This is a genomic window from Rhizorhabdus wittichii (assembly GCF_017607425.1).
Taxonomy (GTDB): Bacteria; Pseudomonadota; Alphaproteobacteria; order Sphingomonadales; family Sphingomonadaceae; genus Rhizorhabdus; species Rhizorhabdus wittichii.
Genome location: NZ_CP059319.1, coordinates 5,530,489 through 5,640,658, shown reverse-complemented (window position 1 = coordinate 5,640,658; position 110,170 = coordinate 5,530,489). Strand labels below are relative to the sequence as shown.

Sequence of the window (110,170 nt, the reverse complement as noted above, 5' to 3'; positions counted from 1 at the left end):
CATGAAGATCGCATAGGAAGGCGCCCACGCGATCGCGGCCGCCAGAATTGCGACGCCCGCTTAGCCCTGTGATCCCGCCGGGGCAACCATTGCATATGCGAACAAGACAAGTTTTTTCGGATGACGGGAAAGCTGACGTTGCGGGCCCAGGCGAAGCCGGCGCTGTCATGAAGCCTTGCAGGACGGGCATCTGCCGGTTGCGGTTCGCGCGCCATCGGCTAGCATCGATCCGACAACGGGGGTTGGGGCAATGCGAAAACACGTCGTTCTGGCGGTGACGATGGCGATGGCGGGCGTTCTCGCGACATCGGCGCCCGCCTTGTCCGCAGCGCGGCCGGCCAGCGCCGCCGGCCCGTCGCCGGCCGAAAAGGCGCGGCTGGAGAAGATGCGCAAGGCCGCCGACGACCTGGACGAAGGCGCCGATCCGGCCGCCTATCGCAAGGCGTGGGAAGCGGTGCTGGCCTATGGCGAGACGCTCTATCCCGCCGGACACCCCGAGCTGGCCTGGCTGGAGGGCGAACTCGTCACCGCCGATTATCTGCAAGGCGACGTCACCGGCGCGCTCGCACGGGCCGAACGCCTGGGCGCGCGGCTCGAAGCCGGCGGCCCCGAATATCGCGACCGGCGGATGGAGCTGGCCAATGCCCAGGTCGTGATCCTGATGACGCTCAGCGACCATGATCGCGCGCGCAAGCTCGCCGCCCAGGTCCTCGAATGGCGGATCGCCAGGAGCGAGGGCAAGCCGAGCAGCAACGTCGCCGCGGCCTATTCCAACTACGCCAATGCGGAGTTCGAGTTCGGCAATTTCGACAAGGCGATCGAGCTGGTCCGCAAGGCGAATGCCGAGGACCGCCGGCACGAGACCATCCCGGTGAACGCCGCGCCGCGCTTCGCCAACCTGCCGGTCTTCCTCCTGCAGTCGGGCCGGCTGGAAGAGGCGATCGAGGAAGCGCGCGCGACACAGGCGACGCTGGAGGGCTTCATGCCCAAGGGCCATCCCTATCTGGCGACCAACCTCAATACCCTCGCCCGGATATTGCTCACGCTCGGTCGCCCGGCCGAGGCGGAGACGGTGTCGCGCAAGGCCGTGGACATCGCCGTGGCACGCTTCGGCCAGAGCCAGCAGGCGGTGAGCTATATGGTCACGGTCGCGCAGGCGCTGATCGCCCAGGGCAAGACCGACGAGGCGATCGCCACCGCGCGCCAGGCGGCGGACATCCTGACCAAGGGGATCGGCCCGGACGCCCAGCGCACGCTGATGGCGCGCGAAAGCTATGCCGATGCGATCGCCGCCTCGGGCGATCGCGAGCAGGCCATCGCGATCCTGCGCGAGGTGAACGCGACGCGCGACCGCAAGCTGCCGCCCTTCCACCGCGACCGCATCACCGGCCGCGACCAGCTCGCGATCTTCTCGTTCGAGCAGGGCGACATGGCGGCGGCGAAGACCGCCCAGACGGAGGCGCAGGCCCTGCGCCGCTCGACCTTCCCCGCCGAAGATATCGCCAACCTCACCGGCGAGGCGCGGCTGGGCGCGATCGAAGTGCATGGCGGCGACAAGGCGGGCGGGCTGAAACGCGTCGAGGCGGCGGCGGCGCTGCTCGACGAACGGCTCGCCCGGCTGCGTGCGGCCGGCACCCGGCGATCGGGCCTCGAGCTCGAGATTCGGGCCGCCTATGGCTGGGCGCTCGATGCGGCGGTGACCGCCGGCGACGAGGCGCTGGCCTTCCGCCTGGCCCAGCGGATGATGGAGAGCTCGGCGGGGCGCGCCGTGCAGGAGGAGGAAGCGCGATCGGTAGCCGGCGATCCGCAACTGGCCGAGCTCATCCGCGAGCGCCAGGACGCCGCGATCGAGCTCGAAGCCCTGCTCGACCGCCAGCTCCGCCTCGCGGGACGTGGCGCCGACGCGGCGACGATCGAAGCGGTGGCCGGCCAGCGCAAGGCGGCCGCCGTGCGGCTGGAACAGCGCACCGCCGCCCTGGCCGCCCGCGCGCCCCAACTCGTCGCGCCGGCGGGCTCGGAGCCGCTCACGCTCGAAAGCGTGCGCGAGGCGCTCCGATCCGACGAAGCATTGTTGATCGCCGGGGTGTCCGAAAGCCGCACCACCCTGTTCGCCATCACGCGGGATCGCGTGTCGATGGCCATGTCCCCGGCCACCGCGCAACAGATCGCGACACTGGTGACCAGGCTCCGCACGGGCATCAGCCCCCAGGCAGCGGCAGGGGCGGGACGAAGCTTCGCCCTCCGCGCCGCATCGCCGACCCGCGCCGCGATCTCGGATGACCGGACGGCAACGGGTTTCGATTTCGACGCCTCGGCACGACTGCACGACATCCTGTTTCCCGAGGCCATTCGGAGCACGATAGCGAACAGGTCCCGCCTGCTGGTCGCGGCCAATGCGAGCCTGACGACGCTTCCCCTCGCCGTGCTCGCGCCGCAACGGAGCGATCCGACCCTGCGCAATGCGCATTGGCTGATCCGGGACCATGTCCTCGTCACCCTGCCGTCCATCGCCAGCGTCACGTCCGCCCGCTCGACCGGCACCGGACGGAAGGTGCACAGCTTCTTCGCGGTCGGCGCGCCGGAGCTGGCGCCCGCGGGAACGGCCATGGCGTTCCGGTCGGCCGACATGGCCCGGCAGGTCCGGGACCTGCCCGCGCTGCCCGCCACGGAGCCCGAGCTTCGCACCGTCGGCCGCGCGCTCGCGGCGCCCGAGCAATCGATCCTCACCGGCAGCCGCGCGACCGAGCAGGCGATCCGCACCGCCGACCTGACGCGCACCAACGTCCTCGCCTTCGCCACCCACGGCCTGATGGCCGGCGATCTCGACGGGCTCGACGAGCCCGCGCTGGTGATGACCCCGGGCGGCTCCGACGACGGGCTGCTCACCGCCAGCGAGATCATGCGCCTGCGCCTGGCCGCGGACTGGGTGATCCTGTCCGCCTGCAACACGGCGGCCGGCGGCAGCGGTGACGACAGCGGCCTGGCCGGCATCGCCCGGGCCTTCCTCTATGCGGGGGGCCGCAACCTGCTGGCGTCGCACTGGGCCGTCCGCGACGATGCCGCGGCCTATCTCTCGGTCGGAACCGTCCGGAAATATGGACGCGGCGAAGACCCCGCGCGAGCGCTGCGCGAGGCGATGCTGCGGATGATCGACAAGCGGCCGTTCGAAGGAGCCGAGCAGCCGGTCAACTGGGCGCCCTTCGTCTTCGTCGGGCGTTAGACTGGCACGTCATGCCGGCGGAGACCGGCGTGACGAACAAAGGTGGACCCAAAACGAGTCCAACCGGGCCTATTCCTCCAAGCCGTGGCCGGCGGCGAGATAGTCCTGGCTGCGCATCTCCATCAGCCGCGAGACGGTGCGCTCGAACTCGAAGGCGCCGTCGCCGTCGGGATAGAGCGCCTCGGGCTCGGCGTCGGCGGCGGCCAGCAGCTTGACCTTATGTTCGTAGAGCGCGTCGATCAGCACCTTGAAGCGGGCCGCCTCGTTGCGCTTCTCGGGCGTCAGCAGGGGGATGCCGACGATGATCACGGTGTGATAGTTGCGCGCGATCGCCAGATAGTCGGCGGCGCCCCGCGCCTCGGCGCAGAGCCGCTTGAACGAGAAGACCGCGACGCCCTTCAGGCTCTTGGGCACGTGCAGGGTGCGCCCGCCCGGCACCGCGATGTCGGCGGTCGGGACGTGCGCGCGGTCCTCGGGCGGATAGTCGGTCAGCCGAAAGAAGGCCTCCGACACCGCCGCGGTCGCGGCCGGGCCGTTCGGCGCGTACCAGACCGGCATGCCGCCCAGCCGTTCGAGCCGATAGTCGGTCGGCCCGTTGAGCGACAGCACGTCGAGACGAGCCTCGATCAGGTCGATGAAGGGCAGGAAGAGCTGCCGGTTGAGCCCGTCCTTGTAGAGATCGCGCGGCGGCCGGTTGGAGGTCGTCACCACCGTCACCCCGGCGTCGACGATCAACCCGGTGAACAGCCGGCTGAGGATCGCCGCGTCGGCCATGTTGTTGACGACCATCTCGTCGAAGGCGAGCAGCTTCGCCTCGGCGGCGATCGCCTCGACCACCGGCGGGATCGGATCGCCCTTCTCCTTGGCGCGCTCGACCCGCAGCCGCTCGTGCACCTCGATCATGAACTCGTGGAAATGGACGCGCCGCTTCGCGCCGATCCGGACGCAGTCGTAGAACAGGTCCATCAGCATCGACTTGCCGCGGCCGACCCCGCCCCACATGTAGAGGCCGCGCACCGGCGGCGGCGCCTTGCGCAGCATCCGCCACAGCACGCTGCCCTTGGCCGGCTGCTCCTCCAGCGCCAGCGCCAGGGCGTTGAGCCGCTCGACGGTGGCGCGCTGGTCGGGATCCGGGCGCAGCTCGCCGGCGGCGACCAGCTCCTCGTAGCGGGCGACGACGCCGGTCATGACGCCGCCTTGCGGACGATCGCCATGAAGCTGGCGACCATGGCATCGCGCTGCTCGACCGTCCCGCGCAGGAAGATCATGCGCCCGGTCTCGCGGGTGACCTCGACGATCAGGTCGATCGGGTCGTCGATGTCGGCCGCGCCGGCGAACTGCGTGCTCAGCTCGACCGTGACGCCGCGCGGCGAGCGCGCATCGCCCAGCGCCAGCGGCGCGACGAACAGGCCGACGTCGATGAAGGTCAGCAGCGCGCCGCCATGGACCTTGTTGCCGAGATTGGCATGACGCTGCTGCGGGAACAGGCGCAGCAGCGCCCGGTCGCCGTCGCGGCGCACGGCGAGGTCGCCGAGCACCGCGTTGAAGCGATCCTGCGCCTTGATCTCCCACCGGGACCAGCCCGGCATGTCGGGGTGCGGACCGAAGCGGTAGAGGTCCGTGTCTATTTCCACGACGACGCGATGAACCGGATCAGAGCTGCCGCTCGACCACCATCTTCTTGATCTCGCCGATCGCCTTGGCCGGGCTCAGGCCCTTGGGGCAGACATTGGCGCAGTTCATGATCGTGTGGCAGCGATAGAGACGGAACGGATCCTCGAGCTCGTCGAGCCGCTCGCCGGTCATCTCGTCGCGGCTGTCGGCCAGCCAGCGATAGGCCTGGAGCAGGATCGCCGGGCCGAGGAACTTGTCGCTGTTCCACCAGTAGCTCGGGCACGAGGTCGAGCAGCAGGCGCACAGGATGCACTCGTAGAGGCCGTCGAGCTTGTTGCGGTCGTCGGGCGACTGCAACCGCTCCTTGCCCGAAGGGGCCGGGGTGACGGTCTTCAGCCAGGGCTGGATCGACGCATATTGCGCATAGAAATGCGTGAAGTCCGGAACGAGGTCCTTGATCACGTCCATGTGCGGCAGCGGGGTGATGCGGACCTCGCCCTTGCAGTCCTCGATCGCGGTGGTGCAGGCGAGGCCGTTCTTGCCGTTCATGTTCATCGAGCAGGAACCGCAGATGCCCTCGCGGCACGAGCGGCGGAAGGTGACCGACGGGTCCTGCTCGCTCTTGATCTTGATCAGCGCGTCGAGGACCATCGGGCCGCATTCGGCGAGGTCGACCTCGAACGTGTCGTAGCGCGGATTCTCGCCGCTGTCGGGATCGTAGCGATAGATCTTGAAGGACTTCACGTCCTTCGCGTCGGGGGCCGCCTTGTGGACCTTGCCGTTCTTCTTGATCTTGCTGTTCTTCGGAAGCGCGAACTCGGCCATGACTCGATCCCCCTGCTTGGTTGGATGCCGCGATAGCGAATGAATTCGCACGGCTCAACACCTGAGCGCATCTGTATAGCATCCCTTGAACCGCCAAGGGGATAAACTAAAGCAGGCGCATGTCGTCCGCCGCCCCTCCCGAGCTCCCGCCCGGATCGCGCCAGGTCGCCAAGGGCGCCGGCACCGCGCTGCTGGCGCGGGCCGGCGGCGTCATCGAGATCGTCTCCCAGCCGCTCTATGTCTGGCTGTTCGGCCTGCCGACCTACGGCCTCTACATGGTGCTGTGGTCGGCGGTGAACCTGATCGAGAACATCGCCGACATGGGGATGACCAGTGCGCTGCAGCGCGTCGTGCCGCAGGCGCGAGACGATGCCGAACGCGCCGCCGCGCTGCGCCAGGCGATGCTGCTCGGCCTCGGGCCCTGCATCCTCATCGCCCTGCTCGTCAGCCTCGGCGCGCACCGGATCGCCGAGGTGGTCAACGTCGCCGCCAAGGATCGCGACGAACTGGCGACCGGCATCGCGATCTTCGCCTGGGCCCTCCCCTTCTGGGCCTATGTCGAGATCGCGACCTCCGCGCTGCGCGCGCGCAAGGCGTTCGGGCCGGAGATCCGCCTGAGGGTGATGTGGGAACAGATCCTCCGCATGATCGCCGCGACGCTGCTCGCGGCGCTCGGCGCCGGCACGCTCGGCCTGCTGATCGCGCATCTCTGCTCGCTGGCGATCACCTGCGTCTTCTCGACCCGGCTGCTCGCCCGCTATTACCGGCTCGACCTCGTGCTGCGCGGGGCCGGGCCGTCGATGCGGGCGAAGACCTTCTACGCCGGCATCTCGGTGCTGCCGTCGAACATCGTCAACCGGCTGTTCAGCGACGCGCCGCCGCTGATCCTCAACCTGATCATCCCGGGCGCCGCCGGGGCCAGCGCCGCCGGCCTGTTCGCGATCGCGCGCAAGATCGCCAGCGGCGTCCAGCTCATCCGCCAGGCCTTCTCCTATGTGATGGCGCCGCTCGCCTCCGAAGCGGTGCGCCACGACATCCGCCACGTCGCCGAGATCTACGGCTTCGCCACCCGGCTCACCATCGTCGTCGCGACGCCGGTGGTCTGCACCATCGCCGGCGGCGGCCGGGCGCTGCTCGCGCTGTTCGGCAGCGGCGCGCAGGCCGCCTATCTGGCGCTCGCGCTGCTCACCTTCACCCGGCTGATCGAGGCGGTGGCGGGCCAGGCCTCGGCGATCCAGTCGGTGATCAGCCGCTATCATCATCCGCTGGTCGGCAGCGCGATCGGGCTGGCCGTGTCGCTGGCGCTCGGCGCGCTGCTGCTGCCGCAGGGCGGGATGGACGGCATGGCGATCGCGGTGTCGGCGGGCATCGCGGTATCGGTGCTGACCCCGATGGTCCAGCTCTGGCACCACCAGCACCTCCATCCCTTCGCCCCGCCCTTCGCCCGCGCCGCGGCGGTGGCGGCAGCGGTCGGCGCGGTGATCTTCCTGCTCTCCGAACTGCTCGGGCCGCTCCACCATGTCGTCCGCATCGCGATCGGCGCGGTGCTGCTGGTTGCCGGCATCTGGGTCTCGGGCCGCTTCGGCCTCAGCCATGACGACAAGCTGGCACTGGGCAAGACGGCGCGGAAGCTGCGGCTGCTATAGCTCCGGATCGGGCCGCGACGCCCGCGCCCGCAGGATAGCCTCGACCATTGCATGGTCGGAGGGCTTGTCGACGTCGATGCAAGCCTCGGCATAGGGCAGCAGGACGGCCTTCGCGGTCAGGCCCAGCCGCCGCCCCACCCGCGCGACCGCGCCGCCGAGGGTCAGCATCCGGAGCGCGATCATCAGCGACAGGCCCACGCCGAAGGCGCCGAGCACCGCGCGCGCCTTCTTGCGCTGCTGCTCGACGCGCCGCCAGATGGCAAGCACCTCGAGCGCCTCCGGGCTGCCGAGCCAGAACAGGTTGGCGCCCGAATAGGCGCCGCCGCGAAACGGCAGCCAGGTGCGGCGATTGCCGGGATAGGCAGCCTCCAGCACCTTCCTCTCGACCAGCGCCACGGCGATGTCGGCTCCCTCGGCGCCGACCTTGAACCGGTCGATCATCGCGTCGTCGAGCAGGACGTTGTCGGCGGTGGCCAGCAGGAAGGGATAGGCCTGCGGCATCGACCGCAGCGTGCCGGCGATCGCCTCGACGATCGAGGCGCCGCTGTCGCGCACCGTCACCCGCTCCTCGTCGCGCAGCCAGCGGGTCGCCGGATCGTCGAGCAGGGCGTCGGCCTGCTGGGCGAGGATGACGATGCGCCTGACGTCCGGACGGGCGGCGAGCGTGCTGCCGACCCAGGCGAGCATCGGCTGGCCGGCCACGTCGATCAACGCCTTGAACGGCTGGCCAAAATGCTCCGCCAGCGGGTCGCCGCCGGGGCGCTGGCCGGCCAGCAGGATCACGGTAAAAGCCGAATTGATCATCATCGTGCCTTGCCAGCCTAGGGCCGCGTCGGCAAGGAACGCCGACGTCAACTCTCATATGGTGATCATGAACATCAGTAGTGTACCCGGCGTCCGATCGATCGGAACCAACCCGACGCCGATCTGGGGCATGTCCAGTACCGAACGGCTGCGGCGCATGGCCGCCGCCCAGAAGCTGCGGTATCGCGAGGAAAGCAACGGCCCCGTCCTGCTGGTCTCGGCCAGCCATGTGTTCGAACCCGCCTGGCTGAAATTCATGGTCGACCGGCCGGGCCAGGTGCTGACCCTCGACGGCGAGAAGGTGATCGCCCATCTCACCTCCGACACGGGCGGCGGCTTTCCCGACGGCCTCGACGAGGTGCGGGTCGAGGACAACCGCGTCTTCTACAACGCCGCGCTGCGCAAGCGCGAGGAACCGGTGATCGCGAAGCTCGAGCCCGGCACTGCCAAGGCGATCGAGCGCAAGACCTATTTCGGCGCCTATAAGGGCGTCACCGACATCCTCACCAAATATCTGTGGCCCGAATGGGCGCTGGTGCTGACCCGCCTGGCCGCGAAGATCGGCATGTCGCCCAACCAGGTGACGGCGATCGGCGCGGCGCTGTGCGTCCTCGCCACCTGGCTGTTCTGGATCGGCGAATATGGCTGGGGCATGGCAGCGGGGCTGGTCTTCATGGTGCTCGACACCGTCGACGGCAAGCTCGCCCGCTGCACCATCACCTCCAGCGCGTGGGGCAACGTCTTCGACCATGGCGTCGACCTGGTCCATCCGCCCTTCTGGTGGTGGGCCTGGGGCGTCGGCCTGTCGCATTGGGGATTGGCCTATACCCATCTCGAATTCACCCTGGTGATGATCGCGATCGTCGGCGGCTATGTCGTCCAGCGCGCGATCGAGGGCGCGTTCATCCGCCGCTTCAACGGCATGCACATCCATGTCTGGGAGAAGATCGACAGCGACTTCCGCCTGATCACCGCGCGGCGCAACCCGAACATGGTGATCCTGTTCGTCGCCACGCTGTTCGGGCGGCCCGACCTCGGCCTTATCGCCGTGGCGGTGTGGACCGTGCTATCCTGCCTGTTCCATGCGGTCCGGCTGGCCCAGGCGCTGCGCCGTCGCAAGCGCGGGGTGAAGGTCCGGTCCTGGCTGACGGTGTGACGCGATAGGAGGACGGAATGGCGAACGCGACGATCGAGAAATTCGGCTGGCCCGCGACGCTGGTCCGCGATTATCGCCATTGGGTCGTCCTGCTGCGTCCGGCCCAGCCGACGCTCGGCTCGCTCGTCCTCGCCGCCAAGTCGGACGCCACCGCGTTCGGCGACCTGCCGGCCGAGGCCCATGCCGAGCTGAAGACCGTCACCGCCGAGATCGAGGCGGCGCTGAAGCTGGCGATCGACTATCGGAAGCTCAACTATCTGATGCTGATGATGGTCGACCCGCACGTCCATTTCCACGTCATCCCCCGCCATGAGGGCGAACGCGAGCATGACGGTCTCTCGATCACCGACGCCGGCTGGCCCGGTCCGCCCGCGCTGGGCCAGGCCGTCGCGCTGTCGGACGGGCAGGTCGCGGCGATGGCCGGCTGGCTCAAGGGGCTGATGGCGAACGGACGGAGCGCGGCCGCCCTCGCCAAGGGCAGCCCGGCGCAGGAGCAGATCCGCAACGGCGCGCCCAATCCGGTCCGCGACGCGGGGCCCGACGCGATCCGCGACGAGGACGGCAAGGACTGGGACGTCGTCGACGAAAGCTCCGACGAGTCCTTTCCCGCCAGCGATCCGCCGAACTATTCGCGGCCGAAGAAGAACTGAGGCGCCGATTCGCTGCCGTCACCCTGAACTCGGGCTGGAGAGAGCGATTTTCCTGTCGTCATCCCGGACTTGATCCGGGATCCAGAAACGCAACGCTGAGGCTTCATCTCGACGGAGCGGCAATGGATCCTGACTTTCGTCAGGATGACGCGCGTTGACGGCCGAAGGAATCCCTACGTCCCGGCCGCCCACCCCTCGGTCAGCGCCCGCGCGATCGGCAGGTCCTCGGGGAAGTCGACCTCGGCCCAGGACAGCCCCTCGATCGAGACGGTGCCGACGACGCCGCTCGGCGCCAGCGCGTGGATCGCCTTGAGATACCAGTTGAGCACGCCTTCGGGGGTGCGCATCATCGCCTCGACCTGGTCGCGGAAGATGCGGGGTCCGTCGCCCTTGAAGGCGAGCATGCCGATCGACTCGGCATTGGTCTCATGCGGTTCGAGCCGCTTGCCGATCTGGAGCAGCCGGTCGCCGTCGCGCTGCACCTTCATGTCGTCGAGGTCGTAATCGTCCTTCACGTCGATCGTCACGATGATCGGCGCGGCCGCGCCGGCGATCAGCCGGCCGACGATGGCGGGCGAGACGAGCGTGTCGCCGTTGAGGATGATGAAATCCTGGTCCATCTCCTCGCGCACGATCCAGCACGAGCCGAGATTGTCGGCGACCTTGTAGAAGGGATTGAAGCGGGTACGGATGGCGACGCCCGGATGCCCGATCCCGGCCAGCGCCGCCGCCAGCTTCTCGTCGCGGAAGCCGGTGACCACCGCGATCTCGGTGATGCCGTTGGCGACCAGCGCCTCGATCTGCCAAGCGATCAGGCTCTTGCCCGCGAAATCGATGAGGCATTTGGGCTGGTCGGCGGTCAGCGGCAGCAGCCGCGATCCCTGTCCGGCCGAAAGGATGATGGCTTTCTTCATGAAGGCGGCCCCCTAAGCGGGAATTGCGGCGAGATGATGAAAAGCCGGCCCAAAGAAAAGGGGGCCGAAGCCCCCTTTTCCCGAACCGTTCCCGATGGCGGCGATCAGTAAACGCGCGCCTTCGGCTTGATATATTCGACGTCGTCGGTGAGCGTGTAATCGTGCACCGGGCGATAATCGATCTTCACCTCGCCCTTGTCGAACCAGGTGATGGTGTGCTTCATCCAGTTCGCATCGTCGCGATCGGGATAATCCTCGTGCATGTGCGCGCCGCGGCTTTCCTTGCGGTTCGCGGCCGAATGCATCGTCACCACCGCCTGCGGCAGCATGTTGTCGAGCTCGAGCGTCTCGATCAGGTCCGTGTTGAAGATCAGCGACCGGTCGGTGATGCCGATATCGTCGAGGCGGGTATAGACCTTGTCGATCTTCCCCTGGCCTTCGCCGAGCAGCTCGGAATCGCGGAACACGGCGCAGTGCTTCTGCATCGTGTGCTGCATGTCGAGGCGGATCTGCGCGGTCGGGGTGCCGCCCTTGGCGTTGCGGTAATGGTCGAGCCGGCCGAGCGCCTTCTCGTCGGCTTCCTTGTTGATCCCGCCATGCTTGCTGTTCGGCTTGACCAGCTCCGCCAGGCGGAAGCCGGTCGCGCGGCCGAACACGACGAGGTCGATCAGCGAGTTGGAGCCGAGGCGGTTGGCGCCGTGGACCGACACGCAGGCCGCCTCGCCCACCGCGAACAGGCCGGGGACGACCGCGTCCGGGTTGCCGTCCTTCAGGGTGACGACCTCGCCATGATAGTTACAGGGGACGCCGCCCATATTGTAGTGGACGGTCGGCGTCACCGGCAGCGGCTGGCGGGTCAGGTCGACGCCGGCGAAGATCTTGCCGGTCTCGGTGATGCCGGGCAGCCGCTCCGCCAGCACCTTGGGATCGATATGATCGAGGTGCAGGTAGATATAGTCGCCGTTCTTGCCGACGCCGCGGCCCTCGCGCATCTCCATCGCCATCGAACGCGACACGACGTCGCGGCTGGCGAGGTCCTTCGCCGACGGGGCATAGCGCTCCATGAAGCGCTCGCCCTGCGAGTTGGTGAGATAGCCGCCCTCGCCGCGCGCGCCCTCGGTGATGAGGACGCCCGCGCCGTAGATGCCGGTCGGGTGGAACTGCACGAACTCCATGTCCTGGAGCGGAAGGCCGGCGCGCAGCACCATGCCGCCGCCGTCGCCGGTGCAGGTGTGCGCCGAGGTCGCGGAGAAATAGGTGCGGCCCGAACCGCCCGTCGCCAGCACCACCGCCTGGCTGCGGAAGCGATGGATCGAGCCGTCCTCCATGCAGAGCGCGATCACGCCCTTGCACGCGCCGTCCTCCATGATCAGGTCGAGCGCGAAATATTCGATGTAGAAGTCCGCATCGTACTTCAGGCTCTGCTGATAGAGCGCGTGAAGCATCGCGTGGCCGGTGCGGTCCGCGGCGGCGCAGGTGCGCTGCACGGGCGGGCCGGCGCCCATGTTCTGCATGTGGCCGCCGAACGGGCGCTGGTAGATCTTGCCCTCTTCGGTGCGGCTGAACGGCACGCCCGCATGTTCGAGCTCGATCACCGCGGCCGGCGCCTCGCGCACCATATATTCGATGGCGTCCTGGTCGCCGAGCCAGTCCGACCCCTTGACGGTGTCGTACATGTGCCAGGTCCAGTGATCCGGGCCCATATTGCCGAGCGAGGCGGCGATGCCGCCCTGCGCCGCGACGGTGTGGCTGCGGGTCGGGAAGACCTTGGTGATGCAGGCCGTCTTGAGGCCGGCGCCCGCCGCGCCCATGGTGGCGCGAAGGCCGGAGCCGCCCGCGCCCACGACCACCGCGTCATAGAGGTGGTCGACGATCTTATATGCCTCGGACATTAGGCCGAAACTCCCCCGAAGGCGATCTTGAGGATCGAGAAGATCGCCAGCGCGGCGCCTGCGATCGTGTAGAGGTTGAGCAGCAGCAGGGAGAAGACCTTGCCGGCATCCTCATGGACATAGTCCTCGAGGACGACCTGGAGGCCCAGCCGCATGTGGTAGAAGACCGAGACGGTCAGCAGGACCAGCGGCACCGCCACGATCGGCGAGCCGATCCACTGCACCACCACGTCGTGCCCGAGGTTGGGCAAGCGGAACAGCGAGACGACGAACCAGGTGGCGAGCAGCAGGTTGCCCGCCGCCGTCACCCGCTGGCGCCACCAGTGCATCGCGCCATGCTTGGCCGAGCCGAGGCCGCGGACGCGGCCGATTCCGGTTCCGTTACCCATCAGTGCGCTCCCTTCGAAAGCGAGAGCAGGATCGGGACCCAGATCAGCAGCGTGACCAGCACCGAACCGACCATCGTCGCGATCGATCCCGTCTTGTTGATCTTCAGTTCATAGCCCGCGCCGATGTCGAGCACGAAGTGCCGCAAGCCCGAGAAGAGATGCTGGAAGAAGGACCAGGTCAGTCCGATCGCGACCAGATAGCCGAACCAGGACGTGGCGACCTTATAGAAGGTCGCATAGGCGTCGGGCCCGCTCGCGGCCGCCACCAGCCACCAGACGAAAGCCAGACCTGCCACGATCGCGAGTCCCACGCCGGTCGCCCGGTGCAGGATCGACACGGCCATGTGCGGACCCCATTTCCAGATAGTGAGGTGCGGCGAAAGCGGACGCCCCGGATTGCGCGACATGATGCCCTCCCTCTGTCGTCGGCGCCCGTCTTAGACGATGCGCCGCACCATGCAAGGCGCTTTGGAGCCCCCGGCACAGCGAATTTCGGTCACTCTAAACGGCCTGTTTACCAACGCCCCCCTATGAATCGCCCCAATTGGCGAAAGAGTGCGAGGCGCAGATACCCATGATGAACGGTCAGGACGTGGAATCGATCGGTCTCAGCGATCAGGAGATCAGCCGGAAACTGGCGCTCTACGATCGTTCGGCGGACCTCGACGCGCGACTCAGGGCGATCGCTGCCCGGCTCGGCGGCGACGGGCTCGACGCCCGCTGGCAGGCGCTGCTGACCGAGGGCGTGACGCCCGCCGGCCTGCGCGCCTATGCCGACCAGGCGGCCACCCAGGCGGCGCGCGGCGGCGGCGCGGGCGAGGTCGCCCGCAAGACCCGCGAGGCGGTCACCCATCTGTGCGGCGAGATCGCCCGGCGCTTCGCCGAGGACCCCGACTTCGTCGGCCGGAGCTGCGAGGCCCTGGTCGCGGTCCATGCGATCCATTTCGACCTGGCCTTCGCCGTCGCCGGCGCCCAGGATCGGGCGTCGCAGCATCAGGGGCTCGCCGACGAGGGCCGCGCCTTCCGCACCAACATCTCCGAAACGCTGGGCCGCGCGCTCGACGATTCCCGTGGCCTGCGCCAGCGCACCGGCCAGACCTCCCAATCGGCCCGCGGCATGCTGGGCAAGACGTCCGAGGTCGCCGCCGCCGCCGAGCAGTCGGCGCTGGCGATGCGCGAGGCCGCCCACACCGCCGCCGGCCTGATCCGCGCGATCGAGGAAAGCCGCGCCGAGGTCGAGGTCGCCGCGCAGATCGCCACCCGCGCCGCCGACCGGTCGATCCACGCCGTGGCGATCTCCGAGGTGCTGTCGGACCATGCCCAGGCGATCGAGTCGATCCTCGGCCTGATCCGCGACATCGCGGGGCAGACCAACCTGCTCGCGCTCAACGCGACGATCGAGGCCGCCCGCGCCGGCGACGCCGGGCGCGGCTTCGCGGTGGTCGCGCAGGAGGTGAAGAGCCTCGCCAGCCAGACCGCGCGCGCGACCGACGACATCGCCGCCAAGATCGCCGCGATCCAAGCCGCGACCCGCCAGACGGTGGAGGCCAACGGCGCGATCCGCGACATCGTCGGCGAGGTCCAGACCTCGGCCGAGCGCATCCGCACGACGATGGAGTCGCAGGCGCAGACCGTCACCATGATCACCGCCGCGGTCGACGAGACCGCGCTCGCCGCCGACTCGATGTCGACCACCATCTCCGCGATCCGCGCCGACACCGAGAATGTCGCGGGCGAGATCGACCATCTCGAAGCCGGCTTCCGTCGCGTCGACGGCGAGCTTTCGAAGCTGGAGACGATCACGGGAGACTTCGTCAGCCGCATAGCCGCCTGACATTTCCACAGGAGCGGGTAAACGCTTTCGCGCTTCGTTTCCCATGATCGTCATTCCCGCGAAGGCGGGAATCCATTGGGTCGGTTGACCGACCCCCTGAAGGTTCGGAGATCGTTCGCCGGTGGATTCCCGCCTTCGCGGGAATGACGCTTGAAAGGCGCTTCTCCCCGCACCTCGGGGCGATCCGCCGTTGCCGTTCCGGCCAACAATCCTTATCCCGCGCCCCATGACCATCAACATCCTCGCCACCGGCACCAGCCGGGGCATCGGCAGGGCCATCGTCGACCGCTTCGCGGACGAGGACGTCCGCATCGTCGGCCATCGTTCCAGCGACGGCGACGACGACAGCATCGCCGCCGACCTTTCCGACCCGACCGCGCCGCGCCGCATCTGGGACCAGGCGCTCGAGCGGCTCGGCGGCCGGATCGACGTGCTCGTCAACAATGCCGGCATCTTCGAGGCCGCCTCGATCGACGCGCCCGACATCGCCTGGACCGAGGCGTGGAACCGGACGATGCAGGTCAACCTGACCGCCGCCGCCGAGCTCTGCCGCCTCGCCGTCCTGCATTTCCGGCGGCACGGCGGCGGGCGCATCGTCAATATCGCCAGTCGCGCCGCCCATCGCGGCGACAGCCCGGCGCATTGGCATTATGCCGCGTCCAAGGCCGGCATGGTGGCGATGACCAAGACGATCGCGCGCGGCTATGCGGCCGAGGGCATCCTCGCCTTCGCGGTCTGCCCCGGCTTCACCGTCACCGGCATGGCCGAGGATTATCTGGCGAGCCGCGGCGGCGACAAGCTGCTCGCCGACATCCCGCTCGGCCGCGTCGCCGATCCGGCGGAGATCGCCGAGACGGTCCGCTTCCTCGCGCTCGCCGCGCCGGCATCGATGACGGGCGCGGTCCTCGACATCAACGGAGCCAGCTATGTCCGCTAGGAGGAAAGCCGAACCCAAGGGCGACGGCGTCACCGGTTTCCCCTTCGCGCCCGAGCGCGAGGGAAGCTGGAAGATCACCCTGCCCTGCACCAAGGCCGAGGCCGAGATGCTGGCCGGCGACCTGCCCGAGATGGCGGCGTTCGATCCGCCACCGACGCTGATGACCAGCGAGCCCGATCCGGACAGGCCCGACGACTGGCAGCTCGACGTCTATGTCGAGACCAGGCCTGCCAAGGCCCTGGTCGCGGCGATCGCCGCGCTGGTGCCGAGCGCCGCCGGGATGAAGCCCGTCATCACCCACATCCCCGAGGACGACTGGGTCACCCTGTCGCAATCGGGGCTGGAACCGATCCACGCCGGGCGCTTCTTCGTCCACACGCCGCACAATGCCGATCATGTGCCCGAAGGGATGACCGGCTTCATGATCGACGCGGGCCGCGCCTTCGGCACCGGGCATCACGAGACGACCACCGGCTGCCTGATGATGCTCGACCAGCTCAAGCGCGGTGGCCTGCGCTTCGACGACATCGCCGATATCGGCACCGGCACCGGGCTGCTCGCCTTCGCCGCGCGGACGCTGTGGCCCGCCGCCCGGGTGATCGCGTCGGACATCGATCCGGTCTCGATCGAGGTGACCGCCGAGAACGCCGCCGTCAACGGCGTGCCGGTCGGGCGCGGGCGCGGACAGGTCGAGCTGGCGGTGGCCGCCGGCCTCGCCCATCGCCGGCTCAAGGCCCGGCTGCCCTACGACCTGCTGATCGCCAACATCCTGGCCGGCCCGCTGATCGAACTGGCGCCGGTGTTCGCCAATGCGGTGCTGCCGGGCGGCACCGTCATCCTCGCCGGGCTGCTCGACAGCCAGGCCGAGGCGGTCGCGCAGGCCTATCGCCGGCAGGGCTTCTACCTGGCGGGGCAGATCGTCCGCGGCGACTGGCCGACCTTGCGGCTCGTCAAGCGGAAACGCTGACCCCGGCCGGACCGGCCCCGTCCTTCCTTTCGATACTATTATCCATCCGAGCGCCTGCTATTGTCGGGTCGGAAGAATTTGGGGCACGGACATTGAGGGGGCAGGCGCGGAAGGGATTCCTTCGATCCGGCGGGATGCTGGGCGGCATGCTGGCCATGTGCGCGCTCGCCTTCGCGGCCGCCGGCCCGGTTCGCGCCGCGCCGCGCTGGACCAACCTGGTCACCACCGTCTTCCACAATTACGGCCGCGACCAGGGATTGCCGCATCCGGTGCCGACCGCGCTGGCGCAGGATCGCGACGGCTTCATCTGGATCGGCACCCAGGGCGGGCTCACCCGCTGGGACGGCTATCGCTTCCGCGCCTACAAGGCCGATCCCGACGTTCCGGGTAGCCTGCCCGACGACTGGGTCCAGATCCTGCACGTCGATCCGGCGGGCACGCTGTGGATCGGCGGCGGGGCCGGCGGCCTCGCCCGCTATGACGCGCCGCGCGACCGTTTCGTGCGGGTACCGCTCGGCCCCAGCGGGGGACGGACGCATATCGGCGCGATCGCCGACGACGGTCGCGGCGGGCTGTGGGTCGGGACCGACCAGGGACTCCATCATCTGAACCCGGCCAATGGCGCGGTCCGGACGCCGCCGATCGCGATCGCCGACGCCCCGGTTCGCGCGCTGCTGCGCGACCGGAGCGGCGCGCTATGGGTCGGGACGACCAAGGGACTGCTGCGCCGCGCGCCCGGCTCCGCCGGCTGGACGATCGTCGCGCTCGACCATGCGGCGGTCAGCATCACCGCGCTCTACGAGGATGTCGAGGGCCGGGTGTGGATCGGGACCCAGCGGCGCGGGCTGCTGCTGATCGACCGGCCGGGCGCGCGGCCCCGCGCAGTCGGCGAGGGCCCCATATTGTCGGCGGGATCGGTGTCCGCGATCAGCCCCGCCAGCCCGCGCGAGCTATGGGTCGGGATGCGCGGCAACGGTGTCGTCGCGATCGACATCGCGACGCTGCAACCGCGTTTCATCCGGCACGACCGCACGGTGGCCAACAGCCTCGCCCATGACGACGTCTGGGCGCTGCTGCGCGACAAGGCCGGATCGCTGTGGGTCGGCTGCATGGGCGGGCTCAGCTACCATCCGCGCACCTCGGGGCTGATATCGGCCATGCTCGCCTCGGAGAACAGCGTCGACGGGCTCAGCGCGACCGATCCGCAATCGGTGCTGGCGACCCGCGACGGCCGGGTATGGATGGGCTATCTCGACGGCGGCGTCGACGTGATCGATCCGGCGGTCGGCCGCGTCGCGGCGCTGCGGCCCGGCGACAGCGGCGGCCATCGCACGATCCTGCCGCCCGACATCGTCTTCGCCCTGGCCGAGGATCGATGGGGCGGCGTCTATATCGGCACGCGGCGCGGCCTCTACCACAGCGGTCCCGCCGCCGACGGCGTCCGCCTGGTCCCGTTGCCGGGCCGCGACCCGCAGATGTCGGTCACGGCGCTGGCCTTCGACGACGGCGTGCTCTGGGTCGGCGGCGACGAGGACGGACTGCTCGGCGTGGTCCCCGATCGGGCGGGGCAGCCGGGCCGCGTCCTGTTCGGGCCGAAGGACAATGCCCGCCTGACCGACGACGGCGTCAACGTCATCCGGCGCGGCCTGGGGCACGACCTGTGGATCGGGACGCGCAACGGGCTCTACCGGCTCGACCTGGCGACCCACGCGATCGACCATATCGCCTTCGACGCCACCGACCGCGGCGCCCTGCCCGGACGGAATGTGGTGGCGATGCTGATCGACCGGCGCAACCGCCTCTGGGTCGGCACCTTCGGCGGCGGCCTCGCCATGATGACCGGCCGCGACGCCGCCGGCCGCTGGCGCTTCCACCGCATCGGGGTGGCGCAGGGGCTGCCGCACATGAACGTCGACAGCCTGCAGATGGACGGGTCGGGCACGATCTGGGCCGGTACCGACGACGGCCTCGCCCGGGTCGATCCGACGAGCTTCGCGGTCCGCGCCGTGCGCCAGGCCGACGGCTCCGCGCTGGTCGACTATTATGCCGGGGCCGGCGCCACCAGCGCGGTCGGCGAAGCGCTGTTCGGCGCCAAGGGCGGCCTCACCATCGTCCGGCCGGGGCCCCTGCCCCGCTGGACGCTGCAACCGCCGCTGGTGGTGACCGACCTCAGGATCGGCGGCGTGACGCTGCCGGTGGCGCAGGTCAACCAGGCGACCGCGACCGCCCCGCTGACGGTGCCGCCCGACGCCAACAGCCTGGCGGTCGAGTTCGCCGCGCTCGACTATACCGCGCCCGAACGCAACCATTATGCCTATCGGCTCGACGGCTTCGACCGCGACTGGACCGAGACCGACGCCAACCGGCGGCTCGCCATCTACACCAACCTGCCGCCCGGCAATTACGTCCTGCGCCTGCGCGGCTCCAACCGGGCCGGCGTGTGGACCGAGCGCGAACGGACCCTGCCGATCCGGGTGCTGCCCGCCTGGTATCAGCGGCTGTGGCTGAAGCTGGTCGGCGGCCTGCTGCTGCTGCTCGGCGTCGCGATGATCGTCCGGTGGCGGACCCGCTATCTGCGCCGCCGGCAGGCCGATCTCGAACGCCAGATCGCCGAGCGCACCACCGACCTGCGCGCCGCCAACGAACGGCTGGGCCATCTGGCGCTGACCGATCCGCTGACCGGCTGCGCCAACCGGCGGCATTTCCTGGCGCTGGCCGAGGACCAGATCGGCGCGGCGCGGCGCGGCGGCCGACCGCTGTGCCTGGCGATCCTCGACCTCGACGAGTTCAAGGCGGTCAACGACCGCCATGGCCATCCGGGCGGCGACGCCGTGCTGGAGATGGCGGGCATCCTCCTGCTCGACCATCTGCGCGAGGGCGACGCCGCCGGGCGGATCGGCGGCGAGGAGTTCGCCATATTGATGCCCGACACCGCGATCGCCGACGCCCGGCTGTTCGCGGACCGGCTGCGCGAGGCGATCGCCACCGCCCGGATCACGGTCGACGGCCTGTCGATCGGGGTGTCGGTCAGCATGGGCGTGGCCGAGTTGTGCGACGACGAGGATTTCGGACGCCTCTACGCGCGCGCCGATACGGGACTCTATGCCGCGAAGCAGGCCGGCCGGAACCGGGTAGAGACGGTCGTCGCTCCGGCGAGTTGAACGAGGCTCAGGCCGCCATCTTCAGGATCACGTCCCATTCGGCGTCGGAGACGGGAGACACCGACAGCCGGCTCTGCCGCAGCATCGCCATGCCGGCCAGCGCGGGTTCCGCCTTCATCGCGCCGAGGGTGACGGGCTTCGCCAGCGCGCGGATCGGCGCCAGTTCGACCGCGACGAAACGCCCCGCCGGATCGGTCGCATCGGGAAAGGCGGTGCGCACCACCCTGGCGACGCCGACCACGGCCAGCCCCTCCTGGCTGTGATAGAAGAGGACCTCGTCCCCCTCCTTCATCGCCTTCAGGTGCAGCGCGGCGGCATTGTTGCGCACCCCATCCCAGACGGTGCGGCCATCGCGTTCGAGATCGGCATAGGAATAGCTGTTCGGTTCCGACTTCACCAACCAGTGCGACGCCGCCATCACCTTCATCTCCTTTCGCCGCCACGACCAGCGCGGCTCGTACCCCGGGAAATGATTTTTCCGAGCTTCACGGCCATCCATCCACCACCGACATCGGCATTTCAAGCGTCGTTCCGCCCCCTCCTGCGAAGGCCCCCGCACGTCGCGCCATATGTCGAATGTCGGCCGCTCATTGCAGGTCTTCGAGCTCGTACAGCGGCCGGATCTCGATCTCGCTCGGTCCCATCATGGGATTGGGGCAGCGCTTCACCCAGGCGACCGCCTCGTCCATGTCCTTGACCTGCCAGAGCCAGAAGCCGGCGACCAGTTCGTTGGGATGGGCGAAGGGTCCGTCGATGACCGTCCGTCCGGGACCGTCGAACGCAACGCGCTTGCCGCGCGAAGAGGGGGTGAGGCCGTCGCCCGAGACCATGATGCCGGCCTTGACCAGTTCATCGTTGAACTTGCCCATCGCCTCGAACATCGCGAGCGCCTCGGGGGTCGGCCGGAAACCCTGCTCGCTGTCCTCGGTCGCCTTTACCAGAACCATCACACGCATCGTCCGTCTCCTCGTTCGCGCCGGCTTCACGGCCTGACGCCGGAACGACGAACGGGGCTTCGGGGAGCCGACACTCTCCCGAAATTCTTTCGATGGTTCCGAAGAGATCGGGCGGACAGCGATCGGGCCATCCGCTAATTCCTCCCCGCGGCGCCTTGCAGCGCCGAGCAAATCGGGCGGACAGCCACCGGCTGTCCGCTAGTTCCGATTTACTCCCACTCCATTATTTTGAGACGGCTTAGCGCATTGAAAATAATGCAAAAATATTTTTTTGCATATCGAGATACCGTCAAGCCTACCGTCAGAAAAGTTCGATCTTGAAATCATTGAGCTTTTCGCGCTGGCGATGAAGCTCGACATTTCCCCATCTATCGCTGGAGACAGCAACTGGTGCAGTTTGGTATCGACTCGGTAAAGTGCTCGATGAAAGCCGACGAACAGAGAACTGCATCTACGCTATAGCCCTACAAAATGACACTTGATCGCCATTAGAAGCCTAGGAAAGCCTGTAGCGAATTCCTAGGCAAGCGACCCTACAACGCTTCCGCCCTTGACCCGCTGACTTCAAGCTGTCCGCTAGCAGGTCATTATTTGTTAAAAGCCATACTTTTCTCGTCGGAGGTTGAAGGCGGCCTCGCCGCCTTCCATAATGCGTTTGATAGCCTCACGAACCTCGGGCACGTCGATGGCACCTTCGCCTGCGATCTTGCCGCCGGATTGGTCGCCGGCCTTTCTGTAGTCGCACCATGCGACCAGTTCGGCATCGCCGTTGACGACAAGATTGGCGTTGTGGCTGACGAAGATGATTTGGCGCTTCTGCTTCGCACTCCAAATTTGCTCGACGATTTCCTGCATAACTGGATTGTCTAGGTCTTCTTCGGGCTGGTCGATGAGCAGAGGCGGCCCTGGCTGATTGAGCAATGTCTTTAAGAGTGCCGTCGCCTGCTGCCCCGCCGACGCGTTCTTGAACGGAATATAGTCGCTTTCGCGAGCGCGGTACTCAAAGAATGGCTCGCTCTTGATATCGATAAGCGATAGTGCCAGCCAGTCATCTGCTGATAGCTTCCGTGCAATCCGGTCAAGATCACCAGCAGTGAGTCCTGCTGCCGACAATGCTGGTGTTTCCGGACGGCGATCACTGCCCTCTTGGTCAGATTCGAACGCAGCAAGCATTTCAAGATCATCGAGAATGCGCGACCAGCGTTCTTGCGGGTTTTCGGCCGTGATGATGGCCTCACCAAGCGCCTCGACGCGCTCTCGCCGCACATTGGAGCCGGAAAGAGATTCACGGAGTCGTTCCACAAATTCGTTAGCATCGGCGTAGCGTTTGACGTGAGCGCGGATAGCGCCGCTCGCGCTCTCGGTCAGTTTCTGACATTGAACATCGAAAAGCCTGTCGCGCTCGGCTTTGAGCTCATGCCAGCCTTGTCGTTCGGCGGCATAGACGTCGCCTGCTGTCTTTAACGATTTTTGCTCGTCGCCGAGGCGTGCTGTCTCTTTCTGGAAGGCGGACAGCCGACCTTCAATGGTCTGCAATTGTTCCATACGTTCACGGTGCGCGGATGAACGCTTGACGGCTGCCTCATATGCTTCCCTGAAAGCCTGCAATTTCTGCTGCCAATCTGCCCACGGCGTGCCGGGGCCTGCCTCGGCAGGCTTGCGCAGCTGCGCAAGCAGGGTGTCAATCACTTGGCTCGCCTGCGTCATCAACTGAGTGTATTCGCCGTGCGCATTCTTCAAGAGGTCGCCGTCCGGGACCTCGGGCGGCGGAGCCGCCTGCTCAAGGCTGGCCGCAATTTCCGCAGACAAGTCGGACAGACTATTGGCAACCGACCGAAGGTCGTTCTGCCAGCCGTCAACGGCTTCCTCGGCGGCGTCGTAGGACTTCCCCTGATTGAGAAGGGCACGGTCTTCATCCGACAAGCCGGTCAGGGAATTGCGGATGGCGTCCGCTTGCTCTTGCAGCGAACGCGCTTCCAGCGTGCGGCGTGCGATATCGGCCGCAAGCGCCTGTTGCCGGCGGCGATTGGCATAAGTCTGCCTGATACGTTCCGCTTTTTCCGAAATACGGCGGTCTAGTTGTGCAAGCTCCATGCGTATGGGCGCGGTGATGAAGCGGGCAAGCTCGTCGGTGCGCACGCTCACGTCGCTCAGTTGCTTCTGGCTATACGCCTGCACAGGCAGGAGCGCGCGCACTTCCGCCTCGTTGCAGACTCGCATCTCGTCGGGGCCTACCTTGATGAGCAGGCTTCCGTCCTTGCTATCGCGCCGAACGACATGGATCACGTCGTTGACAATGAAAGTCACATCGACCGTCGCGCCCAACGGCTTGAGCGTGTTTTCGATGAGCCGGCTGCGGCGCGACTGATAATTAGGCGCGTCCGGGTCGTCCGTTGCCGGTGGCTGATCGCATAGCGCCCAACGGAGATATTCGAGAATAGTGGATTTTCCCGTCCCCCGCCCGCCGATGAGGGCGTTATATTGCGGATTGAATGCAAGGTCGATGGGGCCGAGAAACTGACTATTGCTTACGCTGATCCCCGAAATGATTACGGACGGCAGCTTAGGTTCGTCGTGCGAAATACGTGACTCTTGCGCGAGACACGCCTGCCGCAGAGCCTCCGCCGTCGGCTTCGCCCATTTGATCCAAGATGCATGCTTGCCAAGATCGTCATGGTCTTCGCGGCGATTGTCAGAAGTCTGTATGCAGGCGATGCGCTTGTTGCCCCAAGCCTTGTCCTTGCCCGCAAGGATGCTCATAGGCCCCGCCTTGAGGTCATTGATACTTCCGTCGACGTAACCGCCAACAAAAGGCATTTCCTTGTATTTGGCCATCATACCGTTGCGAAGAAGCGAAAACTTCCCTTCGCCGGTAACATTCGGAAAAACGATGTAGCGGTCGCGCAGCCACGTATGCTCGTCGAGTTTCTCCTTCAAGATCCTGAGTGACTGGATGTTTTCTAGACGCTCGGTCTGCGCGGTCTTTGCATCGTCGTCAGGCGCGGGATTTATGGCGAGCGCCGTTAGCACGGCTGGGAACCGGTTTTCCTCGAAATCAGCATCCAAAATGAGGATGGCCTGACAGGGCACGGCGAGTGTCAATTCGATGCCGGGGAAAACAGAGAGGCGCTTATCCTCAGGTAATAGCGCGCCGTTGGCATCGGTTTCGGCGAGCGCGGCGCGCTTCACGAACGGAACGAAAGCCATATCGTGATGATCGGTGACGGCTATCGCGTTCAAGCCCTTCTCCCGACACGCTTCGACCAGCCTAGCCGCGTAAGCCATGCGCTCCGCTTCCGTCACATGGTTCCCGCCATTCCATTGCAGATCGCGCGGCGAATGAACCTGAAAGTCGCAGCAGTGGTAATGTGCTCCCCTGTCAGCCATCTAAATCTCCCCCCAGATACGAATGTTACTTCTTACTTCCCCCGAGGGCACGAAATTTCTGTATGAGACGGCGGTGTTGCTCCAGCGTTAACTTTTCTGATTATCGCCATCCACAACGGGCTACGCACCAGCAACCTGATAAGCCCTGCTCGCCAGCCGCGCCGGTCTCTAGCCTATGATTACGATTCCTTTGATGAGCGGTTAGGGGGCGCTTTTAGGCACCGGTCGCGATGACTCGGCGACCAACCGCCGGTATCGTCTATAGAAAGCGAATCGGTGGGGGCGAGATGGGAAGCAGGTTACTCTTTCAGGGAATTACTCCCGAAAATCACCTTGCCGCCGTGCGGTATGTGCTTTCGATTGATGAGCCCGATGAGATTATCTTCAGCACGGCGTTTATGAATCGGGGTGGCCTCCAGCAAATCCGCGAGGCTCTTGAACCTGCCGCAGCCGTGACAACTATCATTGCGGGCATCCGCAACGGGATAACCTCAGCACAAGGACTTCTCGCCGCGCTCGAGTTTGGCTGTACGGTGCTTGCAGTTGATACCGGCTCGCGCAACGTGATCTTTCACCCAAAAATCTACTTTGCTAGGAATGCCTCGACCGCACGGCTCGTGCTGGGCAGCGCTAACCTGACGATTGGCGGCCTTAACTCTAATATCGAGGCAAGTGTTACCATGACGCTTGATCTCGGCATGAAGGACGACGCGGATTTTGTGGCCGACATTCTGGCGAAAATCGCTGGAATGCGGGCCGACTATCCGGAACATGTTTTCAGCATCGCGGACGCAGCGGCAGTGGCAGCACTGCTGGAAGCCGGGCGCGTGGTCGATGAAAGTATAGTGGCAGCCCCGACGCCGGGCGGCTCGTCCGGCAATCGTGATCTCGACACTATCCCGAAAATGAAGCTAAAAACACAGCCCGTTAAACGCCCAGCTATGCCGCCAGCGGCTGCGGCTCCTGCTGCTGCGCCAGCGGCACCGGCCGCTGCCCCGGTCGTTGCTTCAGTACCGGCCGCGCCTGTGCGGAACCAACTCGCCCTTGTATGGGAAAGCCGCCCCCTGACGCGGCGATACCTGACGATTCCGACTGGTGAGAACACGAACCCCACCGGCTCGATGCTGTTCACCAAGGGCGCAATGGACGATATCGACCAGCGCCATTATTTCCGGGACGAGGTCTTTAGCGGGCTGGATTGGCACCACGACACAGCGCCCGGCAAGGAACACATGGAACGCGCTGAAGCGCAGTTCCGCCTAATCATCCGCGACGTTGATTATGGGGTGTTCACGCTGCGGCTTTCGCACAACACGCGGACGGACACGGCCGCCTATGAGCAAAGCAACAGCATGACCCAACTGCATTGGGGCGAAGCGCGGCCCCTCGTAGCCCGCGAGGATCTGCTAGACCGCACGATGTATCTTTACCGGGACGAAACGGACCCGGACTCGTTCGTGCTGGAAATCGACTAATCAGCTTCAGCATCGGCGGACACGCGGTGCCGCCGGTCGCGCAGCCGCTTCCATCCGTTCAGCAATTCCGATTGATCGGCCGCCGACAGGCCAAGGCCGCCAAGGGTGCGCCGCGTCTGCTGCTCAAGAACAGCGTCCATCGGCATTGTCCGCACGGCCTTGTCAAGCTCGGCAACCTTCGGCCGAACCTTCAGCGGCGGAGGGACTAGCAGCTTTTCAATCTCGGACGGCACCAATTCGAGGACGCCGCCGCCGTAGTGGCGGCCCTCAAGCTCCGCGCTAAGGGCCGTCAGCGCATTGAGGAAGCCATAAACGAATTGCTCGGCCGTGCCTTCCTTGAGGCTGACGCGGTAAGCCGTGTCCGTGGTGTAGGCGCGTAGCCGGTTGAGAATTAGCCGGGGCGTATCGTGGGACCGCTTCAGCATTCCGATTTCAGTCGCATAGACTGACGGCACAGAATACCACGGGGACCGGATGCGGCACTTGTAACGGGTATGCAGGCTCTCTTTTTCGCCCTGCTCGATGTAGCGCTTGCCGGTGCGGCTTTTCTCAACGCCCCGGTCCTGAAACCATATGAAGTTGGTCGGCTTACCCTTGGTCGCATTTGCCCGGTGCTGGCGCTCGTCATAGACGACGCCGGGGCAATGCTCGCTGCGGCCGAACATCGGGTGCGCCCATTGCTGCAAGCCAAATTGCTCTACTGTTTCATCCTCGACCAGAAAGAACTTGTTGGCCCCGGTGACGATTCCAACGTCAACCTCTGCCACGTCATCGAAGCGGCGAACCTCGCCGCTGTCTATCAGGCCGTCCAGCAGCGAACGGGTGGACGGCGACAATAGCGCCCGCGTCCATTTCCCGGCGACGGTCTTCCCGTTGATAGACTGCGGCGCTCTGAAAACGTCCTCGGGGTCCAGCTTCAGGAAGTTCCGGCCCTTCACGGGGTACATGCCAAGCCCTTCGGCGTGTTCGTCCGGGTGCGCCTTCTTCTCGACCATGAGCAGGACCGCGCCCTGAAGGGTGCCTTCAAACCACAATTCTTCTGGGTCGATGACGACTAGGCGGCTGGCGTTCGCGCCAAGATATGAGCGCAGCGATTGCGCATGTGTAACGTGGATGATCTCGGCCGGGACCACCATTGCAAGCCGTCCGCCCGGCCGCAGCAGGGCGAAGGACGCCAGAATGAACGGCACCCATGCGTTTGTGTGCTTCGTGAATTTACAACCAAGGGCAGAAAAGATGGTTTCGGCGCGACCTTGAAAAAGCGGCGGCAAATACTGATAGCGAATGAAGGGCGGATTGCCAAGAACGGCGTCGAACTGCTCCCGCTTGCCCTCAAGGGCTTCGCCAGCCCAACCTAGAAAATCGTCGCTACGGATTCCTACCTCGCGCAAGCCCGCTTGACGGGCGGCCTTGCTAGCCTTCTTCGCCTCGGCCGGGTCGATCTCGAAGCCGGTCACATGGGCGGTCGGAATCAGGTCCGCTATTGGCTTGAAAAAAACGCCGTCGCCGCAACTCGGTTCTAGAATGTCGGTGGGGTCGTTGTGGCGCACCCACCGGACAAGGAAGGTTGCAAGGTCGGCGGGGGTGTAGTAGCCGCCGCGTAATTTTTGCTCGGTCTGAAACTCTTTGAAATTCATTGCCGAGGCTCCGCCTTCTGATTCTTAACGTCCGTTTTCCCGGCAGCCCTGTCCTTAACGTAGCTCTCCGCACACTGAATGAACCAGCGCTTGAGAGTCGAACTGTCCATTGCCAACGTGCTGTAGAGTCGCCGCTTCAGGTCTGGCTCGATCTCGATAACGACGCGGCCGGAATCGCCTTTGGTCATGTGACGGGCCTTTGTGCTTTATGTAACATAGGTGACATGATTTGCCCGGCTTGTCCACGCCATTCATAATGCGATTAGGCGCTTTATATCACTAACGACCCTCCGGCTCTCTACAGCGCAATGTGGAAGCGCGTTCGCCTCCGGGCCGGCGCGGCTGCCGCCGCGTCTCACCTGATCGTTAGGAAGAAGATTGCTAAGGGCGTCGCCCTCGCGCGGCGCAAGAAAACTCTCCGGCCTTTCGCGGCATAAACGGCCCGCTCCCCGCAAGCGGGTCCCCTCCATTTATTCCACGGTGCCAGAGACTTTTCCTGCGCCTTGCTACCCGTGGCTCGCCGCCGGGCAAGGGTTCAGGAGCGGCGCTTCGCTGCTCTGAACCCCAAACCCGAGGATCAGAGACATGACCAACCTTTCCGACAGCAATCCCCGCATCTATGTCGCCTGCCTTGCCGCCTACAATAGCGGGTATCTGCATGGAGCTTGGATCGACGCAGATCAGGACGCGGACGAAATCAGGGACGAGATTGCGGCCATGCTCGCACGGTCCCCCATCGAGCACGCGGAGGAGTATGCCATCCACGACTATGACGGTTTCGAGGGCGTCACCATCAAGGAATATGCCGGCATCGACACCGTGGCGCGCATGGGCGCTTTCATCGCCGAGCATGGCGGGCTAGGCGCTGGCCTGCTGGACCAGTGCGACGATGATATTGACCAAGCCGAAGCCGCCTTGCAGGACTGCTATCACGGCCAGTTCGCCAGCCTTGCCGACTTCATGGAGGACTTGACCGCTGAAAGCGGCATCACGACCCCCGATGCGCTATGCTACTACATTGATTGGAAAGCAATGGCCCGTGACGCTGAAATGAACGGCGAGTTTTTCACAGTCGAAACCGCACATGGCGAGGTGCATGTGTTTTCCAGCCAGTGAACGCTGGAGCGCCTTGCCCGCACTTTTGCGGGCGGACGTCTCGCAGAATCATCAAAATATTGTTAAGCAGACAATAACCACGAATGATCGTGTTAGCCGCTCAAGGTATCTGCTTTAAGCGGCTTCTATATTTCTAGCGATCTTTGAACCTCTAAGGGCTGGGCTGCCTTGCGCGCCCCAGCTTTGGGAGGTGGCGCCATGCTAAGCATCGACTGGCGTTCGCCGGCGGCATACAGGCACGCGAAGCATATTCCGGCCGCCGGTTTCGCTTGGGAATATTTGCGCCGGAATGACGATTATCGTCATGAGTTCCAGACTATCGCACTGGCCGGGGAACCATCCGGCCGTGACCTTGAAGCGTTTGCGGATCGCTGGGGTTTGCGATTTCCCATGCGATCCCGACGCGCCGCATGATCGGCTGCCGCCAATCTGGAGCCCGAGCCTTCATCCTCAAGCGGTGATGCTCTCGCCGGTCGAGCATAAGGGTGGCGACACCGAACCAATATTGACGCTGGCCCATCTCTCCGACCTCGACATGCGCCGTGCTGCCGATGGCTGGCACGGCATCTGGCAGGTGGATGGTGTCTCACATCAATTCTGGCTGCCCGAGGCGGTGTCGGACTCGGGTGCCTTCGCCGCCACGCTACCGATGGATAATTTTCTGGAGCTTCGCGCTCACGCCGCCCGCCGTTTCTGGCGATCCCTCAATGGTCGCGCACCCGGCCCCGACTTCCGGGCCGTTCCCGCCCAGCTCCGGCAATGGCATATCCTGTCCCTGCGCGCGCTCGACGCGCGGTTGCACGGCGAAAGCTATCGCACGATCGCCGAAGTCCTTCTCGGCTTTCGCGGCAGCAAGGAGGATTTCGAGAATGACCCGCGCAAAAACAAGGCCCGCCGCCTAGTCGCTCACGGTATTAAAATGATGCTCGGCGGCTATCGCCTGTTGCTCCACTATCCAATCAGGCCCAACAAGCGTTGATCATTCCGAGCACCATCTTGTTGTATGTCGCAAATTTTCTGCCAACTGCAACAATGACGTGCGACACGAAAAAGGCTGGAAAATCGGCCTTCCGAGAAGTGAATTTACGCGACAACTTCGGTAGAGATTGGTTAGAAAGCTAACATAATACAAAGCCGACGTACGACTGACTAAAATTGTTGGGCAATCCACGATTTCGCACCGACCAACTCGAAATTTCTTTTGAGAACATTTGCTATGGCTTTACTAAAGACGGCGCGTTTGACGCTCAGTCCTTGCACCCCGGTGGATCGCATCGACTTCATCCAGCTAGAGCTTGACCCAGAAGTGATGCGGTTTCTCAACAATGGCGCGGTTGATCATGACAGGGCCGATCCGGCGACCGCGCCGTTTCTCATGCCAAGAGGGACCGAGCCGAACGTCTGGACGGCGCGACGCAATGTGGATGACGAGTTCGTCGGCTGGTTCTGCTTGTTGCCGAAAGTGAAGACGGTAGCTGAAATTGGATATCGACTACGCCGGGAAGCTTGGGGTCAGGGGCTGGCATCTGAAGGCGCGTCGGCTCTCATCAGTTGGGGCTTCGAGGTCGCCGGGTATGATAAAATTGTGGCCAATACAATGGCGGTCAACCAAGGGTCGCGCCGTGTAATGGAGAAGATTGGCATGAAACACACGCGGACGGATTTCTTGGATTTTCCCGACCCTATACCTGGCACTGAGCACGGCGAGGTAACGTATGAGCTGACCTGTTCAGAGTCCCGAAACTTGCGACACAAAGCAAACTGAAAACCGCCGATGCTCACGCCTTGTTAGCTGCCGCCTGTTCCAGAATCTTCCTATAGCCCTCATGCGAAAGCCATTGCGCGCGTTCGAGATGGCTTTGCCAGCAACGATAGGTCCGAAGTTCCTCGGCAACCGGATCGCGGTGCAGCACGATCCGCGCGACTTCCATCCAGTCCGCACCTTCTGCCTTCGCATCCAGTAAGCGCAGATAGGTCACGAAATGCCGTTCGTCATAGACGGTTATGGTGTCGCCGGTCGGCGCTTCATCGTCCACATCGGGATCGAGTTCGACGGGAACCCGCATCGCCATCCCCTTCATCTGGAGAGAGCCTTGCTTGCGGTGCGCCCCCGCAAATGGCCCCTCTACCTGGTGATCGGGGAGTTAGTAACCGTGACTAGACGGCCCTATGACTTGTGGGTTAGCTGCTGCCCGGCGCTCGACGCGAGGATATCCTTTTTTGGCCAAATTTTGGCAGGGAAGGAATCGGTCATGTCGAAGAAGATTGTGGCACCGGCTTACGTAGCGGCGATCGAGCGGGCGGAGGCTGATCCGTCCGCGGCGCGGTTCTGGGTTGGTCTGGACGTCGGCTATAAGAGCAGCGCGGTTTGCGTCGTCGATTGCGACGGAGCGATTGTTCACCAGGTCTCGATGAAAAGCAGCGCGACCGAGATCGGACGCTATCTGCGTAAAAACTTCAAATCGCATGTCACCCTTATTGGCATCGAGAGCGGCGGCCTCACGCCGCATCTGACGACCAAGCTGCGCGCGCAGGGCTTCCAGGTCGTGGTGCTCGATGCGCGGCAGGTGCATCGCGTGTTGTCGGTCAAACGGAACAAGACCGACACGAACGATGCGCGCGGCATCGCCGAGATTACACGGACGGGTCGGGAATATCTGACCGAGGTCTACGTCAAATCGAACCTGTGCTTCGAGATCAGGGCCTATCTCACCATGCGCGACCGTCTCGTCAAACAGCGGCGGGAAACCGAAGCGATGATCCGCGGCCTGGTTCGGGTCTACGGCGGGCGGATCGAGAGCGGGACGGAAACCGCCGCCGGCTACCGTAGCCGCGCCATCGACCAGTTGTGCCTGATCGCCGACACCGAAGGCGTCGATCTGCGTCCACGGGTCCTGCCACTGCTCGATCTATGCGAAGGCTTTTACGTCGAGGCCAACCGTATCGAGCGCGAACTGGAACTGCTGGCCGCATCGAACCCGATCTGCAGGCGGTTCATGGAGATCCCCGGCGTGGGTACGATCACCGCCATGTCGTTTTACAGCGCAATCGAGGACCCGACGCGCTTCCGGCATGTTGATGACGTGGCCGCCTATCTGGGCCTGACCCCGCGCGTCTATCAATCGGGCGAGAGCCTGACACATGGCGGCATCAGCAAGATGGGCAATCAGCTGACCCGCACGCATCTGGTCGGCGCTGCGACCGTCATGCTGTCGAATACCAAATCGTTCAGCACGCTCAAGGACTGGGGCCTCAAGCTCAGCAAGCGGATCGGCTTCAACAAAGCGAAGGTCGCGCTCGCGCGTAAGCTGGCGATTATCATGTTCAGCCTGTGGCGCGACGGCACCCACTTCATGGCCAAGGCGGCCGACGTGTCGGCGCACCGTGCGCTGATGCAGGGCCGGCTACCGGCTTAACCGCGCAGGCCACACCAGGTTCGCCCGCACAATAGCGGCGAAACAGTCCTCCCGGGAGGCGGAGGGATCGGAGACTTCGGGACTAAAGGTGAGGTGGCGACAACCTCGTTACGCTTGTTGAAGCTCCACCCTTTGCACGTGAATGCCCATACTGCGGCAGGCGATCGGCCCAACGGCCATGGCAAGCGCCGGACCGCGAAGAGACTGTTGCACTCCGGGATGGATGATGTGGACTTGCAATGATCGACGGAGAAGAAGATCATGACATAGCCTAATAAAGCCAGGATATCCTCTTCAGGAGGGCAGCAGCTAGAGACTTTGGGCGGGTAGCCTTGGACAAATAGGGTCGTTGCGGTGGGGATGCGGCTGAAAGAGGCTGCCAGTTGCGAGGGTGCGATGCACGACTCGCCGAAGTCACCGCAGAAATCGGAGGCTCTCCATGGCGATGAAAGTCGAGCCGGCGGATGTGATCCGGCATGAAGCGCTTTTCAGTGTAGGTCTTGATGTCAGCCAGCGCAGCACGAGCATCTGCGTTGTGGATGAGCAGGGCCAGGTTGTTCTGGAAGGCCAAGCGAAGACCGACCCGTTCGAGATCGGTCGCTATTTGCAGAAGCGGCTCGACGGTCCGCTGAAGCTGGGAATGGAAACGGGGAGCCTGGCCGCATGGCTCTATCATGGTTTGCGCAAAATGGGCTTCGATGTGGTCTGCATGGATGCGGTGCATGCCCATCGGGCCTTGTCGCTGAAGCGGCACAAAACCGACCGCAACGATGCGCGTGGCCTGGCGGAACTGCTCCGCATGGGTTCCGACTGGATGAACATCGTCCATGTCAGGGAGCAGGCCAGCCAGGAATTGAGGGTGCAGCTTGCCGCCCGAGGTCGGCTGGTCAAGCAGCGTGTCGACCTCGAGAACGAGCTTTGCGGCCTGCTGAAGCCGTTTGGCTTTGTGGTGGCCCGCGGCAATGTCGGTGCAGAGACCTTCCGTGACAGGGTGGTCGATGCCCTGACGCATGCGCAGGACATAGGGATCCAGATCAAGGCTCTGCTGCTACCATTGCTTGACGTGCATCGGGTGCTCGCGCGGCATATCACCGATGCCGATGCACGGCTTGAGGCTATTGCGGCGACTGAGCCAATCTGCCGGAAGCTCATGACGATTCCGGGCGTAGGCCCCGTCACAGCGCTGGCGTTCCGTGCCGCGGTGGATGATCCATCGCGCTTCAAGACCGCCGCCGATGTGGGCGTGTATTTCGGTTTGACGCCGCGTCGGCAGCAATCCGGCGAGAAGGATCGCCACGGCCGCATCAGCAAGCGCGGCGATGTCGGCATGCGCCTGCATCTGGTGCAGGCCGCCACGGTCCTGCTCGTCAGCGTCAAGCGCTGGTCGACGTTGAAAGCCTGGGGCGTGAGGCTTGTGAATCGTATCGGCTTCAACAAGGCGAAGGTGGCCGTGGCCCGCAAGCTCGCCACCGTCATGTACAGGATCTGGCGTGACCAGAGCGTCTTTCGCTGGGGCAAGGCGACCATGGAACCTGCGGCTCCTGCCGCGGCGACCAGCTAATCGTCCGACACCAGCGGAACCTGGGCGGGCGGTCTGAACCCGCTCGGGCGTTACCTGCAGGAACGGCGGGGAGGCGACCTTGATGTACGCGTATTGTCAGACCGTCCAATGGGCGATCATGACGTTGTTGACATATGAAGGCGCCACTCGTGGAAGAACCCCAAACTGACGGCATCCGGCTCGCTCCTCCAGAAGAGGACCTAACCAACGGCCGGAACGACCTCGAAGAGAATAGCGAATCCTGTCAGCGAACGCGCACCATCAGGCAAAGGAGGGTCTGACTATGTGGCGATGAGCGATATCCCCTCTTGACCACCGCAACGAGAGAATACGCCATAGGCTCCCCGACCATAGGTTCGAGGATCGTGGTGCCGTCACGGCCGACACCAACCGCTAGTCAGGGGTTACTACGCCCCAGAGCAGCGCGTCTGCTCCACCCACAATCTTAGCCGAGCTGCGCGCGAATGTCTTTGCCTTTTCGGCGCATCGCGGCACGGGATGCTGAAATCCCTCATCTATTGGCCGCGCACCGCCCCTTGAGGGGGTGCCGCCAGCGCATAGACGCAAATGCGGCACGCTACGCGCCGCCGGTCTCTCGCCATGTTTCGCCACAGTCCGCTGCCGCCCTCGGCAGCCCAATCCCGACTGGAGGTGATCCATGCCCAACCCACTTGCGGGCCTGCCGCCGCGCCTGTTGCGCACCAAGGAAGCCGCGCGCTTCCTCGGCATATCCATCCGCACCCTTGAGAAGCATCGCACCTATGGCACCGGGCCGACCTATCGCAAAGTCGGCGGTCGCGTCCTCTACACCGTCCGCGATCTGGAAGACTGGAGCGCGGCGGGCGAGCGCAAATCCACCCGCGACAAGACCGCCGGCACCGTCTTTCCCGCGCGTCCGCTTACGCCCGAAGAACGGGGCGACTGCTAGATGCTGCGCGAGGACGACCACGACCCCGCACAGCCGACCGAGGACAGCGAGCGCAGCCGCCTAGACCCCTTCGTGGTCGCAACCGGCGACGCGCCGCCGCGCGACCAGCGCGACTTGATGGAACGGCCGTTCTTCTCGCTGGCGAAGACCCCGCGCACCAAGCCGATTCTTTACAAGGCCGCCGACATAGAGGTGCAGGTGTTCGGGATGCCCGAGCACGGCATGGCGACCATATGGGACGCCGATGTGCTGATATGGGCGGCTTCGCAGATCGTCGCGGCCGAGAACAACGGCCTCACCACGTCGCGCTTTGTCCGGTTTACGCCTTACCATCTGTTGCGCGCCATCGGGCGGCCGACCGGCAATCACCAATACCGGCTTTTGAAAGCCGCGCTGTCGCGGCTGCAATCGACCGTCATCGCCACCACGATCCGCAACGGCCCGCATTGGCGTCGCCGGCAATTTTCATGGATCAACGAGTGGGAGGAAATGACGACGCGCGCCGGCCGCGTCGAGGGCATGGAGTTCGTCCTGCCCGAATGGTTCTACAACAGCGTCATCGACCGTTCGCTGGTCCTGACCATCGACCCGGCCTACTTCCGGCTGACTGGCGGCATCGAGCGATGGCTTTACCGCGTCGCCAGAAAGCATGCCGGGCACCAGCGCCACGGTTGGATTTTCGAGGTCGCGCACCTTCACCAGAAATCCGGCAGCCTCGCGCGGCCGTCCGACTTCGCGCTCGACCTGCGCCGGATCGCGGCCCGCCAGCAGCTCCCCGGCTACCTGCTCCAGATCGAGCGGGAAGACGGCCGCGAGCTGCTGCGCATCCGCCCCGAAAAACTGTCAACAGGCACTGTTGATAACCCTGTTAATGCCATCGGCAGATCAGGCGCACGGGGTATCGGCACATCAGGCGCAGCACTATCGGCAGATCAGGCGCACGAACCGCAGCTAACGCTTTGGCCTGAAAAGCGGAATCCGACCGCTAACTTATCTAACAGAGAATCTATCTCTTTTTCTTTGACGCGCGCGCAGGCGAAGCGTGGTGCCGGTTCTGCCGGGAACGACGAGCCATGATGACCTCCGTTGACGCCGCGCACGCGCACAACCCCCACCAGCACATCGCCGGAGACGCCCTATGACCCGTCGCGCCCATCGCAGCGCGCATGGCCGTCCGCTGCCGGACGGGCCTGCGCCCTTCACCACATTGGTCGAACTGACCTTCGAGAAACGCAAGGTCGAGCACTGGATACGCTTCGGCCGCAAGAGCTATGAGCAGATCATCGACCGCCGCCGCAGCGTCGTCGGCTTCGCGCCGGGCAGCGTCTTTGCCTTCGTCCGATGGGCGAGCGGCGACCATGGCACGGTCGTTTCCCGCATCGACATCGTGCGCGCCATCGGGCGTGGCGAGCCGTTCCAGACGTTGCCGTTCGTGCGCCCCGGCGGCGAAATCCTGTTGCGCCTCGATAGCTGGCCGAAGGTGCAACGCGCGCTTGCCGCCATCGACGCCGTGGATGCGCTCGGCCTCGATCCGGCCGACGCCGCACCGGAGCACTGGCGGCACGTCCACAACCGTTTGACCGCCAATCTGGAGCCGCACGCCTACACGCCCGAGCGCCATGCCGCTTGGCTTCACCGCCGAAGGATCGAGCAATGACGCGCCTCCGCACCCTCACGGTGACGGCGCTCGCTGTCCTCGGCATCGCCGCCGCCAGTGGCGTCGATTGGCCCGTGAAACTCATCTGGAACGCGACGGCCAGCGCACCCATCGGCTTCTACACCGTCGAGCCGGCCGACGCGCTCGACGTGCCCGAGCTGGTCGCCATCATGCCGCCCGAACCGCTCGCCGCCTTCATGGTCGAGCGCGGCTATATCGCGCTAGGCGTCCCGCTGTTGAAGCGCGTCTTGGGCCTGCCCGGACAACGGGTTTGCCGCGCCGGCAGCACGATCACGGTTGACGGGATCGAGATGGGCGAGGCGCTGGAGCGCGACAGCATCGGCCGCGATCTGCCCGTCTGGCAGGGCTGCCGCGTCATCGGCGACGACCAGCTTTTCCTCATGAATTGGGAGGTCCGCGACAGCCTTGACGGCCGTTACTTCGGACCCGTCCCCGCAGCTTCCGTCATCGGCCGAGCGGTCCCGCTCTGGACCGATGAGGAAGGCGTCGGCCGCTACGAGTGGCGCGCGCCGACGCACTGAACCACCCCCGAAAATCAAACGCAGGAGATTTCCCATGGCAGAGATAGGCACCTTCACCCGCACCGAAACCGGCTATGCGGGGGAGCTTCATTCGTTCGGCCTCCATGAAAAGCTGTTCATCGTCCCGGCCAAGCCGAGCGACATGAAGAACGCGCCCGACTATCGCGTGCGCCTCGATAGCGAGGACGGCCCGGACGCCGGCCCCGCATGGAAAGACTCCAGCGAAAATGCAGGCGACTTCGTGTCGATGAGGTTGGAGGGACCGATCTTCCCGTTCCCGATCCGCGCCAAGCTGTTCCAGTCCAATGACGATCCTTCGGTCTGGACCCTGCGTTGGAAGCACGCTCGGAAGATCGAGGATGAGGAATGACGGCCGCGCGCGTCCGGCCCGCCATCAGGTCAAAGATCGGCATCCCTTTGTTCGCGGAAAAGCCGTCTCATCCCTTCGTCCCGCTCGGCGACCAGACGGCCGGCGCGCGCAGCGAAGGTCAGGGGCGGCCATCGGCCGGCGCTTGCGCCTTGCCCTTGACCGCAGCGAGCACGCTGGCAGGCTGCCGGCGAAGCGGAGACAGGCCGGCATGGCATTTTGCCGTCCTGCTGCTGGCCGGCGCGCTTTCCGTCTGCATCGGCTCGGGCATCGCTGTCGCGCAATCCGCGCCCGTCGAGCGCCCGGCCGCAGCCCATCCCTATGCGGCGCACATCGCCGAGGCGTCGCAGCGGTTCGGCATCCCCGAGCACTGGATTCGCGCCGTGCTGCGCGCCGAAAGCGCGGGCGACGTGCGCGCGATTTCGGCGGCAGGGGCCATGGGATTGATGCAGGTCATGCCCGACACATGGGCGGGCCTGCGCGTCAGCTATGGCCTCGGCCGCGATCCCTACGACCCGCGCGACAACATCCTCGCAGGCACGGCCTATCTGCGCGAGATGTTCGACCGCTACGGCAATGTCGGCGCGATGCTTGCGGCCTATAACGCCGGCCCCGGCCGCTATGACGAGCACCGCGCGACGGGCCGCCCGCTTCCCGCCGAGACACGCGCTTATGTCGCCGCGCTCGCCCCGATCCTTGGCGGCGCGGCTCCATCGGATGCGCCGTTGCAACCACCGGCACCGCCGCCCGACTGGCGCGGGGCACCGCTATTCGTCATGCGCCCGGCCGACACGCGAACTACCGCCGCGCCGCCGTCCGAGGTGCAAACAGGCGACGGCCGCGCTGCCGTTCCGGCGCGCGACCCCGCCCGTGCGGAGCCGCAGGATGGCAGCATTTTCGTGGCGAGCGCCAGCGATGGGAGAACGCAATGAGGGCGGCGTTCCCGCGCTCGGCGGCGCTGGTTTCGGCATCCGGTCGGGCAGGTTTGCGCCCGGCAGGATTCCCGACAGGAGGGGCAGAAAAGACAGAAAGGGCGGAGGGCAAGATTAAAGAAGACGGCACCATATGGGGCCGCTTCTGGAAATTATTGTTGTCTGCACACTGGTTAGGTGGCCGGTTCCGGCACCATGGTTTTGAGGGGCCGCGTGCCGCGATTTTGCGCAAAGCCTTGGCTTTGCAGGGTTTCGAGCGGCACCATAGGCGCAGATCGGCCGTTTTTCGGCGATTTGGGCTGGAGTCGCGCCCTTGAGCGCCGACGACGAAAACCGCTTCCGTCCGAAGCCCGGCCGCATCCGATCCGACACGCCGAAGGCCGGCAAGACCAAGAGCTTTTTCACGCAGGTCAGGAAGATCACCCGCCAGCATCAGGCGGCAGCCTCACGCGATCCTTCCATGCCGTCATCCGCGCGCCCGTCATCGCCGGGGCGGTCTCGCGCCATGGCCGCCAGCGGCAAGGGCGTGAAGCGCGGCCGGGGCGCGAGCTTCGTGCGCGCCCGGAACATATCCGGCAACTGGCATCATCGCCAGCCGGGCAGCCGCCGCGTGATCGTCAAGCAGCGCAGCGTCCGGGCCGCATGGAAGGGCGGCCGTGCCCGCGCGCATCTGCGCTATGTCCAGCGTGACGGAACCTCGCGCGACGGCGAACGCGGCCAGCTCTATTCGGCGCATGAAGACCGCGCCGATGGCGACGCCTTCCTTGATCGTGGTCAGGATGACCGCCATCAGTTCAGATTCATCGTCTCGCCCGAGGATGGCGCGGAGCTGTCGGACCTCACGGCCTACACCCGCGATTTCATGAAACAGGTGGAAGGCGACCTCGGCACGAAGCTGGATTGGGTTGCCGTCAATCACTACAACACCGGCCATCCCCATGTGCATGTCATCGTCAACGGCCGCGATGATACGGGCGGGGATCTAGTCATCAACGGCGACTATCTCGCCAACGGCCTGCGCGAGCGCGCCAGCGAGCTTGCCAGTCTGGAACTCGGCCCCGTTACCGAGATTGAGCAGACCCGCAAGCTGTCCGCCGAAATCGACCAGGACCGTTTCGCCCGCATCGATCGCGCCATGGCCGAGGAAGCCGATGCCCGTTTCGTCGACCTGCGCCACGAGCCGGCAGCGCCGAGGCGGCAGTTCGAGCGAACGCTACGCCTGCGCAGGCTCGCCAAGCTGGAGAAGATGGGGCTGGCGACCGAGCACGCGCCCGGTGTTTGGGAATTGAGCAAGGACATGGAACCGGTCTTGCGCGAGTTGGGCGAGCGGGGCGACATTATCCGCACCATGCACAAGGCGCTTGGGCCGCAGGGCGGCGAACGCGATCCCATGAGCTTCCAAATCCATGACGGAGCGCCCGAGACGCCCATCGTCGGCCGCGTCGTGGACAAGCACCTGTCCGACGAGCTGGGCGAGAACCTGACAATCGTGGTGGACGGGATCGACGGCCGCACACACCACATTGCCGGCATCGCGCCCGAGCGGCTGGAGGACGCCCGCATCGGCAGCGTCGTCCAGATCGGCCCGGCCGAGGCGGCAGCCCGACCGTCCGACCGCACCATCACCGCCATCGCCGAGGACGGCATCTATCGGCCGAGCCGTCATCTGGAGCAGGCGAAATTCGAGGGCCGCGTTCCCGGCGGCGACTATGAGGGCTATATCGATGCCCATGTCCGGCGGCTGGAGGCGCTGCGCCGGGCCGGCATCGTCGAGCGCATCGACGCCGACCAATGGCGCATCCCAGATGATCTGGTCAGCCGCGCGGCTGATTACGATGCCGGCCGCGACCGGCAGGCCAGCGTTCGCGTGCTTTCCCCGGTTGATCTGCAAAGGCAGATACGTTCGGACGGCGCGACATGGCTGGACCGGCGATTGGTCCAAGGCGAAACGGCCGACCTTGCGCCGACCGGCTTCGGGCAACAGGTCCGCGAAGCCATGGACCAGCGCCGCGAGCATCATATCGAACAGCGCGACGCCACGCGCAACAGGGACGGCCGCATCTTCTACCGGCGCAATCTTCTCGCCACCCTGCGCGAGCGGGAAGTTGCGCGCGCCGGTGCGGAGATGGCCGAGGGCAAGGCGCTGCCGTTCCGCGCCGCCAAGGATGGTGAGAGTGTCAGCGGCAAGTTCACCGGGACTGTCCAGCTAACGAGCGGCAAGTTCGCCATCGTGGAAAAGAGCCACGAGTTCACCCTTGTCCCGTGGCGGCCGATCATCGACCGCCAGCTCGGCCGCGAGGTCGCGGGTATCATGCAGGGCGGTTCGGTGTCGTGGCAGGTAGGGCGGCAGCGGGGGTTGGGGCTATAGGAGTCAACGATACCGCATTGCAACGCAACAACTAATTCGATAAGAGCTGCTATTCGTTTTCGTAATCGTGGAGCCATCAGCATGGGAAATTCCAAGTCAGCAGACAAGTAAGCCGCAACATCAGAATTGTTGTTGCGGCGCTCTGTAAGACCAATCCCATCTGATTGCTGACGAGCAGACGCTGCCCGGTATCCTTAATCGAGCGGTTGATTCGTCATGACCACCACACGCCCCGCGTGGGCCTATACGCTGCCGGCAGCCTTGCTGCTTATGGCTCCCTTCGACATCCTCGCTTCGCTGGCGATGGATATTTATCTTCCAGTCGTTCCGGCGATGCCGGGCGTCCTGAACACGACTCCATCCATAATCCAACTCACGTTGAGCTTCTACATGGTGATGCTCGGTGTGGGCCAAGTGATCTTTGGGCCACTCTCCGATCGCGTCGGGCGACGGCCGATCCTGCTTGTAGGCGCAACGGCTTTCGTTGCTGCGTCTCTGGGAGCGGCTTGTTCTTCAACTGCATTAGCCTTTGTTGCGTTTCGTCTGGTTCAGGCAGTTGGAGCATCGGCCATGCTGGTGGCCACCTTCGCGACCGTGCGCGACGTATATGCCAATCGTCCCGAAGGTGCCGTCATCTACGGCCTTTTCAGTTCGATGCTGGCGTTCGTGCCTGCGCTCGGCCCTATAGCCGGTGCGCTGATCGGCGAGTTTTGGGGATGGCAGGCGATCTTCATCACACTGGCTGCACTGGCTTCGCTCGCACTCTTAAACGCCAGTTTCAGGTGGCATGAAACCCGACCGTTGGATCAGGCCAGAACGCAACGATCTGTTTTGCCGATCTTCGCGAGTCCGGCCTTTTGGGTTTACACAGTCGGATTTAGTGCCGGCATGGGCACATTCTTCGTTTTCTTCTCGACAGCCCCCCGTGTTCTCATAGGCCAAGCCGGCTATTCCGAGATCGGATTTAGCTTGGCCTTCGCGACTGTCGCGCTGGTCATGGTCACGACAACCCGCTTCGCAAAGTCCTTCGTTGCCAAATGGGGTATCGCGGGATGCGTAGCGCGCGGGATGGCGTTGCTCGTTTCCGGCGCGATCCTGTTGGGGATCGGCCAACTTTTCGGATCGCCGTCATTTTTCAGCTTCATCCTGCCGATGTGGGTTGTCGCGGTCGGCATTGTCTTCACGGTGTCCGTTACCGCCAACGGCGCACTTGCGCAGTTCGACGACATCGCTGGATCAGCGGTTGCGTTCTACTTCTGCATCCAAAGCCTGATAGTCAGTATCGTCGGGACATTGGCGGTGACGCTGTTAAACGGCGATACAGCGTGGCCCGTGATTTGTTACGCCACGGCAATGGCAGTGCTGGTGTCGTTGGGGCTGGCGCTCCTTCGATCCCGTGATGCTGCCACCGAGAAGTCGCCAGTCGTCTAGCCGACGACTGGAAGCAAGCCCGCTCCGATGCGGCGCAATAATCATCGAAACCTTGTGAATGGCGGTATCCTGTCCGGCAAGATACCGCTCATTTCCCTTGTCCCGTGGCGGCCGGTCATCGACCGCCAGCTCGGCCGTGAGGTCATCGGCATCGTGCAAAGCGGATCGGTGTCGTGGCAGTTGGGGCGGCAAAGGGGCATAAGCCTCTAATCTGTTGTAGATGAACGCAGCCGCTCGAAACCAGCGATGAGGCTGTCGAGTCCGAAGTTGAACGCAGCATCCATGCCGTCTGTTTCCAACTCGTGAAACAGATCGTGCAGGAAGGACGACGGTGCTTGCTCGGACACATCTGGCCTGTCCGGAACTCTCTCATCGGCATCAGATGCCTGCTGCTCGAGAACGGAACCGACCACATAGTGACTGACCGCCCGGAGCGCCCAAACAGCGTGCTTCGGACCAAAGCCCGCCGCGCAGAGAAAGCGTATTTGTGTCTCGGCAGCGCCAAAATTCGGTTCTGTCGGTCGAGTGCCGGCATGGATGCGCGCCCCGTCGCGATAATAGAGCAACGCCGTTCTGAAACTCTGGGCGTTCTCTTTCAGGAATAGCCGCCAGTCTTCGTTCTCTTCGGGTAGCGAGCGGGTGTGGCGTTCCGTCAGCATTGCCTCGGCCAGTGCGTCAAGCAGCGCGCGCTTGTTCTGGAAATGCCAGTAAAGCGCAGGCTGCTGAACTTTGAGGCGTTCAGCGAGCTTTCGCGTCGTCAGGTTGTCCATGCCAACCTCGTTCAGCAGCTCCAGCGCCGCTGCGATCACGGTGCCCTTGTCCAGTTTGGTCATTCACGTTCCTTCGCCAACGCTTGACAATTTATCACCGATAAGTTCTATGTCCATGTCCTTATCATTGATAAAGTCGCTCGCATTGAGCGGCGCTGGAGTTTCAGGTGCGCAGCTCTGCCATCATCGCCCTGCTGATCGTCAGTCTCGACGCCATGGGACTCGGCCTCATCATGCCGGTCCTTCCGACGCTTCTGCGCGAGCTTGTGCCGGCGGAGCAGGTCGCTGGTCACTATGGTGCTTTGCTGTCACTCTATGCGTTGATGCAGGTCATCTTCGCGCCCGTGCTTGGACAATTTTCAGATGCTTACGGTCGGCGTCCGGTGCTTCTGGCTTCCCTTGCGGGGGCCGCAGTCGATTACACGATTATGGCATCAGCGCCGGTCTTATGGGTGCTCTATATCGGCCGGCTCGTCTCCGGCATCACGGGCGCAACCGGAGCTGTAGCTGCCTCAACCATTGCGGATTCGACGGGGGAAGGTTCTCGCGCACGCTGGTTCGGCTACATGGGGGCCTGTTATGGGGCAGGCATGATTGCCGGGCCAGCACTTGGTGGTATGCTCGGTGGTATTTCTGCCCATACTCCGTTTATCGCCGCTGCCCTTCTCAACGGCTTCGCGTTCCTGCTTGCCTGCATTTTTCTCAAGGAGACTCATCGCAGCCATGGCGGGACCGGAAAGCCGGTTCGCATCAAACCATTCGTTCTGTTCCGGCTGGATGATACATTGCGCGGGCTAGCTGCGCTTTTCGCAGTTTTCTTCATTATTCAACTGATCGGCCAGGTCCCTGCGGCCCTATGGGTCATATATGGCGAGGATCGTTTTCAGTGGAACACCACGACCGTTGGCTTGTCGCTCGCGGCGTTTGGAGCAACACACGCGATTTTTCAGGCGTTTGTTACCGGCCCTCTTTCAAGCCGGCTTGGAGAACGGCGCACGCTACTGTTTGGCATGGCTGCGGATGCGACTGGCTTCATTCTTCTGGCTTTTGCCACGCAGGGATGGATGGTGTTCCCGATTTTGTTGCTGCTTGCCGCCGGAGGTGTTGGCATGCCGGCCTTGCAGGCAATGCTCTCAAACAATGTCAGCAGTAACAAGCAAGGAGCTTTACAGGGAACGCTTACAAGCCTCACCAATCTAAGCTCTATCGCGGGACCGCTTGGCTTCACGGCACTCTATTCTGCCACCATAGGAGCATGGAACGGTTGGGTTTGGATTGTCGGCGCGATTCTCTATTTAATATGTCTGCCAATACTACGCAGACCTTTCGCAACTTCATTGTGATTGAGTCATGGCGAATTGGTATGCGTAGACTTACGAGGAATGACGGATTAAATCCGTTGAGCCATCATCTCCTCTCGGGGCGAGTGCCGATGATGACCTTAGTACACACTCTCGCTGTCGCCGAATATCTCAACTTCCGTCACGCCGCCAATGCGCTCGGCGTTGCACAGTCCAGCGTCAGCGCCCGCGTGAAGGCACTGGAAGAAGACCTCGGCATCCTCTTGTTCGAGCGTCATGCACGCGGCGTTCGGCTGACCGAGGCCGGACGCCATTTCGTCGAGCGGATAGCCGTAGGTATTGACCAACTCGACCATGCGGTGAAAACCGCCGGCATGGCGGCAGCCGGAGAAAGCGGCCGGCTTCGTATCGGTATCCATGCCCTGATTCCGCATAGCTTCCTCGCAAAGCTGATCGGCCAATACCGCAAGGATCACCCCGATGTTGAAGTCGAGATCGCCGAAGGCCCGGCCCGTGAAGCGGTGGTGCAGCTTCGCGCCGGCAGGTTGGACGTGGCGTTCGTCGCGGGCACGCCCCAACCACCCGACTGCCATTCCCGTCGCACATGGACCGAACCGCTCTTGGCGGTGCTACCGGAACGGCATCCGCTCGCCAAGCGGTCAGCCGTCACATGGCCCGATCTGGCAGGCGAGACGTTCCTTGTCCGGCATGGCGGCACTGGACCGCAGGTTCATAGCCATATCATGCTACGCCATGCCGAGCGCTGGCCTGCGCCGTCGATCCTGCGCTTCGACGTGGGGCGTGGCACCCTTTTGTCCTTGGTCGGACAGGGCTTCGGCATCACCATCGTCGGCGCGGCCACGGCGCTGTTGCCGTCAACCGGCATTGTCTTCTTGCCCTTCGCCGACGAGCCGGAGCCGGTCGCCTTCTCGGCTGTCTGGTCGCCGTCCAACCGCAGCGCGGCGCTTCGTAACCTGCTCAGTCTCGCCAACGACATGGGCCGGCAGGTCTGCACGAATTCAGTACTGCCACGGATAGCGAGGGCGTGAGCCGAAGTGGTCGCGGAAGCACCGTCCGGGACTGTTATTGCCATCGCCGGAAAGCGACACTTGCATTAACGCCGCCAAAGCCGAATCCGTTGGAAATGGCATGTTCCATGAGAACAGGCCGTGCAGATTGGCGAACCAGATCGATACCTACGGCAATAGGATCGGGGCTCTCCAAATTTCTCGTTGGGGGAGCGATTTGATCCCGTAAGGCGAGTATCGTGAAGATCGCCTCAATGCCGCCAGCGGCACCGAGTAAGTGCCCCGTCGCTGACTTCGTGGCGCTTACAGCTACATCATGATCGCCAAAAACGGATTTTATCGCGGCTATTTCTCCTCGATCCCCTACGGGGGTGGAGGTTGAATGAGCGTTCAGATGTTGAACATCGTTGGGCTTCAAACCGGCACTTTGTAGCGCGATTTTCATTGCACGGGCCGCGCCTCGACCGTCCTCTGGACCGGCAGTCACATGGTGTGCATCAGCGCTTGTGCCGTATCCTACCAATTCGGCTATGGGTTTGGCTCCCCGAGCAAGGGCATGTTCCAATTCTTCTATGACGATCAGACCCGCCCCTTCGGACATTACGAAACCATCGCGCTCGGTGTCGAACGGCCTTGACGCCATTTCAGGTGTAGTATTGTAGCCGGTAGATAGTGCTCGCGCGGCAGCAAATGCCCCGAGACTAACCTTGTCAATGCACGCTTCTGCTCCACCGCACAGAGCGATATCGGCTTCGTTGGAGCGTATCAGCCGCGCGGCGTCTCCGATGGCCTGAACGCTCGCAGCGCAGGCGGTTACAGGCGTGCCAATTGGGCCTGTAAATCCATGCCTGATGGTAACGTGTCCTGCTGCAAGGTTGGCAAGAAACGACGGCACGGTAAACGGTGAGAGCCTCCGTGCTCCCCGTGTATCCGTTATGCGAACTGCCGAAGCGATAGCAGGAAACCCGCCTATACCAGAGGCGATAATTGTCGCCGTGCGCTCACGTTCGTAGTCGCTCGTGGGATGCCATCCTGCCGTTTCAAGAGCCTCCTTCGCGGCCGCAAGTGCAAACAGAATGAAGCGATCCATTTTTCGTTGATCCTTTGTGTCAACGATTAAATCTGGATCAAAACCGGCTTCGGAATCTTCAATCAGGCTGGGAACGATTCCCCCGATTTTCACCGGTAGATCATTGGAGATTTCATCAGGCAAATTCCTGATTCCCGATTTCCCGTCGAGGAGTCTTTTCCAGCTTATTTCAGTGCCAGAACCAAGGGGGCCAACTAAACCCATGCCGGTTACAACAATTCGGCGCATTGGATTATTCCGTTTCTTTTTCTGAGCTTATTCGCTTCATGCGATTTATGACGCGCATCGTTTCCTCTGTTGCGGCGGGGCCTGCCAGAAGAACGGTGTTTTCGGGAGTGATTGCTTCTCCTGTATTCGCGTCGATGATAACGGCGGTCCTCTCCTGTCCGGTTTTCTTGTCACCAAGGCGCATGGCTATTTCATTGGGCGCAAGGTTCCGGTTCCCCCATGCGAACAGGGCGATTGCTACCGGATAGAAATCTCGCCCCTTGTCGGTAAGGACGTATTCAAATCGAGGCGGATGATCATTGTATCGTTGCCTTTCAAACAGTCCTTCCGCCGTGAGATGCTTCAATCGCCTCGCCAAAATGTTCGCGGAAATACCGAGATTCTTCTCGAATTCATCGAATTTGCTAAGCCCTTGGAAGGCGTCTCGCAGGATCAGGATGCTCCACCAGTCACCGACGCTTTCCAGCGCTCGGGCTGCGGGACACTCGAATGACAGAAAGCTTGTTCGTTGCATGACACATCCATAATGGTGTAACTTCCATCATGCAAGTCACTTATGCGCAGTAGGCAACATAGTAGGAGGGGTAATCCAATGCGTCATTCTAAGGGAGCCAAGCACCTGCGTCTGCTACGGCGTGGAACAAAGCACTGTAGTGGCATTTGAGCGATGCGGCGGCGATCAGCACCGATGGATGGTTGCCCATGGGGTATGCCGACCACGCTCGGATCGCGTATCCCCCTCGCATCGCTGATCCAGACACTCGCCGTCGCCGAATATCTGAACTTCCGCCACGCCGCCAATGCGCTCGGCGTGGCGCAATCCAGCGTCAGCGCCCGCGTGAAGGCGCTGGAAGAAGACCTTGGTATCCTTCTGTTCGAGCGTCACGCGCGCGGCGTCCGACTGACCGAGGCCGGACACCACTTCGTCGAGCGGATAGCGGCCGGCGTCGATCAACTGGACCATGCAGTGAAGACCGCCGGCATGGCGGCAGCGGGAGAAAGCGGCCGGCTTCGTATCGGTATCCATGCCCTGATCCCGCACAGCTTCCTCGCAAAGCTGATCGGCCAATACCGCGAGGACCATCCCGGCGTTGAAGTCGAGATGACGGAAGGGACAGCTCGCGAAGCGGTGATGCAGCTTCGCGCCGACCGGCTGGACGTGGTGTTTGTCGCGGGCACGCCCGAGCTGCCAGACTGCCACACCCACCCGATCTGGACCGAACAGTTGGTTGCCGTGCTGCCGGATGGGCATCCACTCGCCGGGCAGTCGGCCGTCACATGGGCCGATCTGGCAGGCGAGACGTTTCTTGTCCGGCATGGCGGCACAGGTCCGCAGGTTCATAGCCATATCGTGCTGCGCCATGCCGGGCGCTGGCCCGCGCCGTCAATCCTGCGCTTCGACGTGGGGCGTGGCGCGCTGCTGTCCATGGTCGGACAGGGCTTCGGCATCACCATCGTCGGAGCAGCTACGGCGCTGCTGCCCACGTCCGGCATCGTCTTCCTGCCTTTCGCCGATGAGCCAGAGCCGGTTGCGTTCACCGCCGTCTGGTCGCCGTTCAATCGCAGCGCCACCCTGAAAAACCTGCTCAACCTTGCAAACAATATGAGGCGTTGCGGCGATTCGCCCGGCCAGTTGCGCAGCGGCGATCACCCGGCCGGATGGCGGTGAACGCAACCCGTCCTATTTGCCGCCGATAGTATCCGGTAGCCCTCCCGCACCCCCTTTCCTGTTGCCTGTCCGGTTTTGCCTACTCTCTGATCGGCTCCGTTTCTTTTGCCGACTGGAGCCTGCATTGCGCGGAGGCCGAATCCTTTGGGGTCAAATCGCTGTCGTCTTCACCATCGTTCTGGTGATGGTGTGGGCAGCGACGCAATGGACGGCGTTCCGCCTCCGCTTCCAGCTCCAGCTTGGCAATCCGTGGTTCGAGCTGGCGGGCTGGCCGGTCTATTATCCGCCGGCCTTCTTCTGGTGGTGGTTTTCGTTTGACGCCTATGCGCCCGCAATCTTCGTCGAAGGTGCCATCATCGCGGCGTCCGGCGGTTTCATCGCCATCGCCGCCGCCATCCTCATGTCGATCATCCGGGCACGGGAGGCGCGCAACGTCGCCACCTATGGTTCGGCGCGATGGGCGGAGGATCGCGAAATCCGCGCCGCCGGTCTGCTCGGCCCCGATGGCGTGGTGCTCGGCAGATACGACCGGCACTATCTGCGCCATGACGGGCCGGAGCATGTGTTGTGCTTCGCCCCGACTCGCAGCGGCAAAGGTGTCGGGCTGGTGGTACCGACGCTGCTGACATGGCCGGGAAGCTGCATTGTCCACGACATCAAGGGCGAGAACTGGACTCTGACGGCCGGCTTTCGCGCCCAGCATGGCCGCGTCCTGCTGTTCGATCCCACGAACGCCAGATCGTCCGCCTACAATCCGCTGCTCGAAGTGCGGCAGGGGGAATGGGAAGTCCGCGACGTGCAGAACATCGCGGATATTCTGGTCGATCCCGAAGGCAGTCTCGACAAGCGCAACCATTGGGAAAAGACCAGCCATAGCCTGCTTGTCGGCGCGATCCTGCATGTTCTCTATGCGGAGAAGGACAAGACGCTGGCGGGCGTCGCCAACTTCCTGTCCGATCCCCGCCGCCCGGTCGAGGCAACCTTGCGCGCCATGATGGATACGCAGCATCTCGGCGAGGCGGGCGTTCATCCCGTCATCGCGTCGTCGGCCCGCGAGCTGTTGAACAAGAGTGAGAATGAAAGGTCGGGCGTATTGAGCACCGCCATGTCCTTTCTCGGCCTCTACCGCGACCCCGTGGTGGCGCGGGTGACGGCACGATGCGACTGGCGCATTGCCGATCTGGTCGGCAGCCGCCAGGCCGTCACGCTATACCTTGTCGTGCCGCCATCCGACATAAACCGCACCAAGCCGCTTATCCGCCTGATCCTCAACCAGATCGGCAGGCGGTTGACGGAGGAATTGACGACCTCCGGCAAGCGGCATCGGTTGCTGTTGATGCTGGACGAGTTTCCGGCGCTTGGCCGGCTCGACTTCTTTGAATCGGCGCTCGCCTTCATGGCGGGTTACGGCATCAAAGGCTTTCTGATTGCGCAGAGCCTCAATCAAATCGAACGCGCCTATGGGCCGAACAACGCCATTCTCGACAATTGCCACGTGCGCGTCAGCTTTGCCACCAACGACGAGCGCACCGCCAAGCGCGTGTCGGACGCGCTCGGCACCGCGACCGAGTTGCGGGATTCCACCAACTATGCCGGTCACAGACTAGCCCCGTGGCTCGGGCATCTCATGGTGTCGCGGCAGGAGACGGCGCGACCGCTGCTTACGCCCGGCGAAATCATGCAGCTACCGCCGACAGACGAAATAGTCATGGTCGCGGGCACGCCGCCGATCCGCGCGACCAAGGCCCGCTATTTCGAGGATTCACGGTTTCAGGAACGCATCCTGACCCCGCCCGATCTGGTCGCCGCTCCGCTGGCGCCCAGCCCATCCGCCGATGATTGGTCCGGCCGCGTGGTCGCGGCGGAAAGCGGTTCCGCGACCGACGCGGTAGACGGGACCGAGGGCGATCCGGCCAATGCCGGCATCCGCCGCGAGCCGGAATTGCCCGAGCATGAGGAAGTCGTCGCCCCGCCGCCGTCGCCCAAACAGGAGTTCGAGTTTCTGGACGACGAGCCGGACGTTGACGCGGCCAAGGCCCGCGCCATGCGCCAGCGCATGAGGATGGTGGCGCGGCAGGTGGCGATGAACCCCGATGATGGAATCGACCTTTGAGGATACGCCCATGGCAACCAGAACCCGCCTGAATCTCTATTTCGACCCCGCGCTCATTCCACAGATCGAGGCGATGGCGCTGCGCCGCTCGGTGGCGCTGCGCCGCAATGTCTCGAAATCCGCCATCGTTGAGGCGGCGGTCATGTCCTACCTGTCCGGCGATTCCGCCGACCAGCTTGAAGCCGCCATGTCGCGCCGCTTGGACAAGCTCGGCCGCCAGATCGACACGCTCGACCTAGATCTCGCCGTCCTTGGCGAGGCGGTCGCGCAGTTCATCCATTTCTGGATGACCCTCACGCCGCCGCTTGCGGGAGCCGCACAATCCGCTGCCCGCGCCAAAGGCGCGGAGCGCTTTGAGGGCTTCATGCAGAATCTCGGACGGCGTCTGGCGACGGGCGACAGGTTCCTCAAAGAGCTGTCGCGTGACCTCGACTCACTTCCCGACGATCCGTTGCCGGACGAGTCCGAGAGCAACGGCGATCAAGAATAAGTATTCGGACCCATCCGATTTACCGCCGTTCGCCGCCGATCACCGCACGCAGCTAGATACTTGTTGAACCGGCCAGATTTCGGCCTCTCTTAATCGACCCCGATCCGGGGATGGCCTGTCGCGTCCCCGCAAGAAGCCGGGGCCGACATGACCACCAACCACCAAAGACCGGAAGCCATTGCGCGCGGCGCACGCATGTTGCGCACCGCGCTCGGCCCCGCCATTGCCCGGCTGCTCGAAGACCCGGCCGTGGTCGAGGTGATGTTGAACCCGGACGGGCGGTTGTGGATCGACCGCCTGTCCGAAGGGCTTTCCGATACGGGCGAGCGCCTGTCCGCCGCCGATGGCGAACGCATCGTTCGGCTGGTCGCGCATCATGTCGGCGCGGAGGTTCATGCCCGCAGCCCGCGCATCTCGGCCGAGCTGCCGGAGTCTGGCGAAAGATTCGAGGGCCTGCTGCCACCCGTGGTCGCCGCCCCGACCTTCGCCATCCGCAAGCCCGCCGTCGCCGTGTTCAGCCTCGACGACTATGTGGCGGCGGGGATCATGTCCGCCGATCAGGCCGCGACGCTACGCGCGGCCGTTTCTTCCCGCGCCAACATCCTCGTGGCGGGCGGCACCAGCACCGGCAAGACCACGCTGACCAATGCGCTGCTCGCCGAGGTGGCGAAGACGGCGGATCGCGTCGTCATCATCGAGGACACGCGCGAACTGCAATGCGCCGCGCCCAACCTTGTCGCCATGCGGACGAAAGACGGCGTGGCGACGCTTTCCGATCTGGTCCGTTCCTCGCTGCGCCTGCGCCCGGATCGCATCCCCATCGGCGAGGTGCGCGGATCGGAAGCCCTCGACCTTCTGAAAGCGTGGGGCACCGGCCATCCGGGCGGGATCGGCACCATCCATGCAGGCACCGGCATCGGTGCGCTCCGTCGCCTTGAACAGCTCATCCAAGAGGCTGTCGTCACCGTCCCGCGCGCCCTGATCGCCGAGACAATCGACCTTGTTGCCGTCCTTTCCGGGCGCGGTTCCGCGCGCCGGCTGGCCGAGCTTGCCCGCGTCGAAGGGCTGGGGCCGGACGGCGACTATCGCATCACGCATCCCATCCCTTTGGCAATCCCCACCAGCACAGGAGAATCTTCATGATCCGCACGCTTTCGCGCGGCTATCGCCGCATGGCGACCGCCGCATCCGCCCTTGCCATCAGTCTCATGCTCGCCCCGGCCGCTCATGCGTCCGGTTCGTCGATGCCGTGGGAACAGCCCTTGCAGCAAATCCTCCAGTCCATCGAGGGGCCGGTCGCCAAGATCATCGCCGTCATCATCATCATCGTGACCGGCCTGACCCTCGCCTTTGGAGACACCAGCGGCGGCTTCCGTCGCCTGATCCAGATCGTGTTCGGCCTGTCCATCGCCTTCGCGGCGTCGAGCTTCTTCCTGTCGTTCTTCTCGTTCGGCGGCGGGGCGCTCGTTTGATGGCGGGCGGCCTCGAACAGCTCGACGCGGTGCCGGGCTTCACGGTCCCGGTCCATCGTGCGCTGACCGAGCATATCCTGCTCGGCGGCGCACCGCGCTCCATCGCCATCATGAACGGAACGCTGGCCGGGGCCGTGGGCCTCGGCCTGCGCCTCTGGCTAGTCGGCCTCGCCATATGGGCCATCGGCCATTTCGCGGCTGTATGGGCGGCGAAGCGCGATCCCCAATTCGTCGAGGTCGGGAGGCGGCATCTCCGCATCCCCGGCCATCTGGCGGTGTGAGGGCGCGACCATGATGAATCTTGCCGAATACCGCCGCACCGCCACCCGGCTTGCCGACTATCTGCCATGGGCCGCGCTGGTCGGCTCCGGCGTCGTCTTGAATAAGGACGGGAGTTTCCAGCGCACCGCGAAATTTCGCGGTCCCGATCTGGATTCCGCCGTCGCGGCCGAACTGGTCGCCGTCGCCGGCCGCATCAACAACGCCGTGCGCCGTCTCGGCTCCGGCTGGAGCATCTTCGTCGAGGCGCAGCGCAGCGAGGCGGCGACCTATCCCGACAGCATGTTTCCCGATCCCGCGTCAGCGCTAGTCGATGCGGAACGCAGGGCCGGGTTCGAGGAAGCGGACGCGCATTTCGTGTCAGGCTACTTCCTCACCTTCCTCTGGCTGCCCCCGGCCGAGGAAGCGGCCCGCACTGAGGCATGGCTCTATGAGGGCCGCGAGAAAGCGGGCGTGGACCCGTGGGAACTGCTGCGCGGCTTCATCGACCGCACCGACCGCGTGCTGGCGCTGCTCGACGGCTTCATGCCCGAGTGCCGTTGGATGGATGACGGCGCGACGCTGACCTATCTCCATTCCACCATCTCGACCAACCGCCATCGCGTGCGCGTGCCCGAGGTGCCCATGCACCTCGACGCGCTGCTCGCCGACCAGCCGTTGACTGGCGGGCTGGAGCCGCGCCTTGGCGACGCGCATCTGCGTGTCCTGACCATCGTGGGATTCCCGACGGCGACGACGCCGGGCCTGCTCGACGACATGAACCGGCTGCCGTTCCCCTACAGGTGGAGCACGCGCGCGATCCTGCTCGACAAGACCGATGCGACCCGGCTGCTGACCCGCATCCGTCGCCAGTGGTTCGCCAAGCGCAAGAGCGTCGCCGCGATTCTGAAAGAGGTGATGACCAACGAGGCGTCCGCCCTTGTGGACACCGACGCCGCCAACAAGGCGCTCGACGCCGACATGGCGTTGCAGGAGCTTGGGGCGGACGTGGCGGGCATGGCCTACGTCACGGCGACCGTCACCGTATGGGATGCCGACCCGCGCGTGGCGCAAGAGAAGCTGCGCCTGGTTGAGAAGATCGTTCAGGGCCGTGACTTCACCGCCATGCCCGAAACGGTCAACGCCGTTGACGCATGGCTCGGCAGCCTGCCCGGACACGCCTACGCGAATGTCCGTCAGCCGCCCATCAGCACTTTGAATCTCGCCCACATGATCCCGCTTTCAGCGGTGTGGGCGGGGCCGGAACGGGACGAGCATTTCGGTGCACCCCCTTTGCTCTTTGGAAAGACCGAAGGCTCAACCCCGTTCCGGCTAAGTCTCCATGTCGGCGACGTAGGCCACACCCTTGTCGTCGGCCCGACCGGCGCGGGCAAATCCGTGTTGCTCGCCCTCATGGCCTTGCAGTTCCGCCGCTACGCAGGATCGCAGGTTTTCGCCTTCGACTTCGGCGGCAGCATCCGCGCCGCCGCGCTCGCCATGGGCGGCGACTGGCATGACCTCGGCGGCGGGCTGACAGAAGGGGCCGAGGCGTCCGTCTCGCTCCAGCCGCTTGCCCGCATCCACGATACCTATGAACGCGCATGGGCGGCGGACTGGATCGCCGCCATCCTCATGCGCGAGGGGCTAACCATCACGCCCGAGGTCAAAGAGTATCTTTGGACGGCGCTGACTTCGCTGGCCTCGGCCCCCGTCGAGGAACGCACCATCACCGGCCTTGCCGTGCTGCTGCAATCCAACGATCTGAAACAGGCGCTCCGGCCGTTCTGCGTCGGTGGGGCCTATGGCCGGTTACTCGACGCCGAGACAGAGCATTTGGGATCGGCGGACGTGCAGGCGTTCGAGATCGAGGGGCTGGTCGGGACCGGCGCGGCTCCGGCCGTGCTCGCCTACCTGTTCCATCGGATCGGCGACCGGCTCGACGGGCGGCCGACGCTTCTCATCATCGATGAAGGCTGGCTCGCGCTGGACGACGAGGGTTTCGCCGGCCAGCTCCGCGAATGGTTGAAAACGCTACGCAAGAAGAACGCCAGCGTCATCTTCGCCACGCAAAGCCTGTCCGACATTGACGACAGCAACATCGCGCCGGCCATCATCGAGAGCTGCCCGACGCGGCTCTTGCTGCCGAACGAGCGGGCCATCGAGCCGCAGATTACGGCCATCTATCGCCGCTTCGGCCTCAATGACCGACAGATCGAAATCCTCGCAAGGGCAACGCCCAAGCGGGATTATTACTGCCAAAGCCGCAGGGGCAATCGCCTGTTCGAGCTTGGCCTGTCCGAAGTCGGCCTCGCGCTCTGCGCCGCATCATCCAAGTCCGACCAGACGCTCATTGCGCAGATCGTCACTGAGGCCGGCCGCGACGGCTTCCTCTCCGCATGGCTGCGCGAGCGCGGCGTCGAGTGGGCGGCCGGCCTGATCCCGAACCTCACCAATCTTGCCGACCGGCCGGAATCCGCCGCGCCGGCCCGGCTCGATACCCACCCCACACAGGAGATTCTTCCATGACCTATCCCAAGATCGTCGGGGCCTCGGCCCTCGCGCTGGCGCTGGCGCTGGCCTTGCCCATCGCGCTTTCGCCCGTGCTGGCAAGCCCGGCCTACGCACAGTTTTTCGGCCGCATCGTTTATGACCCGTCCAACTATGCGCAGAACGTCCTCACGGCCGCCCGGACGCTGGAGCAGATCAATAACCAGATCACCAGCCTCCAGAACGAGGCGCGGATGCTCATCAATCAGGCCCGCAACCTTGCGAGCCTGCCGCATAGCTCGCTCCAGCAGCTCCAGCAGAACGTCCAGCGCACGCAGCAGCTTCTCGGGCAGGCCCAAAATCTCGCGTTCGAGGTCGGCCAGATCGACCAAGCGTTCCAGAGCCAATACGGCAATGTCTCGCTTTCGGCGACCGACGCCCAGCTTGTCGCCGACGCGCGCGGCCGTTGGGAAAATACGGTTGGCGGTTTGCAGGACGCCATGCGCGTGCAGGCTGGCGTCGTCGGCAATATCGACAGCAATCGCGCCGAGATGGCCGCGCTTGTCGGCCAGAGCCAAGGCGCGACCGGCGCGCTGCAAGCCACGCAGGCCGGCAACCAGCTCCTTGCCCTCCAGTCGCAGCAGCTTTCCGACCTGATCGCGCTCATCTCGGCGAACGGGCGGGCTGATGCGCTGACCGAGGCCGAGCGCGCGACCGCTGCCGAACAGGGCCGCGAGCAGCGTCGCCGCTTCCTCACGCCGGGCAGCGGATACCAGCCGGGCAACGCGCAGATGTTCAACAACGGCAACAACTGACCGGGAGGCTCGCCATGGACGGCAAGATGCTGGCCCGGCTCGGGGCCGTGGTGTTCGTTGCGATTGCCTTGACAGTGACCGCAATCGACATGGCGCGGAAGGACGAACCTTCCGCGCCACCCCCAGCGCCGGCCTTCCAGCCCCCGGCCGATCCCTTGCGCGAAACTCTGCGCCGCTGCCAGCAGCTCGGCGAGGCTGCCGCCAGCGATGCCGGCTGCCTCGCCGCATGGGCCGAATCCCGCGACCGCTTCCTCGGCCTTGATCGCAGCGAGGCGCGCTGACCATGGGCAACACGGGCGTCATCGACAACTTCCTCGGGGTCTTCACCTCATACATCGACAGCGGTTTCGGCCTGCTCGGCGGCGAGGTGGCGTTCATCGCTACGACGCTGATCGTCATCGACGTGACGCTCGCCGCGCTCTTTTGGGCATGGGGCGCGGATGACGACATTATCGCGCGGCTGGTCAAGAAGACCCTGTTCGTGGGCGTCTTCGCCTACATCATCTCCAACTGGAACAACCTCGCCCGCATCGTCTTCGAGAGCTTCGCCGGTCTCGGCCTCATGGCATCGGGCACCGGCTTTTCCGTCACCGATCTGATGCGGCCGGGCCGTGTCGCGCAGACCGGCCTCGACGCCGGCCGCCCGCTGCTCGACTCTATTTCCGACCTGATGGGCTGGATCGCCTTCTTCGAGAACTTCATCCAGATCGCGTGCCTGTTGTTCGCGTGGGCGCTGGTCGTGCTCGCCTTCTTCATCCTCGCCATCCAGCTTTTCGTGACCCTGATCGAGTTCAAGCTGACCACGCTCGCCGGCTTCGTGCTGATCCCTTTCGGCCTGTTCGGCAAGACCGCCTTCATGGCCGAGAAGGTGTTGGGCAACGTGGTGTCCTCCGGCATCAAGGTCTTGGTCCTCGCCGTCATCATCGGCATCGGTAGCACCTTGTTCAGCCAATTCACCGCCGGTTTCGGCGGGGCAACCCCGACCATCGACGACGCCATGGCGATTGTGCTCGCCGCGCTGTCGCTGCTCGGCCTCGGTATCTTCGGCCCCGGCATCGCCAACGGCATCGTTTCGGGCGGCCCGCAGCTTGGCGCAGGCGCGGCCGTGGGAACCGGCCTTGCGGTTGGGGGTGCGGCCGTCGCCGCTGGCGGCGCGACCATGCTCGCCGCCAAGGGCGGTGCTGCTGCCCTGTCCGGTGGGGCCGCGGCCGTTCGGGGCGGCGCTGCCACCGCGGGCGCAGCGACCGCTGCCTATAGCGTCGGCTCGCTCGGCCAGTCCGGTGCGGCCGGTGTCGCCTCCGGCCTCGGCGGCGTCGCGCGCGCCGCAGGATCGGCGGCCATCTCGCCCCTCAAACGCGCCGCCGCGCGCGCCAGCGAATCCGTCAAATCCAGCTTCTCCGCTGGTGCGAAAGCCGGTTTCGGCGCGTCGGGCGGCAGCTCGACCATGGGCACGGTCGGCGGCACGAACGCCAATCCCGCCGCAGCAGCGTCCGGCCCGGACGGCAGCCCGCCCGCATGGGCGCAGCAGATGCGCCGCTCGCAGGCCCTCAACCACGGCACCACCATGACCGCCCATGCCGTCCGTTCCGGCGACGGCCACGGTTCCGGTTCCTCCATCAACCTTTCCGAAAGTGACCGCTCATGAGCATCTTCAAACGACCAGCCACCCATTACGGCAAATCGCCCGAACCCGAGACGCCCTATCAGAAGGCGGCGCAGGCATGGGACGAGCGTATCGGCTCGGCCCGCGTGCAGGCGAAAAACTGGCGCATTATGGCGTTCGGTTCGCTGATCCTTTCGGCCGGCTTCGCCTCGGCGCTGGTGTGGCAGTCCGCACGCGGGACCGTGGTGCCGTGGGTAGTGCAAGTCGATGATCTCGGTCAGGCGCAGACCGTCGCGCCCGCCAATGCCGACTATCGCCCGACCGATCCGCAGATTGCTTTCCATCTCGGCCGATTCATCGAGCAGGTGCGCGCGATCCCGGCCGACGCGATCATTGTCCGCCAGAACTGGCTTCGCGCCTATGAGTGGACCACGGATCGCGGCGCGGCGGCATTGAACGACTACGCCCGCGCCAATGACCCCTTCACCAAGGTTGGCCGCCAACAGGTCGCCATCGAAGTGTCATCGGTCATCCGGGCATCGCCGGATTCCTTCCGCGTGTCGTGGGTGGAGCGGCACTACGAGAACAGCCAGCTCTCCACGACCGAACGATGGACCGCCATCCTGACCATCGTGATCCAGACCCCGCGCGATGCCGAGCGACTGCGCGCCAATCCCCTTGGCATCTACGTCAATGCAATTTCGTGGTCGCGGGAGATGAGCCAATGAAAACCTCAGCTTGCATCAATCACCTCGCTGATCTTTCCCTCGGAGATCATGAAAAACGAGGTGCCCGTCATCTCGATCTCCTGCCCGGCCTTCCAGCCATTGGGCAGGTCGGTCTTGACCTTGGCGCGATAGCCGATGCGCACGGCTGCACGGTCGTCTATCGCGATACAGTCGAGGATCGTCTGTTCTCTTTCAGCAAACAACTGGACGCCCTGTTCCGCCAGCGCGCGGAATGCCTCGATCCCGTGCGTTTCGTTCGTCGTCTCTCCGTTCGATCTGTTGATAAACCGAACGTCGACCGACAGGCAGTCGAGCATCGCCTGAACATTCATCCTGTTGTAGGCGTCGATATACCGGGCAACAATCGTCGGCACAGAATCCATTCTGTCGGTTCCTCCTTACTGATCCTGAAGTCGCTAACCTATGCGATTTTTGCGACGGCGTTTGCAATTACTTTGGCAGGCTGCGCGACCAACCGGACACCGCAATTCAGCTACGATGCCAGCGTACCGCCGCTGCCGACCGTGCAGGCGGCGGCAACCGACAACACGCCCCGGCCGCTGCTTGTGCCCCCGGCATGGACCGTGGCGCGCGGCGGCACCGCCGCAGGCACGCCGACCGGCCGCGTCGAGAACGCAAATGCCGCCGCCCGCGTCGAGCCGCGCCGGGAAGGCTACTACAACGCCATCCAGATTTATCCGTGGTCGGAAGGCGCGCTCTATCAGGTCTATGCCGCAGTCGGGCAGATCACGACCATTGCGCTGGAGCCGGGCGAGAGCCTGACAGACGCGGGGCCGATCGCGGCCGGCGATACGACAAGGTGGATTATCGGCGACACCGAGAGCGGCAGCGGCGCGAACCGCCGCGTCCAAATCCTCGTGAAGCCCACGCGCCCGGACATTTCCACCAACCTTGTCGTCACCACCGACCGGCGCACCTACATGATCGAGCTGCGCGCGCGGGAATCGCTCTACATGCCGGCCGTGGCATGGGCCTATCCCGCGACGCCAGCAAGCCAGCGCCAAACCGTTCCAGCCGCACCGATTATCCCGGCCGAGGCCGCGAGGAATTATCGCTACGGCCTGACAGGTGACAGCCCGCCATGGCGGCCGGTTTCCGTCTTCGATGACGGCCGGCGCGTCTATGTCGTCTTCCCGGCCGGGATCGTGCAGGGCGAAATGCCGCCGATTTTCGTGCTCGGCACGAATGGCGAACCGCAGATCGTCAACAGCCGAGTCCACCAGAACGTCCTGATCGTGGACCGTCTGTTTGGCGCGGCCGAGCTGCGCCTTGGCAGCGGCAACCGCCAGCAGGTCGTCAGGATCGTTCGCATCAACCCGACGCAGGCCGCCGCCGCGCGGCCCGCCAACGCGACCGGAGACTCCCCGTCATGACAGACAACACCATCACCGATACCGCCGCGCCCATGCGGCTGCGCGCCGAAACGCCCCGTGTCACGCGCCTATCGCGCAAGATGCTGGCAGGCGTCGGCGCTGTCGCCTTGCTCGGCATCGGCGGCGCGCTGATCTACGCACTCCAGACCCGCGACGCAGGGCCGGGAGGCGAAGAACTCTATTCGACCAACAACCGGCAAACTGCCGATGGGCTGGCGGGCCTGCCGAGCGACTATAGCGGGCCGGTCCTCGGGCCGGCATTGCCGGGCGACCTCGGCCGCCCGATCCTCGACGCGCAGAACCGGGGACAACCAGTCGTGCCGCCCGTCATGGCGACGCCCGCCGTCGATCCAGAGGAAGAGCGCCGCCGCGCCGAGGAAGAAGCCGCGCGCTTGAGCAATGTGTTCTTCCAATCCGGCCCGCGCACGGGAGCGCCGGCAGGGACGGCCATCCCCAGCCTTGCCAGTCTCGGCCTCGGCGGACAGCCCGCGACGCAGGATCGGCACACGGCTTTCCTCAATGGACCCGTGGACCGGCAGACGGTCGCGGCGGATCGGGTGACGCCACCGGCCTCGCCCTGGATATTGCAAGCCGGAGCCGTGATCCCGGCCGCGCTCATCACCGGCATCCGCTCGGACCTGCCGGGCCAGATCACCGCGCAGGTGACGGAGAATGTCTATGACAGCCCCACCGGCAGCCTGCTCCTGATCCCGCAGGGAACGCGCATCATCGGCCAGTATGATGACGGCGTGACCTTCGGCCAGCGCCGCGTCCTGCTGGTGTGGAATCGCCTGATCCTGCCGGGCGGCCGTTCCATCGTCCTTGAGCGCCTGCCGGGTGCGGACGCCAGCGGCTACGCCGGGCTTGAGGATGGCGTCGATTATCATTGGTGGGATCTGATGAAGGCCGCAGGGCTGTCCACGCTGCTCGCGGTCGGAACCGAACTTGCCACCAGCGACGAGGACCGGCTTATCCGGGCTATCCGAGACGGGGCGCAGGATACCGTCAATCAGGCGGGCCAGCAGATCGTCCAGCGTCAGTTGCAGGTCGCGCCCACGCTGACCATCCGGCCGGGCTTCCCGGTCAGGATCATCGTTACCCGCGACCTTGTATTCGAGCCGGCAGGAGGTTGACCATGACCAAGCTGAAACTCGGCCCGCTGCCCGACGACAAGCCCGTGAAGATCACCATAGAGCTGCCCGCGCCGCTCCACCGCGATCTGGCCGCCTATGCCGAGGTGCTGGCCCGCCAGAGCGGCCAGCCCGTCGCCGATCCCGTCAGGCTCATCGTGCCCATGCTGGAGCGGTTCATCGCCACGGATCGCGGCTTCGCCAAGGCACGGCGAGCCGCCAACTGAATCCCATCCCGGCAGGGGTGCCGCCAGCGCATAGGCGCAAATGCGGCACGCTACAGGCCGGCGACCTCACTCCATGGTTCGCATAGTTTCGGGGACCTCCAGTTGCCCGGAATCCCGTCGAACATGGCAACCGAGGTTATGAATATGAGTGATCCGACATACGCGCTGGATAAACGGACGATTCGCAGGCATCAGCTTCGGGAACTCGTTCCCCTTGCCGACACGACAATCTACGACATGGAGCAACGGGGCGAATTTCCCCAGCGGTTCTATTTGACGGCCCGGTGTGTGGTTTGGGACCTCGCCGAAGTGGAGGCTTGGCTTGAAGAACGTCGCCAAGCCTCCAGAGAGAAAGCTATCAGGCGCGCGCCGTCGCCCGATGTGAAGCTCAGGAAATTCCGGCCCGTCAAACGCTAGGTTCAGACACCAACAGGTCCATTGACGGCGGATACAGCGTCGGCGCGTATTTCTGGCCCGCCACCCAAGCGTCCACAAGGTTCGCCCATTCCTGCATCATATGGCGGCGCTGGTGCTCGTATTCCGCCTTGTTGTAGATGCCACGGGACGAGCGGCCATCCTCATGTGCCAAACACTTTTCGATCCAGTCACTATTGAAGCCCAGCTCGTTCAGGAGCGTAGAGCCTGTTCGGCGCAGATCGTGAACAGTGAAAGGTTCGAGCGGCAAGCCCTCCTTCTTCGCCCGCGCCACGACAGCGGTGGTTATACGGTTGAAGGTCGCCCTCGACATGGGAGCATCCGCATCGTAGCGCGATGGCAGCAGATATTTGGAATTGCCGGCGCAGGTCTTGAGCGCAATGAGAATGTCGATTGCTTGCTGCGCGAGATAGACGTTGTGCGCTTTGGATCGCTTCATCCGCTCCTTCGGGATCGACCAGACTGCGTTCTCGAAATCGACCTCATCCCAAGTCGCGTCCTGCAACTCGCTCTTTCTGACCATGGTGAGCAGGAACAGCTTCATTCCGAGCCGGATTGTCGGCAGCGTTGGCACATGCTCAAGCTGGCCCAACATGACCCGGATTTCAGCAGGCGATAGTGAGCGGTCTTTGGGAACAAAGGTTGCGATAGATGCAGGCCCGACCTCATCGGCCGGATTTGCCACCTTTTCCCCGTGGAGGATTGCGAAGGCATAAACGAGCTTCACAATGTCGCGGACGTGAACGGCGGTGGCCGGTGCTCCACGCCCCTTCACCTTTGCACACATCGCGCGCAGATCGTCGGAGCTGATTTCCGTCAGCAGCCGGTTCCGAAAGGTCGGCAGAATGTCCCGCTCATAGATCGAGCGACGCATCGCACGGGTGCTGTCCGCCATCCGCGCCTCCTGCAACCAGCGTTCGCCGAACTCGCCGAAGCTCTTTGCCTCCTTGATACGGCGCTTCTCACGTTGCTTCTCGCGCGCGGGCGATCGCCCTTCCGCGATAGCCCGCTGCGCATCGATCAACTGCTCGCGCGCCCGCGCCAGAGATAGGCCGGTTGCACCGTATCGACCCAGCGTCAACGTTTCCCGCCGCCCATTGAGGCGGTAGTCATACCGGAACACGACCGCCCCCGAGGGATTGACCGCGACATACATACCGTCACGGTCAGCGACCTTATACAATTTATCCTTTGGTTTCAGAGCTTTGATGCCCGCGTCAGTCAGCATTTTGACCCTCCAAGACCGTCCAAAAACGTCAGAGAGCAGCCAATTATACCGTCAGGCCAAAATCAGCCTTCCTGATCGGTAAATTCCCCTTTATTCTCAATGGAATAAGGTCAAAAAATATACCGTCAGAAGCTCTCTTGCCCCTGACGGTATATGTGATTTCCGAATGTGACAAGTTTCGCCATACCGTCACCTATACCGTCATTTGCGAGGCTTACACGACAATAGACTGCGATAGATGGTGACAAAATTATATAATGATTTCAGTTATTTATGTGCGGGGATCGGCGGTAATCGGCGGCGTTCGGATAGGCCCGAATTATTCCCACTCGATCGTCCCGGGCGGCTTGGAGGTGTAGTCGTAGGTCACCCGGTTGATCCCCTGCACCTCGTTGACGATGCGGGTCGCGACGCGGCTCAGGAAGGCGGCGTCGAACGGGTAGACGTCGGCGGTCATGCCGTCGGTCGAGGTGACGGCGCGCAGGGCGCAGACCGAGTCATAGGTGCGGCCGTCGCCCATCACGCCGACCGAGCGGACCGGCAGCAGCACCGCGAAGGCCTGCCAGATCGCGTCGTAGAGGCCCGCGCGGCGGATCTCGTCGAGATAGACGGCGTCGGCCTTGCGCAGGATGTCGCAGCGCTCCTTGGTCACTTCGCCGGGGATGCGGATCGCGAGGCCCGGCCCCGGGAAGGGGTGGCGGCCGACGAAGATCTCGGGCAGGCCCAGCTCGCGGCCGAGCGCGCGGACCTCGTCCTTGAACAGCTCGCGCAGCGGCTCGACGAGCTTCATGTTCATCCGCTCGGGAAGGCCGCCGACATTGTGGTGGCTCTTGATCGTCACCGACGGGCCGCCGGTGAAGCTGACGCTCTCGATCACGTCGGGGTAGAGCGTGCCCTGCGCCAGGAAGTCGGCGCCGCCGATCTTCTTCGCCTCGGCCTCGAACACCTCGATGAAGGTCTTGCCGATGAACTTGCGCTTGGCCTCCGGGTCGGTGACGCCCTTGAGGCCGTTGAGGAACAGCGTCTCGGCGTTCACATGGACGAGCGGGATGCCGTAATGCTCGCGGAACAGACCGACGACCTGGTCGGCCTCGCCCATCCGCATCAGGCCATGGTCGACGAACACGCAGGTGAGCTGGTCGCCGATCGCCTCGTGGATCAGCACCGCCGCGACCGCGCTGTCGACGCCGCCCGACAGGCCGCAGATCACCCGGCCGTCGCCGACCTGCTGGCGGATCTCCTCGATCTTGGTCGCGCGGAACTCGGCCATCGTCCAGTCGCCGGTCAGGCCGCAGACATGGCGGGCGAAATTGGCGATCAGCTTGCCGCCGTCGGGGGTGTGGACGACCTCCGGGTGGAACTGCACGCCGTAGAAGCGGCGCTTCTCGTCCGAGGTAACGGCATAGGGCGCGCCCTCCGACACCGCGACCGGCGAGAAGCCGGGCGGCAGCGCGTCGACCTTGTCGCCATGGCTCATCCACACCTGATGATGCTCGCCCTCCTTCCAGAGGCCGTCGAACAGCGCCGAGCGGGTCTTGATCTCGATGAAGGCGCGGCCGAACTCGCGGCTGTCGTGGCTCGGCGTCACCGACCCGCCGAGTTGCTGGCACATCGTCTGCTGGCCGTAGCAGATGCCGAGGATCGGCACCCCCGCCTCGAAGAAGCGCTGCGGCGCGCGGGGCGATCCCATCTCGGCGACCGAGGCGGGGCCGCCCGACAGGATGATTCCCTTGGGCTGGAGCCGGTCGAACGCGGCATCGGCGGCGTTGAAGGGTGCGATCTCGCTGTAGACGCCGGCCTCGCGGACCCTGCGCGCGATGAGCTGGGTGACCTGGCTGCCGAAGTCGACGATCAGGATCGACTCGTGCGGCTGGCTGGCCTTCGGGGCGGTGGCGGGAAGCTGGGCTGTCATGCGGAGCCGATAAAGGGCGGCGGCGCGGCTGTCCAGAGAGAGCGGGCATGAAAAAGCCCGCCCCCGCGGACGGGAGCGGGCCTTTTCGCGATTATCGGCCGGTCGGGCTCAGCGCGCCGCCATCCGGTCGCCCATGTCGATCGTCTCGATCTGGCCTTCGCGGACCGCGCAGAAGAAGTGCCGGTCGCCGCGCTCGCCCCGGACGACGCCGTCGACCCGCCAGCCATCGGGGCCGTCGCGACCGACCGAGTCGACCGAGGAGACGGGCCCGCGCGCCATGTTCTCGACCGCGTCGGTGCAGATCGACGCGACCTGGCGGGCATCATCACCCGAGTCGCGCAGATCGTCGCGCTGGTCGTCGCCGCGCCGCGACGGGACCTGGTCGCGCTTGTTCTTGCTTGCCGACGAGGCGATCGCGATCGCGCCACCGCCGATGATCGCGCCGAGCAGGATGTTGCCGAAGGTGTCGCCGCCGCCGCCATGGCGGTGATGATAGCCGCCGCCCCAATAGGGACGCGCCATCGCCGGGGCGGCCGCCCCCGCCAGCAAGGCCGCCGCCGTCGCCGAAGTGATGAATGCCTTGATCATGTCGATGCCCCGCAAAATGCTACGCCTACGATGCTGGAAAATGCGATTAGCCGCCAGCAGATTGCGGTGAGCTGAATGGCGGGGAGGCCGCCATTCTTCACTGCGTCGGCGCGAACACCATCAGCAGGTTGCCGGCCATGTGGCTGTACATGCCATAGCCCGAATTGATCACGACATGGCCGTCGACGACCAGCGCGCCGGGGCCGCTCATCGAACCGCCCTTGCCCTCGATGCCGGTGATCGTCGGCACCGGCCGGGTCGTGTCGACCTGCCACAGCACCGCGCCGGTCGCGGCGTCATAGGCGCGGAAGGTGCCGTCGAGATGGCCGGCGAACACGACGCCGGGGATCGCCGTCACCGCCGCCGAGATGCCGGTGTCGCAGAATTTGCGGCCGGCGCAATCTTCGGGCGCGCGGGCGTTCCAGATCACCCGGCCGGTGGCGGCGTCGATCGCGTGCAGCCCCGATCCGCGGATCGACGCGTCATAGACGCGCGCGTCGCCCGTGTCGGGCATGTCGTTGATCGGCACGAAGACGCGGGTGCCGTCGGCCGCCATGCCGAAATGCACGCCGCCTTGGGTACCGCCATGGCCGAGCTGCCGCTGCCAGGCGATCCGCCCGCTGTCGGGATCGAGCCCCCAGGCCTCGCCCGACTTCTGGCCGATCACCAGCATCCGCCGGCCGCCGCCGATCGGGATCAGCAGGGTCGAGGCGGCGACGTCATGGTCGGGGCCGTTCTCCTTGGGGCAGCTCCCCGAACCCAGCATGCAGGCGACGTTCCAGGCGTCGCCCTTGGTGAGCTGGGTGTGCCAGAGCCGCCGCCCGGTCCTGGCGTCGACCGCGAACACCGCGTCGCTATTGTCGTCGGCGGGCGACGAGTAATTCTCGCCCGATCCGAAATAGACCCGGCCTTGCTCCGCATCATAGGTCGGGCTGTTCCACACCGGCGCGCCCGACGGGCCGAGGATCGGGGCGTCGGCCGGATTCCTCCCCTGCTCGGTCGGCGGCTGCGGCACCGTATAGGCGCGCCAGCGGACCGCCCCGGTCGCCGGGTCGAGCGCGACCACCGATCCGCGGAAGCTGCAGCAGGCATATTTGGGATCGGCCGGCTGCGCGACCTCGAGCGAGGAGACTGGCACATAGAGCAAGCCGCCACCCAGCGTCGGCGTGCCGGTGATCGTCGCGTCGGGATGGTCGTCGAGCTTCTCCGACCAGAGGATCTTCCCCGTGAAGGCGTCGAGCGCATAGGCGCGGCCGAGCAGGTCGCCGAAATAGAGCCGCTTCGTCGCGGCGTCGGCGACGATCGCGGTGCGTATCTCGGCCGAGACGCGCCGGGTCCATTTGGTGCAGCCGCTGTCGAGGTCGAAGGCATAGACGGTGCCGTCCTGGCTGCCGACGAACATCGTCCCCCAGCCATAGCTGGGCTGCGAGCGGGCGCGTAGCGCGCCCGGGAAGGCATAAGCCCATTTGAGCGCCAGCTTCGGCACGTCGGCGGCGGCGAGCTTCGCCATGTCGGCCGGGATGAAGCGGCGATTGTCGTGTCCCCAGCCCACCGCGCGGGGCGGGTCCTTCGCATCGAAAGCGAGCCGCGCGCCCGTGCAGACCGGCGGCAGCTTCGGCTTCGCCTCGCCCGACAGGCGGCGGCGCGTCACGAACTCGGCGACCTCGATCCGCTGCGCCGGGGACAGCGCCGCACCCTGCGCCTTCATCACCCCGCCGGTCAGCGCGACGACGATCGCGTCGCCCGGCATCATCGCCAGGAAGGTCGGCGACGGCGCCTTCGGTACCCCGCCTTCATGGCAGACGGCGCAATGCTCGGCGAAGATCGCCTTGCCCGGCGCAGTGGCGGGATCGACCGCGCTGGCGTCCTTCGCCTGGAAATCGTCCGTCGAGCGAATCCGGGTCTTCTCCAGCGCCTCGCTCTCGCTCACCGGCTGCCCCGTCACCGCCCCGGCGCCGATCACCGCCGCCGCGATCGCCAGCGACATTGTCGCAAAGCCACGCCCGATCCGCTGCATTCCATCCTCTCCCGGCTATCGCCGCTCGTTGACGGCGGCGCGCGACTCGATCCGCCTACAAAGAACGGTCGCGGGTCCGGGAGCAAGAAAAAACAATCATGTCTGCTTATTATTTGACGCGGCCGGGGCGCCGCTACGGCAGGCGCATCCCCGTCCAATAGCCCATGAAGGCCCAGAGATCGGCATATTCGTCGATGATCTTGTCGGTCGGCTTGCCCGATCCATGGCCGGCGCGCGTCTCGATGCGGATCAGGTGCGGCCTGGCGCCGATGTCCGCCGCCTGCAACGCGGCGGTATATTTGAAGCTGTGCCCCGGCACGACGCGGTCGTCGGTGTCGGCGGTCGTCACCAGGATCGCCGGATAGTCGGCGCCGCCCTTGACGTTGTGATAGGGCGAATAGCCGCGCAGCACGTGGAAGTCCTCTTCCTTGCCGGGATCGCCATAGTCGTCGACCCAGTAGCGGCCGGCGGTGAAGCGGTTGAAGCGCAGCATGTCCATCACCCCGACCGCCGGATTGACCGCCGCGAACAGGTCGGGACGCTGGTTGACCACGGCGCCGATCAGCAGGCCGCCGTTCGACCGGCCCATCGCCGCGAGCCGCCCCTTGGCGCTGATCCCGCTGGAGACCAGATATTCGCCGGCGGCGATGAAGTCGTCGAACACGTTCTGCTTGTTGGCGAGACGGCCGGCCTCGTGCCAGACCTTGCCATATTCGCCGCCGCCGCGAAGGTTGGCGACCGCATAGACGCCGCCCATCTCCATCCAGTCGAGGATCGCGGGCGAGAAGCCCGGCGTCATCGAGATGTTGAAGCCGCCATAGCCGTAGAGCAGCGCCGGCGCGCCCGGTCCGGTCGACTTCTTGCGCGCGACGAACATCGGAATCTCGGTGCCGTCCTTCGACCGGTAGAATTGCTGGTCGACGATATAGTCGCGCGGGTCGAACGACAGCTTCGGCTTGATGAACTCCTCCATCTTCCGGGTCGCGCTGTTGAAGCGGTAGATGGTCGACGGCGTCGCGAAGCTCGAGAAGCTGAAGAAGGTCTCGGGATCGCCGGTCCGCCCGCCGAAGCCGGCGCCGGTGCCGATGTCGGGGAGGTTGATCGGACCGACCGGCTGCCCGGTCAGCTCGAACAGCTGCGCCTCGGTCTTGGCGTCGCCGAGATAGGCGAGGATCAGCCGGCTGCCGACCAGCGACACGCCGACCAGCGTGTCGCTGGTCTGCGCGATGATCTCGACCGGCTTGGGCTTCCGCTCCGCCACGTCGAGCATCACCACCCGCTGGCGCGGCGCCTTCAGGTTGGTGCGGAAATAGAGTTTGCTGCCGACACTGCCCGCCAGCGCCCATTCGTTGGTGAAGCCGGTCACCAGCTTGCGCGGCTTGGCATTGGGCTCGGCCAGGTCGAACAGGGTCAGTTCATAGCGCTCGTCGGTGCCCTCGCTCGACGTGACCAGCGCATAGCGGCCGTCCTGGGTCGTCTCGACGCTGTGGTTGAGCCGCGGCCGGTTCGGCGTCGCATAGAGCAGCCTGTCCTCCGACTGCGGCGTGCCGATCCGGTGATAATAGACCTGGTGGTTGAGGTTGAGCTGCTGGAAGGCCGCCCCGGCCTTCGGCTCGGGGAAGCGCGAATAATAGAAGCCGCGGCCGTCGCCGTCCCAGGAAAGGTCGGAGAATTTGACCCATTTGATCTCGTCGTCGAGCGTCTTGCCGGTCGCGACGTCGATCACGCGCAGGGTGCGCCAGTCGCTGCCGCCGTCCTGGATCGAATAGAGCAGCAGGTCGCCATTGTTCGACGGCCGCCATTCGTCGAGCGCGGTCGCGCCGTCCTTGGCCCAGCGGTTGGGATCGAGCAGCTCGCGCTCCTTGCCGTCGAGCCCGTCGCGGACGAGCAGCACCGACTGGTTCTGCAGGCCGCTGTTATAGGTGTAGAAATAGCGCCCGCCGCGTTTGCGCGGCACCCCGTAGCGCTCATAGTTCCACAGCGTCTTGAGCCGCTTGCGGATCGCGTCGCGGCCGGGAAGCGCGTCGAGATAGGCCTCGGTGACCTTGTTCTCGGCATCGACCCAGCGGGCGACCTCGGCGTCCTCGCGGACGTCGTTCTCGAGCCAGCGATAGGGATCGGCGATCGCCTCGCCGAACTGTTCCTCGACGACGTCGCCGCGGCGGGTTTCGGGATAGGGCGGGAGCTTGGGGTTTTCGGCGGAGAGGGGCAAGGCGGTGCTCATCAGGACACAGGCGAGGGCGGCACGCAACATCATCGACGGCATCGAACGGAAACCCCCTGCGGAATGCAAAGAAAAAGAGCCGCGAGCGTAACGCCCGCGGCTCTCTTTGCAATGACTTGCTCTATCATCCCACTCCGCAAAGGAGCGGAGGATGCGATCAGGCCGCCTCGGCGACATCCTCGTCGGTCTCGACCGGACCCGAGTCCTGGCCCTTGGCCGAAACGTCGCGGTCGACGAACTCGATGATCGCCATCGACGCAGCGTCCGAGGCGCGGATGCCGGCCTTGACGATGCGGGTGTAGCCGCCGTTGCGCGAGGCGTAGCGCTCGGCCAGGACCTCGAACAGCTTCTTGAGCTGGGTGTCGTCCTGCAGGCGCGCATGGGCGAGACGGCGATTGGCGAGGCCGCCCTTCTTGGCGAGCGTGATCAGCTTCTCGACATAGGGGCGAAGCTCCTTCGCCTTGGCGAGCGTGGTCAGGATCTGCTCATGCTTGATGAGCGCCGCCGACTGGTTGCGGAACAGGGCGGTACGATGGGAAGCGGTCCGCTGAAGCTTACGACCGCCAACGCGATGGCGCATGATGATTTCCTTCGTTCGTCAGAGGGCCGTGTGAGGTACCCCAAGCCAGGCGGTGTGACAGGGCCACCGCCCAAAACCCGTCCTCATGATCGTGGGAGATCGAAGACCTCCCCTGCCTCATGAGATCCCGGCCTCCGCCGGGATGACGTCCCGGCGCGCAATCGCGCGCCAGGACATCAGAACTCCTGTTCGAGCTTCTTGGCCATTTCCTCGATGTTCTCCGGCGGCCAGCCCGGGATTTCCATGCCCAGGCGGAGGCCCATCGAAGCGAGGACTTCCTTGATCTCGTTGAGCGACTTGCGGCCGAAGTTCGGCGTGCGCAGCATCTCGGCCTCGGTCTTCTGGACCAGGTCGCCGATGTAGATGATGTTGTCGTTCTTGAGGCAGTTGGCCGAACGGACCGACAGCTCGAGCTCGTCGACCTTCTTGAGCAGGTAACGGTTGAGCTGGTTGGCGTCGCCTTCCGGCTCGCCCGCAGCGCCGCCCGCGGCGCCGGCGCCCGCGGCCGGAGCCGAGATCGCCATGCCGTCGTCGAAGTGGACGAAGAGCTGGAGCTGGTCCTGCAGGATGCGCGCCGAATAGGCCAGCGCGTCTTCCGGCGTGACGGTGCCGTCGGTCTCGATCGTCAGCGTGAGCTTGTCATAGTCGAGCTCCTGACCGACGCGGGTGTTCTCGACCTTGTAGGCGACCTGGCGGACCGGCGAGTAGAGCGCATCGACCGGGATCAGGCCGATCGGCGCGTCGACCGGACGGTTGGCGGCGGCGGTGACATAGCCCTTGCCGACGTCGGCGGTCAGTTCCATGTTCAGGGTCGCGCCGTCGTCGAGGTGGCAGATCACCAGGTCGGTGTTCATCACCTCGATGTCGCCCGAAGCAGCGATCATGCCCGCGGTGACCTCGGCCGGGCCGGTCGCCGAGAGCTGAAGGCGGCGGGGGCCGTCGCCCTGCATCTTGAGCGCGATCTGCTTGACGTTGAGGACGATGTCGGTGACGTCCTCGCGAACGCCCGCGAGGCTCGAGAACTCGTGCAGCACGTTCTCGATCTTGATCGAGGTGACGGCGGCGCCCTGCAGCGAGGACAGCAGCACGCGACGCAGCGAGTTGCCGAGCGTCAGGCCGAAGCCGCGCTCCAGCGGCTCGGCGACGAAGGTCGCCTTGCGCTTGCCATCGCCGCCCGACTTCTTTTCGAGGCCGTTCGGCTTCTTGAGTTCCTGCCAGTTCTTTGCGTTGACAGCCACTGTGTTCCCCTCGGGGTATGGCAGGCGCGGGAGGCAACCTGCCGGATAAACGGAGAGCGGGGGCCGAAGCCCCCACGCCGGATCAGACGCGGCGGCGCTTCGACGGACGCACGCCGTTGTGCGGGATCGGCGTCACGTCGCGGATCGACGTGATGTGGAAGCCGACCGCCTGCAGCGCGCGGAGCGCCGACTCACGGCCCGAACCGGGGCCCTTCACCTCGACCTCGAGCGTGCGGACGCCGTGCTCGGCGGCCTTCTTGCCCGCGTCCTCGGCCGCGACCTGGGCGGCGTAAGGGGTCGACTTGCGGCTGCCCTTGAAGCCCATCATGCCGGCCGACGACCAGGCGATCGCATTGCCCTGCGCGTCGGTGATGGTGATCATGGTGTTGTTGAAGCTGGCGTTCACATGCGCGACGCCGGCGGTGATGTTCTTGCGCTCGCGACGGCGAATGCGCTGGGGTTCACGTGCCATCTTATCCGTATCCTACATCAAGGAGCGAGCGTCGCGGCCGATCGACCCGACGCTCAAGCCCATTACTTCTTCTTGCCGGCGATCGGCTTGGCCTTGCCCTTGCGGGTGCGCGCATTGGTGTGTGTGCGCTGGCCGCGGACCGGAAGGCCCTTGCGATGACGCAGGCCGCGATAGCAGGCCAGGTCCATCAGGCGCTTGATGTTCATCGCCACCTGGCGACGCAGGTCGCCCTCGACGGTGTAGCCGGCGTCGATCGCCTCGCGAATCTGGAGGACTTCCTGATCGCTGAGGTCCTGGACGCGGCGCTGCGGCTCGATGCCCAGCTTGGCGGTGATTTCCTTGGCCTTGGCCGGGCCAATGCCGTGAATGTAGGTCAGCGCGATTTCGACGCGCTTGTTGGTCGGGATATTGACACCCGCAATACGTGCCACTGTGCTATTCTCCTGCTCCACGGGGCGGTTGGCTGGCCGCCCCATCTCGACGCTCGCCCCGTCGGACCGGGGCCGCCTCCCACCACGCAAGAAGCACGGCACGCGCACGAAGCGGTACCGGGCAAAGCGGCGTGGGAACGGGGGTCACTAATGCGGCCGATCGCGCCTGTCAACCGGCCGGCGCGATTCGCGGCCGGATCGCGACGACCCGTTCCGTCCGCATTGCCCTTGAACCCGGCCCGAAGGCAAGGCATCCCCGACGCGGGAGCGACAACGGGTTCGGATCGATGGACAGGATGCTGGTTCCGGCCGACCGAGGGCGCTTCCACCGGAACAATTTCGACGCGCTGCGACTCGCCATGGCGCTGCTCGTGGTCTTCTCGCACAGCTTCGCGCTGCGCTTCGGGACCGAAGCGTTCGAGCCGGTCTCGCTCGCCACCAACGGCTATTACAATGCCGGCCATGTCGGCGTCTGGGGCTTCTTCATCGTCAGCGGCTTCCTGATCGCGCACAGCCATGAGCGCTCGCGCTCGATCGGCGGCTATGCGGCGAAACGGGTGCGGCGCATCTACCCCGCCTATCTGGTCGCCACCGCGATCTGCGCCTTCGTCGTGACGCCGCTGTTCGCCCCGCCGGACTTCGCGCTGACCGCCGCGGAGGCGGCGCGGACGATCGGCGCGAACCTGCTGCTGGCCAATCATTTCCCTCTGCCCGACCTGTTCGTCGCCAACCCGGTCCACGCGGTCAACGGCTCGCTGTGGAGCATCAGGTTCGAGTTCCTCTGCTATGTCGGGGTCGCGCTGCTCGGCGTGCTGGCGCTGCCGCTGCGTCGATGGGCGGTGCCGCTGATCTACGTCGCCGTCGTCGCCACCTGGTGCTGGCTCGACCTCACCGGCCGCAGGCCGGGCGGCCCTGCCCTCGTCGCCGACGTGATCGGCTGGCCCTATATGTGGTTCCGGGTGCTGCCCAACTTCCTCGCCGGGATGATCGTCTACCTGCACCGGGATAATATCCCGCGCTCGACGCCGCTGCTGCTCGCGGGCCTCGCCGCCTGCTTCCTGGGCTTCCATCTCGGCGGACATGGGCCGGCCGGGATCGTCGCGGCGCATGTCCTCGCGCCGCCGGTGATGGCCTATCTGGTCTTCTGGATCGCCTTCCATCCGCGCATCGACCTCAGCCGGGCGGCGCGGTTCGGCGATATCTCCTACGGCACCTATCTCTACGCCTATGTCATCCAGCAGATGCTGGTCGCCCAGGCGGCAGCCCTGCCCTTCCCGCTGTTCGTGCTGGCGTCGATGCTGCTCGCGCTGGCCGCGGGCGCGCTGAGCTGGTGGCTGGTCGAGCGGCACTTCCTCGACCATGGGCGACGGCCCGCCGAGCACCGGCCCGAAAGAAAGGAGGCGCCCGCTCTTCCCTGAGCGGACGCCTCCCTTTCTCAACCGATGATGATCGGACGGTCAGACCACGCCATAGGCGAGCATCGCGTCGGCCACCTTCTTGAAGCCGGCGATGTTGGCGCCCTTCACATAGTCAACATGGTCGGTCCCGGCGGAGCCGCCATATTCGACGCAGCGCGCATGGATGCCCTGCATGATGTCGACCAGCAGGCGCTGCAGCTCCTCTTCCTTCCACGAGATGCGCGCCGAGTTCTGGCTCATCTCGAGGCCGGACACCGCGACGCCGCCGGCATTGGCGGCCTTGCCCGGAGCGAACAGGATCTTGGCCTTCTTGAAGACATGGGTGCCTTCGAGGGTGGTCGGCATGTTGGCGCCTTCCGAGACCGCGAAGCAGCCGTTCTTGACCAGCGTCTTCGCCTCTTCCTCGTTCAGCTCGTTCTGGGTCGCGCAGGGCACCGCCACGTCGCACTCGACGCCCCACGGGCGGGCGCCGTTGCCATGGAACTCGGAGCCCTTGAACTCCTTCACATATTCGGAGATGCGGCCGCGCTTGCGGGTCTTGAGGTCCTTGACCCAGTTGACCTTGTCCTGGGTGATGCCCTCCGGATCGTAGATGAAGCCTTCCGAGTCCGACAGGGTCAGCACCTTGCCGCCGAGCTGGTTGATCTTCTCGGCCGCATGGGTGGCGACATTGCCCGATCCCGAGATGACGGCGTTGAGGCCGACCAGGTCCTTGCCCTTGGTCTTGAGCATTTCGTGCAGGAAGTAGACCGCGCCATAACCGGTCGCCTCGGTACGGATCAGCGAGCCGCCATATTCGAGGCCCTTGCCGGTCAGCACGCCGGTGAACTCGTTGGTCAGGCGCTTGTACTGGCCGAACATGTAGCCGATCTCGCGGCCGCCCACGCCGATGTCGCCGGCGGGGACGTCGGTGTCCGCGCCGATGTGGCGATAGAGCTCGTTCACGAAGCTCTGGCAGAAGCGCATCACCTCGTTGGTGCTCTTGCCCTTCGGGTTGAAGTTGGAGCCGCCCTTGCCGCCGCCCATCGGCAGGCCGGTCAGCGCGTTCTTGAAGGTCTGCTCGAAGGCGAGGAATTTGAGGACGCTCTCGGTCACCGACGGGTGGAAGCGGATGCCGCCCTTGTAGGGCCCGATCGAGTTGTTGTTCTGGACGCGCCAGCCACGCTGCACGCGGATATTGCCCTTGTCGTCCTCCCAGCAGACGCGGAAGCTGATCACCCGATCCGGCTCCGCGATGCGGCGGAGGATCTGGTATTTATGATATTCTTCCTTGTCGGCGATGAAATCGAAGATGTCCTCCGCGACCTCGGTGACGGCCTGGACGAACTCCGGCTGACCGGGATTACGCTTCTTCACCCCCTCGACGAAACTCGCGAGGTCGACATGATCGGAAACGGCCATAGAATATTCCCCTGCTCCTAGGACCCGCGCCCCGGTGCGTTGGGACTCGGCATCCGTAACGACAGGCATCCCGCGATTCCGGGATGTGAGCAAGGATTTTCCGTAGAGCGCGCGGGGTTCGCCCGAGGCCTTACCAGTGGCCCCAGAACTCGAATATGTGGTCGATCGGCGTTACCGGCCCGCCAAGCCCCAGCAACAGGATGATGGCGACGATCAGCAGCAGCCACGCCCAGCGCGCGGCCCGGCGGACAAGACCGAAGAAGAAGGTCAGCCACGCCATGGCTTCTCGGCGGGCCGCGGAGGTCCGCCGCCGCCGTCTGCGCCTGACCGGTTGCCGTTCCATGATCGTGCGAACATGCACGAAATATGGCGAAAGCCAAAGCGCTTAAAACAAGCGGCCCGCCACGGCATCGGCCGTGACGGGCGCTCGCTCAGTTGTCGAGGATAGCGGCGATCGCCGCCGAGACATCGGCCATGTCGGCCATGCCGTCGACGCGCCGGACCAGGCCGCGCGCCTCGTAGACCGGCAGGATCGGCGCGGTCTTGGCCCGATATTCGGCCATGCGGGTCCGCACCGTCTCCTCATTGTCGTCGGGACGGCGCTTGAACTCGGCCGAGCCGCAGACGTCGCAGACCCCCGCGACCTTCGGCTGCTTGAACCGATCGTGATAGCCCTCGCCGCAATTGGCGCAGGTGTAGCGGCCGGTGATCCGCTCGACCAGCGCGTCCTCGTCGACCTCGAGCTCGATGACATGGTCGAGCACGCGGCCGCGGCTCGCCAGGATCTCGTCGAGCGAATGGGCCTGCGCCTCGGTGCGCGGGTAGCCGTCGAAGATGGCGCCTTCCGAGGCGGCCATGCTGTCGAGCTTCTCGCCGATCAGGCCGGAGACGATCTCGTCCGAGACGAGCTCGCCCGCTTCCATCACCGCCTTGGCCTTCAGGCCGATCGGCGTTCCGGCCTTGACGGCGGCGCGCAGCATGTCCCCGGTCGAGAGCTGCACCATGCCGCGATCGGCAACCAGCTTCGACGCCTGCGTTCCCTTGCCGGCGCCGGGCGGACCCAGCAGGATGATATTCACGAGCGGACGCTCCGCGCAAACGTCAGAAAGATCACCTCCGCATTCCCCCCTTGAGCTTGGCCTTCTTGATCAGGTCGCCATATTGGTGCGCGAGCAGATGGCTCTGGATCTGCGTCACCGTATCGATCGTCACGTTGACGACGATCAGCAGGCTGGTACCGCCCAGCGCGATGCCCAGGCCATATTGCGCTGTGACATATTCGGGCACCAGGCAGATGAAGGTCAGATAGGCCGCCCCGATCACGGTGATGCGGGTCAGCACATAGTCCAGATAGTCGGCGGTGTTCTTGCCCGGGCGGATGCCGGGGATGAAGCCGCCATAGCGCTTCAGATTGTCCGCGGTCTCCTCCGGATTGAAGACGACGGCGGTGTAGAAGAAGCAGAAGAAGATGATGCCCGCGGCATAGAGCGCCATGTAGAGCGGCGTGCCGTGGTGCAGATACTGGTTCATCCCGATGATGAAGTCGCCCCACAGGCTCTCGCCCTGGGTGCGCTGCCCGGCGAACTGGCTGATCGTCAGCGGCATCAGCAGCAGCGACGAGGCGAAGATCGGCGGGATCACGTTGGCGGTGTTGATCTTGAGCGGCAGGTGGCTCTTGTCGGCCTGCATCATGCCGCGCGCGGTCTGGCGCTTGGGATACTGGATCAGCACCTGGCGCTGCGCCCGCTCCATGAAGACGATGCCGGCGACCAGCGCGATCACCCCGATCACCGCCAGGACGATGAACATCGCCGACAGCGATCCGGTGCGGCCGCCTTCGAACAGGTTGGCCAGCGCGGTCGGCAGCTGCGAGACGATGCCCGCCATGATGATCAGCGAGATGCCGTTGCCGATGCCGCGGCTGGTGATCTGCTCGCCCAGCCACATCAGGAACATCGTGCCGCCGATCAGCGAGATCACCGTCGTCGCGCGGAACAGATACGGGTCGATCACGACCGCCTCCATCCCGGCGCTGGCGCCCCAGCTCTCGAGGCCGACCGCGATGAAATAGCCCTGGATGCCGGTCAGCAGCACCGTGCCGTAGCGGGTGTACTGGTTGAGCTTCTTGCGCCCGCTCTCGCCCTCCTTCTTGATCGCGGCGAGCGTCGGCGACAGCGAGGTCGCGAGCTGCACCACGATCGAGGCGGTGATGTACGGCATCACGCCGAGCGCGATCAGCGACATGCGGGTCAGCGAGCCGCCCGAGAAGGCGTTGAAGAAGTCGAGCACGCCGCCCTTGGTCGTGTCGAACAGCGACTGGAGCGACCGCGGATCGAGGCCGGGAAGCGGCACATGGCTCAGCAGGCGGAAAATGATGAGCGCGCCCAGGGTGAACCACAGGCGCTTCTTGAGCTCGGTCGCCTTGGCGAACTGGCTCAGATTGATGTTGGCGGCCATCTGTTCGGCTGCGGATGCCATCTTGTTCTGTGACCCCGGAAATGGAAACGGCGGCAACCCTGATGGGTCTGCCGCCGTCTCATATAATGTGTGCTTTCGGCTTGTCAGCCGGAAAGCGCCAGGACGACGGGCGAACCCGCGATCAAGCCTTCTTGGCGGCCTTCGCGGTGCCCTTCTTGGCGGCGGCCTTCTCGGCGGCCGGAACCACCTCGATCACCTCGACCGAACCGCCCGCCTTCTCGATCGCCGCCTTGGCGCCGGCCGAAACGCCGGCGACCTTGAACGAGACCTTCGCGGTCAGCTCGCCCTTGCCGAGGATGCGGACGCCGTCCTTGCCGCCACGGGCAACGCCGGCCGCCTTCAGCGCGGCGTGGTCGATCACGCCGGCGGTGTCGAGCTTCTTGGCGTCGACCAGCTTCTGGATCGCGCCCAGGTTCACCTCGGCATAATCCTTGGCGAAGATGTTGTTGAAGCCGCGCTTCGGCAGGCGCATGTGGAGCGGCATCTGACCGCCCTCGAAGCCGTTGATCGAGACGCCCGAGCGGCTCTTCTGGCCCTTCTGGCCCCGGCCGCCGGTCTTGCCCAGGCCGGAACCGATGCCACGGCCGACGCGGACGCGGCTCTTGCGGGCGCCCTGGTTGTCGCGGATTTCGTTGAGTTTCATCGTCTGCACTCGCTTTCGCTATGTTCGCGCTGAATAGAGGAAGGGGGCCATTAGCCCCCTTCTATCCGTTTGACCAGCCCCGAGGGGCCGGAAGCTCATGCCGCAGAAGCTTTCCCCTGCGGCCGGAGATCCTGACTTTCGTCAGGATGGACGAGACTTACGCCTCGTCCACCTTCACCATGTGCTGCACCTTGCGGATCATGCCACGGACTTCAGGGGTATCCTGAAGCTCGCGGGTCCGGTGCATCTTGTTGAGGCCCAGGCCGATCAGCGTCGCGCGCTGGTCGGCGGTGCGGCGGATCGGCGAACCGATCTGCGTGACCTTGAGAGTCTTGCCAGCCATCGTCGCTTACTCCGTGATCGCAGCGGCTTCGGCCTCGGCCACCGGGGCCGAAGCACCGCCGCGACCCAGCAGGTCGGCGATCTTCTTGCCACGGCGCTGCGACACCGACTTGGGCGAGGTCTGATCCTTCAGCGCCTCGAAGGTCGCCCGGATCATGTTGTAGGGGTTCGAGGTGCCGACCGACTTGGTCACCACGTCGGCGACGCCGAGGCTCTCGAAGATGGCGCGCATCGGACCGCCGGCGATGATGCCGGTGCCCGGAGGCGCGGTGCGGACCGTCACGCGGCCGGCGCCGAAGTGGCCGTTGCCGTCATGGTGCAGGGTCCGGCCCTCGCGCAGCGGCACGCGGACCATCGCCTTCTTGGCGGCGGCGGTCGCCTTCGAGATCGCCTCCGGCACCTCGCGGGCCTTGCCGTGGCCGAAGCCCGCGCGGCCCTTGCCGTCGCCGACCACGACCAGCGCGGCGAAGCCGAAGCGCTTGCCGCCCTTCACGGTCTTCGAGACGCGGTTGATGTGGACGAGCTTCTCGATCAGCTCCTCGCCCTGCTCCTCGGAGCCACGACGGTCGTCGCGACGGCCCCGGCCGTCACGGCCACGGCCACGGTCGCCGCCGCGGTCGTTTCCGCCACGGCCACGGCCGCCACGGCCACGGCGCTCGCCCTGGCCCTCGGCACCGGGAGCGGCTTCCGCCGGAGCGGCCGCCTGGATTTCGGTTTCGTCAGCCATTTAGAACTCCAATCCGCCTTCGCGGGCCGCATCGGCCAGCGCCTTGACGCGACCATGGAAAAGGAAGCCGCCGCGATCGAACACCACCTGGGTGACGCCCGCCGCCTTGGCGCGCTCGGCAACCGCCTTGCCGACCGAGGCCGCCGCATCGGCGGTCGCGCCGGTCTTGCCCTTCATATCCTTGTCGAGGGTCGAAGCCGAAGCGACCGTGCGGCCGGCTTCGTCGTCGATCACCTGGGCATAGATATGCCGGCCCGAACGGTGCACCGACAGACGGGGACGCAGACCGCCCCTGGCCCGCAGCGCGGTGCGCACGCGACGACGGCGGCGCTCGAAGAGAGAGAGACCCTTGCTCATTACTTCTTCTTCCCTTCCTTGCGGAAGATATACTCGCCGGCGTACTTGATGCCCTTGCCCTTATAGGGCTCCGGCTTCCGCCAGCGGCGGATTTCCGCGGCCACCTGACCGACCTTCTGCTTGTCGATGCCCGAGATCTGGACGGTCGTCTGATCCGGCGTCGCGATCGTGATCCCCTCGGGGATCGCGAAGTCGACGTCGTGGCTGTAGCCGAGCTGCAGCTTCAGATTCTTGCCCTGGACGTTGGCGCGATAGCCGACGCCAGTGATCTGGAGGGTCTTCGAATAGCCCTCGGTCACGCCGGTGATCAGGTTCTGCACCAAGGTCCGCTGCATGCCCCAGAAGGAGCGCGCGCGCTTGGTCTCGTTGATCGGCTGGACCGAGATCGAGCCGTCTTCGATCGCATAGCTCACTTCGTCGGCCAGGCTGATGCTCAGCGTGCCCTTCGGCCCCTTGACCGACAGCGTCTTGCCTTCGATCGCGGCGGTGACGCCTGCCGGCACGGAGACCGGCTTCTTACCGATGCGGCTCATCAGAAGACCTCCGCGAGAACCTCGCCGCCGACATTCTGCTCACGCGCTTCCGCGTCGGACAGAACGCCCCGGGGCGTCGAGACGATGGTGATGCCCAGGCCGTTGCGGACGCGCGGCAGGTCCTTCGAACCCGAATAGACGCGGCGGCCCGGCTTGGAGACGCGGGCGACATGCTGGATCGCAGGCTGCCCTTCGAAATATTTCAGCTCGATGCGCAGGCCGCTGTGGCCGGCGAGGTCTTCCTCGCTATAGCCACGGATATAGCCTTCGCGCTGAAGCACGTCGAGCACGCGGGCGCGCAGCTTGGACGCGGGCGAGAGCACGCTGTCCTTGCGAGCACGCTGCCCGTTGCGGATGCGGGTGAGCAGATCACCCAGAGGATCGGTCAGAGCCATCTTTTCGGTTCCTTACCAGCTCGACTTGGTGACGCCGGGGATCAGGCCCTTGTTGGCCAGATCCCGGAGCTGCACGCGGCAAAGCCGGAACTTGCGATAATAAGCGCGGGGACGGCCCGTCACTTCGCAACGGTTGCGCACGCGGGTCGGATTCGCGTTGCGCGGAATCTCGGCGAGCTTGAGGCGCGCGATCAGGCGCTCCGTCTCGTCCTTGCTCTCGTCGTCCGCGATCGCCTTCAGGCGCGCATATTTGCCCGCATAAGCCTTCACCAGCTTCTTGCGACGCTCGTTCTTGTTGATCGAACTCAGTTTCGCCATGACTTAAGTTCTTCCTTATCCAGCAGACCGCTTACGCGGCCTGCTTCTGGTCCTCGTTATCCGCCGGGAAGGGGAAGCCGAACAGGCGCAGCAGCTCGCGCGCCTCATCGTCGGTCTTCGCCGTCGTGGCGACAATCACATCCATGCCGCGGATCTTGTCCACGGAGTCGTAGCTGATCTCCGGGAAGATCAGCTGTTCCTTCAGGCCGGTGGCATAGTTGCCGCGACCGTCGAACGACTTCGGGTTGAGCCCGCGGAAGTCGCGAACGCGCGGGAGCGCGATCGTGACGAAACGGTCGAGAAACTCGTACATGCGCTCACGGCGGAGGGTGACCTTCGCGCCAATCGGCATGCCCTCGCGCAGCTTGAACTGCGCGATCGACTTCTTCGCCTTGGTGATCACGGCCTTCTGGCCGGCGATCTTGGTCATCTCCAGGGCGGCCTGCTCGACCTTCTTCTTGTCCTGGGTGGCCTCACCAACGCCCATGTTCAGGACGATCTTGGTGATCTTCGGCACTTCCATGTGGTTCTTGTAGCCGAACTTCTCGGTCATCGCCTTGACGATCGTCTCGTCATAGAGCTTCCGGAAGCGCGGGGTGTAGGCGTCAGCCATTGATCGTCTCCCCGGTCTTGACGGCCACGCGGACCTTCTTGCCGTCCTTCACCTCGAAGCGGACGCGGGTCGGCTTGCCGTCGGCGGTCGCGATCGCGACCTTCGACACGTGCAGCGGAGCCTCGACACGCTCCAGGCCACCCTGCGGGTTGGCCTGGCTCGGCTTGCGGTGACGGGTCGCGACGTTGACGCCCGACACGATCACCTTGGCGTCCTTCGGAAAGGACTTGGTGACTTCGCCCGTCTTGCCCTTGTCCTTGCCGGACAGGACGACGACGCGGTCACCCTTCTTGATCTTCAGCGCGGACATCACAGCACCTCAGGGGCGAGCGAGATGATCTTCATGTGGTTCTTGGCACGGAGCTCGCGGACCACCGGGCCGAAGATGCGGGTGCCGATCGGCTCGCCGCTGTTCTTGTTGATCAGAACGGCGGCGTTGCCGTCGAAACGGATCGTCGAACCGTCGGGACGATGGATGTCCTTGGCGGTGCGCACGATGACCGCGCGATGCACGTCACCCTTCTTGACCTTGCCGCGCGGCGCCGCTTCCTTGATCGAGACGACGATCACGTCGCCCACGGTCGCGAAACGGCGCTTGGAACCGCCCAGCACCTTGATGCACTGCACCCTCTTCGCGCCGCTGTTGTCGGCGACGTCGAGGTTCGTCTGCATCTGGATCATTGTTCAGACCCTTCCACTAATCAGGCGTGGTTCGGCGTCGCGTGGGTATCAACCCGCTCGATCACCTTCCACGTCTTGAGCTTCGACATCGGCGCGGTCTCTTCGATGCGCACCGTCTCACCCTCGCGATACTCGTTGGTCTCGTCGTGGGCGTGATACTTCTTCGACCGCTTGATGATCTTGCCGTACAGCGCGTGCTTCACGCGACGTTCGACTTTCACAACCACGGTCTTGTCGGTCTTGTCGGAGACCACCGTTCCGGTCAGCACGCGCTTCGGCATGGCTGGCGCTCCTTACTTCGCGGCCGCAGCGGCACGCTGCGTCTGCAGGGTCTTGATCTGCGCGATGGTCCGACGGACCTCCTTCACGCGGCTCGGCTTCTCGAGCTGGCTGGTGGCCGCCTGGAAGCGCAGGTTGAACTGCTCGCGCTTCAGCTCGCCCAGGTCCTGGGCCAGCTGGTCGTCGGTCTTGGCAGTGAGATCGGCAATCTTCGCCATCTTACTTGTCCTCGTAGATCGACTCGCCGAAGCGAGCGACAACCTTGGTCTTGATCGGCAGCTTCTCCATCGCGCGCTCGAAGGCGACGCGGGCGAGCGGGCCGGGAACGCCGTCGAGCTCGAACAGGATACGGCCGGGCTTGACGCGAGCCGCCCAGAACTCGGGCGAACCCTTACCCGAGCCCATGCGGACTTCGGCGGGCTTCGACGAGACGGGCACGTCCGGGAAGATGCGGATCCACAAGCGACCCTGGCGCTTGATGTGACGCGTGATCGCGCGGCGGGCCGCCTCGATCTGGCGCGCGGTGATCCGGTCCGGCTCGAGGGCCTTGAGGCCGAACGCGCCGAAGTTCAGCGACGCGCCGCCCGGCGCGTTGCCATGGATGCGGCCCTTGTGGGCCTTGCGGAATTTGGTGCGCTTTGGTTGCAGCATTTTCTATCGCCTTCTGACACCGATTGTCCGGTCGATCAGGCGACGCTGATAAGGGGGGAGCCCCTTACCGCGCCGGCCGGACCCCCGACGTCTGAGCTTCCATCATGAGCCGGTCCTGGGCCAGCGGATCATGGCCGAGGATCTCACCCTTGAAGATCCAGACCTTGATGCCGCACACACCATAAGCGGTGTGGGCTTCGGCTTCGGCATAGTCGACGTTCGCGCGCAGCGTGTGCAGCGGAACGCGGCCTTCGCGATACCACTCGGTGCGGGCGATCTCCGCGCCGCCCAGACGGCCGGCGCAGGTGATGCGGATGCCCTCGGCGCCGAGACGCAGGGCCGACTGCACCGCGCGCTTCATCGCGCGGCGGAAGGCGATGCGGCGCTCGAGCTGGTCGGCGACGCCCTGGGCGACGAGCTTCGAGTCGATCTCCGGCTTGCGGATCTCGACGATGTTCAGCGACACGTCCGACGAGGTCATCTTGCCGAGCGCGCGGCGAAGCTTCTCGATGTCGGCGCCCTTCTTGCCGATGATGACGCCCGGGCGCGCAGCATAGACCGAGATGCGGCACAGCTTGGCCGGACGCTCGATCACGACCTTCGAGATCGCGGCCTGCGGGATCGCCTTCATGATGTGCTTGCGGATCTTGAGATCCTCGAGCAGCAGGCGGCCGTAATCGGCGCCGTCGGCATACCAGCGGCTGTCCCAGGTGCGGTTGATCTGCAACCGCATGCCGATCGGGTTGGACTTCTGACCCATGTTATTCAGCCTCTTCCTGCTGCTCGCGAACGACGACCCGAAGGCGCGCGAACGGCTTGATGATGCGGGTCGACTTGCCGCGGCCGCGGGTGGCGAAGCGCTTCATGACGATCGACTTGCCGACCGAAGCCTCCTTCACGACGAGCGCGTCGACGTCGAGGTTGTGGTTGTTCTCGGCATTGGCGATCGCCGAGGCGAGCACCTTGCGGACGTCGACAGCCATCGCCTTCTTCGAGAAGGTCAGGATGTTGAGCGCGTCGCCGGCCTTCTTGCCGCGGATCAGGCCCGCGACCAGGTTGAGCTTGTACGGGCTGCCGCGAACGGTGGTGGCGACCGCGAGGGCCTCCTTCTCACCGACCCGACGGGGAGCTGCGGGCTTCGACATCAGCGCTTACCCTTCTTGTCGGCGTGGCCGGGGAAGTAGCGCGTCGGCGCGAATTCACCCAGCTTGTGACCGACCATTTCCTCGGAGACCGAAACCGGCACGAACTTGCGGCCATTGTAGACGTTGAACGTCAGACCGACGAACTGCGGCAAGATGGTCGAACGACGCGACCAGGTCTTGATCGGAGCGCGCGCGCCACTGTCCTGAGCGCCTTCCGCCTTCCGGAGAAGGTGGAGATCGACGAACGGACCTTTCCAGATGGAACGGGCCATGGATTACCTCTTCTTCTTCGCGTGGCGCGAACGGATGATGAACTTGTCGGTCGCCTTGTTGTGGCGGGTCCGCGCACCCTTGGTGGGCTTGCCCCACGGGGTGACCGGATGACGGCCGCCCGAGGTGCGGCCTTCGCCGCCGCCATGCGGGTGGTCGACCGGGTTCTTGGCGACGCCGCGGGTGAGCGGACGACGGCCGAGCCAGCGGTTGCGACCGGCCTTGGCGAGGTTCTGGTTCGCATTGTCCGGGTTCGACACGGCACCGACGGTGCACATGCAGTCCGACCGGATGTAGCGCTGCTCGCCCGAGTTCAGGCGGACCATCACCATGCCCTTGTCGCGGCCGACGATCTGCACATAGGTGCCCGCCGCACGCGCGATCTGACCGCCCTTGCCGGGCTTCATCTCGACATTGTGGACGATCGTGCCGACCGGGGCCTGGCCGATCTCCATCGCGTTGCCCGGCTTGGTGTCGGTCTTCTTGGCCGCGAGGACCACGTCGCCGGCCGCCAGGCGCTGCGGCGCGAGGATATAGGCCAGCTCGCCGTCCTCATACTTCACCAGGGCGATGAAGGCCGAACGGTTCGGGTCATATTCCAGGCGCTCGACGGTCGCGGGCTGATCCCACTTCCGACGCTTGAAGTCGACGATGCGATACTTCTGCTTGTGACCGCCGGCGATGCCGCGCGCGGTCGCATGGCCCTGGTTGTTACGGCCACCCGACTTGCGCTTGCCTTCGGTCAGCGCCTTGACGGGCTTGCCCTTGTGGAGGCCCGACTTGTCGACGAGGATGAGGCCGCGGCGGGCCGGGCTCGTCGGGTTGTAATGCTTGAGTGCCATCTCAGCGCACGCCTTCCGTCACATCGATGGACTGGCCTTCGGCCAGCGTCACGATCGCCTTCTTCACGTCGGAGCGCTTGTAGGGCGTGCCCTTCCAGCGCTTCGTCTTGCCCTTGGAGACGATCGTGTTCACGCCGGTGACCTTGACGTTGAACAGCGCCTCGACAGCGGCCTTGATCTCCGGCTTGCTGGCATCGCCCGCAACCTGGAACACCACGGCGTTGTGCTCGGAGAGCAAGGTGGTCTTTTCGGTGATGTGGGGCCGCAGCACCACGTCATAGTGGCGGTTGTCCACCACGGCTTCCTTCTTAGCCATTGAAGCGCGCCTCCAGCTTCTCGACAGCGGCGCGCGTCAGCACCAGCGTCTCATGCTTCAGAATGTCGTAGACGTTGGCACCGATCGCCGGCAGCACGTTGATCGTGTGGATGTTCGACGAAGCGAGCTGGAAGCCGTTGTCGACCGCCTCGCCGTCGATCACCAGCGCCGTCGCGCCGAAACCGAGCTTGCCGATCTTGGCGATCAGCGCCTTGGTCTTGGCGTCCTTGAGCTCGAGCGTGTCGACCACGACCAGCTTGCCGTCCTTGGCCTTCGACGACAGCGCCATCTTCAGGCCGAGCGCGCGGACCTTCTTGTTGAGGCTGCTCTCGAACACCCGGGCGCGGGGACCATGGGCCTTGCCGCCGCCGATGAAGACGGGAGCGCGGCGATCGCCGTGACGAGCGGTGCCGCCGCCCTTCTGGCGACCGAACTTCTTGCCCGTGCGGGCGACGTCCGAACGCTCGCGCGCCGCACGCGCCGGAGCGCGACGGTTGTGGAGCTGCCACTGGACGACGCGGGCGAGAATGTCGGCGCGCGGCTCGACGGCGAAGACCTCGTCGTTGAGCTCGATGTCACCCGACGCCTTGGCGTCGAGGGTCTGGACCTTGACCTTCATCTATCAGCCCTCCTGGCCTTCGGTGGCCTCGGGAGCCGCGACTTCCTCCGCGGGCGTCTCGGCAGGCGCGCTGTTGCTGTTGGCCGCCGACTTCAGGCCGGCCGGGAACGGCGCGTCCTTGGGAGCGGCGATCTTGACCGAGTCCTTGACCAGCAGCCAGCCGCCCTTCGAGCCCGGAACCGAGCCCTTGACGAACAGAAGGCCACGCTCGGCGTCGGTCTGGACGATCTCGAGGTTCTGCTGGGTGCGGTTCTTGTCACCCATGTGACCGGCCATCTTCTTGTTCTTGAAGACCTTGCCCGGATCCTGGCGCTGACCGGTCGAACCGAGCGAGCGGTGCGAGACCGAGACGCCGTGGGTGGCGCGCAGACCGCCGAAGCCCCAACGCTTCATGCCGCCCGCGAAGCCCTTGCCCTGGGTGCTGCCCTGGATGTCGACGAACTGGCCCGCGACATAATGGTCGGCGGAGATTTCCGCGCCCACGTCGAGCAGGCCGTCTTCCGACACGCGGAACTCGGCGACGAAAGCCTTCGGCTCCACTTCGGCCTTGCCGAAATGGCCGCGCTCCGGCTTGGTGAGATTCTTCGGCTTGGCCGAACCGGCGCCGAGCTGGACGGCGACATAACCGTCGCGGTCCTGCTCGCGGCGAGCCACGACCTGTACATTCTCCAGTGCCAGGACGGTGACCGGCACGTGCCGACCATCTTCCTGGAACAAGCGGGTCATCCCCATCTTCTTCGCGATCACGCCAGTGCGCATGATCCGTTCCTTCCCAACAGAGGCTCGCGTTAGCGGCGAGCGTGCCAACGAAAAAAGCTCCGGTATGAACCGAAGCCTCCAGCCCAATTTTCGATAGCCCCCGCCTGGGCATGGATTTCGCATTGCTGCGAAAGGCGGGGACCAGTCACCGGCACCTCTCCGAGGATCAGGCCGGTCGGTATCCCTATCTTCCGCCATCCCTCGATCCCCGAAGGGAGAAAAATGACGAGCGCGGGAGCGATTCGCCCCCGCGCTGAGCCGGCCTCTTAGGCCAGTTTGATCTCGACATCAACACCCGCTGCGAGATCGAGCTTCATCAGCGCGTCGACCGTCTGCGGGGTGGGCTGCACGATGTCCAGCAGCCGCTTGTAGGTCCGCACCTCGAACTGCTCGCGCGACTTCTTGTCGATGTGCGGGCCGCGGTTCACGGTGAACTTCTCGATGCGGGTGGGCAGCGGGATCGGACCACGGATGAGCGCGCCGGTACGGCGGGCGGTATCGGCGATGTCGCCGGTAGCCTGATCGAGCACACGATGATCGAATGCCTTCAGGCGAATACGGATATTCTGCGTTTCCATGTCCTACACCGATGCGAAAGAGCCGTGCGGCAAGAGCGCCGCTTTCCAACTATATTCTACAAAAGCGAACCGGCCGACCCCCGAAGGGGCCGGCCGGCCCGTTTGAACGCGCTATATTACTTCGAGATCGAGCTGACAACCCCGGCGCCGACGGTGCGGCCGCCTTCACGGATCGAGAAGCGCAGGCCCTCTTCCATGGCGATCGGGGCGATGAGCTTGACGCCGAGCTTCACGTTGTCGCCGGGCATGACCATCTCGGTGCCCTCGGGCAGCTCGACGGTGCCGGTGACGTCCGTGGTGCGGAAGTAGAACTGCGGACGATAGTTGGCGAAGAACGGCGTGTGACGGCCACCCTCTTCCTTCGACAGCACGTAGACTTCCGACGAGAAGTCGGTGTGCGGCTTGATCGAACCCGGCTTGGCGAGAACCTGGCCACGCTCGACTTCCTCACGGCCGACGCCGCGGATCAGGGCGCCGATGTTGTCGCCGGCCTGGCCCTGGTCGAGCAGCTTGCGGAACATCTCGACGCCCGTGACGGTGGTCTTGCGGGTGTCCTTGATGCCGACGATCTCGACTTCCTCGCCGACCTTGACCATGCCGGTCTCGACGCGGCCGGTGACGACGGTGCCGCGGCCCGAGATCGAGAACACGTCTTCGATCGGCATCAGGAACGGCTTGTCGAGCGGACGCTCGGGCTGCGGGATGTACGAGTCGACAGCGGCCATCAGCTCGAGGACGGCGTTGCGGCCGATCTCGTCGTTGGTGCCGTCGAGCGCCTTGACGGCCGAACCCTTGATGACGGGGATGTCGTCGCCCGGGAACTCGTAGGACGAGAGCAGCTCGCGAACCTCGAGCTCGACGAGCTCCAGGATCTCGGCGTCGTCGACGAGGTCGACCTTGTTCATGAACACGACGAGCGCCGGAACGCCGACCTGACGGGCGAGCAGGATGTGCTCGCGGGTCTGCGGCATCGGGCCGTCGGTGGCCGAGACGACGAGGATGCCGCCGTCCATCTGCGCGGCGCCGGTGATCATGTTCTTCACATAGTCGGCGTGGCCCGGGCAATCGACGTGCGCATAGTGGCGCTGCTCGGTCTCATACTCGACGTGCGCGGTCGAGATGGTGATGCCGCGCTCGCGCTCCTCGGGAGCCTTGTCGATGTTGGCATAGTCGACGAAGGTCGCGCCGCCGGTCTCGGCGAGGACCTTGGTGATGGCTGCCGTGAGCGACGTCTTGCCATGGTCGACGTGGCCGATGGTGCCGATATTGCAGTGCGGCTTGGTCCGCTCAAACTTAGCCTTAGCCATTTTTTGCCTCTTCTCTTCGAATCAATTGCCGGACGCGCCGCCCGATGCGGACGCGCCCATAACCACAAATTACCGATTATGCCAGCTTTGCCTTGACCTCGTCCGCGACGTTCGCCGGGACTTCGTCATAGTGCGAGAACTGCATGCTGTACTGCGCACGGCCCTGGGTGAACGAGCGGAGCTGGTTCACGTAGCCGAACATGTTCGCCAGCGGGACCATCGCCTCGACGACCTGGGCGTTGCCCCGGCTGTCGGTGCCCTGGATCTGGCCACGGCGGCTGTTCATGTCGCCGATCACGTCGCCCAGATAATCCTCCGGCGTCACGACCTCGACCTTCATGATCGGCTCGAGGATGGTGATGCCGGCCTTCTGGGCCGCCTCGCGCATCGCGCCACGGCCCGTGATCTCGAAGGCGAGCGCCGACGAGTCGACGTCGTGATACTTGCCGTCGATCAGGTGGACTTCGACGTCCACGATCGGGAAGCCGATCAGCGAGCCACCCTCGGCGGTCTCGCGCATGCCCTTCTCGACCGACGGGATATACTCGCGCGGGATGTTGCCGCCCTTGACCTCGTCGACGAAGACGAAGCCCGAGCCGCGCTCGCCCGGCTTGACCTGGACCTTGACCTCACCGAACTGGCCCGAACCACCCGACTGCTTCTTGTGGGTGTAGACCAGCTCGACCGGCTTCTTGAGATATTCGCGATAGGCGACCTGCGGCGCGCCGACGTTCGCCTCGACCTTGAACTCGCGCTTCATGCGGTCGACGAGTATCTCGAGGTGGAGTTCGCCCATGCCCTTGATGATGGTCTGGCCGGACTCGTGGTCGGACGAGACGCGGAACGAGGGGTCCTCGGCGGCCAGGCGGTTGAGCGCGATGCCCATCTTCTCCTGGTCGGCCTTGGTCTTCGGCTCCACCGACAGCTCGATGACGGGGTCCGGGAACTCCATCCGCTCGAGGATGATCGGCGCCGACGGCGCGCACAGCGTGTCGCCGGTGGTGGTCTCCTTGAGGCCGGCCAGCGCGACGATGTCGCCCGCATAGGCCTCTTCGATGTCCTCGCGGCTGTTCGCATGCATCAGCAGCATGCGGCCGATCTTTTCCTTCTTGTCCTTCACGCTGTTCAGGTAGGTGCCCTTTTCGAGCTTGCCCGAATAGATGCGCGCGAAAGTGAGCGAGCCGACGAACGGATCGTTCATGATCTTGAAGGCCAGCGCCGACATCGGCGCCGAGTCCTCGGCCGGACGCGAGTCCGGGGTCTCGCCGTCGAGCTTGACGCCCTGCACGTCGGGAATGTCGAGCGGGCTCGGCAGATAGTCGACGACGGCGTCGAGCAGCGGCTGGACGCCCTTGTTCTTGAACGACGAGCCGCACAGCACGGGGACGAAGTCGAACGCCAGCGTGCCCTTGCGCAGCAGCGCCTTCAGGGTCGCGACGTCGGGCTCGTTGCCCTCGAGATAGGATTCCATCGCCGCCTCGTCCTGCTCGACGGCAAGCTCGATCAGCTCCTGGCGGGCCACGGCGGCCTCATCCTTCATGTCGTCCGGGATGTCGCGATATTCGAACTTCGCGCCCAGGCTCTCCTCGAGCCAGACGATCGCGCGGTTCTCGACCAGGTCGACGAGGCCGACAAAGCTGCTCTCGATGCCGATCGGGAGATAGAGGACGGCCGGACGCGCGCCGAGGCGGTCCTTGATCATCTGGACGCAGCGCTGGAAGTTCGCGCCGGTGCGGTCGAGCTTGTTGACGTAGCACATGCGCGGGACGCGGTACTTGTCGGCCTGGCGCCACACCGTCTCCGACTGCGGCTCGACGCCGGCGACGCCGTCGAACGCCGTCACGGCGCCGTCGAGCACGCGCAGCGAACGCTCGACCTCGATGGTGAAGTCGACGTGGCCGGGGGTGTCGATGATGTTGATCCGGTGGTCGTTCCAGAAACAGGTCGTCGCGGCCGACGTGATCGTGATCCCGCGCTCTTGCTCCTGCTCCATCCAGTCCATCGTCGCGGTGCCCTCATGGACCTCGCCGATCTTGTAGGACTTGCCGGTGTAGTAGAGGATACGCTCGGTCGTCGTCGTCTTGCCGGCATCGATGTGGGCCATGATGCCGATATTGCGATATTTCTCGAGCGGGTGGCTGCGGGCCATGATCTTAAACTCCGATGTCGGGGACGGGTCCTGCCGACCCGGCTCCGACGATATGGGAACGGACTGTTACACTTTCGAGCCCGCCCCATGGGGAGCGGGCCCGAAGCGCGTCGCTGTTACCAGCGATAGTGCGAGAAGGCGCGGTTCGCCTCGGCCATGCGGTGCGTGTCCTCACGCTTCTTGACCGCATTGCCACGGTTGTTCGCGGCATCCAGCAGCTCGCCCGACAGACGACCGGCCATGGTGTGCTCCGACCGCGCCCGCGCGGCGCTGATCAGCCAGCGGATGGCGAGCGCCTGCGAACGGTCCGGACGGACCTCGACCGGGACCTGGTAGGTCGCACCGCCGACGCGGCGGCTGCGGACCTCGATGCCCGGCTTCACATTGTTGAGCGCTTCATGGAAGACGCCCAGCGGCTCGCGCTTGGCGCGGGTTTCGATGGTTTCGAGAGCGCCATAGACGATGCCTTCGGCGACGGACTTCTTGCCGTCGAGCATGACGCTGTTCATGAACTTGCTGAGCACGACATCCCCGAACTTCGGATCGGGGAGAATTTCGCGCTTTTCGGGACGGCGACGACGAGCCATTTCGATCTACCTCTTACTTGGGACGCTTGGCGCCGTACTTCGAACGGCTCTGCTTGCGATCCTTGACACCCTGCGTGTCGAGCACGCCGCGGAGAACGTGATAGCGCACGCCCGGAAGGTCGCGCACACGGCCGCCGCGGATCAGGACCACCGAGTGCTCCTGGAGGTTGTGGCCTTCGCCCGGAATGTAGCTGATCACTTCGCGGCTGTTGGTCAGGCGGACCTTGGCCACCTTGCGCAGCGCCGAGTTCGGCTTCTTCGGGGTCGTCGTGTAGACGCGCGTGCAAACGCCGCGCTTCTGCGGGTTCTTTTCCATCGCAGGGACCTTCGACTTGGCCTTCTGCGGTTCGCGACCCTTGCGGATCAGCTGGTTGATCGTCGGCATGAAGCCCTTCACCTCTAAGAGTTACTTTACCGATGCCCGAATCACCTTCCGCCGCCCGTTGCCGGACAAGCGGAAATGCACGAAGGCCCCGGCGGTCTTTGCGACCTCCCGGGCCATCACACGCATCGGCAATGTTCAAGCGCCCCAGCGCCGGCGGACCGGCCTAGGGCAGGGCGCGCCTATAGAGAAGGAGTCGGATCGGGTCAACCGGTGGAACCGCCGGATTTTGGCAGCCGTTGTCCGCAGGGCCTATCGCCCCTCCCCCGTCTCCGCCGCGACCCAGGCGGCATAGTCCGCGGAGGCCTGAACCGGCAGCAGGACGATCTCGGGCAGATCATAGCCGTGGAGCGCCTTGATTCGCGCCTCGACCCGATCGGCGAGCGCGGCGCGGGTCTTGGCCTGGAGCTGCCATTCCTCGGCCCGCTCGATCGCCCCCTGCCAGCGATAGACGCTGCGCATCGGCACGATCTGGACGCAGGCCGCGAGCCGTTCGCCGACCAGCGCCTCGGCGATCCGCTCGGCCTCGGCCACCGAGCCGCAACTGGTGAGGACGAGGATCATGGCAGCTCGGGCGGCGGCTTCGCCTGCGGCTTGATATAGATGGCGCGCAGCGCCGGCCAGCGCGCGCGCAGCTCCGCCTCGGCCTCGGCGATCATCGCCTCGACCCAGCCGACCGGCACCTCGTCCTCGAAGTCGACCGCCAGGCCGAGGAAGATCGCCTGCGGGCCGATATGGACGGTGGTGATCTCGTTGACCCCGGTCACCTCGGGCCGGCGGTCGATCGCCGCGCGCACCGCCGCCTCCAGCGCGGGATCGGCCGGCTCGCCGATCAGCAGGTCCTTCGACTCGCGCGCCAGCGCCAGCGCCACGCCGGCGAGCGCGAGACCGATGACGATCGAGGCGACGCCGTCCCAGCGCGCATCGCCAGTCAGCAGGCTGAGGGTGATGCCGGTGCCGGCCACGAACAGGCCGAACATCGCCGCCGAATCCTCGAACAGGACGATGAAGCTCGGCGGGTCCTTCGACTGGCGGACCGCTTCCCACCAGCCATGCTCGCCCTTGGCCGCCCCGAACTCCCTCACCGCGATCCCCCAGCTCGCCCCCTCGAGCAGCAGCGACAGCGCCAGCACCACATAGTTGACCCACGGCGTCCGGATCGGTTCGGGGTCGAGGACGTGGAGGACGCCCTCGTAGATCGACAGGCCGGCGCCGGTCGAGAAGATCAGGATCGCGACGACGAAGCTCCAGAAATAGAGCTCTCGGCCATAGCCGAGCGGGTGACGCTCGTCGGGCGGGCGGACGGATCGCTTCTGGCCGTAGAGCAGCAGGAGCTGGTTGAGGCTGTCGACGACCGAATGGAAGCCCTCGGTCAGCATCGCCGAGGACCCGGTGATCGCCGCGGCGACGAACTTGGCCACGGCGATGCCGAGATTGGCGGCCAGGGCGGCAAACAGGATCAGCCGGCTCTCGGGCGGTTCGGTCATCGGTTCCCTGTCGATTGCGGCCGGCGCGACAATACCCCCTTTCCCCCGGCGGAACGAGCCACAAGTTTCGCCGGTTCCGCCGGCCGGATTTTCGCCCGGCGATGGATCGTCGAGGTCCCTTCGATCGTTGTGGGGATATCGTCACGGAGGCTCGTCATGTCGCGCAACGACACCCGATCCGACCTCGCCGCCCGCCCCGCCGAGGGCCCCGGCCTGGGACGCCTGCTGACCGCCTTGCCGCTGCTCGCGGTCGCCTGCGCTTCACCTTCGGGGGCAGTGCGCCGGCGGGCATGCCGTCGCCCGAAAGTGTCGCCGCGGCGCCCGACCGGATGCCGGGCCGATGGTCGCTCGGCAGCGCCCGCGACCTGCTCGCCGTCATCGAGGATTCGGCGGAGGAAGGGCTGAATCCGTCCGATTACAATGCCGACGCGCTGCGCGCCGCGATCGAAGCCAGGCGGAAGGGCCCGGCGCTCGATGCGCTCGCCACGGCTTCGGCGCTGCGGATCGCGCACGACTATGCCAATGGCCGGATCGACGACAAGGCGGCGCTCGACTGGCATATCGCCCCGCCCGCCGATCCCAATCGCATCGCCGCCGGCCTCGCCGACGCGCTCGACCGCGACCGGCTCGGCCCATGGCTGCGTGGCCTGCTGCCGGACAACGACCAGTATCGCGCGCTTAGGGCCGCCTATGCCGACGCGCGCGGCGACGAGGCGCTGCGCGGCCGGCTCCGCGCCAATCTCGAACGCTGGCGCTGGATGCCGCGCGACCTCGGCGATCGCTACATCTACGTCAACATCCCCGGCTACCGCCTGTCGGTGATCAGCAACGGGATCGAGGAAGCGAGCTACAACGTCGTGGTCGGCGCCCCCAGGACGCCGACCCCACAGCTCGAGCTCTACGCCCAGTCGATCGTCGCCAACCCCGGCTGGACGGTGCCGCACAGCATCGTCAAGGCAGGCGGGACGCGCGGCAAGGGCTTCCGCTGGATCCGCAATCCGGACGGCAGCGTCTCGGCCTGGCAGGCGCCGGGACCGACCAATGCGCTCGGCCGGATCAAGATCGACATGCCGAACCCGCATGCCATCTACCTGCACGACACGCCCAACCGCGCGGTCTTCGCGCGCGAGAACCGCGCGCTCAGCCATGGCTGCATCCGGGTCGAGAATATCGAGGAGCTGGCCGCGATGCTCCAGGGCGGCGACGGCCTCGACGCGGCGCTCGCCGATCCGGGCAAGACGAAGGTCTTCCAGCTCGAACGGAGCGTGCCGGTCTACCTCGTCTACTTCACCGCGCAGGCCGATCCCGACGGCACCGTCCGCCCGCTCGGCGATCCCTATGGCCGCGACAAGATACTGCTCGCGAAGCTGGGCGCGGCGATGGAAGGGAAGCTCCAGGTCGCGGGCCGCTGACGGCCCGACCGCCGGCGGCGCAGCGATGAACCGTGCAAAGTCCACGGCCGATGCGCCGCGCGGCCGGAACAAATGCCCAGTCCGCCCATGAAATGTCGGGCCAGCTCTGCTAAATAACGGACATAGTTCAGTATATAGAGCGGGTCGGGCATTTGCGGAATATCATCGACACGCCGGTGAACCGGCGCGGATTGCTGGGTGCAGGGATTTTCGGCGGACTGGCACTGGCGGCGGGCGGGACTTCGGTCGCGGCCCCGCTCATCCCCGCGCCGCGGCTCCGGCCCGAGGTCCGGTCCCGCGCGCTCGCGGCGATGAGCCGGCATATCGACCGGATCAAGGTGCGCGACCTGATCGGCATCTGCGATTTCGACGATCCCTCCTCGGCGCCGCGCTTCCATCTGCTCGACGTCGCCTCGGGCCGGATCGACAGCCTGCTCGTCGCCCATGGTCGCGGCTCCGATCCGTCGCACACCGGCTGGCTCCAGAAATTCTCCAACGCGCCAGGCTCGGCCGCCTCGTCGAGCGGCGCCTTCGTCACCGCCGAGGAATATTACGGCAATCACGGCCGCTCGCGCCGGATCGACGGGCTCGACCCCACCAACAGCAACGCTCGCGCCCGCGCGGTGGTGGTCCACGGCGCCTGGTATGCCGAGCGGCAGATGATCGCGCAGCACGGCAAGCTCGGCCGTTCGGAGGGGTGTTTCGCCTTCGGGGAAAGCGACCTGGCGCAGGTCATGGCGCGGCTCGGGCCGGGGCGCCTGATCTATGCCGACAAGCTCGACCGTGCCTAAAATGAGTCGAAGCGCATGAACAGTCGCTTCGGGACGGCTGTCGCGATTCCGGAAAATGCTTTAGATTCAATCCTATCTGGTCGATAAAGAGGGGACTGGATAGTGACTGGATCCGCGTTCGCACGATGGCTGGCCTGCCTGGCGCTGGCCCTGCCCATGTCCGTGATGCCGCTGCCTTGGGCGGTTTCCACGACGGCGCCGGCCGAGGCCGCCAGCCCGCTCGGCGCCCCGCGCTTCTCCGCGGTGCTGATGGACGCCGACACCAACGAGATCCTCTACGCCGAGCAGCCGACCGCGATCCGCCATCCGGCGTCGATCACCAAGGTCATGACGCTCTACCTGGTGTTCGACGCGCTCGACGCCGGCCGCCTGAAGCTCGACGACCGGGTGGTGATGTCGCCGCTCGCGGCCAGCCAGCGGCCCTCCAAGCTCGGCCTCGGCATCGGCCAGTCACTGTCGGTGGCCGATGCGATCAGCGTCGTCGCGGTCAAGTCGGCCAATGACGTCGCCGTGGCGCTGGCCGAGAAGATCGGCGGCACCGAAGCCAATTTCGCGCGGATGATGACGGCCAAGGCCCGCCAGCTCGGCATGCGCCAGACCGTCTTCGCCAACGCCAGCGGCCTGCCCAATCCCGGCCATTTCACCTCCGCGCAGGACATCGCCATCCTGTCGGCGGCGATGATCCGCAACCACCCCGCCCGCTATCATTGCTTCTCGGAGCAGAGCTTCAGCTACGGCAAGCTGCGGATGGCGAACCACAACAAGCTGCTGGGCAACGTCCCCGGCGTCGACGGCATCAAGACCGGCTTCACCAACGACAGCGGCTTCACCCTCACCGCCTCGGCGGTCCGCAACGGCCATCGCCTGATCGCGGTGGTGCTCGGCTCGCCGTCGGGCTGGCAGCGCGACCGCGACATCACCTCGCTGCTCAACGCCGGCTTCACCGCGCTCGAGATCCGCGGCGCCGGCCGGTCGGAGGACATGGCCGCGCTGCTCTCCAGCTCCGGCTTCGCGCTCAACCGCAGCCTGCGCCCGCTGCCGCAGATCGCAGCGCTGCAGGTCGAGGAAGGCGACACCGAATAGGCCGCAAGTCCCTCCACACGAGAGAGGGCACGCTCCGACCGATCGGGGCGATATCGGGCGGGTAGCATGGACGGGCCATCGCGCCCGTCCTTTTTCAATGGAAGCCTGCCGATGCCCCCTCTTCCCGTCATTCCCGCGAAAGCGGGAATCCATGGACGGCGGCCCGCAAGAGACCGGAACGTGCCGTGACCGTGGATTCCCGCTTCCGCGGGAATGACGAAAGAAGTTCTGCCGGAACGGCCTTATTGCAGGATGAAACGGCGGCTCGGCGTCGAACTCGGCGTGGCGGGACGGAGCAGGTCGTCCAACCGCTTCTGGAGATGGGCGAGCAAGTCACGTCCCGGCTGCGCCGCCTTGATGACCGGCTTCGGGCGCTGCGCCAGCTCGCAGGCGATCGCCTGATCGCCGCACAGGACGACGACCGTCGCCAGCCCGGCCAGAATCGACATCCTTCCCAAGCCCAAGGCAGCCTCCCTGATGACGCCCGCGCGGGCGCGACTTCCGCGCCGCGCAGGCGTTTCAGGCAAGCAACGATCGGCCAACCGCCGATGGCGGTCGACGAACGACATGCCCTTAGATGTGGAGCGGCCGTCCATAGGCGGCGAGGACGCTCTCGTGCATCGCCTCGCTGATCGTCGGGTGCGGGAAGACGGTGCCCATCAGCTCGGCCTCGGTGGTCTCCAGCGTCTTGCCGATGGTGTAGCCCTGGATCATCTCGGTGACCTCGGCGCCGACCATGTGCGCGCCGAGCAGTTCGCCGGTCGCCTCGTCGAACACGGTCTTCACGAAGCCCTCGGGCTCGCCCAGCGCGATCGCCTTGCCGTTGCCGATGAAGGGGAATTTGCCGACCTTGACCGTGTAGCCGGCCTCCTTCGCCTTCGCCTCGGTCAGGCCGACCGACGCCACCTGCGGGCGGCAATAGGTGCAGCCAGGGATGTTGCGCTTGTCCATCGCATGCGGGTGCTCGCCGGCGATATGCTCGGCCGCGATCACCGCCTCGTGCATCGCCTTGTGGGCCAGCCAGGGGCCGTCGGTCACGTCGCCGATCGCGTAGATGCCGGGCACGTTGGTCCGGCAATATTCGTCGGTCTTGATGTGATAGCGCTTGTCGGGCTCGACCCCGACCTCCTCCAGTCCGATATTCTCGACATTGGGGACGATGCCGACCGCGACGATGACGTGGCTGTACTCCTCGGTGGTGACCTTGCCGTCCTTGTCCTTGATCTCGGCGGTCACGCCCTTGGCCGAGGGGGTGAGCTTCTGCACGCCGGTCGACGGGCGGATCTTCATCCCCTGCTTGGCGAGGGCCTTGGTCATGAAGGCGCTCACCTCCTCGTCCTCCACCGGCAGGATGCGGTCGAGCATCTCGACCACCGTCACCTCGGCACCGAAGTCGCCGTAGAAGCTCGCGAACTCCAGCCCGATCGCGCCCGATCCGATCACCAGCAGCTTGGTCGGCATCTCCTTGGGCGTCATCGCGTGGCGATAGGTCCAGATCCGCTCGCCGTCCGCCTTGGCGAAGGGCAGGTCGCGGGCGCGGGCGCCGGTGGCGATGATGATGTTCTTCGCCGACAGCTCGGTCGCCTGCCCGTCCCTGGTGACCGTCAGCTTGCCCTTGTCGGTCAGCTTGCCGTCGCCGAAGTGGACCGCGATCTTGTGCTTCTTCATCAGGCCGGTGACGCCCTGGTTGAGCTGCTTGGCGACGCCGCGCGAACGCTGCACCACGTTTGCCAGCTCGAAGCCCGGCTTCACCGCCGACAGCCCGAACGCCTCGGCATGCTTCATATGATGGTAGATCTCGGCCGAGCGCAGCAGCGCCTTGGTCGGGATGCAGCCCCAGTTGAGGCAAATGCCGCCGAGCAGCTCGCGCTCGACGATCGCGGTCTTGAGGCCGAGCTGCGCCGCCCGGATCGCCGCGACATAGCCGCCGGGGCCCGAGCCGAGGACGATGAGATCGTAGGTTTCCGCCACTGCCTGCTCCTGTTCTATCCGTCGACGGCGCGGGGCCGTCCCTGTTCGTCTATCGCGACGAAGGTGATCGTCGCCTGGGTTACCCGTTCATTCTCGCTGCCGTCGCGGGCCTGGCGCCAGGCCGCGACCTCGATCTTCATCGAGGTGCGCCCCACCGATCGAAGATCGGCATAGACCGACACGATGTCGCCGACCTTGACCGGGCGATGGAAGATCATGCCGTCGATCGCGATCGTCGCCGCGCGGCCCTTGCTGTGCTTCGACGCCACCGTGCCGGCGGCAAGGTCCATCATGCTGACGAGCCAGCCGCCGAAGATGTCGCCATTGGCATTGGTGTCGGCCGGCATGGCGACCACGCGTATCGCGGGGTCGCCTGCCGGCGGCAGCTCCATGCCTGCGGCCATCAAGCCAGCAGGCCGAGCGGGTTTTCGACCAGCCGCTTGAACGCCTGCATCAGCTGCGCGCCGACCGCGCCGTCGATGGCGCGATGGTCGAAGCTGCCGGTGGCCGACATGACCGTCGCCGTCGCCAGCGCATCGTCGACCACATAGGGCCGCTTCTCGCCTGCGCCGACCGCCATGATCATCGCCTGGGGCGGGTTGATCACCGCGGTGAACTGCTTGATCCCGAACATCCCCATGTTCGAGATCGACGCCGTGCCGCCCTGATATTCGTGCGGCTGGAGCTTGCCCTCCTTGGCGCGCTGGGCGAGGTCCTTCGCCTCGGTCGCGATCGCGCCGACGCTCTTGGTGTCGGCGCCCTTGATGATCGGGGTGATCAGGCCGCCCGGGATCGCCACCGCCACCGAGATGTCGGCGCGCTTGTACTGGATCAGCGTGTCGCCGGCGAAGGAGACGTTGCAATCGGGCACGTCCATCAGCGCGGCCGCGAGCGCCTTGATCAGCAGGTCGTTGACCGACAGCTTGACGCCGCGCGCCTCCAGCGACGCGTTGAGCTCGCCGCGCAGCTTGAGCAGCGGATCGAGCCGGATGTCGACCGTCAGGAAGATGTGCGGGCTCTGCTGCATCGATTCGGTCAGCCGCCGCGCGATCACCTTGCGCATGTTCGACAGCTTGACGACCTCGTGCGGGATCTCGTCCGGACCGGCCGGCGCCGGCGCCGCGGCGGGCTTGGGCGCCGCGGCGGGAGCGGCGGTCGGCGCGGGAGCCGCGGCAGCGGCAGGCGCCTGGGCCGGAGCGGCGGCCGCCGCCTTCGGGGCGCCGTCGAGATCGGCCTTCACCACCCGGCCGCCAGGGCCGGTGCCGCTGACCTGGGCCAGGTCGACGCCCTGCGCCTGGGCGAGCCGGCGCGCGAGCGGGCTCGCCTTCACCCGGTCGCCCGAGGCGGCCGGTGCCGCGGCGGGCGCGGCCGGCCTGGCGGGCGCCTCGGCCTTGGGAGCCGGCGCTTCGGCCTTCGGCGCGGGAGCGGACTTCGGTTCCGGCTTGGGCGCGGCCTCGGCCTTCGGGGCGGCCTTGGGCGCCGCATCCTCGTCCTCGCCCTGGATCAGCGCGATCACCGAGCCGACCTTGACGCCCTCGGTGCCCTCGGCGACGACGAGCTTGGCGATCGTGCCTTCGTCGACGGCTTCGAACTCCATCGTCGCCTTGTCGGTCTCGATCTCGGCGAGGAGATCGCCGGACTTGACCGCATCCCCTTCCTTGACGAGCCATTTGGCGAGAGTACCTTCCTCCATCGTCGGAGAAAGGGCGGGCATCTTCAACTCGATCGGCATATTATATCCCCTGAAGAGGGTTTGGGGTCGATGCCGGCCCCTCATCCGCGCTCAGGATGACAAGGTCAAGGCCGGGATAGCCAGAAAGCACGCCTGAGGAACCGGACCGGTTCGAAGCAAGGGGAATAAGCCAAAGTGCGTACCTATATGGTTGTCATCGACGACAATGAGGCCGCGCGCGCCGCCCTGCGCTTCGCCGCCCGGCGCGCCATCAAGACCGGCGGGTCGGTCGAGATCCTGGCGCTGGTGCCGCAGCAGGAGTTCGTCCAGTGGGGGGCGGTCCAGGCCACCTTCGAGGAGGAGGCCCGGCTGCGCGCCGAAGCGATGGTCGCCCAGGCGGCGAGCGCGCTGATCGAGGATACCGGCGTCATGCCGTCGATCACGGTGCGCCAGGGCGATCCCGTCGCGGTGGTCCGCGAATTGCTGGCCGAACAGCCGCACGTCGCGGCGCTGGTCCTGGGCGCGGCGGCGAGCGGCAATCCCGGCAAGCTGGTCAGCCACTTCGCCGGCACCGACGCGGGCCAGCTCCCCTGCCCGCTGATGATCGTCCCCGGCTCGCTCGACGACGAGGCGATCGACCGGCTGAGCTGAGACGCACCGCATCCGCAGCCGCGCTACGCGCCGCCTTCGCGCGAGCCCTCAGGATCGAGACGCCTTTTCTCGTCCCGGCACATTCTGCCGATTTCATCCAGTCTGGCCGTGGCGGCAGACCATATGATCCCGGTATCGATTTCGTCATAGGCGTGGCTGACGATGTTGCGCAGCCCAACCATTTGCCGCCATGGCAGGTTCGGATGCCTCTCCTGCAGATCGGGCGGCAATCGCTTGCAATGCTCGCCGATCATCGCCAGCCGATAGGCGGTGGCATCTACCGCGTCTCGATCCTCTGCGAAGCTGCGCCTATCGTGCTTGCCGACAGTTTCCCGCGCACGTGCGACGAGAAGCTCGATCGTCTCCAGCTCATGGGCCAGCTTGCGATCGTCCATCAAAAGACCTGTACCAGTTCCGGCGCGACCCGTTCCCGGAAGGAGGGACGCATGGCCTTGCGGGAAACCAGGTCAACGTCCCGCCCAAGGGCGTCCTTGATATCCAGATACACGCCGGCCTGATCGAACAGATCGAATCTGGAGTCCGGATCATAGTCGAAGATGAGGTCGACGTCGGACGCATCGCCGGCCTGATCGCGCGCCGTGGACCCAAAGAGATACAGGGCCGAAACGCCTTGCTGGCGCAGCCGCTGCTCCAAGGGCCTCAGTCTGGCCAACGCCACGTCCCGTTTCATGATCGCATTTTCACACAGTCTCTTGCACGAGGCAAGCATAGGCAATGCATCTATCGCCATAACACTTTGAATAAAAACATATTTTCTACGAAATCACGCCGCGATCCGGGGGCCCAGGACCGCCATCAGCTCGGCGCAGCCCACCACGTCCTGTTCGTCGAAGCGGCCCTTGATCGGGCTGTCGAGGTCGAGCACGCCGATCAGCCGGCCCTCATGGACGATCGGCACGACCAGCTCCGACGCCGAATAGGCGTCGCAGGCGATATGGCCGGGGAATTCGTGGACGTCCGACACGCACTGCGCAGTGCGGGTGTCCGCCGCCGTGCCGCACACGCCCTTGCCGAACGGGATGCGGATGCAGGCGGTCTTGCCCTGGAAGGGCCCAAGCACCAGTTCCTGCCCGATCGCGCGGTAGAAGCCCGCCCAGTTGAGATCGGGCAGATATTCCCAGATCAGCGCCGCGGCATTGGCCATGTTGGCGATCGCGTCGGGCTCGTCGGCGGTCAGCGCGGCGAGCGCCGCCGCCATGTCGGCATAGAGCGACGCCTTGTCGCCGTGCCGGTCGATGTCGAACATGTACATGCCGTCCATCTGGACCCGCCGCGCTTGCGCTTCAAGCGGCTTGCGATATCGTCCGCGCGGGGTTCGGGGGGAGCGCGCGATGACGGCATCCTATTATCGCCTGATCCGGTGGCTGCCGGTCGCCTTCGCGGCGCATGTCGCCGAGGAATATCTGACCGGCTTTCCCCGTTACGCCGGGGAGATCAGCGGTCATGCGATGGATCTCCCGCTGTTCCTGGGCGGCAATATCGCCTTCATCGCGATCATGGCGTTGCTCGTCGGCTGGGCCGCGAAGACGCGCAGCGCGACGGCCAATTTCTGGCTGCTCGCCTGGGCCGCCGGCAACCTGTTCTGGAACTTCGTCTTCCACTTCGTCCTGGTGATCGCCTTCGACCGCCATTCGCCGGGGTTGATCACCGGCACCCTGGTCTATTTCCCGCTGTCGCTCGCGCTGTGGCAGGCGGCGCTGGCCGGACGGGTCGTCCGCGCGCCGACGCTGATCGGGGCGATCCTGCTGGGCGGCGCCTATATGGGCGCGGTCGCGGCGTTCAGCATCTTCCATGTCGGCGGGGTCTGAGCGCCTAGCCAAGCCGGTGCCCGCCCGATAAGGCTCCTCCCATGCTGCTCATCCCCGTCACCCGCTCGATCGCGATCGACAGCGATGAGATCGAGGAAAGCTTCACCCGCGCGGGCGGCCCCGGCGGCCAGGGGGTCAACACCACCGACTCCGCCGTGATGCTGCGTTTCGACGTACGCAATTCGCCCAACCTGCCCGACGCCGTGAAGATCCGGCTGGACGCGATCGCCGGCAGCCGAATGACCCGCGAGGGCGTGCTCGTCCTGCGCAGCGAAGGCGCCCGATCGCAGCTCCTCAACCGGCAGGAAGTCCGCGAACGGCTGTTCGATCTGATCCGCGAAGCGACCTTCGTGCCCAAGAAGCGCAAGCCCACAAAGCCGTCCCGGGCGGCGAAAGCCAAGCGCATGGACGGCAAGTCCAAGCGCTCGGCGGTCAAGAACCTGCGCGGCAAGGTTTTCGACTAGGACGGATCGGGTCGTGGCGCGAACATCGCCCGCATCCGCGCCAGATACTCCTCTTCCGAGGTCGACCAGCGCAGCTCGTTGAGCATCTTGCTGTCGGCCCCCGCCGGATAGCGCAGCTTGCCGCCCTCCTCGGTCGCCGCGGCGAAGACGGCCTCGGCCACCTCGGCTTCACTGCAATAGGCGGTGGGATAGTCCGCCATGCGGGTGAAGCAGGCCTGGGCGAAGGGCGCATAATCGGCCGGGATCAGCCCCTCCATCCGGGCACCGCCATTGGCGGTGAAGCTGGTGGTCGGGGCATAGCCCGGCTCGACCAGCCGGGCGGTGATACCGAACGGCGCGAGCTCATAGGCCAGGGACTCGGTGAAACCCTCCACGGCGAACTTGCTCGCGGCGTAGACGGCGACGAGCGGCATGACCCCGATGGTCACGCTTGACGTGAGGTTGACGATAATGCCGTGCCCCTGCCGCCGCATCTGCAGGATGATCGCGCGGCAGGTGGCCATGACGCCGAAGCAGTTGGTTTCGAAGACCTCGCGGACCGTGCTGTCGGGGGTGGCTTCGACGGCGGAGGCCATGCCGATCCCGGCATTGTTCACCAGCACGTCGATCGCCCCGAAAGCCGCCACCCCTTCGGCGATCGCCGTATCGATGCTCGCCCGGTCGGTGACGTCGAGCCGGACCAGCTTCAGCCGGTCCGATGCCCGGAAGACAGCCGGGTCGGGCCGCCGCATGGTCGCGATCACGTTCCAGCCGCGATCGAGGAAATGGTCGACGGTCGCCTTGCCATAGCCCGACGAGGTTCCGGTGATGAGGATGGTGCTGGTCATGTCCTGTCTCCTTCGTTGCCGTCGGATAGACAGGGCCTTTGAGACGATCTATAATTCATCATCCATTATTCATTATAGATCGTCCCATATAGATCGTCCATGGATCCGCTCAGCGACATCATCGCCCTCCTCCGCCCCCATGCCGCCCTCTCCAAGCCGATCAGCGGCCGGGGCGATTGGGGCGTACGCTATGACGCCTATGGCCAACCCGGCTTCGCGATGGTGCTGGCCGGCATTGCTGGCTGACGCTCGACGGCGCCGAACCGGTCCGACCTCGACCGGGGCGACTTCGTGCTGCTGCCCGCCACCCCGCCTTCACCTCGCCAGCGCCTGGGGATCGCCGGCCCCTCGTGCAGCCGTGGACCGGGCGGTCCGTCATGAGAGCCCGACGGCGCCCCCGATGTCGAGATGCTGGGCGGCGCCTTCCGCATCGAACCGGTCAACGCGCCGCTGCTGCTGGCCCTGTTGCCCGGCATGATCCACATACGCGCCACCGAGAGTGCCGCCGATCGGCTGTCGCGGATCATCGCCCTGATCGCCGAGGAATGCGGCGGGGATCGACCGGGGCACGACATGATCCTGCCCCGGCTGATCGAGGTGATGCTGATCGAATGTCTGCGCGGGAGCGGGATCGAGGGCGAGGCGCTCCCTTCCGGCCTGTTGGCGGGCCTGCGCGATCCGGCGCTCGCCACCGCCTTGCGGGCGATCCACGGCAACGTTCGCGGCGGCTGGAGCGTGGCCGGGCTCGCCGCGATCGCCGGCATGTCGCGATCGGCCTTCGCCGCCCGCTTCGTCGAGACGCTGGGCTGCGGCCCGATCGAATATCTGGCGCGGTGGCGGATGGCGCTGGCGCGCGACGCGCTCGATCGCGGCAAAATCCCGCTCGACCGGCTCGCGGAGACGATCGGCTATGAATCGGCCAGCGCCTTCAGCACCGCCTTCCGCCGCCACATGGGCTGTTCGCCAGGCGCCTTCGCCCGCGCCCGTCGTCAGTCCGCCATAGCGGCCTGACGATCAGGCCGGTTCGGCGAAGCCCAGCGCGGTGAAACGCGCGGGAAGCGGCGCCTTCGCCTCGATCGGGTTCTTGCCTTCGCGCGGGACGACCAGGGCGGAGGCATGGAGCAAGGTCACTCCGGCCTGCCCTTCCCTGCCGTAAACCGGGTCGCCATGGATCGGCAGGCCGATGCCGGTCGCGGCGTGCACGCGAATCTGGTGGGTGCGACCGGTCGTCGGCCGGAACTCGACCAGCGCGCGTCCGTCGACGGTCGCGACGACGCGCCAGGCCGTGGTCGCGGGCTTGCCCCTGGGGTCGCCGACCATCCGCCAACCAGCCTCGCGGGTCGAGATCTTGGCGAGCGGCAGGTCGACCAGGCCGCTCTCCTGCGCCGGAATGCCGTCGAGGATGGCAAGATAGGTCTTCTCGACCTTCCCTTCCTCGAAGGCGAGCGCATAGCGTTTGTGCGCCTTGGGATTGCGCGCCAGCAGCAGGCAGCCCGAGGTGTCGCGGTCCAGCCGGTGCACCGCGCTCGGCCAGCGCTTGAAACCGAAGGACAGCGACTGGAGGTGGTTCTCCAGACTGATGCTGCCGTCGCGCGGCGGATCGACCGGCAGGCCCGAAGGCTTGTCGATCACCATCGCCTCGCCGTCGATGAAGAGGATATGTTCGTCTAGCACGCGCCTCCCTTGCACGGGCCGGCCCCGCCTGCAAAGAGCTTCCTTGCCTTTCGGGCGCCGCGCCGCTATGCGCCCCCATCCCGTTCCGGTCATCCCTGGAGGCGGTACGGGTCTTGGAAACTCAAATGCGAACTGGAGACATGTTATGAGCGAAGTGCTCGACCTGTCGGCCGAGGCACGCGAGCGGGCTGGCAAGGGAGCCTCCCGCGCGATCCGCCGCGAAGGCCGCGTCCCCGCCGTGATCTACGGCGAAAAGCAGGAACCCGCCTCGATTCACGTCGAGGAGAAGGTCCTCATGAAGCTGCTGCACACCGGCCACTTCTTCAACAGCGTGGTCATGCTCGATGTCGGCGGCAAGAAGGTCCGGACCCTGCCGAAGGACGTCCAGTTCCATCCGGTCACCGACCGTCCGCTGCATGTCGACTTCCTGCGCATCGGCGAACACACCAAGGTCAACGTCAACGTTCCGGTCCACTTCAAGGACGAGGAACTGTCGCCCGGCCTGAAGCGTGGCGGCGTTCTCAACGTCGTCATCCATGACCTGGGCCTGTCGGTCGACGCGGCCGAGATCCCGGAGGAGATCGTGATCTCGCTGAAGGGTCTCGAGGTGGGCGAGAGCATCCACCTGTCGCAGGTCGCCCTGCCCAAGGGCGCGTCCGCGCAGGACCATGAAGACATCACCATCGCGACGATCGTCGCCCCGTCGGCGCTGAAGAGCGCCGAGGGCGAGGAAGCCGCCGAAGCCGGTGAAGAGGCCGCCGAGGGCTGAGCCCTTCGCAGCTTCGCGAAAGAATGAAGGCCCCGCCGACCCGTTCGGCGGGGCCTTTTTCTTGCTGCGGGGATGATGAGGGGAAACGGCAGGAGGCGATCGGCACGATCTGTAAACCGCTCGCTGGCATCACGATCGCCGATTGGCTAGAGCCTGCGCCATGCAGATCTGGGTCGGCCTTGGCAATCCGGGCGCGCAATATGCGATGCACCGGCACAATGTGGGTTTCATGGCGGTCGACACGATCGCCGAGGTGCACCGCTTCGATCCGTGGAAGAAGCAGTTCCAGGGCTGGTCGGCGACCGGGCGGATCGGCAACGTGAAGGTCCTGCTGCTCAAGCCCGCCACCTTCATGAACGAAAGCGGCAGATCGGTCGGCGAGGCGATGCGCTTCTTCAAGCGCGAGACAGGCGATGTCACCGTCTTCCACGACGAGCTCGACCTCGCCCCGTTCAAGGTGAAGGTGAAGACCGGCGGCGGCACCGCCGGGCATAACGGCCTGCGATCGACCGAGGCGCATATCGGCAACGCGTTCCGCCGCGTCCGCATCGGCATCGGCCATCCGGGACACAAGGACCGGGTCACGGGTTATGTCCTCGGCAATTATGTCAAGGCGGAGCTCGACCCTCTCGCCGGCATGCTGGGCGCGATCGCGTCGGAGGCGGACTGGCTGGCATCGGGCGACGATGCCCGCTTCATGAGCGAGATCGCGTTGCGGCTCGCCGACTGACGGAGGCTGTCATGCAGGTCACTCCCTTCCTGATGTTCCAGGGCGATGCCGAGGCGGCGATCGATTTCTACCGCGGGCTCTTCCCCGAATTCGAAGTGGTCGAGCTGACCCGCTGGGGCGCGGAGGGCCCCGGCAAGGAAGGCTCCATCTATCAGGCGAGCCTCTCGATCGCCGGGCAGACGGTCCGCTGCTTCGACAGCCCGCCGGTCCACGACTTCGGCTTCACGCCCTCCTTCTCCTTCTTCATCGACTGCGACGACGAAGCGCAGATCGAGGCGCTGTGGGCGGCGCTGTCCGACGGCGGCAAGGCGCTGATGGGGATCGGCGACCATGGCTTCAGCCGGCGCTTCGGCTGGGTTCAGGATCGCTTCGGAATCTCCTGGCAGCTCAATCTGCCCTGACGGGCTGACGCCGGGCCCTTCCCGCAGTACAAGGCTCCCTGGGGAAAGTTCGCGTTCGGGGGAGTAGCGTGGGGGGTCGTTTATTGTCTGCCGCGGCGGGGGCCGCGCTTCTGATGTCGTCGCCGGCGGTCGAGGCAGCCAGGGCCGATCCGGTGGCCGCCGCCGCGAAGATCGACATATCCGCCGATCCGGGCGGCGCCGTCGTCGCCTGGCGCGCCGCGCTCGCGACCGCGCCGAGGCCGGGCGCACGGCGGGCCCATATCCTCAGCAGGCTCGGCACCGCGATGGTCGGGGCGGCGCAGGTCGAGGACGCCGTGCCGACCCTGCGCGAATCGCGCGACATGGCGGGCGTCTCGCCGTCCGACCGGGCGCACAGCACGACGCTGCTCGGCTCCGCCTTCACCAACCTCAACCGCTATGACGAGGCGGAGGCGACGCTGAAGGACGCCGTGGCGCAATGGCATGCGATCGCGCCGCAGGGCAGCGCCGAGGAGGCCGACGCGATCCACACGCTCGCGATCCTCCATTATGCGCGCGGCGATCTCGACGGCGCCGAGCGGCTCGAAGCCGAATCCTTCGCGCTCGCGCGCCGGGTGAAGGCGCCCGAGAACGAGCATATGGTGGCGATGATCACCACCATGGCGATCGTCGCGCTCCAGGCCGGCAAGCTGGAGGCGAGCGACACCTATGCGCGCGAGGCGATGACGATCGCGGGACGCGTCCTGGCCGAGGATCATCCGATCGCGATCCTCGCGATCAACAATTGGGTCACCGTGCTCGCCGCGCAGAACCGCCGTTCCGAGGCGGTCGACATCCTGCGGCGGATCGCCGGCATCGAGGAGAAGCGCTTCGGCCCCGACTATGCGGGGCTGGCCGTCACCTACAATAATCTCGGCCGCACCCTCGCCCTGCTCGGCCGCACCGCCGAGGCCGAGCCCTATGCCCGCCGGTCGGTGGCGATCGGGGAGAAGACGCTGGCCCGCGACGACGAGACGCTCGCCGCCTTCCGCAACAATCTCGCCGACCTGCTCGCCGGGCGCGGCCTGCTGGCGGAGTCGCTGGCGATCCGGCGCCAGGCGCTCGCCGATCTCGGGGATTCCAATCCGGTGCGGGCGATGCGCATCCGCACCTCGCTGGGCAAGAGCCTGTTGTCGACCGGCGACGATGCCGGCGCGTGGGAGGCGTTCGCGATCGTCGACGCGTGGCAGGCGAAGACCCTGCCCGAGACGCACCCCGACCGCATCGACATCGCCGGCTGCCGCGCGCTGCTCGCCGCCCGGATGAAACGCGCCGATGCGGCCGAGCGGCTCGCCGGCATCCTCGCCGTCACCGAGCGCGAGCTGTTCGCCAACGCCGATCCCGACCGGCGCAGCAGCACCGTGCCCGATCATCTCGGCCGGTTGCTGGAGGCGAGCTGGCTGGTCGGCGATCGGCCGGCGGGCTTCCGCGTCGCCCAGCTGATGGCGCTCGACGATGCCGGCCGCGCGATCGTCGCCGTCTCGGCGCGCGCCGCCGCGCGCGACGGCGGCACCGCCGCGCTGATCCGCAAGCGGCAGGACCTGCTCGCCCAGCGCGACCGGCTGACCCAGGCGGCGCTGCGCGCCTATGGCAAGGGCGAGGCCGACTATCACGACGCCACCGCCGAAGTCGGCCAGGTCGACGGCGAACTGGCCGCGACCGAAGCGGCGCTCACCGCCGCCCAGCCCGATTATGCCGCCCTCACCCGCTTCACCGCGCTGGACGAAGCGGCGGTGGCGCGGCGGCTCGGCCGGCGCCAGGCGCTGGTGATGCCGGTGCCCTTCGGCGGCGGCGCGCTGACCTTCGTGGTCCGGCCCGGCGGCGGCGCATGGGCCTGGTCCGGCACGGACTCGACCGCGCTCGCCGATGCCGCGACGTTGCGCGCCTCGCTGGGGCTGGAGGTCGCGACGCGAGGCGCGCTCGCCGACGCGCCGACGGACCCGCCGCGCTTCGACCGGGCGCTCGCCCACAGGCTCTACCGCGAGATCGTGCCCGCCGCGCTCGACGCGACGCTGGCCGGGGCCGACGACTGGATTCTCGCCCCGGGCGGCGCCTTCACCCGGCTGCCCTTCGCGGTGCTGGTGACCGACACGCCCAAGGGCCGCGACGACGACCCCGCCGCCTTGCGCGCCACCCCCTGGCTGATCCGCAGGGCCGCGCTGATGCAGGTTCCCTCGATCGCCGGGATCGGGGAGACGCGCGGCGCGACGACGTCCGGCGATCGCTTCGTCGGCATCGGCGCGCCGCTGCTCGGCGGCAAGGCCGCGCCCGGTGAACTGCGCGGCTTCTATCGCGGCGGCGCGGTCGACCGCGACGCCCTAACCGCGCTCGCTCCCCTGCCGCAGGCCGAACGCGAGCTGATCCGGATGCGGGAGGCGCTCGGCCTCCAGCCGAGCCTGCTGGTCGGCGCCGCTGCGACCGAACGCGCGGTCAAGGCCGAGGATTTCAAGCGGGTCCGCGTCCTCGCCTTCGCCACCCATGGGCTAGTCGGCGGCGCGGTCGACAAGGCTTCGGAACCAGGTCTCGTCCTCACGCCGCCGGCGAAACCGGACGATACCGACGACGGCCTGCTCACCGCGTCCGAGATCGCCGCGCTCGACATCGACGCCGACTGGGTGGTGCTGTCGGCCTGCGACACGGCGGCGGGCCAAAGCCCCACCGCCCCTGCCCTGTCGGGTCTCGCCCGCGCCTTCCTCTATGCCGGCGCGCGATCGCTGCTGGTCAGCCACTGGGCGGTGCGCGACGATGTCGCCGCACGGCTGACCGTCGACACCGCCTCGCGCGCCGCGAAGGGCGAGCCCCGGCCGCAGGCGCTGCGCAGGGCAATGCTGCGGCTGATCGCCGACCCGAAGGTGACGGACGGCGCCGATCCCTCGGTCTGGGCGCCCTTC

At 65.6% G+C, this 110,170-nt stretch carries 116 protein-coding genes and 4 pseudogenes (1 of these 120 cut by a window edge); 54 read left to right on the top strand and 66 right to left on the bottom strand.

The window, feature by feature from the left end:
• The first annotated feature begins 250 nt into the window (after positions 1–250).
• Complete coding sequence (locus HRJ34_RS26905) at positions 251–3,220, top strand: CHAT domain-containing tetratricopeptide repeat protein (protein ID WP_208632953.1); 2,970 nt, start codon at positions 251–253, stop codon at positions 3,218–3,220.
• A 69-nt stretch (positions 3,221–3,289) separates the two neighbouring features.
• Here HRJ34_RS26905 and zapE read toward each other — a convergent pair whose 3' ends face one another.
• Genes zapE through HRJ34_RS26890 form a run of 3 tightly spaced genes read right to left on the bottom strand, consistent with a single transcriptional unit; the run spans position 3,290 to position 5,659 of the window.
• Positions 3,290–4,408 carry a cell division protein ZapE gene (gene zapE / locus HRJ34_RS26900; RefSeq protein WP_011952145.1) on the bottom strand — a complete coding sequence of 373 codons (1,119 nt, stop codon included), beginning with the start codon at positions 4,406–4,408 and terminating at the stop codon, positions 3,290–3,292.
• The gene (locus HRJ34_RS26895) at positions 4,405–4,854 is read right to left on the bottom strand and encodes a PaaI family thioesterase (RefSeq protein WP_011952146.1); all 450 of its coding nucleotides are present in this window, start codon (positions 4,852–4,854) and stop codon (positions 4,405–4,407) included. Before HRJ34_RS26895 ends, zapE begins: the two co-directional genes overlap by 4 nt.
• Before the next feature lie 19 nt (positions 4,855–4,873).
• Positions 4,874–5,659: a succinate dehydrogenase iron-sulfur subunit gene (locus HRJ34_RS26890; RefSeq protein WP_011952147.1), complete on the bottom strand. Its 786-nt coding sequence runs from the start codon at positions 5,657–5,659 to the stop codon at positions 4,874–4,876.
• A 119-nt stretch (positions 5,660–5,778) separates the two neighbouring features.
• Here HRJ34_RS26890 and HRJ34_RS26885 point away from each other — a divergent pair, with 119 nt between their 5' ends.
• Positions 5,779–7,305, top strand: coding sequence for a lipopolysaccharide biosynthesis protein (locus tag HRJ34_RS26885; protein ID WP_011952148.1), 1,527 nt, complete (start codon positions 5,779–5,781; stop codon positions 7,303–7,305).
• Here the strand turns inward: HRJ34_RS26885 and HRJ34_RS26880 are convergent.
• Positions 7,300–7,992, bottom strand: coding sequence for a hypothetical protein (locus HRJ34_RS26880; RefSeq protein WP_208634432.1), 693 nt, complete (start codon positions 7,990–7,992; stop codon positions 7,300–7,302). The genes HRJ34_RS26885 and HRJ34_RS26880 overlap by 6 nt on opposite strands.
• On the opposite strand from HRJ34_RS26880, the gene HRJ34_RS26875 reads away from it, so the two are divergent.
• The gene (locus tag HRJ34_RS26875) at positions 7,934–9,265 is read left to right on the top strand and encodes a CDP-alcohol phosphatidyltransferase family protein (protein WP_037505131.1); all 1,332 of its coding nucleotides are present in this window, start codon (positions 7,934–7,936) and stop codon (positions 9,263–9,265) included. The genes HRJ34_RS26880 and HRJ34_RS26875 overlap by 59 nt on opposite strands.
• A gap of 17 nt (positions 9,266–9,282) precedes the next feature.
• A pseudogene (locus HRJ34_RS26870) lies at positions 9,283–9,711 on the top strand (HIT family protein); the annotation flags it as partial.
• Between the two features lie 377 nt (positions 9,712–10,088).
• Here HRJ34_RS26870 and HRJ34_RS26865 read toward each other — a convergent pair.
• The 4 genes from HRJ34_RS26865 to sdhC all read right to left on the bottom strand — a co-directional run bounded on the left by HRJ34_RS26865 (position 10,089) and on the right by sdhC (position 13,517).
• Entirely contained in the window at positions 10,089–10,829 is a 741-nt protein-coding gene (locus tag HRJ34_RS26865; protein ID WP_208632951.1) for a phosphocholine cytidylyltransferase family protein, read from the bottom strand.
• A 104-nt stretch (positions 10,830–10,933) separates the two neighbouring features.
• Positions 10,934–12,721 (bottom strand): succinate dehydrogenase flavoprotein subunit, encoded by a 1,788-nt coding sequence (gene sdhA, locus HRJ34_RS26860; protein WP_011952153.1) that lies wholly within the window; start codon positions 12,719–12,721, stop codon positions 10,934–10,936.
• A complete protein-coding gene (gene sdhD, locus HRJ34_RS26855; protein ID WP_011952154.1) occupies positions 12,721–13,110 on the bottom strand; it encodes a succinate dehydrogenase, hydrophobic membrane anchor protein in 390 nt (129 codons plus the stop codon). The genes sdhA and sdhD overlap by 1 nt, the downstream gene beginning before the upstream one ends.
• Positions 13,110–13,517, bottom strand: coding sequence for a succinate dehydrogenase, cytochrome b556 subunit (sdhC, locus tag HRJ34_RS26850; protein ID WP_011952155.1), 408 nt, complete (start codon positions 13,515–13,517; stop codon positions 13,110–13,112). The genes sdhD and sdhC overlap by 1 nt, the downstream gene beginning before the upstream one ends.
• Positions 13,518–13,684: 167 nt before the next feature.
• On the opposite strand from sdhC, the gene HRJ34_RS26845 reads away from it, so the two are divergent.
• From HRJ34_RS26845 to HRJ34_RS26830, 4 genes are all read left to right on the top strand, one after another.
• Positions 13,685–14,944: a methyl-accepting chemotaxis protein gene (locus tag HRJ34_RS26845; RefSeq protein WP_208632950.1), complete on the top strand. Its 1,260-nt coding sequence runs from the start codon at positions 13,685–13,687 to the stop codon at positions 14,942–14,944.
• Between the two features lie 226 nt (positions 14,945–15,170).
• The gene (locus tag HRJ34_RS26840) at positions 15,171–15,881 is read left to right on the top strand and encodes an SDR family NAD(P)-dependent oxidoreductase (RefSeq protein ID WP_041379058.1); all 711 of its coding nucleotides are present in this window, start codon (positions 15,171–15,173) and stop codon (positions 15,879–15,881) included.
• Entirely contained in the window at positions 15,871–16,848 is a 978-nt protein-coding gene (locus HRJ34_RS26835; RefSeq protein ID WP_208632949.1) for a 50S ribosomal protein L11 methyltransferase, read from the top strand. The genes HRJ34_RS26840 and HRJ34_RS26835 overlap by 11 nt, the downstream gene beginning before the upstream one ends.
• 146 nt (positions 16,849–16,994) lie before the next feature.
• Complete coding sequence (locus tag HRJ34_RS26830; protein WP_208632948.1) at positions 16,995–20,009, top strand: ligand-binding sensor domain-containing protein; 3,015 nt, start codon at positions 16,995–16,997, stop codon at positions 20,007–20,009.
• A gap of 7 nt (positions 20,010–20,016) precedes the next feature.
• On the opposite strand, the gene HRJ34_RS26825 is transcribed toward HRJ34_RS26830, so the two are convergent.
• The 3 genes from HRJ34_RS26825 to HRJ34_RS26815 form a co-directional block, all read right to left on the bottom strand.
• Positions 20,017–20,427, bottom strand: a complete 411-nt coding sequence (locus tag HRJ34_RS26825; protein ID WP_208632947.1) for an EVE domain-containing protein — start codon at positions 20,425–20,427, stop codon at positions 20,017–20,019.
• Positions 20,428–20,596: 169 nt separating this feature from the next.
• Positions 20,597–20,965 carry a YciI family protein gene (locus HRJ34_RS26820; protein WP_011952163.1) on the bottom strand — a complete coding sequence of 123 codons (369 nt, stop codon included), beginning with the start codon at positions 20,963–20,965 and terminating at the stop codon, positions 20,597–20,599.
• 594 nt (positions 20,966–21,559) lie between these two features.
• Complete coding sequence (locus HRJ34_RS26815) at positions 21,560–24,352, bottom strand: TrlF family AAA-like ATPase (RefSeq protein WP_208632946.1); 2,793 nt, start codon at positions 24,350–24,352, stop codon at positions 21,560–21,562.
• Positions 24,353–24,693: 341 nt separating this feature from the next.
• Here HRJ34_RS26815 and HRJ34_RS26810 point away from each other — a divergent pair, with 341 nt between their 5' ends.
• Positions 24,694–25,827, top strand: coding sequence for a phospholipase D family protein (locus HRJ34_RS26810; protein ID WP_208632945.1), 1,134 nt, complete (start codon positions 24,694–24,696; stop codon positions 25,825–25,827).
• Here the strand turns inward: HRJ34_RS26810 and HRJ34_RS26805 are convergent.
• Positions 25,824–27,464: an Eco57I restriction-modification methylase domain-containing protein gene (locus tag HRJ34_RS26805; RefSeq protein ID WP_208632944.1), complete on the bottom strand. Its 1,641-nt coding sequence runs from the start codon at positions 27,462–27,464 to the stop codon at positions 25,824–25,826. The two genes, HRJ34_RS26810 and HRJ34_RS26805, sit on opposite strands and share 4 nt — an antisense overlap.
• 585 nt (positions 27,465–28,049) lie before the next feature.
• Here HRJ34_RS26805 and HRJ34_RS26800 point away from each other — a divergent pair.
• The 4 genes from HRJ34_RS26800 to HRJ34_RS26790 all read left to right on the top strand — a co-directional run bounded on the left by HRJ34_RS26800 (position 28,050) and on the right by HRJ34_RS26790 (position 30,345).
• Positions 28,050–28,580, top strand: coding sequence for an antirestriction protein ArdA (locus HRJ34_RS26800; RefSeq protein WP_208632943.1), 531 nt, complete (start codon positions 28,050–28,052; stop codon positions 28,578–28,580).
• A gap of 198 nt (positions 28,581–28,778) precedes the next feature.
• Positions 28,779–28,994, top strand: a complete 216-nt coding sequence (locus HRJ34_RS29705; RefSeq protein ID WP_226948975.1) for a transcriptional regulator domain-containing protein — start codon at positions 28,779–28,781, stop codon at positions 28,992–28,994.
• Positions 28,927–29,559 carry a DUF2285 domain-containing protein gene (locus HRJ34_RS26795; RefSeq protein ID WP_226948974.1) on the top strand — a complete coding sequence of 211 codons (633 nt, stop codon included), beginning with the start codon at positions 28,927–28,929 and terminating at the stop codon, positions 29,557–29,559. The genes HRJ34_RS29705 and HRJ34_RS26795 overlap by 68 nt, the downstream gene beginning before the upstream one ends.
• A 237-nt stretch (positions 29,560–29,796) precedes the next feature.
• A complete protein-coding gene (locus HRJ34_RS26790) occupies positions 29,797–30,345 on the top strand; it encodes a GNAT family N-acetyltransferase (protein WP_145396302.1) in 549 nt (182 codons plus the stop codon).
• 13 nt (positions 30,346–30,358) lie between these two features.
• Here the strand turns inward: HRJ34_RS26790 and HRJ34_RS26785 are convergent, their stop codons facing one another.
• Entirely contained in the window at positions 30,359–30,661 is a 303-nt protein-coding gene (locus HRJ34_RS26785; protein WP_407586946.1) for a DNA -binding domain-containing protein, read from the bottom strand.
• A 171-nt stretch (positions 30,662–30,832) separates the two neighbouring features.
• Between HRJ34_RS26785 and HRJ34_RS26780 the strand changes: the two genes are divergently transcribed.
• The 12 genes and pseudogenes from HRJ34_RS26780 to HRJ34_RS26730 all read left to right on the top strand — a co-directional run.
• A complete protein-coding gene (locus HRJ34_RS26780) occupies positions 30,833–31,996 on the top strand; it encodes an IS110 family RNA-guided transposase (RefSeq protein WP_208631982.1) in 1,164 nt (387 codons plus the stop codon).
• Between the two features lie 439 nt (positions 31,997–32,435).
• On the top strand, positions 32,436–33,557 hold the full coding sequence (locus tag HRJ34_RS26775) for an IS110 family RNA-guided transposase (protein WP_208631983.1): 1,122 nt from the start codon (positions 32,436–32,438) through the stop codon (positions 33,555–33,557).
• Between the two features lie 658 nt (positions 33,558–34,215).
• Positions 34,216–34,485, top strand: coding sequence for a helix-turn-helix transcriptional regulator (locus HRJ34_RS26770; protein ID WP_018426335.1), 270 nt, complete (start codon positions 34,216–34,218; stop codon positions 34,483–34,485).
• Positions 34,486–35,562, top strand: a complete 1,077-nt coding sequence (locus HRJ34_RS26765; RefSeq protein WP_208632942.1) for a replication initiator protein A — start codon at positions 34,486–34,488, stop codon at positions 35,560–35,562.
• A gap of 61 nt (positions 35,563–35,623) precedes the next feature.
• Positions 35,624–36,142 carry a DUF2840 domain-containing protein gene (locus tag HRJ34_RS26760; RefSeq protein WP_208632941.1) on the top strand — a complete coding sequence of 173 codons (519 nt, stop codon included), beginning with the start codon at positions 35,624–35,626 and terminating at the stop codon, positions 36,140–36,142.
• The gene (locus HRJ34_RS26755) at positions 36,139–36,684 is read left to right on the top strand and encodes a S26 family signal peptidase (RefSeq protein ID WP_208632940.1); all 546 of its coding nucleotides are present in this window, start codon (positions 36,139–36,141) and stop codon (positions 36,682–36,684) included. The genes HRJ34_RS26760 and HRJ34_RS26755 overlap by 4 nt, the downstream gene beginning before the upstream one ends.
• Before the next feature lie 34 nt (positions 36,685–36,718).
• The gene (locus HRJ34_RS26750; protein WP_208632939.1) at positions 36,719–37,054 is read left to right on the top strand and encodes a DUF736 domain-containing protein; all 336 of its coding nucleotides are present in this window, start codon (positions 36,719–36,721) and stop codon (positions 37,052–37,054) included.
• The gene (locus HRJ34_RS26745; RefSeq protein ID WP_208632938.1) at positions 37,051–37,983 is read left to right on the top strand and encodes a lytic transglycosylase domain-containing protein; all 933 of its coding nucleotides are present in this window, start codon (positions 37,051–37,053) and stop codon (positions 37,981–37,983) included. The genes HRJ34_RS26750 and HRJ34_RS26745 overlap by 4 nt, the downstream gene beginning before the upstream one ends.
• Before the next feature lie 460 nt (positions 37,984–38,443).
• A pseudogene (locus tag HRJ34_RS29700) lies at positions 38,444–38,950 on the top strand (relaxase/mobilization nuclease domain-containing protein); the annotation flags it as partial.
• A 168-nt stretch (positions 38,951–39,118) separates the two neighbouring features.
• Positions 39,119–40,351, top strand: a complete 1,233-nt coding sequence (locus HRJ34_RS29695) for a DUF3363 domain-containing protein (protein WP_226949219.1) — start codon at positions 39,119–39,121, stop codon at positions 40,349–40,351.
• Positions 40,352–40,567: 216 nt separating this feature from the next.
• Positions 40,568–41,782 (top strand): chloramphenicol/florfenicol efflux MFS transporter FloR, encoded by a 1,215-nt coding sequence (gene floR, locus HRJ34_RS26735; protein ID WP_033945809.1) that lies wholly within the window; start codon positions 40,568–40,570, stop codon positions 41,780–41,782.
• Between the two features lie 93 nt (positions 41,783–41,875).
• Positions 41,876–41,992: pseudogene (locus HRJ34_RS26730) on the top strand (DUF3363 domain-containing protein); the annotation flags it as partial.
• Here the strand turns inward: HRJ34_RS26730 and tetR(G) are convergent.
• Complete coding sequence (tetR(G), locus tag HRJ34_RS26725) at positions 41,989–42,615, bottom strand: tetracycline resistance transcriptional repressor TetR(G) (protein ID WP_024353490.1); 627 nt, start codon at positions 42,613–42,615, stop codon at positions 41,989–41,991. The pseudogene HRJ34_RS26730 and the gene tetR(G) overlap by 4 nt on opposite strands.
• A gap of 104 nt (positions 42,616–42,719) precedes the next feature.
• On the opposite strand from tetR(G), the gene tet(G) reads away from it, so the two are divergent.
• Positions 42,720–43,895 carry a tetracycline efflux MFS transporter Tet(G) gene (gene tet(G), locus HRJ34_RS26720; RefSeq protein WP_208632936.1) on the top strand — a complete coding sequence of 392 codons (1,176 nt, stop codon included), beginning with the start codon at positions 42,720–42,722 and terminating at the stop codon, positions 43,893–43,895.
• Between the two features lie 89 nt (positions 43,896–43,984).
• On the top strand, positions 43,985–44,902 hold the full coding sequence (locus tag HRJ34_RS26715) for a LysR family transcriptional regulator (protein WP_226949218.1): 918 nt from the start codon (positions 43,985–43,987) through the stop codon (positions 44,900–44,902).
• Positions 44,903–44,936: 34 nt separating this feature from the next.
• Here the strand turns inward: HRJ34_RS26715 and fabF are convergent, their stop codons facing one another.
• A complete protein-coding gene (fabF, locus tag HRJ34_RS26710; protein WP_081650885.1) occupies positions 44,937–46,199 on the bottom strand; it encodes a beta-ketoacyl-ACP synthase II in 1,263 nt (420 codons plus the stop codon).
• 4 nt (positions 46,200–46,203) lie between these two features.
• On the bottom strand, positions 46,204–46,713 hold the full coding sequence (locus tag HRJ34_RS26705) for a winged helix-turn-helix transcriptional regulator (RefSeq protein WP_042061242.1): 510 nt from the start codon (positions 46,711–46,713) through the stop codon (positions 46,204–46,206).
• Between the two features lie 195 nt (positions 46,714–46,908).
• On the opposite strand from HRJ34_RS26705, the gene HRJ34_RS26700 reads away from it, so the two are divergent.
• The 11 genes from HRJ34_RS26700 (at position 46,909) to trbF (ending at position 57,834) form a co-directional block, all read left to right on the top strand.
• On the top strand, positions 46,909–47,868 hold the full coding sequence (locus tag HRJ34_RS26700; protein WP_035302746.1) for a LysR family transcriptional regulator: 960 nt from the start codon (positions 46,909–46,911) through the stop codon (positions 47,866–47,868).
• Between the two features lie 124 nt (positions 47,869–47,992).
• Positions 47,993–49,981, top strand: coding sequence for a conjugal transfer protein TraG (locus tag HRJ34_RS26695; protein WP_208632934.1), 1,989 nt, complete (start codon positions 47,993–47,995; stop codon positions 49,979–49,981).
• Between the two features lie 10 nt (positions 49,982–49,991).
• Positions 49,992–50,471 carry a CopG family transcriptional regulator gene (locus tag HRJ34_RS26690; RefSeq protein WP_208632933.1) on the top strand — a complete coding sequence of 160 codons (480 nt, stop codon included), beginning with the start codon at positions 49,992–49,994 and terminating at the stop codon, positions 50,469–50,471.
• 147 nt (positions 50,472–50,618) lie between these two features.
• Positions 50,619–51,614: a P-type conjugative transfer ATPase TrbB gene (gene trbB / locus HRJ34_RS26685; protein ID WP_208632932.1), complete on the top strand. Its 996-nt coding sequence runs from the start codon at positions 50,619–50,621 to the stop codon at positions 51,612–51,614.
• Positions 51,611–51,943, top strand: a complete 333-nt coding sequence (locus tag HRJ34_RS26680; RefSeq protein ID WP_137709413.1) for a TrbC/VirB2 family protein — start codon at positions 51,611–51,613, stop codon at positions 51,941–51,943. Before trbB ends, HRJ34_RS26680 begins: the two co-directional genes overlap by 4 nt.
• Complete coding sequence (locus tag HRJ34_RS26675) at positions 51,943–52,224, top strand: VirB3 family type IV secretion system protein (RefSeq protein WP_185920631.1); 282 nt, start codon at positions 51,943–51,945, stop codon at positions 52,222–52,224. The genes HRJ34_RS26680 and HRJ34_RS26675 overlap by 1 nt, the downstream gene beginning before the upstream one ends.
• A 10-nt stretch (positions 52,225–52,234) precedes the next feature.
• The gene (gene trbE, locus HRJ34_RS26670) at positions 52,235–54,727 is read left to right on the top strand and encodes a conjugal transfer protein TrbE (RefSeq protein WP_208632931.1); all 2,493 of its coding nucleotides are present in this window, start codon (positions 52,235–52,237) and stop codon (positions 54,725–54,727) included.
• Positions 54,724–55,503 (top strand): P-type conjugative transfer protein TrbJ, encoded by a 780-nt coding sequence (trbJ, locus tag HRJ34_RS26665; RefSeq protein ID WP_208632930.1) that lies wholly within the window; start codon positions 54,724–54,726, stop codon positions 55,501–55,503. The genes trbE and trbJ overlap by 4 nt, the downstream gene beginning before the upstream one ends.
• 14 nt (positions 55,504–55,517) lie before the next feature.
• Positions 55,518–55,784: a putative entry exclusion protein TrbK-alt gene (gene trbK-alt / locus HRJ34_RS26660; protein WP_208632929.1), complete on the top strand. Its 267-nt coding sequence runs from the start codon at positions 55,518–55,520 to the stop codon at positions 55,782–55,784.
• Positions 55,785–55,786: 2 nt separating this feature from the next.
• The gene (trbL, locus tag HRJ34_RS26655) at positions 55,787–57,148 is read left to right on the top strand and encodes a P-type conjugative transfer protein TrbL (RefSeq protein WP_208632928.1); all 1,362 of its coding nucleotides are present in this window, start codon (positions 55,787–55,789) and stop codon (positions 57,146–57,148) included.
• Positions 57,149–57,150: 2 nt separating this feature from the next.
• A complete protein-coding gene (gene trbF, locus HRJ34_RS26650; protein WP_450088466.1) occupies positions 57,151–57,834 on the top strand; it encodes a conjugal transfer protein TrbF in 684 nt (227 codons plus the stop codon).
• 5 nt (positions 57,835–57,839) lie between these two features.
• Here trbF and HRJ34_RS26645 read toward each other — a convergent pair whose 3' ends face one another.
• Positions 57,840–58,217: a nuclear transport factor 2 family protein gene (locus HRJ34_RS26645; protein WP_226948973.1), complete on the bottom strand. Its 378-nt coding sequence runs from the start codon at positions 58,215–58,217 to the stop codon at positions 57,840–57,842.
• 18 nt (positions 58,218–58,235) lie between these two features.
• Here HRJ34_RS26645 and trbG point away from each other — a divergent pair, with 18 nt between their 5' ends.
• The 4 genes from trbG to HRJ34_RS26625 all read left to right on the top strand — a co-directional run bounded on the left by trbG (position 58,236) and on the right by HRJ34_RS26625 (position 61,002).
• The gene (gene trbG, locus HRJ34_RS26640) at positions 58,236–59,228 is read left to right on the top strand and encodes a P-type conjugative transfer protein TrbG (protein WP_404947178.1); all 993 of its coding nucleotides are present in this window, start codon (positions 58,236–58,238) and stop codon (positions 59,226–59,228) included.
• A gap of 32 nt (positions 59,229–59,260) precedes the next feature.
• A complete protein-coding gene (locus HRJ34_RS26635) occupies positions 59,261–60,361 on the top strand; it encodes a TrbI/VirB10 family protein (protein ID WP_404947177.1) in 1,101 nt (366 codons plus the stop codon).
• A gap of 2 nt (positions 60,362–60,363) precedes the next feature.
• Positions 60,364–60,585, top strand: a complete 222-nt coding sequence (locus HRJ34_RS26630) for a DUF2274 domain-containing protein (RefSeq protein WP_208632924.1) — start codon at positions 60,364–60,366, stop codon at positions 60,583–60,585.
• 123 nt (positions 60,586–60,708) lie between these two features.
• Positions 60,709–61,002, top strand: coding sequence for a helix-turn-helix transcriptional regulator (locus HRJ34_RS26625; protein WP_226948971.1), 294 nt, complete (start codon positions 60,709–60,711; stop codon positions 61,000–61,002).
• Here the strand turns inward: HRJ34_RS26625 and HRJ34_RS26620 are convergent.
• From HRJ34_RS26620 to rpsM, 9 genes are all read right to left on the bottom strand, one after another.
• On the bottom strand, positions 60,992–62,248 hold the full coding sequence (locus HRJ34_RS26620) for a tyrosine-type recombinase/integrase (RefSeq protein WP_208632923.1): 1,257 nt from the start codon (positions 62,246–62,248) through the stop codon (positions 60,992–60,994). The genes HRJ34_RS26625 and HRJ34_RS26620 overlap by 11 nt on opposite strands.
• A gap of 319 nt (positions 62,249–62,567) precedes the next feature.
• Positions 62,568–64,160: a glutamine-hydrolyzing GMP synthase gene (gene guaA, locus HRJ34_RS26615; protein ID WP_011952164.1), complete on the bottom strand. Its 1,593-nt coding sequence runs from the start codon at positions 64,158–64,160 to the stop codon at positions 62,568–62,570.
• A 108-nt stretch (positions 64,161–64,268) separates the two neighbouring features.
• Positions 64,269–64,748, bottom strand: coding sequence for a hypothetical protein (locus HRJ34_RS26610; protein ID WP_011952165.1), 480 nt, complete (start codon positions 64,746–64,748; stop codon positions 64,269–64,271).
• Positions 64,749–64,845: 97 nt separating this feature from the next.
• Positions 64,846–66,735, bottom strand: a complete 1,890-nt coding sequence (locus tag HRJ34_RS26605; RefSeq protein ID WP_226948970.1) for an outer membrane protein assembly factor BamB family protein — start codon at positions 66,733–66,735, stop codon at positions 64,846–64,848.
• A 163-nt stretch (positions 66,736–66,898) separates the two neighbouring features.
• A complete protein-coding gene (locus HRJ34_RS26600) occupies positions 66,899–69,031 on the bottom strand; it encodes a prolyl oligopeptidase family serine peptidase (protein ID WP_208632921.1) in 2,133 nt (710 codons plus the stop codon).
• Between the two features lie 115 nt (positions 69,032–69,146).
• Positions 69,147–69,569, bottom strand: coding sequence for a 50S ribosomal protein L17 (gene rplQ / locus HRJ34_RS26595; protein ID WP_011952168.1), 423 nt, complete (start codon positions 69,567–69,569; stop codon positions 69,147–69,149).
• A 176-nt stretch (positions 69,570–69,745) separates the two neighbouring features.
• Positions 69,746–70,807: a DNA-directed RNA polymerase subunit alpha gene (locus HRJ34_RS26590; RefSeq protein ID WP_011952169.1), complete on the bottom strand. Its 1,062-nt coding sequence runs from the start codon at positions 70,805–70,807 to the stop codon at positions 69,746–69,748.
• Between the two features lie 82 nt (positions 70,808–70,889).
• Positions 70,890–71,279, bottom strand: coding sequence for a 30S ribosomal protein S11 (gene rpsK / locus HRJ34_RS26585; protein ID WP_011952170.1), 390 nt, complete (start codon positions 71,277–71,279; stop codon positions 70,890–70,892).
• A 62-nt stretch (positions 71,280–71,341) separates the two neighbouring features.
• Entirely contained in the window at positions 71,342–71,710 is a 369-nt protein-coding gene (gene rpsM / locus HRJ34_RS26580) for a 30S ribosomal protein S13 (protein WP_011952171.1), read from the bottom strand.
• Between the two features lie 296 nt (positions 71,711–72,006).
• Between rpsM and HRJ34_RS26575 the strand changes: the two genes are divergently transcribed.
• The gene (locus HRJ34_RS26575) at positions 72,007–73,128 is read left to right on the top strand and encodes an acyltransferase family protein (RefSeq protein WP_226948969.1); all 1,122 of its coding nucleotides are present in this window, start codon (positions 72,007–72,009) and stop codon (positions 73,126–73,128) included.
• Positions 73,129–73,167: 39 nt separating this feature from the next.
• Here HRJ34_RS26575 and gdhA read toward each other — a convergent pair whose 3' ends face one another.
• The 31 genes from gdhA to HRJ34_RS26420 form a co-directional block, all read right to left on the bottom strand.
• Positions 73,168–74,529, bottom strand: a complete 1,362-nt coding sequence (gene gdhA / locus HRJ34_RS26570) for an NADP-specific glutamate dehydrogenase (RefSeq protein WP_011952173.1) — start codon at positions 74,527–74,529, stop codon at positions 73,168–73,170.
• Between the two features lie 130 nt (positions 74,530–74,659).
• Entirely contained in the window at positions 74,660–74,809 is a 150-nt protein-coding gene (locus tag HRJ34_RS26565) for a hypothetical protein (protein ID WP_016745249.1), read from the bottom strand.
• Between the two features lie 151 nt (positions 74,810–74,960).
• On the bottom strand, positions 74,961–75,608 hold the full coding sequence (locus HRJ34_RS26560; RefSeq protein ID WP_011952175.1) for an adenylate kinase: 648 nt from the start codon (positions 75,606–75,608) through the stop codon (positions 74,961–74,963).
• A 31-nt stretch (positions 75,609–75,639) separates the two neighbouring features.
• Entirely contained in the window at positions 75,640–77,007 is a 1,368-nt protein-coding gene (gene secY / locus HRJ34_RS26555) for a preprotein translocase subunit SecY (protein WP_011952176.1), read from the bottom strand.
• A 121-nt stretch (positions 77,008–77,128) separates the two neighbouring features.
• Entirely contained in the window at positions 77,129–77,650 is a 522-nt protein-coding gene (rplO, locus tag HRJ34_RS26550) for a 50S ribosomal protein L15 (RefSeq protein WP_011952177.1), read from the bottom strand.
• Positions 77,651–77,807: 157 nt separating this feature from the next.
• A complete protein-coding gene (gene rpmD / locus HRJ34_RS26545; protein WP_011952178.1) occupies positions 77,808–77,993 on the bottom strand; it encodes a 50S ribosomal protein L30 in 186 nt (61 codons plus the stop codon).
• 6 nt (positions 77,994–77,999) lie between these two features.
• Positions 78,000–78,719, bottom strand: coding sequence for a 30S ribosomal protein S5 (gene rpsE, locus HRJ34_RS26540; RefSeq protein ID WP_011952179.1), 720 nt, complete (start codon positions 78,717–78,719; stop codon positions 78,000–78,002).
• Positions 78,720–79,076 (bottom strand): 50S ribosomal protein L18, encoded by a 357-nt coding sequence (rplR, locus tag HRJ34_RS26535; RefSeq protein ID WP_011952180.1) that lies wholly within the window; start codon positions 79,074–79,076, stop codon positions 78,720–78,722.
• On the bottom strand, positions 79,076–79,609 hold the full coding sequence (gene rplF, locus HRJ34_RS26530; protein ID WP_011952181.1) for a 50S ribosomal protein L6: 534 nt from the start codon (positions 79,607–79,609) through the stop codon (positions 79,076–79,078). The genes rplR and rplF overlap by 1 nt, the downstream gene beginning before the upstream one ends.
• Positions 79,609–80,004, bottom strand: a complete 396-nt coding sequence (rpsH, locus tag HRJ34_RS26525; RefSeq protein ID WP_011952182.1) for a 30S ribosomal protein S8 — start codon at positions 80,002–80,004, stop codon at positions 79,609–79,611. The genes rplF and rpsH overlap by 1 nt, the downstream gene beginning before the upstream one ends.
• A 12-nt stretch (positions 80,005–80,016) precedes the next feature.
• The gene (gene rpsN, locus HRJ34_RS26520) at positions 80,017–80,322 is read right to left on the bottom strand and encodes a 30S ribosomal protein S14 (RefSeq protein ID WP_011952183.1); all 306 of its coding nucleotides are present in this window, start codon (positions 80,320–80,322) and stop codon (positions 80,017–80,019) included.
• A 31-nt stretch (positions 80,323–80,353) separates the two neighbouring features.
• Positions 80,354–80,935, bottom strand: a complete 582-nt coding sequence (rplE, locus tag HRJ34_RS26515; protein ID WP_011952184.1) for a 50S ribosomal protein L5 — start codon at positions 80,933–80,935, stop codon at positions 80,354–80,356.
• Positions 80,928–81,245: a 50S ribosomal protein L24 gene (gene rplX / locus HRJ34_RS26510; protein ID WP_011952185.1), complete on the bottom strand. Its 318-nt coding sequence runs from the start codon at positions 81,243–81,245 to the stop codon at positions 80,928–80,930. Before rplX ends, rplE begins: the two co-directional genes overlap by 8 nt.
• Positions 81,245–81,616, bottom strand: a complete 372-nt coding sequence (gene rplN / locus HRJ34_RS26505; protein WP_011952186.1) for a 50S ribosomal protein L14 — start codon at positions 81,614–81,616, stop codon at positions 81,245–81,247. The genes rplX and rplN overlap by 1 nt, the downstream gene beginning before the upstream one ends.
• 20 nt (positions 81,617–81,636) lie before the next feature.
• Positions 81,637–81,897: a 30S ribosomal protein S17 gene (rpsQ, locus tag HRJ34_RS26500; RefSeq protein WP_011952187.1), complete on the bottom strand. Its 261-nt coding sequence runs from the start codon at positions 81,895–81,897 to the stop codon at positions 81,637–81,639.
• Positions 81,898–81,909: 12 nt separating this feature from the next.
• Positions 81,910–82,113, bottom strand: a complete 204-nt coding sequence (gene rpmC, locus HRJ34_RS26495) for a 50S ribosomal protein L29 (protein WP_011952188.1) — start codon at positions 82,111–82,113, stop codon at positions 81,910–81,912.
• 1 nt (position 82,114) lies between these two features.
• Positions 82,115–82,546 (bottom strand): 50S ribosomal protein L16, encoded by a 432-nt coding sequence (gene rplP / locus HRJ34_RS26490; RefSeq protein WP_011952189.1) that lies wholly within the window; start codon positions 82,544–82,546, stop codon positions 82,115–82,117.
• A 64-nt stretch (positions 82,547–82,610) separates the two neighbouring features.
• Positions 82,611–83,306, bottom strand: coding sequence for a 30S ribosomal protein S3 (gene rpsC, locus HRJ34_RS26485; protein WP_011952190.1), 696 nt, complete (start codon positions 83,304–83,306; stop codon positions 82,611–82,613).
• Between the two features lies 1 nt (position 83,307).
• The gene (gene rplV / locus HRJ34_RS26480; protein ID WP_011952191.1) at positions 83,308–83,691 is read right to left on the bottom strand and encodes a 50S ribosomal protein L22; all 384 of its coding nucleotides are present in this window, start codon (positions 83,689–83,691) and stop codon (positions 83,308–83,310) included.
• Positions 83,691–83,963, bottom strand: coding sequence for a 30S ribosomal protein S19 (rpsS, locus tag HRJ34_RS26475; protein WP_011952192.1), 273 nt, complete (start codon positions 83,961–83,963; stop codon positions 83,691–83,693). Before rpsS ends, rplV begins: the two co-directional genes overlap by 1 nt.
• Positions 83,964–83,966: 3 nt before the next feature.
• A complete protein-coding gene (gene rplB, locus HRJ34_RS26470) occupies positions 83,967–84,803 on the bottom strand; it encodes a 50S ribosomal protein L2 (RefSeq protein WP_011952193.1) in 837 nt (278 codons plus the stop codon).
• Position 84,804: 1 nt separating this feature from the next.
• Positions 84,805–85,119: a 50S ribosomal protein L23 gene (locus tag HRJ34_RS26465; protein ID WP_011952194.1), complete on the bottom strand. Its 315-nt coding sequence runs from the start codon at positions 85,117–85,119 to the stop codon at positions 84,805–84,807.
• Entirely contained in the window at positions 85,112–85,738 is a 627-nt protein-coding gene (gene rplD / locus HRJ34_RS26460) for a 50S ribosomal protein L4 (RefSeq protein WP_011952195.1), read from the bottom strand. Before rplD ends, HRJ34_RS26465 begins: the two co-directional genes overlap by 8 nt.
• A 3-nt stretch (positions 85,739–85,741) precedes the next feature.
• Entirely contained in the window at positions 85,742–86,497 is a 756-nt protein-coding gene (gene rplC, locus HRJ34_RS26455) for a 50S ribosomal protein L3 (protein ID WP_029548672.1), read from the bottom strand.
• Positions 86,498–86,763: 266 nt separating this feature from the next.
• Positions 86,764–87,075 carry a 30S ribosomal protein S10 gene (gene rpsJ, locus HRJ34_RS26450; protein WP_011952197.1) on the bottom strand — a complete coding sequence of 104 codons (312 nt, stop codon included), beginning with the start codon at positions 87,073–87,075 and terminating at the stop codon, positions 86,764–86,766.
• Positions 87,076–87,191: 116 nt separating this feature from the next.
• The gene (gene tuf / locus HRJ34_RS26445; RefSeq protein ID WP_011952198.1) at positions 87,192–88,382 is read right to left on the bottom strand and encodes an elongation factor Tu; all 1,191 of its coding nucleotides are present in this window, start codon (positions 88,380–88,382) and stop codon (positions 87,192–87,194) included.
• A 76-nt stretch (positions 88,383–88,458) separates the two neighbouring features.
• Positions 88,459–90,531: an elongation factor G gene (gene fusA, locus HRJ34_RS26440; protein WP_011952199.1), complete on the bottom strand. Its 2,073-nt coding sequence runs from the start codon at positions 90,529–90,531 to the stop codon at positions 88,459–88,461.
• A gap of 116 nt (positions 90,532–90,647) precedes the next feature.
• Positions 90,648–91,118 (bottom strand): 30S ribosomal protein S7, encoded by a 471-nt coding sequence (gene rpsG, locus HRJ34_RS26435; RefSeq protein ID WP_011952200.1) that lies wholly within the window; start codon positions 91,116–91,118, stop codon positions 90,648–90,650.
• Positions 91,119–91,131: 13 nt separating this feature from the next.
• On the bottom strand, positions 91,132–91,503 hold the full coding sequence (gene rpsL, locus HRJ34_RS26430) for a 30S ribosomal protein S12 (protein WP_011952201.1): 372 nt from the start codon (positions 91,501–91,503) through the stop codon (positions 91,132–91,134).
• Positions 91,504–91,752: 249 nt separating this feature from the next.
• Entirely contained in the window at positions 91,753–92,064 is a 312-nt protein-coding gene (gene cutA / locus HRJ34_RS26425; RefSeq protein WP_016745244.1) for a divalent-cation tolerance protein CutA, read from the bottom strand.
• Positions 92,061–92,987 carry a cation diffusion facilitator family transporter gene (locus tag HRJ34_RS26420; RefSeq protein WP_208632919.1) on the bottom strand — a complete coding sequence of 309 codons (927 nt, stop codon included), beginning with the start codon at positions 92,985–92,987 and terminating at the stop codon, positions 92,061–92,063. The genes cutA and HRJ34_RS26420 overlap by 4 nt, the downstream gene beginning before the upstream one ends.
• Before the next feature lie 290 nt (positions 92,988–93,277).
• Between HRJ34_RS26420 and HRJ34_RS26415 the strand changes: the two genes are divergently transcribed.
• From HRJ34_RS26415 to HRJ34_RS26405, 3 genes are all read left to right on the top strand, one after another.
• Positions 93,278–94,399: a L,D-transpeptidase family protein gene (locus HRJ34_RS26415; RefSeq protein WP_208632918.1), complete on the top strand. Its 1,122-nt coding sequence runs from the start codon at positions 93,278–93,280 to the stop codon at positions 94,397–94,399.
• Between the two features lie 152 nt (positions 94,400–94,551).
• Positions 94,552–95,190: a murein L,D-transpeptidase catalytic domain family protein gene (locus HRJ34_RS26410; protein ID WP_011952205.1), complete on the top strand. Its 639-nt coding sequence runs from the start codon at positions 94,552–94,554 to the stop codon at positions 95,188–95,190.
• Between the two features lie 102 nt (positions 95,191–95,292).
• Positions 95,293–96,273: a D-alanyl-D-alanine carboxypeptidase family protein gene (locus HRJ34_RS26405; protein WP_011952206.1), complete on the top strand. Its 981-nt coding sequence runs from the start codon at positions 95,293–95,295 to the stop codon at positions 96,271–96,273.
• A 242-nt stretch (positions 96,274–96,515) separates the two neighbouring features.
• On the opposite strand, the gene HRJ34_RS29335 is transcribed toward HRJ34_RS26405, so the two are convergent.
• The 4 genes from HRJ34_RS29335 to HRJ34_RS26385 all read right to left on the bottom strand — a co-directional run bounded on the left by HRJ34_RS29335 (position 96,516) and on the right by HRJ34_RS26385 (position 99,976).
• Positions 96,516–96,722, bottom strand: coding sequence for a hypothetical protein (locus HRJ34_RS29335; RefSeq protein ID WP_226948968.1), 207 nt, complete (start codon positions 96,720–96,722; stop codon positions 96,516–96,518).
• Positions 96,723–96,846: 124 nt separating this feature from the next.
• Complete coding sequence (lpdA, locus tag HRJ34_RS26395) at positions 96,847–98,244, bottom strand: dihydrolipoyl dehydrogenase (protein WP_011952208.1); 1,398 nt, start codon at positions 98,242–98,244, stop codon at positions 96,847–96,849.
• Between the two features lie 14 nt (positions 98,245–98,258).
• Complete coding sequence (locus HRJ34_RS26390; RefSeq protein ID WP_029994459.1) at positions 98,259–98,648, bottom strand: acyl-CoA thioesterase; 390 nt, start codon at positions 98,646–98,648, stop codon at positions 98,259–98,261.
• Positions 98,648–99,976 carry a pyruvate dehydrogenase complex dihydrolipoamide acetyltransferase gene (locus HRJ34_RS26385; RefSeq protein WP_208632916.1) on the bottom strand — a complete coding sequence of 443 codons (1,329 nt, stop codon included), beginning with the start codon at positions 99,974–99,976 and terminating at the stop codon, positions 98,648–98,650. The genes HRJ34_RS26390 and HRJ34_RS26385 overlap by 1 nt, the downstream gene beginning before the upstream one ends.
• A gap of 135 nt (positions 99,977–100,111) precedes the next feature.
• On the opposite strand from HRJ34_RS26385, the gene HRJ34_RS26380 reads away from it, so the two are divergent.
• Entirely contained in the window at positions 100,112–100,567 is a 456-nt protein-coding gene (locus HRJ34_RS26380; protein ID WP_011952211.1) for a universal stress protein, read from the top strand.
• 23 nt (positions 100,568–100,590) lie between these two features.
• Here the strand turns inward: HRJ34_RS26380 and HRJ34_RS26375 are convergent, their stop codons facing one another.
• The 3 genes from HRJ34_RS26375 to HRJ34_RS26365 all read right to left on the bottom strand — a co-directional run bounded on the left by HRJ34_RS26375 (position 100,591) and on the right by HRJ34_RS26365 (position 101,840).
• Positions 100,591–100,962 (bottom strand): HepT-like ribonuclease domain-containing protein, encoded by a 372-nt coding sequence (locus HRJ34_RS26375; protein WP_011952212.1) that lies wholly within the window; start codon positions 100,960–100,962, stop codon positions 100,591–100,593.
• Positions 100,962–101,222 carry a nucleotidyltransferase family protein gene (locus HRJ34_RS26370; RefSeq protein ID WP_208632915.1) on the bottom strand — a complete coding sequence of 87 codons (261 nt, stop codon included), beginning with the start codon at positions 101,220–101,222 and terminating at the stop codon, positions 100,962–100,964. The genes HRJ34_RS26375 and HRJ34_RS26370 overlap by 1 nt, the downstream gene beginning before the upstream one ends.
• 129 nt (positions 101,223–101,351) lie before the next feature.
• Positions 101,352–101,840: a GAF domain-containing protein gene (locus HRJ34_RS26365; RefSeq protein WP_029549154.1), complete on the bottom strand. Its 489-nt coding sequence runs from the start codon at positions 101,838–101,840 to the stop codon at positions 101,352–101,354.
• A gap of 79 nt (positions 101,841–101,919) precedes the next feature.
• Here HRJ34_RS26365 and HRJ34_RS26360 point away from each other — a divergent pair, with 79 nt between their 5' ends.
• Together HRJ34_RS26360 and arfB are read left to right on the top strand one after the other, a co-directional pair.
• Positions 101,920–102,396: an HXXEE domain-containing protein gene (locus HRJ34_RS26360; RefSeq protein WP_011952214.1), complete on the top strand. Its 477-nt coding sequence runs from the start codon at positions 101,920–101,922 to the stop codon at positions 102,394–102,396.
• Between the two features lie 41 nt (positions 102,397–102,437).
• A complete protein-coding gene (gene arfB, locus HRJ34_RS26355) occupies positions 102,438–102,860 on the top strand; it encodes an alternative ribosome rescue aminoacyl-tRNA hydrolase ArfB (protein WP_208632914.1) in 423 nt (140 codons plus the stop codon).
• Here arfB and HRJ34_RS26350 read toward each other — a convergent pair.
• Positions 102,857–103,687, bottom strand: a complete 831-nt coding sequence (locus tag HRJ34_RS26350; RefSeq protein ID WP_208632913.1) for an SDR family oxidoreductase — start codon at positions 103,685–103,687, stop codon at positions 102,857–102,859. The two genes, arfB and HRJ34_RS26350, sit on opposite strands and share 4 nt — an antisense overlap.
• Positions 103,688–103,786: 99 nt before the next feature.
• Here HRJ34_RS26350 and HRJ34_RS26345 point away from each other — a divergent pair.
• Positions 103,787–104,698 (top strand): annotated as a pseudogene (locus tag HRJ34_RS26345) (AraC family transcriptional regulator).
• Positions 104,699–104,701: 3 nt separating this feature from the next.
• Here the strand turns inward: HRJ34_RS26345 and HRJ34_RS26340 are convergent.
• Positions 104,702–105,361 carry an RluA family pseudouridine synthase gene (locus HRJ34_RS26340; RefSeq protein WP_041379067.1) on the bottom strand — a complete coding sequence of 220 codons (660 nt, stop codon included), beginning with the start codon at positions 105,359–105,361 and terminating at the stop codon, positions 104,702–104,704.
• A gap of 145 nt (positions 105,362–105,506) precedes the next feature.
• On the opposite strand from HRJ34_RS26340, the gene HRJ34_RS26335 reads away from it, so the two are divergent.
• From HRJ34_RS26335 to HRJ34_RS26320, 4 genes are all read left to right on the top strand, one after another.
• Positions 105,507–106,130 (top strand): 50S ribosomal protein L25/general stress protein Ctc, encoded by a 624-nt coding sequence (locus HRJ34_RS26335; RefSeq protein ID WP_011952219.1) that lies wholly within the window; start codon positions 105,507–105,509, stop codon positions 106,128–106,130.
• Positions 106,131–106,290: 160 nt separating this feature from the next.
• Positions 106,291–106,860 carry an aminoacyl-tRNA hydrolase gene (gene pth / locus HRJ34_RS26330; RefSeq protein WP_011952220.1) on the top strand — a complete coding sequence of 190 codons (570 nt, stop codon included), beginning with the start codon at positions 106,291–106,293 and terminating at the stop codon, positions 106,858–106,860.
• Positions 106,861–106,871: 11 nt separating this feature from the next.
• Positions 106,872–107,261 (top strand): VOC family protein, encoded by a 390-nt coding sequence (locus tag HRJ34_RS26325; protein WP_011952221.1) that lies wholly within the window; start codon positions 106,872–106,874, stop codon positions 107,259–107,261.
• A 113-nt stretch (positions 107,262–107,374) separates the two neighbouring features.
• Positions 107,375–110,170, top strand: partial view of a CHAT domain-containing protein gene (locus HRJ34_RS26320; RefSeq protein WP_208632912.1) — the 5' portion only. 18 nt of this gene lie beyond the right edge of the window; the window shows 2,796 of its 2,814 coding nt (coding positions 1–2,796); its start codon is at positions 107,375–107,377; its stop codon lies off the right edge, out of view.

Bases quoted from the DNA above. Each gene is read 5' to 3' on its own strand.
- HRJ34_RS26905 (WP_208632953.1), top strand. From the start codon at position 251: ATGCGAAAACACGTCGTTCTGGCGGTGACGATGGCGATGGCGGGCGTT.
- zapE (WP_011952145.1), bottom strand. From the start codon at position 4,408: ATGACCGGCGTCGTCGCCCGCTACGAGGAGCTGGTCGCCGCCGGCGAG.
- HRJ34_RS26890 (WP_011952147.1), bottom strand. From the start codon at position 5,659: ATGGCCGAGTTCGCGCTTCCGAAGAACAGCAAGATCAAGAAGAACGGC.
- HRJ34_RS26885 (WP_011952148.1), top strand. From the start codon at position 5,779: ATGTCGTCCGCCGCCCCTCCCGAGCTCCCGCCCGGATCGCGCCAGGTC.
- HRJ34_RS26875 (WP_037505131.1), top strand. From the start codon at position 7,934: ATGACGATGCGCCTGACGTCCGGACGGGCGGCGAGCGTGCTGCCGACC.
- HRJ34_RS26880 (WP_208634432.1), bottom strand. From the start codon at position 7,992: ATGCTCGCCTGGGTCGGCAGCACGCTCGCCGCCCGTCCGGACGTCAGG.
- HRJ34_RS26865 (WP_208632951.1), bottom strand. From the start codon at position 10,829: ATGAAGAAAGCCATCATCCTTTCGGCCGGACAGGGATCGCGGCTGCTG.
- sdhA (WP_011952153.1), bottom strand. From the start codon at position 12,721: ATGTCCGAGGCATATAAGATCGTCGACCACCTCTATGACGCGGTGGTC.
- sdhD (WP_011952154.1), bottom strand. From the start codon at position 13,110: ATGGGTAACGGAACCGGAATCGGCCGCGTCCGCGGCCTCGGCTCGGCC.
- sdhC (WP_011952155.1), bottom strand. From the start codon at position 13,517: ATGTCGCGCAATCCGGGGCGTCCGCTTTCGCCGCACCTCACTATCTGG.
- HRJ34_RS26845 (WP_208632950.1), top strand. From the start codon at position 13,685: ATGATGAACGGTCAGGACGTGGAATCGATCGGTCTCAGCGATCAGGAG.
- HRJ34_RS26840 (WP_041379058.1), top strand. From the start codon at position 15,171: ATGACCATCAACATCCTCGCCACCGGCACCAGCCGGGGCATCGGCAGG.
- HRJ34_RS26835 (WP_208632949.1), top strand. From the start codon at position 15,871: ATGTCCGCTAGGAGGAAAGCCGAACCCAAGGGCGACGGCGTCACCGGT.
- HRJ34_RS26830 (WP_208632948.1), top strand. From the start codon at position 16,995: ATGCTGGCCATGTGCGCGCTCGCCTTCGCGGCCGCCGGCCCGGTTCGC.
- HRJ34_RS26825 (WP_208632947.1), bottom strand. From the start codon at position 20,427: ATGGCGGCGTCGCACTGGTTGGTGAAGTCGGAACCGAACAGCTATTCC.
- HRJ34_RS26820 (WP_011952163.1), bottom strand. From the start codon at position 20,965: ATGCGTGTGATGGTTCTGGTAAAGGCGACCGAGGACAGCGAGCAGGGT.
- HRJ34_RS26815 (WP_208632946.1), bottom strand. From the start codon at position 24,352: ATGGCTGACAGGGGAGCACATTACCACTGCTGCGACTTTCAGGTTCAT.
- HRJ34_RS26805 (WP_208632944.1), bottom strand. From the start codon at position 27,464: ATGAATTTCAAAGAGTTTCAGACCGAGCAAAAATTACGCGGCGGCTAC.
- HRJ34_RS26800 (WP_208632943.1), top strand. From the start codon at position 28,050: ATGACCAACCTTTCCGACAGCAATCCCCGCATCTATGTCGCCTGCCTT.
- HRJ34_RS29705 (WP_226948975.1), top strand. From the start codon at position 28,779: ATGCTAAGCATCGACTGGCGTTCGCCGGCGGCATACAGGCACGCGAAG.
- HRJ34_RS26790 (WP_145396302.1), top strand. From the start codon at position 29,797: ATGGCTTTACTAAAGACGGCGCGTTTGACGCTCAGTCCTTGCACCCCG.
- HRJ34_RS26785 (WP_407586946.1), bottom strand. From the start codon at position 30,661: ATGAAGGGGATGGCGATGCGGGTTCCCGTCGAACTCGATCCCGATGTG.
- HRJ34_RS26780 (WP_208631982.1), top strand. From the start codon at position 30,833: ATGTCGAAGAAGATTGTGGCACCGGCTTACGTAGCGGCGATCGAGCGG.
- HRJ34_RS26775 (WP_208631983.1), top strand. From the start codon at position 32,436: ATGGCGATGAAAGTCGAGCCGGCGGATGTGATCCGGCATGAAGCGCTT.
- HRJ34_RS26770 (WP_018426335.1), top strand. From the start codon at position 34,216: ATGCCCAACCCACTTGCGGGCCTGCCGCCGCGCCTGTTGCGCACCAAG.
- HRJ34_RS26765 (WP_208632942.1), top strand. From the start codon at position 34,486: ATGCTGCGCGAGGACGACCACGACCCCGCACAGCCGACCGAGGACAGC.
- HRJ34_RS26760 (WP_208632941.1), top strand. From the start codon at position 35,624: ATGACCCGTCGCGCCCATCGCAGCGCGCATGGCCGTCCGCTGCCGGAC.
- HRJ34_RS26755 (WP_208632940.1), top strand. From the start codon at position 36,139: ATGACGCGCCTCCGCACCCTCACGGTGACGGCGCTCGCTGTCCTCGGC.
- HRJ34_RS26750 (WP_208632939.1), top strand. From the start codon at position 36,719: ATGGCAGAGATAGGCACCTTCACCCGCACCGAAACCGGCTATGCGGGG.
- HRJ34_RS26745 (WP_208632938.1), top strand. From the start codon at position 37,051: ATGACGGCCGCGCGCGTCCGGCCCGCCATCAGGTCAAAGATCGGCATC.
- HRJ34_RS29695 (WP_226949219.1), top strand. From the start codon at position 39,119: ATGGCCGAGGAAGCCGATGCCCGTTTCGTCGACCTGCGCCACGAGCCG.
- floR (WP_033945809.1), top strand. From the start codon at position 40,568: ATGACCACCACACGCCCCGCGTGGGCCTATACGCTGCCGGCAGCCTTG.
- HRJ34_RS26715 (WP_226949218.1), top strand. From the start codon at position 43,985: ATGATGACCTTAGTACACACTCTCGCTGTCGCCGAATATCTCAACTTC.
- fabF (WP_081650885.1), bottom strand. From the start codon at position 46,199: ATGCGCCGAATTGTTGTAACCGGCATGGGTTTAGTTGGCCCCCTTGGT.
- HRJ34_RS26705 (WP_042061242.1), bottom strand. From the start codon at position 46,713: ATGCAACGAACAAGCTTTCTGTCATTCGAGTGTCCCGCAGCCCGAGCG.
- HRJ34_RS26700 (WP_035302746.1), top strand. From the start codon at position 46,909: ATGCCGACCACGCTCGGATCGCGTATCCCCCTCGCATCGCTGATCCAG.
- HRJ34_RS26690 (WP_208632933.1), top strand. From the start codon at position 49,992: ATGGCAACCAGAACCCGCCTGAATCTCTATTTCGACCCCGCGCTCATT.
- trbB (WP_208632932.1), top strand. From the start codon at position 50,619: ATGACCACCAACCACCAAAGACCGGAAGCCATTGCGCGCGGCGCACGC.
- HRJ34_RS26680 (WP_137709413.1), top strand. From the start codon at position 51,611: ATGATCCGCACGCTTTCGCGCGGCTATCGCCGCATGGCGACCGCCGCA.
- HRJ34_RS26675 (WP_185920631.1), top strand. From the start codon at position 51,943: ATGGCGGGCGGCCTCGAACAGCTCGACGCGGTGCCGGGCTTCACGGTC.
- trbE (WP_208632931.1), top strand. From the start codon at position 52,235: ATGATGAATCTTGCCGAATACCGCCGCACCGCCACCCGGCTTGCCGAC.
- trbJ (WP_208632930.1), top strand. From the start codon at position 54,724: ATGACCTATCCCAAGATCGTCGGGGCCTCGGCCCTCGCGCTGGCGCTG.
- trbK-alt (WP_208632929.1), top strand. From the start codon at position 55,518: ATGGACGGCAAGATGCTGGCCCGGCTCGGGGCCGTGGTGTTCGTTGCG.
- trbL (WP_208632928.1), top strand. From the start codon at position 55,787: ATGGGCAACACGGGCGTCATCGACAACTTCCTCGGGGTCTTCACCTCA.
- HRJ34_RS26645 (WP_226948973.1), bottom strand. From the start codon at position 58,217: ATGGATTCTGTGCCGACGATTGTTGCCCGGTATATCGACGCCTACAAC.
- HRJ34_RS26635 (WP_404947177.1), top strand. From the start codon at position 59,261: ATGCGGCTGCGCGCCGAAACGCCCCGTGTCACGCGCCTATCGCGCAAG.
- HRJ34_RS26630 (WP_208632924.1), top strand. From the start codon at position 60,364: ATGACCAAGCTGAAACTCGGCCCGCTGCCCGACGACAAGCCCGTGAAG.
- HRJ34_RS26625 (WP_226948971.1), top strand. From the start codon at position 60,709: ATGGCAACCGAGGTTATGAATATGAGTGATCCGACATACGCGCTGGAT.
- HRJ34_RS26620 (WP_208632923.1), bottom strand. From the start codon at position 62,248: ATGCTGACTGACGCGGGCATCAAAGCTCTGAAACCAAAGGATAAATTG.
- guaA (WP_011952164.1), bottom strand. From the start codon at position 64,160: ATGACAGCCCAGCTTCCCGCCACCGCCCCGAAGGCCAGCCAGCCGCAC.
- HRJ34_RS26610 (WP_011952165.1), bottom strand. From the start codon at position 64,748: ATGATCAAGGCATTCATCACTTCGGCGACGGCGGCGGCCTTGCTGGCG.
- HRJ34_RS26605 (WP_226948970.1), bottom strand. From the start codon at position 66,735: ATGTCGCTGGCGATCGCGGCGGCGGTGATCGGCGCCGGGGCGGTGACG.
- HRJ34_RS26600 (WP_208632921.1), bottom strand. From the start codon at position 69,031: ATGCCGTCGATGATGTTGCGTGCCGCCCTCGCCTGTGTCCTGATGAGC.
- rplQ (WP_011952168.1), bottom strand. From the start codon at position 69,569: ATGCGCCATCGCGTTGGCGGTCGTAAGCTTCAGCGGACCGCTTCCCAT.
- rpsK (WP_011952170.1), bottom strand. From the start codon at position 71,279: ATGGCACGTGAACCCCAGCGCATTCGCCGTCGCGAGCGCAAGAACATC.
- HRJ34_RS26575 (WP_226948969.1), top strand. From the start codon at position 72,007: ATGCTGGTTCCGGCCGACCGAGGGCGCTTCCACCGGAACAATTTCGAC.
- gdhA (WP_011952173.1), bottom strand. From the start codon at position 74,529: ATGGCCGTTTCCGATCATGTCGACCTCGCGAGTTTCGTCGAGGGGGTG.
- HRJ34_RS26565 (WP_016745249.1), bottom strand. From the start codon at position 74,809: ATGGCGTGGCTGACCTTCTTCTTCGGTCTTGTCCGCCGGGCCGCGCGC.
- secY (WP_011952176.1), bottom strand. From the start codon at position 77,007: ATGGCATCCGCAGCCGAACAGATGGCCGCCAACATCAATCTGAGCCAG.
- rplO (WP_011952177.1), bottom strand. From the start codon at position 77,650: ATGAAACTCAACGAAATCCGCGACAACCAGGGCGCCCGCAAGAGCCGC.
- rpmD (WP_011952178.1), bottom strand. From the start codon at position 77,993: ATGGCTGGCAAGACTCTCAAGGTCACGCAGATCGGTTCGCCGATCCGC.
- rpsE (WP_011952179.1), bottom strand. From the start codon at position 78,719: ATGGCTGACGAAACCGAAATCCAGGCGGCCGCTCCGGCGGAAGCCGCT.
- rplR (WP_011952180.1), bottom strand. From the start codon at position 79,076: ATGAGCAAGGGTCTCTCTCTCTTCGAGCGCCGCCGTCGTCGCGTGCGC.
- rplF (WP_011952181.1), bottom strand. From the start codon at position 79,609: ATGAGCCGCATCGGTAAGAAGCCGGTCTCCGTGCCGGCAGGCGTCACC.
- rpsH (WP_011952182.1), bottom strand. From the start codon at position 80,004: ATGGCTCTGACCGATCCTCTGGGTGATCTGCTCACCCGCATCCGCAAC.
- rpsN (WP_011952183.1), bottom strand. From the start codon at position 80,322: ATGGCGAAACTGAGTTCGATCAACAAGAACGAGCGTCGCAAGAAGCTG.
- rplE (WP_011952184.1), bottom strand. From the start codon at position 80,935: ATGGCTGACGCCTACACCCCGCGCTTCCGGAAGCTCTATGACGAGACG.
- rplX (WP_011952185.1), bottom strand. From the start codon at position 81,245: ATGTCCGCGCTGAAGATCAAGAAGGGTGACCGCGTCGTCGTCCTGTCC.
- rplN (WP_011952186.1), bottom strand. From the start codon at position 81,616: ATGATCCAGATGCAGACGAACCTCGACGTCGCCGACAACAGCGGCGCG.
- rpsQ (WP_011952187.1), bottom strand. From the start codon at position 81,897: ATGCCGAAGCGCGTGCTGACCGGAACGGTGGTCTCCGACAAGACCGAC.
- rpmC (WP_011952188.1), bottom strand. From the start codon at position 82,113: ATGGCGAAGATTGCCGATCTCACTGCCAAGACCGACGACCAGCTGGCC.
- rplP (WP_011952189.1), bottom strand. From the start codon at position 82,546: ATGCTGCAACCAAAGCGCACCAAATTCCGCAAGGCCCACAAGGGCCGC.
- rpsC (WP_011952190.1), bottom strand. From the start codon at position 83,306: ATGGGTCAGAAGTCCAACCCGATCGGCATGCGGTTGCAGATCAACCGC.
- rplV (WP_011952191.1), bottom strand. From the start codon at position 83,691: ATGTCGAAGCCCGCAGCTCCCCGTCGGGTCGGTGAGAAGGAGGCCCTC.
- rpsS (WP_011952192.1), bottom strand. From the start codon at position 83,963: ATGGCCCGTTCCATCTGGAAAGGTCCGTTCGTCGATCTCCACCTTCTC.
- rplB (WP_011952193.1), bottom strand. From the start codon at position 84,803: ATGGCACTCAAGCATTACAACCCGACGAGCCCGGCCCGCCGCGGCCTC.
- HRJ34_RS26465 (WP_011952194.1), bottom strand. From the start codon at position 85,119: ATGGCTAAGAAGGAAGCCGTGGTGGACAACCGCCACTATGACGTGGTG.
- rplD (WP_011952195.1), bottom strand. From the start codon at position 85,738: ATGAAGGTCAAGGTCCAGACCCTCGACGCCAAGGCGTCGGGTGACATC.
- rplC (WP_029548672.1), bottom strand. From the start codon at position 86,497: ATGCGCACTGGCGTGATCGCGAAGAAGATGGGGATGACCCGCTTGTTC.
- rpsJ (WP_011952197.1), bottom strand. From the start codon at position 87,075: ATGGAAACGCAGAATATCCGTATTCGCCTGAAGGCATTCGATCATCGT.
- tuf (WP_011952198.1), bottom strand. From the start codon at position 88,382: ATGGCTAAGGCTAAGTTTGAGCGGACCAAGCCGCACTGCAATATCGGC.
- fusA (WP_011952199.1), bottom strand. From the start codon at position 90,531: ATGGCCCGCAGCCACCCGCTCGAGAAATATCGCAATATCGGCATCATG.
- rpsG (WP_011952200.1), bottom strand. From the start codon at position 91,118: ATGGCTCGTCGTCGCCGTCCCGAAAAGCGCGAAATTCTCCCCGATCCG.
- rpsL (WP_011952201.1), bottom strand. From the start codon at position 91,503: ATGCCGACGATCAACCAGCTGATCCGCAAGGGTCGCGAACCGCAGAAG.
- cutA (WP_016745244.1), bottom strand. From the start codon at position 92,064: ATGATCCTCGTCCTCACCAGTTGCGGCTCGGTGGCCGAGGCCGAGCGG.
- HRJ34_RS26420 (WP_208632919.1), bottom strand. From the start codon at position 92,987: ATGACCGAACCGCCCGAGAGCCGGCTGATCCTGTTTGCCGCCCTGGCC.
- HRJ34_RS26415 (WP_208632918.1), top strand. From the start codon at position 93,278: ATGCCGTCGCCCGAAAGTGTCGCCGCGGCGCCCGACCGGATGCCGGGC.
- HRJ34_RS29335 (WP_226948968.1), bottom strand. From the start codon at position 96,722: ATGTCGATTCTGGCCGGGCTGGCGACGGTCGTCGTCCTGTGCGGCGAT.
- HRJ34_RS26390 (WP_029994459.1), bottom strand. From the start codon at position 98,648: ATGGCCGCAGGCATGGAGCTGCCGCCGGCAGGCGACCCCGCGATACGC.
- HRJ34_RS26385 (WP_208632916.1), bottom strand. From the start codon at position 99,976: ATGCCGATCGAGTTGAAGATGCCCGCCCTTTCTCCGACGATGGAGGAA.
- HRJ34_RS26375 (WP_011952212.1), bottom strand. From the start codon at position 100,962: ATGGACGATCGCAAGCTGGCCCATGAGCTGGAGACGATCGAGCTTCTC.
- HRJ34_RS26365 (WP_029549154.1), bottom strand. From the start codon at position 101,840: ATGTACATGTTCGACATCGACCGGCACGGCGACAAGGCGTCGCTCTAT.
- HRJ34_RS26360 (WP_011952214.1), top strand. From the start codon at position 101,920: ATGACGGCATCCTATTATCGCCTGATCCGGTGGCTGCCGGTCGCCTTC.
- arfB (WP_208632914.1), top strand. From the start codon at position 102,438: ATGCTGCTCATCCCCGTCACCCGCTCGATCGCGATCGACAGCGATGAG.
- HRJ34_RS26350 (WP_208632913.1), bottom strand. From the start codon at position 103,687: ATGACCAGCACCATCCTCATCACCGGAACCTCGTCGGGCTATGGCAAG.
- HRJ34_RS26335 (WP_011952219.1), top strand. From the start codon at position 105,507: ATGAGCGAAGTGCTCGACCTGTCGGCCGAGGCACGCGAGCGGGCTGGC.
- pth (WP_011952220.1), top strand. From the start codon at position 106,291: ATGCAGATCTGGGTCGGCCTTGGCAATCCGGGCGCGCAATATGCGATG.
- HRJ34_RS26325 (WP_011952221.1), top strand. From the start codon at position 106,872: ATGCAGGTCACTCCCTTCCTGATGTTCCAGGGCGATGCCGAGGCGGCG.